Source organism: Corynebacterium sp. HMSC066C02 (assembly GCF_001814945.1).
Lineage (GTDB): Bacteria > Actinomycetota > Actinomycetes > Mycobacteriales > Mycobacteriaceae > Corynebacterium > Corynebacterium aurimucosum.
In genome coordinates this window covers 57,672-157,354 of record NZ_KV818452.1, presented here as the reverse complement: position 1 = coordinate 157,354, position 99,683 = coordinate 57,672, and the positions used below count along the sequence as shown (strand labels likewise).

Annotated in this window: 83 protein-coding genes and 1 tRNA gene (1 of these 84 only partly in view); 50 read left to right on the top strand and 34 right to left on the bottom strand. The window is 62.4% G+C overall.

Going from position 1 to position 99,683, the window contains the following annotated elements:
- Positions 1-353 precede the first annotated feature (353 nt).
- Positions 354-1,406, bottom strand: coding sequence for a pseudouridine synthase (locus tag HMPREF2996_RS07520; protein WP_083313797.1), 1,053 nt, complete (start codon positions 1,404-1,406; stop codon positions 354-356).
- On the opposite strand from HMPREF2996_RS07520, the gene HMPREF2996_RS12830 reads away from it, so the two are divergent.
- The 4 genes from HMPREF2996_RS12830 to HMPREF2996_RS07505 all read left to right on the top strand — a co-directional run bounded on the left by HMPREF2996_RS12830 (position 1,342) and on the right by HMPREF2996_RS07505 (position 3,502).
- Positions 1,342-1,482: a hypothetical protein gene (locus tag HMPREF2996_RS12830; protein WP_168160887.1), complete on the top strand. Its 141-nt coding sequence runs from the start codon at positions 1,342-1,344 to the stop codon at positions 1,480-1,482. The two genes, HMPREF2996_RS07520 and HMPREF2996_RS12830, sit on opposite strands and share 65 nt — an antisense overlap.
- A gap of 46 nt (positions 1,483-1,528) precedes the next feature.
- A complete protein-coding gene (locus tag HMPREF2996_RS07515) occupies positions 1,529-2,425 on the top strand; it encodes a universal stress protein (protein ID WP_070443215.1) in 897 nt (298 codons plus the stop codon).
- Positions 2,426-2,564: 139 nt separating this feature from the next.
- On the top strand, positions 2,565-2,825 hold the full coding sequence (locus HMPREF2996_RS07510; protein WP_070443217.1) for a GlsB/YeaQ/YmgE family stress response membrane protein: 261 nt from the start codon (positions 2,565-2,567) through the stop codon (positions 2,823-2,825).
- Between the two features lie 68 nt (positions 2,826-2,893).
- Positions 2,894-3,502: a TetR/AcrR family transcriptional regulator gene (locus HMPREF2996_RS07505; RefSeq protein ID WP_070443219.1), complete on the top strand. Its 609-nt coding sequence runs from the start codon at positions 2,894-2,896 to the stop codon at positions 3,500-3,502.
- On the opposite strand, the gene yidC is transcribed toward HMPREF2996_RS07505, so the two are convergent.
- Positions 3,459-4,445 (bottom strand): membrane protein insertase YidC, encoded by a 987-nt coding sequence (yidC, locus tag HMPREF2996_RS07500; protein WP_070730822.1) that lies wholly within the window; start codon positions 4,443-4,445, stop codon positions 3,459-3,461. The genes HMPREF2996_RS07505 and yidC overlap by 44 nt on opposite strands.
- Before the next feature lie 65 nt (positions 4,446-4,510).
- Here yidC and HMPREF2996_RS07495 point away from each other — a divergent pair, with 65 nt between their 5' ends.
- The gene (locus HMPREF2996_RS07495) at positions 4,511-5,269 is read left to right on the top strand and encodes a class E sortase (RefSeq protein ID WP_070730820.1); all 759 of its coding nucleotides are present in this window, start codon (positions 4,511-4,513) and stop codon (positions 5,267-5,269) included.
- Positions 5,269-5,421, top strand: a complete 153-nt coding sequence (locus tag HMPREF2996_RS12825; RefSeq protein ID WP_168166681.1) for a hypothetical protein — start codon at positions 5,269-5,271, stop codon at positions 5,419-5,421. The genes HMPREF2996_RS07495 and HMPREF2996_RS12825 overlap by 1 nt, the downstream gene beginning before the upstream one ends.
- 18 nt (positions 5,422-5,439) lie before the next feature.
- On the opposite strand, the gene HMPREF2996_RS07490 is transcribed toward HMPREF2996_RS12825, so the two are convergent.
- Entirely contained in the window at positions 5,440-5,994 is a 555-nt protein-coding gene (locus tag HMPREF2996_RS07490; protein WP_070730817.1) for a DUF2020 domain-containing protein, read from the bottom strand.
- Here HMPREF2996_RS07490 and HMPREF2996_RS07485 point away from each other — a divergent pair.
- Entirely contained in the window at positions 5,993-7,165 is a 1,173-nt protein-coding gene (locus HMPREF2996_RS07485; protein ID WP_070730815.1) for a sensor histidine kinase, read from the top strand. The genes HMPREF2996_RS07490 and HMPREF2996_RS07485 overlap by 2 nt on opposite strands.
- 36 nt (positions 7,166-7,201) lie before the next feature.
- Positions 7,202-7,840 carry a LuxR C-terminal-related transcriptional regulator gene (locus tag HMPREF2996_RS07480; protein WP_010188464.1) on the top strand — a complete coding sequence of 213 codons (639 nt, stop codon included), beginning with the start codon at positions 7,202-7,204 and terminating at the stop codon, positions 7,838-7,840.
- On the opposite strand, the gene HMPREF2996_RS07475 is transcribed toward HMPREF2996_RS07480, so the two are convergent.
- Together HMPREF2996_RS07475 and HMPREF2996_RS07470 are read right to left on the bottom strand one after the other, a co-directional pair.
- Complete coding sequence (locus tag HMPREF2996_RS07475) at positions 7,837-8,154, bottom strand: histone-like nucleoid-structuring protein Lsr2 (protein ID WP_070730814.1); 318 nt, start codon at positions 8,152-8,154, stop codon at positions 7,837-7,839. The genes HMPREF2996_RS07480 and HMPREF2996_RS07475 overlap by 4 nt on opposite strands.
- A 102-nt stretch (positions 8,155-8,256) precedes the next feature.
- The gene (locus HMPREF2996_RS07470) at positions 8,257-8,889 is read right to left on the bottom strand and encodes a DUF6474 family protein (RefSeq protein WP_070443229.1); all 633 of its coding nucleotides are present in this window, start codon (positions 8,887-8,889) and stop codon (positions 8,257-8,259) included.
- A 76-nt stretch (positions 8,890-8,965) separates the two neighbouring features.
- On the opposite strand from HMPREF2996_RS07470, the gene HMPREF2996_RS07465 reads away from it, so the two are divergent.
- Positions 8,966-10,402, top strand: coding sequence for a TM0106 family RecB-like putative nuclease (locus HMPREF2996_RS07465; protein WP_210398904.1), 1,437 nt, complete (start codon positions 8,966-8,968; stop codon positions 10,400-10,402).
- A 124-nt stretch (positions 10,403-10,526) separates the two neighbouring features.
- Here the strand turns inward: HMPREF2996_RS07465 and HMPREF2996_RS07460 are convergent, their stop codons facing one another.
- Together HMPREF2996_RS07460 and HMPREF2996_RS07455 are read right to left on the bottom strand one after the other, a co-directional pair.
- The gene (locus tag HMPREF2996_RS07460) at positions 10,527-11,819 is read right to left on the bottom strand and encodes a copper oxidase (RefSeq protein WP_070710810.1); all 1,293 of its coding nucleotides are present in this window, start codon (positions 11,817-11,819) and stop codon (positions 10,527-10,529) included.
- 11 nt (positions 11,820-11,830) lie between these two features.
- Positions 11,831-12,982 carry an MFS transporter gene (locus HMPREF2996_RS07455; RefSeq protein WP_070710811.1) on the bottom strand — a complete coding sequence of 384 codons (1,152 nt, stop codon included), beginning with the start codon at positions 12,980-12,982 and terminating at the stop codon, positions 11,831-11,833.
- A 70-nt stretch (positions 12,983-13,052) separates the two neighbouring features.
- Between HMPREF2996_RS07455 and HMPREF2996_RS07450 the strand changes: the two genes are divergently transcribed.
- On the top strand, positions 13,053-13,925 hold the full coding sequence (locus HMPREF2996_RS07450; protein ID WP_070730812.1) for a LysR family transcriptional regulator: 873 nt from the start codon (positions 13,053-13,055) through the stop codon (positions 13,923-13,925).
- A 316-nt stretch (positions 13,926-14,241) separates the two neighbouring features.
- On the opposite strand, the gene HMPREF2996_RS07445 is transcribed toward HMPREF2996_RS07450, so the two are convergent.
- Complete coding sequence (locus HMPREF2996_RS07445) at positions 14,242-14,844, bottom strand: superoxide dismutase (protein WP_046647628.1); 603 nt, start codon at positions 14,842-14,844, stop codon at positions 14,242-14,244.
- 163 nt (positions 14,845-15,007) lie between these two features.
- Here HMPREF2996_RS07445 and msrA point away from each other — a divergent pair, with 163 nt between their 5' ends.
- Positions 15,008-15,658, top strand: coding sequence for a peptide-methionine (S)-S-oxide reductase MsrA (gene msrA / locus HMPREF2996_RS07440; protein WP_070730810.1), 651 nt, complete (start codon positions 15,008-15,010; stop codon positions 15,656-15,658).
- 24 nt (positions 15,659-15,682) lie between these two features.
- On the opposite strand, the gene HMPREF2996_RS07435 is transcribed toward msrA, so the two are convergent.
- The gene (locus HMPREF2996_RS07435; RefSeq protein WP_070730808.1) at positions 15,683-17,524 is read right to left on the bottom strand and encodes an alpha/beta-hydrolase family protein; all 1,842 of its coding nucleotides are present in this window, start codon (positions 17,522-17,524) and stop codon (positions 15,683-15,685) included.
- Positions 17,525-17,664: 140 nt separating this feature from the next.
- Between HMPREF2996_RS07435 and HMPREF2996_RS07430 the strand changes: the two genes are divergently transcribed.
- From HMPREF2996_RS07430 to HMPREF2996_RS07420, 3 genes are read left to right on the top strand one after another with little or no spacing between them, the layout of a single operon-like run.
- The gene (locus HMPREF2996_RS07430; protein ID WP_070443241.1) at positions 17,665-18,612 is read left to right on the top strand and encodes an L-lactate dehydrogenase; all 948 of its coding nucleotides are present in this window, start codon (positions 17,665-17,667) and stop codon (positions 18,610-18,612) included.
- The gene (locus tag HMPREF2996_RS07425; protein ID WP_049156880.1) at positions 18,612-19,316 is read left to right on the top strand and encodes a glycerophosphodiester phosphodiesterase family protein; all 705 of its coding nucleotides are present in this window, start codon (positions 18,612-18,614) and stop codon (positions 19,314-19,316) included. Before HMPREF2996_RS07430 ends, HMPREF2996_RS07425 begins: the two co-directional genes overlap by 1 nt.
- 21 nt (positions 19,317-19,337) lie before the next feature.
- Entirely contained in the window at positions 19,338-20,267 is a 930-nt protein-coding gene (locus tag HMPREF2996_RS07420) for a DUF5926 family protein (protein WP_070644477.1), read from the top strand.
- Between the two features lie 108 nt (positions 20,268-20,375).
- Here the strand turns inward: HMPREF2996_RS07420 and HMPREF2996_RS07415 are convergent, their stop codons facing one another.
- The 3 genes from HMPREF2996_RS07415 to HMPREF2996_RS07405 form a co-directional block, all read right to left on the bottom strand.
- Positions 20,376-21,779: an LCP family protein gene (locus tag HMPREF2996_RS07415; protein ID WP_246821767.1), complete on the bottom strand. Its 1,404-nt coding sequence runs from the start codon at positions 21,777-21,779 to the stop codon at positions 20,376-20,378.
- 83 nt (positions 21,780-21,862) lie between these two features.
- Positions 21,863-22,561, bottom strand: a complete 699-nt coding sequence (locus tag HMPREF2996_RS07410) for a CPBP family intramembrane glutamic endopeptidase (RefSeq protein ID WP_070443245.1) — start codon at positions 22,559-22,561, stop codon at positions 21,863-21,865.
- Positions 22,558-23,703: an amidase gene (locus HMPREF2996_RS07405; protein WP_070644478.1), complete on the bottom strand. Its 1,146-nt coding sequence runs from the start codon at positions 23,701-23,703 to the stop codon at positions 22,558-22,560. Before HMPREF2996_RS07405 ends, HMPREF2996_RS07410 begins: the two co-directional genes overlap by 4 nt.
- Before the next feature lie 41 nt (positions 23,704-23,744).
- Between HMPREF2996_RS07405 and pheA the strand changes: the two genes are divergently transcribed.
- Both pheA and HMPREF2996_RS07395 read left to right on the top strand, forming a co-directional pair.
- A complete protein-coding gene (gene pheA / locus HMPREF2996_RS07400; protein ID WP_070730805.1) occupies positions 23,745-24,656 on the top strand; it encodes a prephenate dehydratase in 912 nt (303 codons plus the stop codon).
- Positions 24,657-24,667: 11 nt separating this feature from the next.
- Positions 24,668-25,315 (top strand): histidine phosphatase family protein, encoded by a 648-nt coding sequence (locus HMPREF2996_RS07395; RefSeq protein WP_070443250.1) that lies wholly within the window; start codon positions 24,668-24,670, stop codon positions 25,313-25,315.
- Between the two features lie 53 nt (positions 25,316-25,368).
- Here the strand turns inward: HMPREF2996_RS07395 and HMPREF2996_RS07390 are convergent, their stop codons facing one another.
- From HMPREF2996_RS07390 to HMPREF2996_RS07380, 3 genes are all read right to left on the bottom strand, one after another.
- Positions 25,369-25,716, bottom strand: a complete 348-nt coding sequence (locus tag HMPREF2996_RS07390; RefSeq protein ID WP_070711705.1) for a metallopeptidase family protein — start codon at positions 25,714-25,716, stop codon at positions 25,369-25,371.
- A gap of 28 nt (positions 25,717-25,744) precedes the next feature.
- On the bottom strand, positions 25,745-26,860 hold the full coding sequence (locus HMPREF2996_RS07385; protein ID WP_070711702.1) for a septum formation family protein: 1,116 nt from the start codon (positions 26,858-26,860) through the stop codon (positions 25,745-25,747).
- Positions 26,861-26,933: 73 nt separating this feature from the next.
- Positions 26,934-27,665, bottom strand: coding sequence for a GntR family transcriptional regulator (locus tag HMPREF2996_RS07380; RefSeq protein WP_201828980.1), 732 nt, complete (start codon positions 27,663-27,665; stop codon positions 26,934-26,936).
- Between the two features lie 66 nt (positions 27,666-27,731).
- Between HMPREF2996_RS07380 and serS the strand changes: the two genes are divergently transcribed.
- From serS to HMPREF2996_RS07345, 7 genes are all read left to right on the top strand, one after another.
- Entirely contained in the window at positions 27,732-28,994 is a 1,263-nt protein-coding gene (gene serS / locus HMPREF2996_RS07375; protein ID WP_070644482.1) for a serine--tRNA ligase, read from the top strand.
- An 89-nt stretch (positions 28,995-29,083) separates the two neighbouring features.
- The gene (locus HMPREF2996_RS07370; RefSeq protein ID WP_070730804.1) at positions 29,084-30,829 is read left to right on the top strand and encodes a lysophospholipid acyltransferase family protein; all 1,746 of its coding nucleotides are present in this window, start codon (positions 29,084-29,086) and stop codon (positions 30,827-30,829) included.
- A gap of 330 nt (positions 30,830-31,159) precedes the next feature.
- Positions 31,160-32,884 carry a glycerol-3-phosphate dehydrogenase/oxidase gene (locus HMPREF2996_RS07365; RefSeq protein ID WP_070644484.1) on the top strand — a complete coding sequence of 575 codons (1,725 nt, stop codon included), beginning with the start codon at positions 31,160-31,162 and terminating at the stop codon, positions 32,882-32,884.
- A gap of 76 nt (positions 32,885-32,960) precedes the next feature.
- The gene (locus HMPREF2996_RS07360; RefSeq protein WP_070443264.1) at positions 32,961-33,698 is read left to right on the top strand and encodes an MIP/aquaporin family protein; all 738 of its coding nucleotides are present in this window, start codon (positions 32,961-32,963) and stop codon (positions 33,696-33,698) included.
- A gap of 24 nt (positions 33,699-33,722) precedes the next feature.
- On the top strand, positions 33,723-35,270 hold the full coding sequence (glpK, locus tag HMPREF2996_RS07355) for a glycerol kinase GlpK (protein ID WP_070730802.1): 1,548 nt from the start codon (positions 33,723-33,725) through the stop codon (positions 35,268-35,270).
- Between the two features lie 200 nt (positions 35,271-35,470).
- Positions 35,471-36,316 (top strand): Cof-type HAD-IIB family hydrolase, encoded by an 846-nt coding sequence (locus tag HMPREF2996_RS07350; protein WP_070443268.1) that lies wholly within the window; start codon positions 35,471-35,473, stop codon positions 36,314-36,316.
- A gap of 122 nt (positions 36,317-36,438) precedes the next feature.
- On the top strand, positions 36,439-37,539 hold the full coding sequence (locus tag HMPREF2996_RS07345) for an HNH endonuclease signature motif containing protein (RefSeq protein ID WP_070730800.1): 1,101 nt from the start codon (positions 36,439-36,441) through the stop codon (positions 37,537-37,539).
- Positions 37,540-37,637: 98 nt separating this feature from the next.
- Here HMPREF2996_RS07345 and HMPREF2996_RS07340 read toward each other — a convergent pair whose 3' ends face one another.
- Positions 37,638-39,578 (bottom strand): N-acetylmuramoyl-L-alanine amidase, encoded by a 1,941-nt coding sequence (locus HMPREF2996_RS07340; RefSeq protein WP_070730798.1) that lies wholly within the window; start codon positions 39,576-39,578, stop codon positions 37,638-37,640.
- Positions 39,579-39,748: 170 nt separating this feature from the next.
- Here HMPREF2996_RS07340 and glf point away from each other — a divergent pair, with 170 nt between their 5' ends.
- From glf to HMPREF2996_RS07270, 14 genes are all read left to right on the top strand, one after another.
- Positions 39,749-40,945 (top strand): UDP-galactopyranose mutase, encoded by a 1,197-nt coding sequence (glf, locus tag HMPREF2996_RS07335; protein ID WP_070711688.1) that lies wholly within the window; start codon positions 39,749-39,751, stop codon positions 40,943-40,945.
- Positions 40,946-41,009: 64 nt separating this feature from the next.
- Positions 41,010-41,207, top strand: a complete 198-nt coding sequence (locus tag HMPREF2996_RS07330) for a hypothetical protein (protein WP_070443276.1) — start codon at positions 41,010-41,012, stop codon at positions 41,205-41,207.
- 90 nt (positions 41,208-41,297) lie between these two features.
- Positions 41,298-41,906, top strand: a complete 609-nt coding sequence (locus tag HMPREF2996_RS07325) for a three-helix bundle dimerization domain-containing protein (RefSeq protein ID WP_070443278.1) — start codon at positions 41,298-41,300, stop codon at positions 41,904-41,906.
- A 391-nt stretch (positions 41,907-42,297) separates the two neighbouring features.
- Positions 42,298-44,250: a glycosyltransferase gene (locus HMPREF2996_RS07320; protein WP_070730796.1), complete on the top strand. Its 1,953-nt coding sequence runs from the start codon at positions 42,298-42,300 to the stop codon at positions 44,248-44,250.
- The gene (locus HMPREF2996_RS07315) at positions 44,240-44,767 is read left to right on the top strand and encodes a phosphatase PAP2 family protein (protein ID WP_070730794.1); all 528 of its coding nucleotides are present in this window, start codon (positions 44,240-44,242) and stop codon (positions 44,765-44,767) included. The genes HMPREF2996_RS07320 and HMPREF2996_RS07315 overlap by 11 nt, the downstream gene beginning before the upstream one ends.
- Positions 44,764-45,771 (top strand): decaprenyl-phosphate phosphoribosyltransferase, encoded by a 1,008-nt coding sequence (locus tag HMPREF2996_RS07310; RefSeq protein ID WP_070443285.1) that lies wholly within the window; start codon positions 44,764-44,766, stop codon positions 45,769-45,771. Before HMPREF2996_RS07315 ends, HMPREF2996_RS07310 begins: the two co-directional genes overlap by 4 nt.
- A gap of 11 nt (positions 45,772-45,782) precedes the next feature.
- The gene (zomB, locus tag HMPREF2996_RS07305) at positions 45,783-47,528 is read left to right on the top strand and encodes an arabinofuranosyltransferase AftB family protein (RefSeq protein ID WP_070730792.1); all 1,746 of its coding nucleotides are present in this window, start codon (positions 45,783-45,785) and stop codon (positions 47,526-47,528) included.
- A gap of 144 nt (positions 47,529-47,672) precedes the next feature.
- A complete protein-coding gene (locus tag HMPREF2996_RS07300) occupies positions 47,673-48,704 on the top strand; it encodes an alpha/beta hydrolase (RefSeq protein ID WP_070730790.1) in 1,032 nt (343 codons plus the stop codon).
- Between the two features lie 301 nt (positions 48,705-49,005).
- Complete coding sequence (locus tag HMPREF2996_RS07295) at positions 49,006-50,919, top strand: alpha/beta hydrolase-fold protein (protein WP_371441126.1); 1,914 nt, start codon at positions 49,006-49,008, stop codon at positions 50,917-50,919.
- An 8-nt stretch (positions 50,920-50,927) separates the two neighbouring features.
- The gene (locus HMPREF2996_RS07290) at positions 50,928-51,434 is read left to right on the top strand and encodes a hypothetical protein (protein WP_070730787.1); all 507 of its coding nucleotides are present in this window, start codon (positions 50,928-50,930) and stop codon (positions 51,432-51,434) included.
- Positions 51,435-51,488: 54 nt separating this feature from the next.
- A complete protein-coding gene (locus tag HMPREF2996_RS07285; RefSeq protein WP_070730785.1) occupies positions 51,489-52,421 on the top strand; it encodes a cutinase family protein in 933 nt (310 codons plus the stop codon).
- Between the two features lie 138 nt (positions 52,422-52,559).
- Positions 52,560-54,419, top strand: a complete 1,860-nt coding sequence (locus HMPREF2996_RS07280) for a FadD32-like long-chain-fatty-acid--AMP ligase (protein ID WP_070730783.1) — start codon at positions 52,560-52,562, stop codon at positions 54,417-54,419.
- 217 nt (positions 54,420-54,636) lie between these two features.
- On the top strand, positions 54,637-59,481 hold the full coding sequence (locus HMPREF2996_RS07275) for a type I polyketide synthase (protein WP_070730781.1): 4,845 nt from the start codon (positions 54,637-54,639) through the stop codon (positions 59,479-59,481).
- Positions 59,478-61,025, top strand: coding sequence for an acyl-CoA carboxylase subunit beta (locus HMPREF2996_RS07270; RefSeq protein WP_284847604.1), 1,548 nt, complete (start codon positions 59,478-59,480; stop codon positions 61,023-61,025). Before HMPREF2996_RS07275 ends, HMPREF2996_RS07270 begins: the two co-directional genes overlap by 4 nt.
- A 297-nt stretch (positions 61,026-61,322) precedes the next feature.
- On the opposite strand, the gene HMPREF2996_RS07265 is transcribed toward HMPREF2996_RS07270, so the two are convergent.
- From HMPREF2996_RS07265 to trmB, 6 genes are all read right to left on the bottom strand, one after another.
- Positions 61,323-62,336 (bottom strand): HNH endonuclease signature motif containing protein, encoded by a 1,014-nt coding sequence (locus tag HMPREF2996_RS07265; RefSeq protein ID WP_070730780.1) that lies wholly within the window; start codon positions 62,334-62,336, stop codon positions 61,323-61,325.
- 195 nt (positions 62,337-62,531) lie between these two features.
- Positions 62,532-62,879 carry a DUF3054 domain-containing protein gene (locus tag HMPREF2996_RS07260; protein WP_070443304.1) on the bottom strand — a complete coding sequence of 116 codons (348 nt, stop codon included), beginning with the start codon at positions 62,877-62,879 and terminating at the stop codon, positions 62,532-62,534.
- Positions 62,880-63,890 carry a lysylphosphatidylglycerol synthase transmembrane domain-containing protein gene (locus tag HMPREF2996_RS07255; RefSeq protein WP_070730778.1) on the bottom strand — a complete coding sequence of 337 codons (1,011 nt, stop codon included), beginning with the start codon at positions 63,888-63,890 and terminating at the stop codon, positions 62,880-62,882.
- Positions 63,887-66,340, bottom strand: coding sequence for an MMPL family transporter (locus HMPREF2996_RS07250; RefSeq protein ID WP_070730776.1), 2,454 nt, complete (start codon positions 66,338-66,340; stop codon positions 63,887-63,889). The genes HMPREF2996_RS07255 and HMPREF2996_RS07250 overlap by 4 nt, the downstream gene beginning before the upstream one ends.
- Before the next feature lie 7 nt (positions 66,341-66,347).
- On the bottom strand, positions 66,348-66,959 hold the full coding sequence (locus tag HMPREF2996_RS07245) for an NYN domain-containing protein (RefSeq protein ID WP_070711669.1): 612 nt from the start codon (positions 66,957-66,959) through the stop codon (positions 66,348-66,350).
- The gene (gene trmB / locus HMPREF2996_RS07240) at positions 66,959-67,732 is read right to left on the bottom strand and encodes a tRNA (guanosine(46)-N7)-methyltransferase TrmB (RefSeq protein WP_070730774.1); all 774 of its coding nucleotides are present in this window, start codon (positions 67,730-67,732) and stop codon (positions 66,959-66,961) included. The genes HMPREF2996_RS07245 and trmB overlap by 1 nt, the downstream gene beginning before the upstream one ends.
- 357 nt (positions 67,733-68,089) lie before the next feature.
- Here trmB and HMPREF2996_RS07230 point away from each other — a divergent pair, with 357 nt between their 5' ends.
- Positions 68,090-69,910, top strand: coding sequence for a phosphoenolpyruvate carboxykinase (GTP) (locus HMPREF2996_RS07230; protein ID WP_070644504.1), 1,821 nt, complete (start codon positions 68,090-68,092; stop codon positions 69,908-69,910).
- A gap of 56 nt (positions 69,911-69,966) precedes the next feature.
- Here HMPREF2996_RS07230 and HMPREF2996_RS07225 read toward each other — a convergent pair whose 3' ends face one another.
- On the bottom strand, positions 69,967-70,722 hold the full coding sequence (locus tag HMPREF2996_RS07225) for a class I SAM-dependent methyltransferase (protein ID WP_070443317.1): 756 nt from the start codon (positions 70,720-70,722) through the stop codon (positions 69,967-69,969).
- Positions 70,723-70,746: 24 nt separating this feature from the next.
- On the opposite strand from HMPREF2996_RS07225, the gene HMPREF2996_RS07220 reads away from it, so the two are divergent.
- Entirely contained in the window at positions 70,747-71,829 is a 1,083-nt protein-coding gene (locus HMPREF2996_RS07220) for a glycosyltransferase family 4 protein (protein WP_070730771.1), read from the top strand.
- Here HMPREF2996_RS07220 and HMPREF2996_RS07215 read toward each other — a convergent pair.
- A complete protein-coding gene (locus HMPREF2996_RS07215; protein ID WP_246823005.1) occupies positions 71,753-73,255 on the bottom strand; it encodes an MmpA family trehalose lipid delivery protein in 1,503 nt (500 codons plus the stop codon). The genes HMPREF2996_RS07220 and HMPREF2996_RS07215 overlap by 77 nt on opposite strands.
- A 6-nt stretch (positions 73,256-73,261) precedes the next feature.
- Positions 73,262-74,236: a PorA family protein gene (locus tag HMPREF2996_RS07210; RefSeq protein WP_070730767.1), complete on the bottom strand. Its 975-nt coding sequence runs from the start codon at positions 74,234-74,236 to the stop codon at positions 73,262-73,264.
- Positions 74,237-74,289: 53 nt separating this feature from the next.
- Here HMPREF2996_RS07210 and HMPREF2996_RS07205 point away from each other — a divergent pair, with 53 nt between their 5' ends.
- Positions 74,290-75,432 carry an acyltransferase family protein gene (locus HMPREF2996_RS07205; protein WP_246823004.1) on the top strand — a complete coding sequence of 381 codons (1,143 nt, stop codon included), beginning with the start codon at positions 74,290-74,292 and terminating at the stop codon, positions 75,430-75,432.
- Between the two features lie 193 nt (positions 75,433-75,625).
- Here the strand turns inward: HMPREF2996_RS07205 and HMPREF2996_RS07200 are convergent, their stop codons facing one another.
- Genes HMPREF2996_RS07200 through HMPREF2996_RS07190 form a run of 3 tightly spaced genes read right to left on the bottom strand, consistent with a single transcriptional unit; the run spans position 75,626 to position 79,647 of the window.
- On the bottom strand, positions 75,626-78,913 hold the full coding sequence (locus HMPREF2996_RS07200; protein ID WP_070730765.1) for an alpha-(1->3)-arabinofuranosyltransferase domain-containing protein: 3,288 nt from the start codon (positions 78,911-78,913) through the stop codon (positions 75,626-75,628).
- A 1-nt stretch (position 78,914) separates the two neighbouring features.
- Positions 78,915-79,112 (bottom strand): DUF2613 domain-containing protein, encoded by a 198-nt coding sequence (locus tag HMPREF2996_RS07195; RefSeq protein WP_010188604.1) that lies wholly within the window; start codon positions 79,110-79,112, stop codon positions 78,915-78,917.
- Positions 79,113-79,143: 31 nt separating this feature from the next.
- On the bottom strand, positions 79,144-79,647 hold the full coding sequence (locus HMPREF2996_RS07190) for a universal stress protein (protein ID WP_070517712.1): 504 nt from the start codon (positions 79,645-79,647) through the stop codon (positions 79,144-79,146).
- A gap of 58 nt (positions 79,648-79,705) precedes the next feature.
- On the opposite strand from HMPREF2996_RS07190, the gene HMPREF2996_RS07185 reads away from it, so the two are divergent.
- The 7 genes from HMPREF2996_RS07185 to HMPREF2996_RS07155 all read left to right on the top strand — a co-directional run bounded on the left by HMPREF2996_RS07185 (position 79,706) and on the right by HMPREF2996_RS07155 (position 91,880).
- Positions 79,706-80,797: a glycoside hydrolase family 3 N-terminal domain-containing protein gene (locus HMPREF2996_RS07185; protein ID WP_070730763.1), complete on the top strand. Its 1,092-nt coding sequence runs from the start codon at positions 79,706-79,708 to the stop codon at positions 80,795-80,797.
- A 34-nt stretch (positions 80,798-80,831) separates the two neighbouring features.
- The gene (locus HMPREF2996_RS07180) at positions 80,832-82,523 is read left to right on the top strand and encodes a VanW family protein (RefSeq protein ID WP_070730762.1); all 1,692 of its coding nucleotides are present in this window, start codon (positions 80,832-80,834) and stop codon (positions 82,521-82,523) included.
- A gap of 3 nt (positions 82,524-82,526) precedes the next feature.
- Entirely contained in the window at positions 82,527-84,308 is a 1,782-nt protein-coding gene (locus HMPREF2996_RS07175; protein WP_070730760.1) for an ABC transporter ATP-binding protein, read from the top strand.
- Positions 84,309-84,949: 641 nt separating this feature from the next.
- Positions 84,950-86,419 (top strand): SpaH/EbpB family LPXTG-anchored major pilin, encoded by a 1,470-nt coding sequence (locus HMPREF2996_RS07165; protein ID WP_070448139.1) that lies wholly within the window; start codon positions 84,950-84,952, stop codon positions 86,417-86,419.
- Positions 86,420-86,612: 193 nt separating this feature from the next.
- On the top strand, positions 86,613-87,521 hold the full coding sequence (locus HMPREF2996_RS07160; protein WP_049378962.1) for a class C sortase: 909 nt from the start codon (positions 86,613-86,615) through the stop codon (positions 87,519-87,521).
- Between the two features lie 4 nt (positions 87,522-87,525).
- On the top strand, positions 87,526-88,377 hold the full coding sequence (locus HMPREF2996_RS12470) for a SpaA isopeptide-forming pilin-related protein (RefSeq protein ID WP_083312490.1): 852 nt from the start codon (positions 87,526-87,528) through the stop codon (positions 88,375-88,377).
- Complete coding sequence (locus HMPREF2996_RS07155) at positions 88,377-91,880, top strand: prealbumin-like fold domain-containing protein (RefSeq protein ID WP_070730757.1); 3,504 nt, start codon at positions 88,377-88,379, stop codon at positions 91,878-91,880. The genes HMPREF2996_RS12470 and HMPREF2996_RS07155 overlap by 1 nt, the downstream gene beginning before the upstream one ends.
- 78 nt (positions 91,881-91,958) lie before the next feature.
- Here the strand turns inward: HMPREF2996_RS07155 and HMPREF2996_RS07150 are convergent, their stop codons facing one another.
- From HMPREF2996_RS07150 to HMPREF2996_RS07140, 3 genes are all read right to left on the bottom strand, one after another.
- Positions 91,959-92,888, bottom strand: a complete 930-nt coding sequence (locus HMPREF2996_RS07150; RefSeq protein WP_070730755.1) for a class C sortase — start codon at positions 92,886-92,888, stop codon at positions 91,959-91,961.
- 107 nt (positions 92,889-92,995) lie between these two features.
- Entirely contained in the window at positions 92,996-93,184 is a 189-nt protein-coding gene (locus tag HMPREF2996_RS07145; protein ID WP_070730753.1) for a hypothetical protein, read from the bottom strand.
- A 47-nt stretch (positions 93,185-93,231) separates the two neighbouring features.
- A tRNA-Gly gene (locus HMPREF2996_RS07140) sits at positions 93,232-93,305 on the bottom strand.
- A gap of 87 nt (positions 93,306-93,392) precedes the next feature.
- Between HMPREF2996_RS07140 and dcd the strand changes: the two genes are divergently transcribed.
- Positions 93,393-93,965 carry a dCTP deaminase gene (gene dcd / locus HMPREF2996_RS07135; protein ID WP_046645898.1) on the top strand — a complete coding sequence of 191 codons (573 nt, stop codon included), beginning with the start codon at positions 93,393-93,395 and terminating at the stop codon, positions 93,963-93,965.
- A 53-nt stretch (positions 93,966-94,018) separates the two neighbouring features.
- Entirely contained in the window at positions 94,019-95,365 is a 1,347-nt protein-coding gene (locus tag HMPREF2996_RS07130; protein ID WP_070730751.1) for a UDP-glucose dehydrogenase family protein, read from the top strand.
- Here the strand turns inward: HMPREF2996_RS07130 and HMPREF2996_RS07125 are convergent.
- Positions 95,295-96,521, bottom strand: a complete 1,227-nt coding sequence (locus HMPREF2996_RS07125; protein WP_070730830.1) for a YibE/F family protein — start codon at positions 96,519-96,521, stop codon at positions 95,295-95,297. The two genes, HMPREF2996_RS07130 and HMPREF2996_RS07125, sit on opposite strands and share 71 nt — an antisense overlap.
- A 121-nt stretch (positions 96,522-96,642) precedes the next feature.
- Here HMPREF2996_RS07125 and HMPREF2996_RS07120 point away from each other — a divergent pair, with 121 nt between their 5' ends.
- The gene (locus HMPREF2996_RS07120) at positions 96,643-98,022 is read left to right on the top strand and encodes an HNH endonuclease signature motif containing protein (RefSeq protein WP_070448125.1); all 1,380 of its coding nucleotides are present in this window, start codon (positions 96,643-96,645) and stop codon (positions 98,020-98,022) included.
- A gap of 78 nt (positions 98,023-98,100) precedes the next feature.
- On the opposite strand, the gene HMPREF2996_RS07115 is transcribed toward HMPREF2996_RS07120, so the two are convergent.
- Both HMPREF2996_RS07115 and HMPREF2996_RS07110 read right to left on the bottom strand, forming a co-directional pair.
- Positions 98,101-99,324 carry a pyridoxal phosphate-dependent aminotransferase gene (locus HMPREF2996_RS07115; protein WP_010188626.1) on the bottom strand — a complete coding sequence of 408 codons (1,224 nt, stop codon included), beginning with the start codon at positions 99,322-99,324 and terminating at the stop codon, positions 98,101-98,103.
- A gap of 10 nt (positions 99,325-99,334) precedes the next feature.
- Positions 99,335-99,683, bottom strand: partial view of a DUF1707 SHOCT-like domain-containing protein gene (locus HMPREF2996_RS07110; RefSeq protein WP_236659372.1) — the 3' portion only. The gene runs 263 nt beyond the window's last position; the window shows 349 of its 612 coding nt (coding positions 264-612); the start codon falls outside the window, past its right edge; the stop codon is at positions 99,335-99,337.

The following is a 99,683-nucleotide window of genomic DNA, read 5'->3' as shown; positions in this document are numbered from 1 at the left end:
ATCTGTGGGTTAACGGCCAGAGGATTCTAAAACTACAGACCCGAAAGTACAGACCCGCTAGTCGCAACCAAACACAGGCCCGGGCCTGCTGATCAGTCACGCTGCAGGTATGTACTCCCACGTCTGCACTTATAAAACACGCAACAACCAAGCCCAAGTAGCCAAGCACAGGCCCGGGCTCTTCCACCAAAACCCCGCCGAAAGCGGCCGAGCCGTCCTCAACAACAACGCTTACCCTGCCATCTAAGACACAACCCCACAACCCCGAAGTTGAGAACATCAAGCACCAAACTGCTTTCCAGGGTTCAGGCCATAGCCACTGTTCAGAGGCGATGTTATTTTCGTTTATCTATTTATGGATTTAATAGATGATGGGTCTTTAATGGTAATTGTGATGAGAATTCACGGTCGGCACCAGTTAAGGGGTCAACAAATGAGATGTGCGTTGCCGTCAAATGCATTGGTATCCGCATGTCTTCGGCCTCGGCAGGGTAAATGACCGGGTATATGGGGTCGCCAATAATGGGTGCTCCGGCTTGGAGCATATGGAGCCGTAATTGATGAGTCTTCCCGGTCTGTGGTTTGAGTGTGTACTTCGCTAGCTCAGGTAGTGCTCCGTGGATAGCTTCGTACGGGGCCTTATCTACTGGCTCCACGCCGGCGACTTCGGTGATGGCGTTGACTTCACCTTCGACGATGCGTCCTTGTAGTTCCCCCGGGGTCTTCTCCATGTGGGAGCGCCAGACGGTGCCGGGGGAGACGTCGGCAAGCGGCGCGATGGCTGCGTAGGTCTTGGTGACGCGGCGCTCGGCAAACAGCGTTTGGTAGGCGCCCCGTATGGAGCGGTCCTTGGTAAAGACGAGGATGCCGGAAGTGAGACGGTCGAGGCGGTGCGCGGGGGATAACTCGTTGTTTCCGGTTTTCCGACGCAGGCGCACGGTGGCAGTCTCCGTGATGTGGCGGGCGCGGGGCATGGTGGCTATGAAGGGTGGTTTGTCGACGACCAAAAGGCGTTCGTCTTCAAAGAGAATCGGTATTTCGTATGGGACGGGCGTTTCTGGTGCCGGCATGCGGTAGAAGTACACCACGGCGTTGGAAGCCAGGATGCTGTCGGGGCGTAGGGGTGAAGCGTCTTGGCGTACAACTTCGTTGGCATCGAAGCGTGCCTGTAGCGCGGCCTCGTTGTCTTCGGGGTGCCGGTGGCGCTGCGTGGTGATGAGGTTGTGTACGAAGTCCCACGCAGTGATTGGCCCGTCGGATACGCGAGCGTGAGTGGGGTTTAGTCCATCGCGGATAGGAAGTGGTGTTGCGCCACGCCTTTTTTGCGATATTCTTTGTTCCATGGATTTCAACTCTATTCTCGCACCCGTCATCGATTTCTTCTCTAATGGTATCGGTGCCGTCATTCGTGACATTGTCGTGGCCGCCTACAACATTCTCTTCCCTGCCAACGCAGATGCTGCGACCACCCCACAGGTCTAATAATAGGTATTAGACTGGAAGTGTAAGCACTTCGAAAGGAAAGGTCATGGCAAAGGAAGACATTGTCGTCGTAGCCGTCGATGGTTCGGAAGCGTCGAAGAACGCCGTCCGCTGGGCTGCCAACACTGCGGTGAAGCGGGGTATCCCACTGCGTATCGCATCGAGTTATACGATGCCGCAGTTCCTCTACGCCGAAGGCATGGTCCCGCCGAAGGAGCTTTTCGATGACCTCCAGGCGGAAACCTTGCAAAAGATTGAGGAGGCCCGCGCCGAGGCCCACAAGGTTGCCCCGGATCTGAAGATTGGCCACACCGTGGCTGAAGGTTCCCCGATCGATATGCTGTTGGAGATGTCTAAGGACGTCACCATGATTGTGATGGGCTCCCGCGGCATGGGCGGTCTTTCCGGAATGGTCATGGGTTCGGTTTCTGCCTCCGTGGTCTCCCATGCCTCCTGCCCGGTGGTCGTAGTCCGTGAGGATAACCACGTCACTGAGTCCACCAAGTACGGTCCTGTCGTCATCGGTGTCGATGGCTCCGAGGTCTCCCAGAAGGCAACTGATTACGCCTTCAAGGAAGCGGATGCCCGTGGCGCAGAGCTGATTGCTGTTCACACGTGGATGGATATGCAGGTTCAAGCTTCCCTGGCTGGCCTCTCGGCAGCCCAGGCGGAGTGGGCTGAGGTGGAGAAGGAGCAGGCAGAACTGCTGACCGAGCGCCTTGCAGAGTTCCAAGAGAAGTACCCGGATGTACAGGTGAAGAAGGTTATCGCTCGTGACCGTCCTGTCCGTGCGCTGACGGAAGCTTCCGAGGGCGCTCAGCTGCTCGTCGTGGGTTCCCACGGTCGAGGTGGCTTCAAGGGTATGCTGCTTGGTTCTACCTCCCGCGCGTTGCTGCAGTCCGCTCCCTGCCCGATGATGGTGGTACGTCCGGACTCCGAGTAACCTTCGCATAACTCCGCTATAACGATTCGGGCCCATTTATTGGATAAATGGTGGGCCCGGGTCGTTTTGATGTTTTAACGCGTACGGTGGGAAGTGCGTAAATAAAAGCTATTTACTGTTGAGAGAAGGAGTGAGTGACATGGGACTTGGTCTCGGTTTCTTTGGATCGATTGTTGTTGGCATCATTGCGGGTTGGCTCGCAGAGAAGATTATGAAGCGTGACCAGGGGCTGTTCACCAACCTCATCGTTGGTGTTATCGGCGGCCTCATTGGTGGCGGTTTGCTGGCGCTGTTTAATAAGGATGTCGGCGATAGCTGGTTCCTGATGATTATTACTGCGACCGTCGGTGCTTGCATCCTGCTGTGGATCGTGGGGGCCATTACGGGCCGCAAGAAATAATAATTCGCATACATACCGGTTTGTCTATATTGTATAGATGAACCGGTTTTGTCATGTGAGGAGAAGAAATGGCCGAAAAGAAGTCGCGCCGTAATCGCCCGAGCCCGCGTAGCCGACTACTCGAATCCGCCACGCGGCTCTTTACCACCGAAGGTATCCGCGTCATCGGAATTGACCGCATCTTGCGCGAGGCAGATGTGGCAAAGGCTTCGCTCTATTCTCTTTTCGGCTCCAAGGATGCCCTCGTCATCGCCTATGTCGAGGCTCTCGATGAGGAATACCGCGCAGATTGGCAAAAGCGCACCGAAGATGCCACTGACCCGGAGAACAAGATCCTGGCTTTCTTCGACAAGGCCATCGAAGAGCAGCCAGCCATGGAGTTTCGCGGCTCGCACTTCCTTAACGCGGCTGGCGAATACCCACGCCCAGAGACAGACGCCGAGCGGGGCATCGTGGCCGCCTGCGTGGAGCACCGAACGTGGATTCATTCCACCATCACGGCACTTCTTAACGCCAAGAATGGCTACCCCTCAGAGGAGCAGGCGAGCCAGATTCTTATCTTCCTTGATGGTGGTCTCGCCGGCGCCCGCCTGACCCGTGACGTCGCCCCGCTCGTCACCGCGAAGCAGTTGGCTATTCAGCTTCTGTCGGCGCCTCCGGCCGATTATTCGATTTAAGAATTTTGCGTGCCTCCGCCACAATCGCAGAGTGGCGTTTGCGGGCAGCAGCCAACTCCTCCTTGTACGCAGGGTTGTCCTTGAGGCGCTGTTTGGCGGCTTTCTTCTCTTTCTTCTTTTCCTTAGCCCGCCAGCGTCGAATGCTCTCCCGCCGCTGTTCGTGGACAGCTTCCGGTAAGGGATAGCGCTTGTGCAGGATGAATTCGTACGCCAAAGTCTGTAGCAAGGTGAAGAGGTAGGAGCAGCCCCAGTAGAAAATGATGGTCACGGGGATGGGACCGTTCCACGCTACCGCCCACAGCATCCAGGGGATGAGAAAGACCGTGAGCGCCATGAACCACAACAAGCGGCGCGGAATCTTCTGATCGAAAAGAGTGGTGAGGTAGCCGCGGTAGAGCGTGATGAGCGTGTTGAGGGAGGTAAACACGAGCGCCGCCAGAAGCATCGGTAGGACTAAGTCATGATGCTCGCGCGCGAAATCGGTGAGGGGGACGCCGAAGACGGTGGAGGTGCGGAAGGAGGAGACGTCGTCAAGCGTAAGCATTCCCACCGGCTCATTCGCGGATCCGGATACCCGAAGAACCACCTGGTAGAGGCCAATGAAGGCCGGAATGATGAGGAAGGAAGGGAAACAGCCCACCATCGGGTTGTGGTGGAAGCGTTCCTTGAGCTCGCGCTGCTGGGTGAGAATGTCGACCGCTTGGTCGACCGAATCGACCTGCTTGAGCTGTTCGTTGAGCTCGGTCATCTCCGGGCGCATGAGTGCGCCGATACGGCCCTGTTTTACCGAGAGCCAATTCAGCGGAGCGATGATGCCGCGGACTGTGAGTACCAGGAAGACGATGGTGAGGATCCACGCCATCGAACCGTCCAGGAAAGAAGCAAATAGTAGGTGCCAGAGTTTCATGATTCCGGAGACCGGGTACATGAAGATGTTGATCATCGCCTACTCCTCTTCGCGCAGGGTGGTGGGGCACTTACACGTTACAGGGAGGCTAAGATGCTGGTATGCCTCACCCCACCGCGCGCACTCGGACGACCGTCGGTACCGTCATCGGTGAGCTTATGCTGACGGCCGGCGTCCTGTTGCTGCTTTTTGCGTTTTATGAGTCCTATTGGACCAACATTCAGTCTGGTCAAATGCAGGACCAAGCCAATGAGACGCTGCAGGAAGAATGGCATAACCCGCGCGGAGGAGGCCACGCCCCGCAGCTCGGTGAGGCTTTTGCACGCCTCTATATCCCAACCTTCGGTTCGGACTTCGCTTTCGCGGTCTTGGAAGGCACCAACGAGGATGACCTGTTGCGCGGACCGGGGCGCTACACGGACACGCAGATGCCCGGTGAGCCGGGCAACTTTGCCGTGGCCGGGCACCGCGTGGGCAAGGGCGCTCCCTTTAATGACCTGGGGAACCTGCAGACTTGTGATGCCATCGTCATCGAAACGGCAACGGAGTGGATCACCTATCGCGTGCTGCCCATCGATGGCACCCCGGGTGAGTGTTTCAGCCCAGAGCAGCAGGCCAAACCGGAGTACCAGCCGGTCCAAGGCCGCCATATCACGCTGCCGGGTGATGTCAGCGTGCTTCAGCCGATCCCTGGGGCTGAGGGGATCGAACCGAGTGAATCCCTGCTCACCCTCACCACATGCCATCCGCAGTTCTCCAATGCGGAGCGCATGATCATCCACGCCATGGAGACCGACCGGGAGGCTAAAACACCCGGAGCAGATGACAATGCCCGTCCCGCCGTCTGGGAGGAGAACTAATGTATCGCGCACTCTGGAACCTGTTGCCTGGCCCTACCGCGGTGAAAGTGGTGTTGGCGCTGGCGCTCGCTGTAGGGGTTTTCTTCCTGCTCATGGAGGTTATTTTCCCCTGGGTAGCGGCGCAGATGCCCTATAACGACGTTGCCGTTTAGTCATTACAAGCTTAGGTTTTACAGACCTAAGCTTTTGATCGCTTCCTGCGCTATGAGCTGAGGCTTGAGGGTCTGCAGCTGGTTCGACCACACCACCACGGCGTGGTTGTCCTTCTGCACGGCAAAGACCGAGTGATCCTCAAAGACGCCGCGCCCGCCGGACCACCCATCGAACTCGGCGAGCTCCGTATCCTCCACCGGCGCAGCCCAATCCACAACCGCACGGGCCTCCTCGACGCTGGGCATCTGCCGAACCAGGACGGTAGCCTGTGGTTCCTCTGGGTAGGACCAGAACACGCAGGCGGGGGTGCTAAAGCGCTTGTCGACGCCCCACCGGGTCATCCTCTGCCCATTTGTATCGGCTACCCACTGGGTATCCAGATAAGGGCAGTCCTCCCAGTCGCTGACCTCGGCTGTAGCGTCCGTGGGCAGGCCATCGCCTGAGCTTTCACCGGGCGCGGGGCTGGTGGCCTGGGTGCTGGGGACAGGGTCGGCTGCATCCGAGCACCCCACGGTGGCGAAGCCGATGCCGATCACGCAGGCGGCAAGTGAGGGAAGTAGGCTGTGGCGCATGACGTCCACACTAGACCAACGCTCGGTTGAATCGGATGCCCTGCGCAATGGTATTCACGTCCTGACAGCGACGCTGCTGGTGGTGGCGATTTTTACCACGGTGCGCCTGCCGCTGTGGCAGGGTGTTCTAAACCTCTTGCTCTTGGTCTCCTTCGCCGTGGTGTACTTCGGGGGATCGGCCTACTTGGAGGCCCTGCCGCGCATCGCGCGTTATGGCTGGATGGTCATCCTCACCGTCTTGTGGCTAGCGGACATGGCGGTGGCGCCCGCGGCCATCTACCTCGTGTTTTCCCTGTACTTTGTCTACCTCTACGTGCTGGAGATGATCCCTGGCGTCATCTGCGTGCTCGCGGCCACGGCGGTGACCATCCTGGTGCAGGTACCGAACGGGCTCTCCTTCGGTGGCATCATGGGCCCAGCGGTATCGGCCCTTGTGACGATTGCGATTACCTATGCCTTCCGGGCGCTGAGCCGTATGAACCAAGAATTGGTGAAGACCCGTTCGCAACTTGTGGAGTCTGAGCGTACGGCCGGCATGACGGCTGAGCGCCAGCGCATCGCCCACGAAATCCACGACACACTGGCCCAAGGTTTGTCCTCGATTCAGATGCTCTTGCACGCCGCTGACCGTGACCTGGCTCAGGAGGATATCCCCAAAGCGCAGGAGCGCATTGAGCTCGCGCGGCGTACCGCGGCGGATAATCTCCACGAGGCGCGCGCCATGATTGCGGCACTTCAGCCGGCGGCGTTATCGGAAACCTCCTTGGGAGCTGCCATGACGCGGATGGCGGAGAACTTCGCGGCAACCGGTGGGGTCGACGTGTCCGTGGACGTTGAGGGTGATGCTCAGCAGCTTCCCATGAAGGTGGAGGCGGCCTTGCTGCGGATTGCGCAGGGGGCGATGGGGAACGTCGTCAAGCATGCCCAGGCCAGTAAGGCACGGGTGACGGTGACGTATGCGCCGGATGAGGTGCGCGTGGATGTAGTGGACAATGGCCAGGGCTTTGACGTTGCTGCGGTGGAAAATAAGCCGGCGGGGTTGGGGCATATTGGTCTATCGGCGATGCGCAGGCGTGCGGAGGAACTCGGCGGGGAAGTCGTGATTGAATCCGCGGTAGGCAGCGGCACGGCGGTCTCAGTTAGTGTCCCCTTAAACAACGATGTAGATTAGGAAATTGTCCACACCGTACCAATGAGGAGGAAGCCCGTGATTAGGGTCTTGCTTGCCGACGACCACGAGATCGTACGCCTGGGTTTACGCTCGGTGCTCGAGGGGGCTGAGGATATCGAGGTAGTGGGCGAGGTAGCTACGGCCGAAGCAGCTGTGTCCGCGGCGCAAGCGGGTGGCATCGACGTCCTCCTCATGGACTTGCGTTTCGGCGCCGGGATTGAAGGAACCCGCGTCATGGGAGGTGCGGAGGCCACCGCTGCTATCCGCTACTCCATGGAGAACCCGCCCAAGGTACTCGTAGTGACTAACTATGACACCGACGCAGATATCCTCGGAGCGATTGAGGCCGGAGCGGTGGGCTACCTGCTCAAGGATGCGCCGCCGGTGGAGCTGCTCGCGGCGGTACGTTCGGCGGCCGAAGGAGATTCGGCACTCTCGCCCGTGGTGGCCGATAAACTGATGACCCGCGTGCGTACCCCGCGCACCTCCCTTACTCCGCGCGAGCTTGAAGTATTGAAGCTGGTGGCGGCGGGTTCCTCCAACCGTGAGATCGGTGTGGAACTGATGCTGTCAGAGGCGACGGTGAAGTCCCACCTAGTCCACATCTACGACAAACTAGGCGTGCGCTCCCGCACCTCCGCCGTGGCTGCTGCCCGCGAGCAGGGCGTTCTTTAAAGATTGTTGGCGTTGCGGTACGCCAAAATCACCTCGTTGGGGATCTTGCCGCGCTCAGCTACCTGGTAGCCGTGCTTGGCGGCCCACGCGCGGATATCGGCTGGCTTATAGCGGCGGGTGTCCTTTTTAACGGGGTGGCGGGCCGCCTTGATGAAGGGGTCCAGCGCAGCGTGGAATTTGTCGGCGTTTTCTTGGGATACGTCGAGAAGATAGTCCTTACCGTCAACGCTGAAGCGGATGACGATCAGTTCTTCCTCACTGAGGGGCTTGTTATCGATATCATCAAAAAACTGAGTGATTTCGCGGCGGGCCATGAATCTCCATTCCGGCTGAACGATGTGGATACGCGACGAGTGTCCTCCCCGCTTGGGGGAGGGTAGTGCGGCTTGAAGGGTAGACGTCTGCGCGCTGAGAGGCTAAGCCCCCAGCTTGGCTTGGATTTCGTCGTTCAGCGAGTCGATCTCGCCGGAAATAGAGCGGTGCGCGCGCTGACGCTGCTGATCGGTCATGTACTCGGCATTGTCAATCGCGGAGTCAAGCTCGTTGAGGCGCTCCTTGACGTCGCGCTTGAAACCAGCGGGAAGCTGTGCGTCCTTGAGAGAGTTGCGGATACCCGCGGTGCGGGCCTTGAGCGGCGCGCCGTGGCCGGAGAAGGACGCCAGCTGTTCGGCGCTGACACCGGCTTTCTGCGCGCGCTTCTTTTCCACCTCGCGCTGGGCGGCAGTGATGCCGCGGTAGATCAAGGGCAAAAGAAGCGGTGCGGCGGTGCGCAGGGCACCGGCATAGCGCTTGACATTGTCCTTATTAAAACGGCCCTGCTTGATGCGTTCGAGTTCTTTCTTGGCCATTTTGTACTCGTGCTGGCGGCGCTTCTTTAGGCCCTTTTCCTCAGACTTAATAAGTGCCTTTTCTTGCTTGGCCAGCAGCTTCTGCTGGCGGTGCTTGGCCTTATCTGCAGCCTTGACCTCTGCCTTTGCGCGGGTCTTAGCGGCCTTGATCTCAGCGCGGGCCTCACGGCGGGCCTTGCGGATTTTCTTCATAATGCCCATTGAAACGTCCTTTTATTAATCTATCTTTAGGGTCTCGCTACAACTCTAGCAAGGTGGTCTACTAAGCTCACCTGCTGTGAAGGATGTGCTCGTTGCCACGGATCTTGTGGGCTGCCGTTATCGCTTAGTGCAGCGCCGCGCGCATCCCGAGATCCCACGCACCGCAGTGAGCCAAGCCCGCGCGGAGCGCCACGCGGCCGCCATCGATGCTGCGCTCAGCCGCCTTCCCAAGAAGGGGCCGGGGCGTTTCCGCCGGATTGACCTGGAGGGGGACGATTTCGAGCGGGCGCTAGCCACGCTCGAAGCGCTGGTCCGCGGTTATACGCACATCACCAACGCCGTCTTTTCCACCTCCGAGTGGATGGTGCGCGTGGAGCTCCTAGTGCGGGATGGGGATAAATACAGTCCTGTCATCGTTTCTGATCACCGCGTGGCCCGCCCGCACGAGAGCTCGCGTACGCTGGTTGTGCCTACCCATCGTTTGGGGTTGAGTGAGCCGCTACCGGCAAAGTACAAGATTCGGCACCATGCCGTCGATGGCTACCGGTTGGCCTTGGCCGCGCGGGGCTTGGAAGAAGTAGGCCTGAATTCCGGCAGGGGCGCTGCGATTGGCCAGGATCGCAGCCAAGCTTTTGTTACGGATACCTCGCGTTTTGCCATCGATGAGGCGTTGGCGCAGCCACTACCAGCGGGCCCACGCCGCGTTAAAGAGTGCGCCTCCTGCCGCTTTTGGCCTTTGTGCCGGGAGGAGCTGGAAGCCCGCGATGACATCTCGCTCTTTCTGCCGGGCGACCGCGCGAAGCCCTATCGTGAGCGCGGTATCACGACAGTGCAAGGGCTTATTGATGCCTCCCTCGGCACCCCTTCCGCCCTTGCCGCTGCCTGGCGTGAAGGCGTCCCACTGTTGCGCCGTGACCGGGTCAGCGTTCCCCGCGCGGATGTCGAGGTTGATGTGGATATGGAGGCCTACCTGGATCAGGGGGCCTACCTGTGGGGTGCGCTACTGGACGGTGAATACCATTCCTTCGTGACGTGGGAACTGCTCGGTGGCCGCGCGGAAGCGGAGAATTTCGCTGAGTTCTGGGACTGGCTCATGCGGGTGCGCGCTGAGGCACATGAGGCAGGAAAGACCTTCGCAGCCTACTGCTACTCCGCCCATGGTGAGAACCATTGGATGCGCAGATCCGCCCAACGTTTTTCTAAGCCCAGTCTCCAGGAGGTGGAAGAGTTCATCTCCTCGGAAGAATGGGTGGATATGTTCGCCCACGTCAAGCGCAGTTTCGCTGGCACTGCGGGGCTGGGCCTGAAGACCGTGGCCCCCGTTGCGGGTTTCGAATGGCCGGAAGAGTTTGATGGTGAGGAATCCGTCAATGCTCGCCGCGCCGCCGTTGCCGGGGATGCCGCCGCGCGGGCGCAGATTCTGCGCTACAACGCGGGCGATGTGAGCGCTACCCACGCCGTCCGCGAGTGGATGACCGATGGCGCGCCGGGAGTGTCCCCCCTCGAGCCCTAGCTTCTCTCTGCCTTCCTGTGTGCAAGGCCCCAGACTTGAAACCCGCAACCTGCAGGTGGGCGTCGCCAAGCGCTTGCCGACGCCCACCGCTCACCAGGAGGTTGCGGGATCGAGGTCTGGGGATCTACAGGATGAGGCTGAGTCCGCCGAGGATGATGAGTACTGCAAGGGCCACCCACGCCTGGTCCCAGTCTGTGGTGGTCGTCGGGGCTGGGCCCTCGGCCCTCTTGAGCAGCACGGCTTTCTGGGCCTTGACCGCGCGGGCGGTGAGGATGGGGAAGCTGGCCATGGAGCCGAGGCAGAGCAGCGAGGCGGCAACCATGATGAGGGAATTAGAGGTGGCCAGCCACAGGGCGAGCCCGCCGTTGACGAACGCAGAGCGCCCGAGCCCCCAGCGGTTGTATTCGCGCAGGCCAGCCCGCACCGCTGAGGGGCCGCCGCCCATAGTGGTCGGCAGCATATAGCCCATGACGCCGATGAGCAGTTGGGCGCCAAAGCCCACGACGAGCGCGAGCATAGGAATCTTTGGCTCGCTGGAGAAGAAGTGCTGGGTGGTGTAATAGATCAGACCGCCGAGCAGCCAGAAAGAGGAAAAGAGCACGGAAAGTGCCGGGAAGCTAATGCGTCCACGCGGATTACGCACCACGGTGAGGACGTTGACGAGCCAGCCCTGCAGGCTGAGCGCCCAGCCCACGCAGTAGAGGATGAGGCCTACCTGCGGAACATTCCAGATGCTGCCCACCACAGTAGCGATGACGCCTAGGCCCAGCAGGGTGAAGCTTAAGCTCATGCGCGGATTGATTCCCTTGGTGCGCCAGATGGAGGGGAACAAGATGGTCAGTGAGCCGGCTGCCGCAAGGCCCACGAAGCCGCCAATATTGGCAGCCACGTGGGCGATGAGTAGGCGCGGATGGGAGGGATGCGTCGCGAGGAAAGCGCCCAGGGTGGCGCCCACGGCAAGAAAGAAGGCGGAGGCCACATAACCAGCAACGACAGGGCGGAATCGTTTGGATTCCGCGCGGCGCCATAAGGCAAAGAGGGCCGCGCCGTGCCAAGCCACGGCAGTCGCAACGAGTGCGGCACCCACCAGCGTAAGCAGCCAGTGCCGTTCCCAGGCTTCGACGAGCGTCTGACCTACGAGGGTGAAGATAGCGCCTGTGTTCAGCAGATAAATGCGTGCGAGCTGCCGCGGGCGGGCAGAAAGAGGTACTTTGATCTGCACGAACTTCTCGGTGAGATGCTGGGACCACACCACGATGCTGTTGCTGAGGATGCCGAGCGTGAAGAGGTGGATGAGGACCCAGCGGTAATTCGGAATAAAGGTATGGGTCGCGCCCGCGATGAGGAAGACCATCATCCACAGACTGACTGGGCGCGATGCCTTCCGGTGCCATGTACGCGGTGACCACTTATCCATAAAACACGAGTTTATCCGGTTTTTCTCACCGCCCAACTCAGCGCCGCGATACCTGCTGCGAGGGCGGCGTAGACGGCAATGAAGCCGGTCCACGACAGGGAGTCAAAGAGCACGCCGGCCAGCGCGCCCAGGATAGAACTGCCCAGGTAGTAGAAGAAGACATAGAGGCTGGAGGCCTCCGCGCGGTCGTGGGTGGCAATGTGTCCGACCCAGCCCGACGCGGTGGAGTGTGCGGCGAAAAAGCCGATGGTAAATAACACGATGCCCAGCAGGGTGGGGATCAGCGAACCCATGCACAGTGCGATGCCCACGGCAAAGAGCGCGCAGGAGAGCAGAAGCGTGTTGGCGTGGCCCACTTGGGTCACCAGCCGGCCTGCGCGCGCCGAGGACCAGGTTCCGGTGAGGTAGAAGAGGAAGACCAAGCCAGCCAAGCCCGGTGAGAGGTGGAAGTGGTCGATGAGCCTAAAAGCCAGGAAGTTATAGAGGGAGACGAAGGTGCCCATCGCCACGAAGGCCACGATGAATAAGGGGATCAGGCGGGTGTCCCGGGCATGGCGGAAGATGGCGCGCAGCTCCGAGCGGAAGTGGATCTCCTTCGGGGTGAAATTCTGTTGGTAGGGCAGCAAGATCGCCGCGATGATGGCCAGGATGAGTGTGACCAGGCTGGAGCCTGCCAGGGCCCAGCGCCAGGACGTGAGCTCGAGCAGCCCAGTCGGGATGAGACGGCCGGTCAGTCCGCCGATGGTGGTGCCGGCGATGTACAAACCCATGGCACGGGCAACGTAGGAACTTTCTAGCTCCTCCGAAATCCAGGCCATGGCGGTAGCAGGTGCGCCGGCGATGACGGCTCCCTGGAGCGCGCGGGTGGCGATGAGGATTTCTGGGTTGGGGGCCAGCGGAACGAGCATGCCGATGAGCGTGGCCGCGATGGTGGACACAAGCAGCAGTTTTCCGCGTCCGATGCGCTCGGAGATGATGGACACGGGGATCACGCAGATGGCCAGGGCACCCGTGGCCGCGGAGATGGTCATGGCGGCTTCCGTGGGGGACATGCCCATGTCCTCCACCAAGGTGGGCAGCATGGCTTGGGTGGGGTAGAGGCAAGAAAAAATTGCCAGGCCCACGAAGAGCATGGCAATGGTGGCGCGCCGCGTTCTGGTCATGCACCAAGCATGGCCTAGCGCGGGTTATGTGTAAAATGTCTAAAAGTTACATAAAGCATGCGAGGTGTGCATGAATCTGGAGGATGTGCGCGGCGTCGTCGCCGTGGCCGACCATGGCCTCGTCGGCGCGGCTGCCGACGCCCTCGGGCTCTCCCAATCCGCGCTGACCCGCCGCGTGCAGCGCATCGAAGCCGAAGTGGGGGCCAGCCTGTTTGAGCGCAGCGGCCGGCGCCTGCGGCTTAATGCCCGCGGCCGGGCCTTCGTGGAACACGCGCGGCGGATGCTTTTGTCGGAAGCCGCTGCGCGCGATGCCGTGTCCCGACTTATGGATCCGGAGCACGGTACCGTGCGCCTCGATTTCATGCATTCCCTGGGCACGTGGATGGTCCCGGAGCTACTCAAGGCTTATCGCGCTCAACACCCGCACGTGGATATTCGCCTGCACCAGGGGGCGGCCCGGGAGTTGGTGGACAGAGTAGCGGCCGGCGAGTCCGACTTAGCGCTGGTTGGTCCCCGCCCTACCGCCCCCGGCCCGCTAGGATGGCACCAGCTCAAGCTGCAACGCTTAGGCCTAGCGGTTCCCGAAGGCCATTGGGCCGCAGGAAGAGACGGGGTGCGCATGGAAGACTTCCGCGATGAACCCTTCATCGGCATGCTGCCGGGTTATGGAACGCGCATGCTTCTGGATTCCCTGGCAGGCGAAGCCGGTTTTAGCCCCCGCCTGGTCTTCGAGTCGATGGAGCTGACCACCGTGGCCGGCCTCGTGGCCGCCGGACTGGGATCAGCGTTGCTGCCGCTTGATGACCCGTACCTGAAAGCCCGCAACCTCATTCCCTTAGAACCGGAGGCCTACCGTGAGCTGGGTTTGGTGTGGCGCGAGGGCGATGATGCCCCGCCGGTGGAGCACTTCAAGGATTTCGTTGTGGCACGCACCGCTGACTAGCTATCGAACGGCAGCGCGGCCGCCAACGCGCGGAGCGCTTCAGGGCTGGAGACCTCGTGTGGCAGCCTGGCACTGGTGCTCCCAGGCGGCAGAGTGTCTTAACAGATAGACCAACTGCCCAACATGACGAAGATCCCTCTCGGATCTGCAATGACGGCGCATAACTTTGGCAGATCGGGCAGTTGTGGTCTGGATATCGGGGTTGGGTGGTCCTCCGCAAAGCCTGTAGAGGGAGTCACAACGCGAAACCGCGCTGAGCCTCAATGAAGAGGACCCAGCGCGGTCAGCTATGTGGCCTTAAATGAGGCCAGAGTGCTTACTTGGTGGCAGCAGCGTAACGCTCAGCAACGTCATCCCAGTTGAAGACGTTCCAGACAGCCTTGACGTAATCAGCCTTTACGTTCTTGTACTGGAGGTAGAAGGCGTGCTCCCACATATCCAGCATCAGCAGCGGGGTGAAGTTCACGGAGATGTTGCCCTGCTGATCAGTCAGCTGCTCAATAATCAGGCGGCCAGCAACATGGTCATAGCCCAGAACTGCCCAACCGGAGCCCTGCAGGCCGGTAGCAACAGCGGAGAAGTGAGCCTTGAACTTCTCGAAGGAACCGAAGTCGCGGTTAATAGCCTCAGCCAGCTCGCCGGTGGGCTCGCCGCCACCGTTCGGGGAGAGGTTCTTCCAGAAGATGGAGTGGTTGGTGTGGCCACCCAGGTTGAAGGCAAGGTTCTTGGACAGAGCGCGGATAGCGTCAGCGTTAGCCTCGCCGTTGCGCTGCTCCTCCAAGGCCTCGAGCGCAGCGTTAGCACCAGCAACGTAGCCAGCGTGGTGTTTGGAGTGGTGCAGCTCCATGATCTCGGCGGAGATGTGCGGCTCTAGAGCATCGTATGCGTAGTCGAGTTCCGGAAGTTCGTAAACAGCCATTTGTGTCATCCTTTCTTTGGGGTACGAGGCCCCATGGTAGGGATCAAATGAGAATTTGGCCACAATATTTTTTCTATGGTAGAGGCCATGAACAAAAACCTGGATTGTGGGCAGCGCAGCGGAGTATAAGGGGAGGACAGCACTAAGTGAAGGAGATCCCAGCATGTTTCTTTTCAAACCAGAACCCAAGCTGGTGGCAGCGGAGGACGCCCGTCTCGGGCGCGCCGAGCCCGTCTTGGATAACCCGCAGCCCCATGCGGTGCTAGGCACTCCGATTACTGGACCGTGGAAGGAAGGGCAGAAGTCTCTCATCATCGCCATCGGTTGTTTCTGGGGCGCGGAGAAGATGTTCTGGGAAACTGAGGGCGTGGAGTCCACGTCCGTGGGCTATGCGGGCGGCACCACGCCTAACCCGACCTACTACGAGGTCTGCCGCGGGCTGACCAACCACGCGGAGGCGGTGCAGATTACCTATGACCCGCAGCGCGTGAGCCTGCGAGACTTAGTGGTCAAGGCTCTGGAGGCCCACGATCCGACTCAGGGCTTCCGCCAGGGCAACGACGTGGGCACGCAGTACCGCTCGGCGTTCTACCCGGAGACTGAGGAGGAACGCGAGGAGATTCAGCAGCTTGTGGATTCCTACGCAGGCAAGCTTGTCGACGCCGGCTTCGGCGCCACCACCACCGAAGTCACCCTCCTCAGCGAGACAGACTCGGGAGAGTATTACCTGGCCGAGGATGAACACCAGCAGTACTTGCACAAGGTGCCCAACGGTTACTGCCCGCACCACAGCACCGGCGTGAAGTGCGGCTAACACGGTGAGCGCACGTGCGTGCGGCTAGAGCTGTTTGCGCACGTGCGTGCGGAAGTCGGAAGGTTTGTTGAGCTGGTCGCGCTCCACAAAGTCCCGCATGCGCTCAGCTAGCTCCGGAGTGAGCTGGGCGCGGGTTTGGGATCCGAGGACGGAATCCCAGTACCAGAAGGTTTCCTCGAAGTAGTTGTGCCCGTGGCCGCCCGGCACGTTGAGCGAGTTGATCTGGTCCAGTGCTACCTGCCAGAAGGTGATGAACGGATGCCAGCGCAGGTTGTTAAAAGTATCTGCGTACAAGGTCTGCGGGGTCGGCTCGTGGATCCAGTTGGGACGAGCATAAATGAGCTTGCTATCCCACCACACGATGGCATCGGAGGCGTGTTGCCCCACCGCTACCCGCGGGCGCTCCCAGGGGCCATAAGGCTCGCCGAAGGCATCGTGCTCCATGTGGGCGGGGACTGCGGCGAAGCGGAGGTGCCGGCCGCCGTCGATAAGCGGCAAGCGCTCCAAGGAGCCGCGTTCGCGGTGCAGGCGGCGCATGAAACTGGTCATCCGGGGCGGCCCAGTGAATACCGCGCCATCGCACGCCGCGAGCAAATCTTCGACCGTCTCATAGTTTTCCACGATGGCATAGCAGCCCAGGGATTCGCCGCTTAAGTACAGCTTGGGGCGGTTGTCCTCGGGCAAGAGCTCGAGGCGGGCGTGAACAGCGGCGATGAGCTCGCGCGCAAAAGTGCGGGAGAGGTTTTTATCCACCAGGTAGGAAAACATGGAGGGAAGATAGTCGAATTGCAAGGCCACGGTGGCGCAATTGCCGCGCGTGAGGAATTCATAGCCACTGACCGAATAATTATTGATCCAGCCTGAGCCGGAGGGCATCTGCAGCACGATGGTGTCGCGGTGGAAGGCCCCCGTGCGGTCCATCTCCGCCACCGCGTGGCGGGCGGCGGCGTGCGGACCACGGCCGCGGATGAGGCCGATGTAAATGCGTATTGGTTCGCGCGCTCGGTCAAAGTGCATGACCTCTTTGATGTCCTGGGCGCGGGGGCCACGGTCGAGAAAAACGCGGCCCTGTGAGCCGACAGCCGTCCACTGCTCGTGGGACCATGGGCTGCCGGAGCGTTCCGGTTCCCACGGCATGACAGATCCCGGATAGACGAGCTTGTTGAGGGCAAGGCCCTGGATAGTGGCTTTGTGGAGCAGCCGGCGCCAGACCATGCGGTCGCTGGCCACGGCCGCGGCGAAGCCCACCGCGCCGCCGGCTAGGGGCCAGGCAATCCACCGGGGCAGCCAACGCTGCACCTGGAGAGAAAGTTGAGTGACGGTAAGCTGAGCCGCCTCCCCTACGATAAGCAAGGCGCCGTAGCCTGCGGTACCCACCATCATTCCTAGTGCGGCGGATTGCGGGCCGCGGTCATTGAGTTTGCCCACGAGGCGGGCCTGCTCTGTTTGGTTGCGCAGGGAGCGTATGCCCGCGATGAAGGTTCCGAGCCCCAGCAAGTAGTAGGAATAGCGCCGAGTGGTGGGGCCGACCCGATCCTGGGGGCGCCGGCCCGCGTGGCGTAGGGCGCGCTTGGCTGCGAAAGCCGCGGTGGTGGCGGCGAGATGTCCCGCGCCTTGGCCGATGGCCACGTTGGCAGCGGTAACCCACCACGGGCGTGGCAATAGCGACGGGGAGACGGCTGCCCAGGTCGCTACTTCGGCGCCGAAGAGCCCGGGCCACATATTTTGCGGCAGGCGCCGCCTGCCGGTCATGCGCATTCCAGGGGTGAGATCACTGATGAGCTCCAAGGAAAAGATGGCAGCCTGAAGTCCTGTGCGGGCGGTTTTGAGGGCGATGCGGCGCGCGAGTTGACGCATGCTGGCCATTGAACCAGCTTTGGGGCGAACGTGCAGTGATGCCACTAATCAGACCTAATCGGGCATAAAAATGTGAGATCGGACTACTTAACCTGTGAATTCGGGCGCATAACGAGCAAAACTCGGACATTAGGGGCACAATAGGAGTCATGGGAAATCATGTTGGAAACAAAGTAGTACTCATCGGCGCTGGCGACGTTGGAGTTGCTTACGCCTACGCTCTGGTCAACCAGGGCACTGTTGATCACCTGGCCATCATCGACATCGACGAAAAGAAGCTCGAGGGCAACGTCATGGACCTCAACCATGGCGTCGTCTGGGCCCCGTCCCGCACCCGCGTGACCAAGGGCACCTACGAAGACTGCAAGGACGCCTCCATGGTCGTCATCTGCGCCGGTGCCGCACAGAAGCCCGGCGAGACCCGCCTGCAGCTCGTGGACAAGAACGTCAAGATCATGAACTCCATCGTGGCGGACGTCATGAAGAATGACTTCGACGGCATCTTCCTGGTCGCCTCCAACCCGGTGGACCTGCTGACCTACGCAGTGTGGAAGGCCTCCGGCTTCCCGCACCAGCGCGTCATCGGCTCCGGCACCGTCCTGGACTCGGCCCGCTACCGCTACATGCTCTCTGAAATGGATGACGTGGCACCGACCTCCGTCCACGCCTACATCATCGGTGAGCACGGCGATTCCGAGCTGCCGGTCGTCTCCTCCGCCAACATCGCAGGTGTCTCCCTGTCCCACCGTTCTGAAAAGGACCCGGGCTACAACGAGCGCATCGAGAAGATCTTCGAGGACACCCGCGACGCTGCCTACCACATCATCGACGCTAAGGGCTCCACCTCCTACGGCATCGGCATGGCCCTGGCCCGCATCACCCGCGCGGTCATCCAGAACCAGGCTGTCGCTCTCCCGGTCTCTGCCTACCTGCAGGGCGAGTACGGCCACGAGGATGTCTTTATCGGCACCCCGGCCATCGTTGACCGCTCCGGCGTCAACCGCGTTATCGAGCTGGCCCTCGATGACCACGAGAAGGAGCGCTTCGAGAACTCCTTCAACACTCTCAACACCATCAAGGAAGAAATCTTCGGCTAGTGAAGATTGTCGCCCACAGGGGATACTCCGGGAAATATCCGGAGCTATCCCCTCTTGCCTTTGAGAAAGCGCTCGAGCTTCCCATCCATGGTATCGAGTGCGATATCCGCCTGAGCAGCGACGGCAAGGTGGTGGTTCATCACGATCCCACACTGGACCGCACCACGAATGGCTCAGGCCGAGTGTCTCGGATGACCTGGGAGGAGCTGCGCCGCCTGAAGATTGGCGGCGGCCAGCGCATGCTGCTTCTCGACGAACTCCTCGACATGCTCGGGGATAAGAAACACCACCTCTACATTGAGACCAAGCATCCCTCGGGGCAGGGCGACATCCTCGAAGAACAGATGGTGCTGCGGCTGCGCTACGCAGGGCTTCTCGACGACCCCCGGATCCACATGATTTCCTTTTCCCACCGGGCCATTCGTCGAATGGCAGCACTTGCCCCGCACGTCGACCGCATCTACCTGCGCCGCGATTGGGAGCGCCATTTCAACCGTCCCGACATCCTGTTGTCGCAGCCCACTGGCCTGGGCATGTCGCTGTTGCGCGGCAAGCTGCAGCCCGACGCGATCGGCGCGCACGGCTTGCCCACGTACATGTGGACCATCGATAAACCCGCGGACATGAAGTGGGCGTGGGCCAACGGGGTAGATATTCTCGCCACGAACCAGCCGGAAGTGGCCCTGCATGCCATTGAGCTGTAATGAACAGGTAAGTTGTTCAGTATGGCCAAGAAGAAAAAGAAGAACGAACAGCTGCCGGAGGGCATGTCCCGCCGCCAAGCTAAGCTCGCTGCCCGCGCCGCCGAGCGCGCTGCCCTGGAAAAGGACCCTCGCCCCTTTGGTGGGCTGGCCGCTGAGGCTAGCCTCGTCGCCCTGCAGGAATTTGTTCCTTCCGCAACGGCGAAGCTGTCCGTCAAGGGCTTCGACAAGGATGTCTACGTCGCCACCGTGCTGCCCGGTGCTACCGCGGCGCTCATCCGTGATGAGGAATCCGGTGGTGAGGCCTTCGTGGGCCTGCAGGTGCAGTCCCACACCCACAACCCGGGCCGCGACTTGGCTTTTGCTCTGAACTGGGTGAAGAACAACGCGCCGGGCTCCACCCTCGAGTCCACTGCTGCTGATGGTTCCCAGCCGGAGCTCAAGGAGCTGCTGGAGGAGGACGCCGAGCTGGAGATCAACGTCTACCAGGACTTCGCGTGGTGGATGCCGGAGGGCGCGCAGGTTCCTCCACAGATGGCGCAGGCTCTGCAGCGCGCCAATGATTCCGTCATCGAGTCCTACCAGGTGGGCCAGGAGGCCGAAGGCTTCGTCGGCACCGCTTTCTGGGCTAATGCCGGTGGCGGCAAGGCGCATATCCGATGGGTCCGCCCGTGCGATGACGAGAATGCTTTCCTCAATGCGCTTGCGCGCATTGCCGCTCGCGGTGAGCTCAACCTGGGCGAGAACACCAAGTTCGCCGGTGTCTTCCGCACGCATGGTCTCATCGCCCCGGTCTTTGACCTCGACCCTGAGGTTGCGCACGATTCTTACGAGTCCGAGCTGTCTCGTGTGAATAAGGCGCTGGAAGAGGAGATTTCCAACGACGCCAACCTCGATGCCGATGAGCGCAAGCAGCTGCAGAACATCAAGTCCCGTCAGGTGACGCTGCGCTAGTTCCTGGGTGCTTTAGCCCCAAAGCTTAGGTACATATCGATCAATTAAGGCTCCAAAACCTCAAGGCGGTTTTGGAGCCTTAATTGATCGAAACGACCGGTCGAAGCCTTAGCGCATGGAGTCCCAGAGCGCTTGGGCCTCAGCGTCATCCCAGAGGACGACATTGCCCACGACCGTGTCCTGGAAACCGCCGATGGGCACCGTCGTCGTCTCCACGCCTGAGGCCATCGACAGCGCCACGCGGGCAAGATGCCACACGTGGTCCTTCTCGTTGACGATGAAGGAATCCGTGGTGTGGTTGACCAGGGAGACGGCCTTGAAGGGGTTGCCAATGGTGGAGAAGGACGTTGCCTTATCCAGCAGCGCGGCGAAGAACTCGCGCTGGCGCTCGACGCGGTCCAAGTCACCCATCGCGGTAGCGCGGGTGCGCACGTAGCCAAGGGCATCTGGGCCGCGGAGCTTCTGGCAGCCCGCTTGAAGGTCGATGCCCGCGAGCGGATCGTTGATGGGCTCCTTGACGCAAATCTCCACGCCGCCCACGGAATCCACGACGTTTGCCAAGCCGCCCATGCCGATCTCCGCATAGTGATCGATGTGGAGGCCGGTGGCTTGTTCCACGGTGTGGGTCAGCAGCTGGGGCCCACCGTAGGTGAAGGCAGCATTGACCTTGTCCATGCCGAAGCCGGGCACGTCGACGTAGCTATCGCGTGGAATGGAGACCAGCTGGGCCTTTCCGGAGCTGGGGATGTGCAGAAGCATGATGGTATCGGTGCGGCCGACGCCTACATCGCCACCGGTACCTAGCTCCGCTTGTTGTTCCTCGGTGAGGCCCTGGCGGGAGTCCGAGCCCACCAACAGCCAGTTCGTCCCAGAGGTCGGCGCCACCTGTTCGGTGGGCAGGGCATCGATGCGGGTGAGGCGTGAATCCGTCCACAAGGTGAAGGCCACCATGAAGACGAGGGCGATGACGACCAGCCAGCCCAGGCAACCGAAAGCTTGCTTGACCGGGTTGACCTTCTTGCGGCGGCTATGTGGGCGTCCTGCGGCACGCCCGCGGGAGGGAGCCTGTGGGGAATAGCTGCGTGGCGGTGCGTCGGGACTTCGCCGGTATGCGCCGGCGGCAGGTTCCCGGGTGGCCGCGCTCTGGCGGGGCGCTGGGCGCGCGGGGGAGTGCTGGGCCATGTAGGCATCGACGTCGAAGCGGGTTTCCTCCGGCCGTGAGCGACGCGGGGTGGGACGCTGGGTGCGTGGGGAATTTTGAGACGGCGTGCTGCGCTGTGTGGATGGACGGCGGCGCACCGGACGGCCGTAGCGATCACGCAAGGGCTGCCCATCGGCACCAAGGACAAATTCGCCCGCGTCCTGGCCGGAGGCATGTGAGGCGTGCGGGCCAGCCGGGTCGTAGGGGCGGGAAGGCCTCGCAGAATCAGCGGAGCCCGCGCGGCGGGGAGTGCCGTGGGGCTCGCCAGCACGGCGAGCTTCGCGCTCGGGATCGCGTCCTTGGTAGGTCATGGGGAACACTGTACCGCGAAACCACTTGCGCCCCACCTATCCCACAGGGCGCGGTGGTGGTCTTTTCGGCGTCCGGGCACCGCTTAAGCGCCGAAGAGCAGTGCGTAGCCCACGAAAGCGACGGCGTCGATCAGAAAGTGCGCGATGACCAGAGGCCATACCTTCCCGGTGCGGTGGAAATACCAGCCATAAAGCAGGCCCATCATGATATTGCCAAAGCCGGCGGAGACTCCCTGGTAGAGGTGGTAAGAACCGCGCAAGATAGAGGAGGCGGCCAGCGTTGCGGGTAAGGCCCACCCAGACTGCTTGAGCCTGGTCATGAACCAGTACACCACCACCAGTTCCTCCGCCCAGGCGTTGGCGAAGGATTTAATCAGCAGCACCGGGATCTCAATCCAGCTATCGAAGGCCCCCGGCACCACCTCCTTGGTCCAGCCGAAGTGCAACGCCACGTAATACAGCACCAACCCGGGAAGCCCAATAACCGCCGCCAACGCCGCGCCGTGCAGGCCGTCCCGCCACTGTGGGCGGGGCGGAAAAGAAATCAAATAAAGGGCAAGCGCTCCCCAGGCACACAGCACGGCGGCACTGCAGAGCTGGAAGGCAAGGTCCAGTAGCGAAGTCGCCGACTGCGAAGCGTTGATGGTGACCGATTGCTCGTTGAGCGGGGCCGGGTTGAGCAGAGAATCGGTCAGGCGTAGCACGGCGCGAACACCAGAGATTCCAAAAGTGATGGTGAGGACGATGAGGATTTCCGCGCGCAGGCGTGAGCGCGCGGTCATGGGTGAAGCACCTGGGCGAGGCCGAGAAGGGAGGACTCGTCAAGCGTGAGTGAGCCTAACTGCACGCCTACCGGCGGGTGATCGCGCACCGGCCAGGGCACAGAAATAGCGGGCAGCTGCGCCACGTTGAACAACGATCCCCACGGTGACCACCGCGTTTGCTCATCGAAGTTGGCCTGGTGCTCCCGTGCCAGGAAGTGCCCGCGCCGGGGTGGATCGAAGGCCAGCATGGGGCTCAAGATGGCGTCGACGTCCCACTCTTGTGCCAGCATTTCCGGTAGCTGGGCGGCGTGGGCGCGGGCCGCGGCGAATTCGGAGTCCGTGACGCGCCGGCCCTTCGCACGGATCCACTCCGCGTAACCCTCCGCGAAGTCAAGGCCAGCCAGCCGGCGACTAAAGATGTGCTGGAAGGCCTCAAAGGTGCGGGCGGCCTGGGGATAGGGGGAGATAGCCACGGTTTCGAAACCCGCGCCTTCAAAGGTAGCGGTGGCCTCTGCGACCGCGCGCAGCATGTGCGGGGCTACCTCAGCTTGAGCGAAGAGGGGATCCGTCAGCACGCCGATGCGGGCGCGCCGGGCACGCGGGTTAAGGCCATGCAGAGTTGCGGTATCGGCGATGCTGCGCGTGATGAACCCCTGCACCGAGAGGTCCTCGCCGGCGGGCTTAAAGCCGACGACACCGCAGGCAGCGGCCGGCACGCGAATGGAACCGCCACCGTCGGAGGCATGCGCGGCGCGCATGAGGCCCCGGGCCACCTGGATTGCCGCCCCGCCGGAGGAGCCACCCGGGGTATGGCCTGGGTAGAGCGGATTATCGGGGTGGGGCAGGCCGACAGGTTCGGTGTCGACGCGCAGACCCAGCTCGGGTGCGGCGGATTTGCCGACGACGAGCGCACCGGCGTCGATAAGCTCCTGCACGAAAGGATCGGTCTCCTCCGCCACGTAGGCACGCTCGGCATGCCCGAGCGTGGTGGGCATGCCGGCGACATCGTTGAGATCCTTAACCGAGAGAATCCAGCCGCTCAAACGCCCGTGCGCCTGCGGCCGGCGTTCGAGGTCGAAGTACGTGAAGCCGTGCTCCGCAGGGCTCAGACCAGATAGGTCCTCGCGCAGCTTGTCCAGAGTGAACTCGGTGCTCTCCATGGCGGCTCAGTTTAGTAGTTGTGTGAGATAAAGTTGCTGTCATGAGCACCACGATCGCATTCCTCGGGCCCGCTGGAACCTTTACGGAAGCGGCGATGCAGCATTTCGCCGCAGACTTTGCTTCCCCCGAGGGGATGCCGGTGAGCTCCCCGGCCGAGGCGCTGTCGGCGGTGCGTTCCGGTGCGGCGGATTATGCCTGCGTGGCTATCGAAAACTCCGTGGACGGGCCGGTTACTGCCACCTTTGACGCGCTTGCCGACGGCTCCCGGGTCCAGATCTACCGCGAGGTAGACCTGCCGGTGTCCTTCTCCATTCTGGTGCGCCCCGGCACTACCGCAGAGAATCTTCGCACCTTCTCTACGCATCCCGTGGCCTACCAGCAGGTGCGCGGTTGGTTGAAGCAGAACTTGCCGGACGTGGAGTATGTTCCGGCGGCGTCGAATGGTGCGGCGGCGCAGGCCGTGGCGCGCGGGGAGGTGGATGTCGCTGCCGCCCCTGCCCGCGCAGCGGAGGTCTTCGGACTGGATTCTATTGCGGAGAATGTGGCAGATGTCGCGGGGGCCACGACTCGTTTCGTCCTCGTGGGACCGGCCGGAAAGCCGACCGAGCGGACCGGCAACGACAGGACGTCCGTCATCTTCACCCTGCCCAACGAGCCGGGCTCCCTGGTAGGGGCCCTACAGGAATTCGCGCACCGCGGGGTGGACCTCTCCCGCATCGAATCCCGCCCGCTGCGCACCGTCTTCGGTAACTATCGCTTCCACGCCGATCTCATCGGACACATTGAGGACCAGCCGGTGGCGGAGGCTCTGCGGGCACTGTGGCTGCGGGCGGAGGACGTCGTGTTCGTTGGTTCCTGGCCTTCCGCCACGGCACTCGGGGAGGGCCCGCGGGATCTGGCGCGGCTGCAAGAAGCCGATGAATGGGTAGCGCAGGCGCGCACCGGCCAATAGTGTGGTGAAGCATGACCGGAAGAATTATCCTGCTGCGCCACGGCCAGACCTTTTCCAATATTGACCGCGTTATGGATACCCGGCCCCCAGGCGCCGAGCTCACCGAGCGCGGCCGCGGCCAAGCGGAAGATGTCGGCCGCGAGTTAGCTGAACTGTGCGCAGGGCGCCGTGTGCGCTTTGTGTGTTCCATTGCCTTGCGCGCCCAGCAGACCGCGATGCTGGCCGCCCGTGCTTTCGGCGAGACCGCCGATGAGCGCAATGTCCCCGTGGAAGTGCGTACAGGCTTGCACGAGGTCTTTGCCGGTGATCATGAAATGAGCGGTAGTGAGGATACCCACCGCGAATACATGGTGGCACTGCGCGGCTGGCTCGACGGTGATGAGTCCGCCCGGATGCCTGGCGGTGAGAGCTACGTGGATGTGCTCGAGCGCTACCAACCGGTGTTGGAGGATCTCGCTGCGGAGCTGGAGGATGATGAAGACATCGTCGTCGTCAGCCACGGCGCCGCCATTCGCGTAGTGACGAGGCATGCCTGCGGCGTGGACCCAGACTTTGCTTATACCGGCTACATGCCGAACTGCCGCTTTACCCTCATGGAGCCGCAGGGCCAGCCTTTTGGCCAGTGGACGCTCAAGCGCTGGGCGGATACCGAAGTCTAACCCGCTGCGGCCGCGGTAGGTTTCGTTGTGGTCACGGTAGGTGCCTTGGGCACCTACCCCCAGCCGAGCTCGTGGAGGCGCTCCTCCTCGAAACCGAAGTAATGCCCGACCTCGTGGAAGACGGTCACCATGACTTCGTGGGCGAGCTCTTCTTCCGAGTTGCTGATGGCTTGCAGAGGCTGCCGGTAAATGGAAATGGTATCCGGCAGGTAGCCGGTGTGTGAAGCGGTGCGCTGCGTGAGCATGACGCCCTCATAAAGCCCCAACAGTTCAGGGTTCTCTGGGTGCTCTTCCTCGACGAGGATGACCAGGTTGCGCATCTGATCAACGAAGCGATCCGGAATTTTATCGAGGGCCTCGCCGACCAGTTCCTCGAAGCGATCTTCGCTGACTTCGTACATGTGGCTACTTCCTGTTCAATGGCCGGGCTTAGAGGGCCGGAGCCGCAGCTTCGGGGGTGGCGGGAGCGGCGTTCGCACCAGCTGGCTCGGCGTTCTCGCCGCCCGGCTGAGCATTCGGGTCACGCAATGGGTTGCGCTTCGGCTGCTCGGTCGGCGGGGCGCCGTTAATGCTCAGGGCCTCGCGTCCCCCTGTGGCAGAGCCGGTGATCTCGGAGAAGTGACCGTCCTTGATGTGGATCAGCGAGCAATTCACCGAACGGGATCCGCTCTCCCAGGTCTCGCGGCTCATCGCGCCCCAGAAAGGTTGCAGCGTGGACTGGTAGAGGTTCTCCTCGCCGCCCAAATAATCCATGGCATTTTGGGTGCAGGTCTCGGAGAGGAACTTATCCATGTCCTCATCGCTGGGGTAACCATTGGCGAATTTTTCGGCCAGGTTGATGACGGATACGGTCTCCATCTGGTGCGGTTCCTGGCAGGGAACGGTATTGAGTACCTGTTTATCATCCACCTTGCGGCATTCGCCGGGCTTGGCGACGACCGCCTGGTCCACCTCGCTGACCTTGCCGGTGGATTCCTGCGGTACGCCGTTGGCGTCGGTAGTCTGCAGGCCACACAGCAAGGTACGGTCACCCTGATCCCAGGATGCGGCCGGGGGCAGGATGGAAGCAATGTCATAGCGCCCGTTGGGATCCCACTTGCCGTTGAGGTAGCTCACCGTGGGTGCTTCGCACAGCTCATCGCGCAGGGCGTTTTGGCGTGTGATGTCGGGGCGCGTGGCGTTGGGGCCGAACTCGCTGGTGGGGTAGGCGCTGAGATCCTCGCGAGCCGAGACTTCGAAGCGGTGTGGTTTATCGCAGCTGATCTGCTCAAAACCGGTGGCGGTGCCATCCGGGGCGATGTCCCAGGTCACGCATGCCCCAGCGGAGGCGGTGGTGAAGGGAGCAGCTTCACCGTCGGCGGTAGAAGGATCGGCGGCCTGACTGCCGTCGGCGCTGGAGCTAGCGGAGTCATTCCCGGCCGAATCGGTGCCGGTTGGCTCGCCGCTAAAGAGGCCGTAGGAGGCCATGAAGACGGCCGCGGCCACGGCTGCAACGAGGACGACGCGGATGACGGAGGCGGAGCGCCATGCAGATGAAGTGCTCATAGAACTCCTCATACTACTCCCTTAGCGGCCCTGGCTTCTAGCCCGCCCAGCGCTGTTCGCCACCATGGAGCCGCTAAGTATGCGAGCGGGAGACGTGGGTCGTAAGGCGGTAGCGGTCAGTGCGGTAGACCGAGGAGCACCATTCAACCGGTCGGTCCCCCGAGCGGGCGAGGCGGGTGATGTGGAGAAGCGGGGTGTTCGGGGGGACGTCGAGAAGCTCGGCGATGTCGTCCTCCGCCGCCACCGCGGTGACTGTCTGCTCGGCCTCGGTGATGGGGACCTTGAAGGTGCTATCCAGAATCGCGTAGACGGAGTTATAGATGTCATTTTCTAGCAGCGTCGGCGCGAAGGCGGAGTTGTACCAGCCATCGTCAATGGAATAAGGCTCGCCATCGCCCAAACGCAGGCGCCGCAGGTGGGTGTGGGCCACGGTGGTTTCTGTGCCGAAAAACTCGCAGACCTCACTGGGGGCGGTGCTGCGCTCACCCAGCAGGATTCTCGAGGAAGCCTGTACTTTTTGGTAGCCCATCTCATCGGAAAAGGATGCCAAATGGAGCCGGGAGACGAGTGGGTTCGGAGCCACGAAGGTGCCCTTGCCTCGCACCCGCCGCAGGCGGCCTTCGGCCACTAAATCACCGATGGCGCGGCGTACGGTGATGCGGGAAACACCGTAGGTTTCTTCGAGAATGCGCTCGCCTGGGAGGATGTCACCGGGTTTGAGGGTGGTTCGGCAGAGCTCGGAGAGAATATCCCGCAGCTGAGCGTGCTTGGGCACGGGGCCGTCGGTAATAATGTGAGGTGCCATGTTATTCATGATAATGCGCTGGTTATGACCAGCGCAAAGGTATGGCCGTGCGCTAGACTATCCGGCGTGATTGATCTCAAGTTTCTTCGCGAAAATCCCGATGTCGTCCGCGCCTCCCAGGTAAACCGTGGGGAGGACCCCGCTTTGGTGGACCAGCTGCTCGCCGCCGATGAACAGCGCCGCGCGGCCATTGTGAAGGCAGACCAGCTCCGCTCGGAGCAGAAGGCCTTTGGCAAGAAGATTGGCCAGGCCTCCCCCGAGGAGCGCCCAGCGCTGCTGGAGGGCTCCAACGAGCTGAAGGAGAAGGTCAAGGCGGCCGGCGAGGAAGCGGCCGCGGCCGAGGCCAAGGTAACGGAGCTGCAGTATCAGCTTTCCAACGTGGTGGAGGGTGCTCCGGCGGGTGGCGAAGATGACTTCATCGTCCTCGAGGAGGTCGGTGAAAAGCCGCAGTTCGACTTCGAACCGAAGGATCACCTGGAGCTGGGTGAGACGCTGGGGCTTATCGACGTCAAGCGGGGCGCCAAAGTAGGCGGCGCACGTTTCTACTACCTCACTGGTGACGGCGCCTTCCTGCAACTGGGTATGTTGATGTTGGCTGCGCAGAAGGCGCGTGAGGCAGGCTTTAAGCTGATGATTCCGCCGGTGCTTGTGCGCCCGGACGTCATGCAGGGAACTGGCTTCTTGGGTCAGCACTCGGATGAGGTTTACTACCTGCCGGCAGATGACCTGTATCTGGTTGGCACTTCAGAGGTGGCTCTGGCCGGCTACCACAAGGAAGAGATCATCGACCTGTCCAAGGGGCCGCTGCAGTATGCAGGCTGGTCTTCCTGCTTCCGCCGCGAGGCGGGTTCGCACGGCAAGGACACCCGCGGCATCCTGCGCGTGCACCAGTTCGACAAGCTGGAGATGTTTGTCTACTGCAAGCCGGAAGACGCCGAGGAGATGCACCAGAAGCTCCTGAACATGGAAAAGGACATGCTGGCGGCGATGGAACTGCCCTACCGCACCATCGATATCGCGGGCGGAGACTTGGGCTCCTCTGCGGCGCGCAAGTTCGATAACGAGGCGTGGGTACCCACCCAGGGCACGTACCGCGAGCTCACCTCGACCTCGAATTGCACCACCTTCCAGGCGCGCCGCCTGTCCACGCGCTACCGCGATGAGAACGGCAAGACCCAGTACGCCGCCACGCTCAATGGCACCCTGGCTACCACCCGCTGGCTCGTGGCCATCCTGGAGAACCACCAGCAGGCAGATGGCTCCGTGGTGGTTCCGGAGGCCTTGCGCCCATTCGTGGGCAAGGACGTGCTGTACCCCGTAAACTCCTAGAAGAACGCGGTGCGCGGGGCTTTGCGCGCCGCCCTCTCTTGTCCCTCCTCGCTGCTCTCGACGGCGGGGTCTTAGCTGTTTGGAGCACCATGAGCGCTGTGACTAACTTCCTCTACCGGCAGATCACACACATCGGCCGCGGGGTGACTCTGGCCCAGGGGCTCAAGATGCGCTTGTCCGGGGAGGAGAATATCCCGGATAAGGGTGGGGCCGTCATCGTGTGCAACCACACGGGTTACATGGATTTCCTTTTCGGGGCCTTCTTGGCTTACCGCAAGCGCCGTTTGGTGCGCTACTTGGCTAAGGCCTCCATCTTCCAAGCGCCGGTGGCCGGGCAGCTTTTTCAGGTCATGGGGCATGTCCCGGTGGACCGTATCGATGGCGGGGCGTCGATTGTCAAAGGCATCGAACTAGCCAAGAGTGGGGAACTCGTGGGGGTCTTCGCGGAGGGAACGATTTCCCGCAGCTTTGAAATTCGCAGCATGCGTAACGGTGCGGCGCGTATTGCGCATGGTGCGGGCGTGCCGATTATTCCGCAGGTTATCTTTGGCTCCCAGCGTATTTGGACGAAGGGGCAGAAGAAGCACTTGGGCCGCACGAAGACGCCGGTGCTGATTAAGGCTTTGGAGCCTTATTACACGACGGGCGATTTCGACGCGGATATCGCGGAGGTGCGCCGTCGGATGCAGGAGGCCCTGGAGGGCCTGTGGGCGGAGTATGAGACGGAGTTCGGACCGATGCCAGCCGGGGAGTTCTGGGTGCCCGCCCGCAAGGGTGGTGGGGCACCAACGCTGGAGGAGGCTGAGGCCCAGGACTCCGAGGTGGAGTCTGAGCGCTACCGCGTGCGCCGGCTGCGTGATGACCTGACTAACCTCAAGGACCGCGTCTCCGAGGCCACCGTGGAGCTCATGCGGGACCGGATGGCGCTGATGAAGCGGGCTGATTCCGGAGAATCGGGAGCAGAGCTTGGCGACGAGAACATCGACGCCACGCAAGAAAACGACGGCGCACAAGTTGAAAGCTCAGCTACTGACAAAGGCAAAGAGCGCCCGCGTACTGCTCCAGAGACCCTGGAATGGATCAAGGAGAACCTTAACTCGGTGGTCGAGGAAGCCATGCGCGGCGTCGGAGAAGGCCGCGACAAGGTCACGGAGGTTATGGCGCAACTGAAGTCCGATGTGGTCGAGGCCCAGGCCTCTATGACTGCGAGCAGCAAGGAGATTTTTGCCGGTTCCGTGGTGGAGCAGGGTCTACTTTCTGCGGCGACGCAATCGCGCATTATTGTCTCCCGCCTGCCGCACCGCGTGAAGGCTCAATACTCTGAGGTGCCGCGCGTGATTGTGGCTGATCAGAGTGCGCTCAGCATGGAGAACGGGGAAATCTCGAGGCGGCTTCAGGAAGCGCTGACGCACTTGCACCCACAAGTGGAGGAGTTGGTGGTGCTCTCGCCGCAGGGAGAGGTGCTCGACGCTGCAGCCTTTGGCGACCTCCCCCAATCCTGTTGGCGGATCGCCTGTTCAGAAGGTGCTGACGGGGCACAGTTCAACGATGCTCCTGGGGGCGTAGTAGTCACGGCGTCCTCGCCCGCCGAGGGGCTGGCGGCTGTGGCGAAAAGGATCGGAGTCGAGCCTGCGGACCTTCTATTCTTTGCGAATGAGCCTGGTGATGAAACGTTTGCGGAGGGCGGGGAGGGCGTCGCCGTGCGCATGGTGGCGCTTGAGACTGCGCCCATTGAGGTGATTAAGGCTGCGCAGGCGGTGACGTATTCCACTGAGCGCTACGGAATGGCCGAGGTGCTGGAGGCCATGGCGCGCTTGCAGCAGGAGAAGAAATAAGTCTTGACACCCTGGACTTAAGAAGCGTTCGGAACGCCCGTTAGCACCCCCGGAAGGGGGTGTTATTTTATTTTGTCCACCTATGGAATGTCTTAAAAGATCCAGCTTACGGAAGCGGAACTTACGTGTGAGTAGCGTCTCCAGAGAGAAAATTGGGTGATCTATAGCATTGGCAGTGGGAGAAAACTTCTTCTTCATCCGCTATCCGAGCAATTAGCCGAGGAATCGGCACACTGGGTGCGTGGTGGATGAGCACAATATGCTGCGCATACCGTCAACGAGGGCAGGGCTTTCTGACGCCGTGCAGCGAGAGAGGAGACTCGGTCAACAATGACCACGACGAGTATTAACAGCTTCAACCCTGAGTATTTTGAAAAGACATGGAACGACTACTCCACCGAGGATTATGACGTCGTCATTATCGGCGGCGGCTCAGTCGGCGCTGGTGCTGCGGTGGATGCGGCCACCCGCGGTTTAAAGACGGCCGTGCTGGAATCCCAAGACTTTGCGGCAGGAACGTCCTCGCGTTCCTCCAAGATGTTCCACGGTGGCCTGCGCTACCTGGCGATGTTTGACTTCCGCCTCGTTGCGGAGTCCCTCAAGGAGCGCGAGCTCAACATGTCGACCCTGGCCCCGCACCTGGTCAAGCCGCTGAAGTTCATCTTCCCCCTGACCCACCGCGGTTGGGAGCGCGTCATGATGTTCGGCGGCTTTACCCTCTATGACCTCATGGGTGGTGCCAAGAGCGTCCCGATGCAGAAGCACCTCACCCGCAAGGGCGTGCTCAAGGTCACCCCGGGCCTCAAGGAGGATGCCGTCGTCGGTGGCGTGCGCTACTATGACACGCTTGTCGACGACGCCCGCCACACCATGACCGTCCTGCGTACCGCCGCTGAGTATGGCGCAAGCGTGCGCACCGGCACTGAGGTTATCGGTTTCGAGAAGGACAACCGCGGCCGCATCACCGCCGCAAAGGTCCGTGACCTCGAGACCGGCCGCGAGACCACCGTGAAGGGCAAGGTCTTCATCAACGCCACGGGTGTCTGGAACGACAAGATTCAGGACATGGCCGGCGCGGAGGGCAAGTTCACCGTTCACGCCTCTAAGGGCGTTCACATCGTGGTCCCGAAGGATGCCCTCGATGCGGATGCCGCGCTGTGCTTCGTCACCGAAAAGTCCGTGCTCTTCGTCATTCCGTGGGGCGAGTACTGGATCATCGGTACCACCGACACCGATTGGGAGAAGGGCCTGTCCCTGCCGGACCCGGCTCCGACGAAGGCGGATATCGACTACATTCTGGACCAGGTCAACCAGCGCGTGCGCAACAAGATCACGCGCGAGGACATCGTTGGTGTCTACTCCGGTCTGCGCCCGCTGCTGTCCGGTAAGTCCGACTCCACCACCAACCTCTCCCGCAACCACGCCGTTGCCCGAGTAGCCCCGGGCCTCGTCTCCGTTGCTGGTGGTAAGTACACGACTTACCGCGTCATCGGTAAGGACGCGGTGGACCTGGCCGCTAAGGAACTGGGCTTCAAGGTGGCAGAATCCGTCACCGAGCGCACCCCGATCTTGGGCGCGGACGGCTACCATGCTCTGGCCAACCAGGTTCCGGCGCTTGCTCGCCGCTACAACCTCGACGAGAAGCGCATCGAGCACCTGCTTGGCCGCTACGGTTCGCTCATCAGCGAGGTGCTGGCTCCGGCCGCCGAAGATGCCTCCCTCCTTGAGCCGATTCCGGGCGCTGAGAGCTACATCTGGGCTGAGGCCCGCTACGCCGTCACCCACGAGGGTGCACTGCACATCGACGACATCGTGTCTCGCCGCCTGCGCGTAGCCATCGAATTCGCCGACCGAGGCGTTGCCGCTGCTCAGCCGATTGCTGAGTTCGTCGCGCCGCTGCTGGGCTGGGACCAGAGCGACATTGAGCGCGAGGTTAGCCACTTCAAGCAGCACACCGAGGCGGAGCTTGCCGCCGAGGCTGCCCTCACCGACCGTGAGGCAAATGACATTCTCGAGCGCGCTGGCAGCGCACGAGCCACTAAGGAAGAAGCCTAAGCGTCACGGGGCCCAGCGAGGACGTTTGCTGTCTCTCGCTGGGCCTTTGTCCTAGGCAAAAGAGAAAGGACAAGTTATGACCGGAACTGATGCATTCCTGTGGGAGTTCCTTGGCACGGCAGTGCTGCTCCTGTTGGGTAACGGCGTCTGCGCCACTGTAAACCTCCGCACCTCCGCGGCGCGCGGTTCAGACTGGATCGTTATCGCAATGGGCTGGGGCCTCGGCGTCTACTTGGGTGCTAGCATCGCGGACCCCACTGGCGGTCACCTTAACCCGGCGGTGACCATCATGCTCGCTGTCAACGGCTCTCTTGAGTGGAGCCTTGTGCCTTATTACCTCCTGGGTCAGATCTTGGGCGCCATGCTCGGTGCTTTCCTGGCGTGGGCAACGTTTAAGCAGCTTTTCGATGCCAACAATGTCGACGAAGCCGGCAACGTCACCGGAGCCAACAAGAATACCGGCGGTATTTTCTTTACGAACCCGGCGCACCCGAATAACGGCTGGAACGCAGTGACAGAGTTCATCGCTACCACCGTGCTGCTTATGTTTATCGCCTTCGGTCCTGCCGGCGGCGAGCTCGGTCCGCTGAGCTACTTCGGCGTGGCCTTCGTCATCGTGTCTATCGGTCTGTCCCTCGGCACCCCCACCGGATATGCCATCAACCCGGTTCGTGACCTCGGCCCCCGCATCATGTACGCCTTTGTCCTCCCCATCAAAGACAAGGGCACTGGAAACTGGAGCTATGCCTGGGTTCCGGTCGTCGCGCCGACTCTCTCGGCCGTCGCCGTTGGCCTGCTATCCATAGCCCTTTAAAACACCCCCGACAAGGAGAAAGTTATGTCCACCAAGAGCTACGTTGCAGCGATTGACCAGGGTACGACCTCCACGCGTTGCATCATTTTCAACCACGACGGAGAGCAGGTGTCCGTCGGCCAGCTCGAGCACGAGCAGATTTTCCCAGAGAAGGGCTGGGTCGAGCATGACCCAGAGGAAATCTGGAGCAATACCCGCCGCGCGGTGGGTGAGGCCTTGGCCAACGGCGACATCAACGTTGAAGACATCGCCGCTTTGGGTATCACCAACCAGCGTGAGACCACCGTTGTGTGGGACAAGAACACCGGCAAGCCGGTCTACAACGCCATCGTGTGGCAGGACACCCGAACCACCGACATTTGTAAGGAACTCGCCGGCGACGACGGTGCGGACAAGTGGCGTCGTCGCACCGGTCTCATCATCAATTCCTACCCTGCCGGCCCGAAGGTGAAGTGGATCCTCGATAACGTCGAGGGCGCCCGCGAGCGCGCTGAGGCTGGCGAGCTGCTCTTCGGCACCATCGATACCTGGTTGCTGTGGAACCTCACCGGTGGCGCCGACGGCGACAACGGCCAAGAGGCCCTGCACGCGACCGATGTCACCAATGCCTCCCGTACCCTCCTCATGGACATCGAGAAGCTCGAGTGGGATGAGGAACTGTGCAAGGAGATGGGTATCCCGACCTCCATGCTCCCGGAGATCCGTCCGTCCTTGGGCGACTTCCGCACCGTCCGCGAGCGTGGCTCGCTGTCCGGTGTGCCGATTCGCGCCATCCTGGGTGACCAGCAGGCCGCCATGTTTGGCCAGGGCTGCTTCCGCTCGGGTTCTGCCAAGAACACTTACGGCACCGGTCTGTTCCTCCTGCTCAACACCGGTACCACCCCGAAGTTCTCTGATAACGGCCTGCTCACCACCGTGTGCTTCCAGCGCGAGGGCGAGCGCCCAGTCTATGCGCTCGAGGGCTCCGTCTCCATGGGTGGTTCCCTGGTGCAGTGGCTGCGCGATAACCTGCAACTTATCCCGAACTCCGCGTCCATTGAGAACCTGGCCCGCGAGGTCAAGGACAACGGCGGCGTCTACATCGTGCCGGCCTTCTCCGGCCTCTTCGCTCCGTACTGGCGCCCGGACGCTCGTGGTGTCATCGTGGGCTTGACCCGCTACGCCAACCGCAAGCACTTGGCCCGCGCGGTCTTGGAATCCACCGCGTACCAGACCCGTGACGTCGCTGACGCCATGGTTGCTGATTCCGGCGTGGAGATCACCGAGCTGCGAGTCGACGGCGGCATGACCATGAACGAGCTGCTCATGCAGTTCCAGGCGGACATGCTCGGCGTGGAGGTGCACCGCCCGAAGAACGTGGAGACTACCGCCACCGGTGCGGCCTTTGCCGCCGGCTTGGACTCGGGCTTCTGGGATGACCTCAGCGTGCTGGGCTCCCAGCAGGGAGACTTCAAGGTCTGGAAGCCACAGCGCGAGAAGGACGAGGTAGACGCTCTCTACCGCGACTGGAAGCGCGCCATCAAGCGTTCCCTGAACTGGGAAGACGTCGACGATGACGACGTTATCGCCTAAGAGCTAACCAGGAGTCGTTGCACGAAGACGCGGCCGTCACGAGCATTCTCGTTGCGGCCGCTTTCGTCGTTTTAGAAGTCGCCGAGTGCGGCTGGACGCAACGCGGTGGTGGAGCTCCTGCGTGACAGTCGGACGGTGTGGTGGCTGACCACGTTGCGGGCACGCCATTGAGCGTGTCGCCCTGACGTAGACTCGGGGCTATGGCCAGTGACGTATTTTCGGACCGCGCTCCGCGCCTCATCATTAGTGATATCGACGGCACCTTATTGGACCGGAACCACCGGGTGCCCAGGCGAAACCGCGAAGCAGTGGCCCGCGCGGTTGCAGCGGGCAGCGAGTTCGCGCTGGCAACTGGCCGGCCCTTCCGCTGGATCATGCCTGTGCTGGACCAGCTGACCGTGCGCCCAGTGTGCGTGACATCAAATGGCGCGGTGATTTATGACTCAGCGGAAGACCGCGTGCTCTCCGCCCACGGACTCTCGCCGGAGGCCCTCGCGGAAACCGTAGAGGTAGCCACCAAGGTACTCGAGCCCCATGGCGGCGTTGGCTTTGGTGCGGAACGTGCGGGCGGCTCGGTTTTGGATCCGGTTGAGGAACTCTTCGTGGTTGAGTCGCACTATTCGGAAAACGCGCTCTTCGAAGGCTTTGGGCTGGTTAGCGTGGGGGAGTTGGTGTCCCGGCCGGCGGTGAAGCTGTTGATTCGCAACACCGCATTCTCCGCGCCGGAGCTCTACAGCCTCATCGCTCCCCACATCGATTCCGAGCTTGCCCACGTGACTTACTCAATGTCCGAGGGCATCCTCGAGGTGGCGGCCCCCAACGTGACGAAGCAGCGCGGAATTAAGTGGTTGGCTGAGCACCACGGTATCGCCCGCGAAGACATCATCGCCTTTGGCGATATGCCCAACGATATCGAGATGCTCGAGTGGGCTGGGTGCGGTGTTGCCATGGAGAACGCACACCCGGATGTCGTGGCGGCCGCAGATACTGTGACGTTAGCGCACCACCAAGCAGGTGTGGCAAAGGTCCTTGAGCGTTGGTTCTAGCGCTGCTGTACCCCGCCGCGCTGTAGCCGTGAAACCCCGCGCTACCTGCTCTATTTGTGGCGGAACCTGAGAGTTTTTGCCTCCGGTTGCGGGGTGGGTGGTGGTGTTTTAGTCTTTGTCGCATGGGGGATTTGGAGACTTATTTCTCCTACCGCAGTTCGGGGTTGGAGCTTGTGGGGCTTGCGGTGGGCAGTGTGGATGATTTACGCGCGCGTGGTGCATCAAAGGCTGATGCTGCGGAGTTGGCTGGGTTGCATGGGGTGTATTTCGGGCCGACGCGTTTTACGGGCAAGCAGCGCCAGGCCCGTGCGGCTGCGGTTGCTCACAAGCATGATGTGGCGACGTTGAGTTTGATTGAGTCCTATACCGCCAAGGTGAAAAAGGAGTTGGATGCGTGGAATTTGCGTGTCCGGTTGGCGGGGACCCCAGCACACCGTATCCCGAAGGTGGCAAACGAACGGTTGAAGCAGTTGCGACCGCGGCGGGTGCCGGAGGTTGGGGTGCGTCTGACGTATCGGAAGGTGGGGCCGCATTCGTTGACGATTACTGATTCAGCCTTGCGCATTAGTGAGATGCGCGGGGTGTTGGAGTCGATTAATCCGGCTGATTTGTTGGATGCGGCAGGTCAGGTGTTCTTTGATAAGGCGCACGGGGGCACTAAGCCTGCGGTGGCTACCAATGTGGTGGTGACCTTGGATGAGTTTGATCGGATTGTGCGGGGTGAGGGTGATGATATTGAGCTTGAACTCACCAATGGCGGGCGGATGACTGGCCGGGAGTTTGTCACTTATAAGTTTGCTGAGGTTGGGTATGTCACGTTGGTGCATCCGACGATTGGGCCGGTGTGGTTGCACAGGGTGCGGCGTTTGGCGGGGTTTGAGCAGCGGATTATGGCCAGTGCGGAGCATCCGACGTGTGTGCGTGAAGGGTGCAATAAGCCGGCTGACTATTGCCAGGTGCATCATTTGGTGCCGTGGAAAGCTGGTGGGACCACGGATCCACCGAATTTGACGATGTTGTGTGCCTATCACAATGGCATCAATGATGATGATCCGGATAAGCCGACTGGTGCTGGCTATGTTTTCAGGCTGCGGGGTGGGGTGGATTATGTACCACCTTGGGCGGAGCCGATTACGTCCCAGCCGGCATACCAAGCGGCACAAGCTGCATTGCAGCAGCAGGCTAACGGGGACGTACTCGACGCAGTACCGCCGGATACCTAAACCCCAATCCCAAACACACGCTGAAGCGGAAGCCACCAGGTGGCTCCCGCAACATCGGCGATCCCACAGAGCTGCACGCGCACACGGTGCGGCTGGGATTAGTCCGTGAAGACCTGAATCTGCTCAGTCTCCGGATTGTAGACAATGGATCCGCCCTGGAACTGCACGCGGACTTCCTTGCCGAAGCCGGTGGGGACTTCGTCGGACGTCGGCAAGCCGAGCGTCGCCGAGTTGTTGCCGGACGCCCATTCCTTGGCGATGCGTCCCACCAGAGCGTGTGTACCGGTGTCTTCGGAGCTCAGCACGACGCCGTTCTGGAAGAGCTGGTAGATGATGCCTGCCGACTCATCCGGACCGCCGACCGCCAGGCCAAGTGCTGGGCCGAAGGCATTGAGAACTGCCGTCCACGTTTGCTTCAGGCCTTCGTTCTTGCTCAGGGCCAACACCTTGGTCACGATGCCCGGGATCTGCTCCACCGGCAGGCCATTGACCGTCTTATCCGTGTCAATCTGCTGGTCCGAGCGGGCGTACATGATGGCGAAGAGCGTGCCAGCCAGGCCGACTAGTGCGGTGATGGTGCCCATCGGGATTTCGGTATCACCCAGCGAGGACGTTGCCTCCTGTGCCGGGGCAGCCGGTGCGGGAGCAGACGGCGCATTGTTTTTCGGCGCAGAGCCAGAGGAGTCTGGGGTAGAGGTATTGCCGCTGCCCCAGTCCGTTGACGTCGAGCCCGACGCGCCCGACTTGATGGCGAGGTACTTCTTGTGCGCCGCCTGGCGGATCTTCGGCCACTGGGCGATGGTGTAGCGCCCCGGGCAGGCAGTGAAGTGAACGTCGCTGTGCCCGAAAAGGCCGTAGACCGGGGCAGAGGCACCAGCCGGGTAGCGCGAACCCTTGAAGCCCTCCGAGGGCAGGGAGACGCGAGAGGTCGGATCAACACCAGAAATCGCGCCCTTCCAGCCAGCAAGGTCGGTGACGGACTCCAGCAAGGCCTCCGTCGGCTGGGCCGTCTCGTAGTTACCAATCATGGAAATGCCCCACGTGTTCCGGTTGAAGCCACCGATGTGGGCGCCCTGCACGGCTTCATCGAGTCCGCCGTAGCGGCCCTCGTAGATGGTGCCGTACTTATCCACCAGCGCGTTGTATCCAATATCGCACCATCCCAGGTTCTGCGCATGGTACTTGTACGCGGCGCGCACCTGCGCGGCCGCCTGCGCGCGGGTGTAGTTATTGGAGCCCGCGGTGTGGTGCAGCGCAATGGCCTCCACACCATCGTCATAGGTGGGACTCGAGCAGCGGATGCTCTCATCCGCGCCCCAACCTGCGCGCGAGACCACGCGCGGCATACCGTCGGTCTCGGCGGTCGGCTCAATGACCTCGCCCTCCTGGGCGTTGCCGTCCATGAAGACAGCCTCCAGGCCTTCCACGTCGCTATTGGCGGGAAGTTCTTCGGTCTCGGCGACGGGGGCGATGTCGCCGACGTTGAAGGAGGCGTCGTCAAGCGCGGTGTCCTCAACGGGGGTTTCGGTGAACTCTTCGTCCAGATTCGACCCGGTTACCAGATCCACATTGTTGATGGAGACCTGCACGTCGTTGGTATCGCCCACGAAGATGAGCTCGGTGCCGTTCGTGGCGTTCGGATCATCGTTGTTGTAGGACATTGAGTCCATGTCGTACCACTCGGACCAGGACCCGTCTGGCTGCTTGGCGCGGACGAAGGCAGCGACATCGCGCGCGCCCTTCCAAGTCACGGCAAAAGAGGAGAAGGTCTCATCGCGGTGGAATTGCTTGACCGCGCGCGGGCCTTCGCCCTCGCCTTGGGCGGCGATGGCCGGGTCATCCACCACGACCGTTTCGCCAGAACCAAAGGACTCGGAGGCCGAGCTCACTTCGATGGGCCCGCTGCCCGCTTCCTGGGTGTGGATAAGGGTTTGGCCGCCCACGGCTGCGGCAGCAACTACAGCGATCGAGGTGACCGTAGCGATAACCGGCGTGGACCACGTCGATTTCGCGGGAACAAGACGACGTTTGAGGTGCACTGTTACTCCCTAGGATGGTGTGCGCCACAAGGTTAAAAGGAGCGCAAAAAGTTAACTAACGGGACAAATGCTACGCCAGGGGTTGGAGTGAAAGGGGGTGTGACACGCGAGTTTTCTCGCTTGGGTGTCACCCGCCGTTCTATGCGCGTTACTGCTTTAAGCTGATGCTCATGACTGCATATGACCTCATCGTTGTTGGATCTGGATTCTTCGGCCTGACCGTGGCCGAGCGCGCAGCCTCCCAGCTGGGCAAGAAGGTGCTTATCGTCGAGCGCCGCGAGCACCTAGGCGGCAACGCCTACTCGGAGGCTGAGCCGGAGACCGGCATCGAGGTCCACAAGTACGGCGCGCACCTCTTCCACACGTCGAACAAGCGCGTGTGGGACTACTGCAACCAGTTCACCGATTTCACTGACTACCAGCACCGCGTCTTTGCCATGCATGACGGCACGGCCTATCAGTTCCCGATGGGGCTGGGGCTGATTAACCAGTTCTTCGGCCGCTACTACTCCCCGGATGAGGCACGCCAGCTCATCAAGGAGCAGGCTGGTGAGTTCGCCGTGGATGAGGCGAAGAACCTGGAGGAGAAAGCCATCGCGCTCATTGGCCGTCCGCTCTACGAGGCCTTCATCCGCGACTACACCGCCAAGCAGTGGCAGACCGATCCGAAGGAGCTGCCGGCCGGTAATATTACGCGCCTGCCGGTGCGCTATACCTTCAACAACCGCTACTTCAACGACACCTACGAGGGCCTGCCCGTCGATGGCTACGCCGCATGGTTGGAGAAGATGGCGGAGCATGAGCTTATCGACGTTCAGCTCAACACCGACTGGTTCGACGTCCGCGAGGAGCTGCGGGAGGCGTCGCCAAACGCGCCGGTGGTTTACACTGGCCCGCTGGACCGCTACTTCGACTTCGCTGAGGGCGAGCTGGGCTGGCGCACGCTCGATTTCGACATGGAGGTGCTGGAGACCGGTGACTTCCAGGGCACCCCGGTGATGAACTACAACGACGCGGACGTGGACTACACCCGCATCCATGAGTTCCGCCACTTCCACCCGGAGCGCGCCGATAAGTACCCCAAGGATAAGACGGTGATCATGAAGGAGTACTCGCGCTTCGCGGAGAAGGGCGATGAGCCGTACTACCCGATTAACACCCCGGAGGACCGCTCCAAGCTGGAGGCTTACCGCAAGCTCGCTGCCGCTGAGGCCCGCGAGAACCAGGTCCTCTTCGGTGGCCGCCTGGGCACTTACCAGTACCTGGACATGCACATGGCCATCGCCTCCGCGCTGAGCCTGTTCGATAACAAGCTGGCTCCGTTCTGGAACGAGGGCAAGGCGCTGGAGCAGGAGCGCGGTCACTAGGCTGCTCCCGGTAGTGCAGCGTGGCGCGCTATGCTGAAACACCTCGATGGAAGGAGGTGACGGCATGGCGCAGCGCAAGAAGAAGCGCGCAGACCGCAGCATGTGGAAGATGTCCCCGGAGCGGCTCGAGGAACACCTCAAGCTGCGCAGTCGCGCAACGCGCATTCCCGATAAGAAGAAGGAACAATCCAAGAAGGCCTGCCGGAACACCCGGCGGGCCTTTGGCCGTTTATGGGGAGGTTTTGCCAGCGTGCGGAACTAGACCAAAGAAAATAAAAACTTGTGGTCTGGCCAACAATCACTTAAGGTTAACAGTAGGTTAACAATAGGCGAACAGAAAGTGAGTTTAGAGATGACTTCCCCGAACGCCCGCCGTTTCGATACCTTGCGCCACGACTTGCACGCAGATTATGGCCACGAGTACACCGCGCGGGAGATCGACTCCTTCCTCGATGCCACCATCGCGCGTCACGAAGCTGGTGCGACTTTAGAAGAATTCATTCCCGTGATGGTGGAGCGCGAGGTGCGCGCGCACTTCGGCACCCACCGCATCCACGTGCGTTTCTCCGCGGGCACCGACCACGCGCTGGCGCAGGCCGCTGTGGCGCTGACGAAGAAGTATGCTGGCGAGGCCCTGCTGGTCGACGCCGCCGTAGCCCACCCCGAAAATGATCCGGACTCGCACATGGCTCACGTGCTCCAGGAGCGCGGCATGGCGGAGCACCCGGACCGCTACGTCGAGGACCTGCGTCTGGTGACTATCCCTGACTTCATTGTGTACCTCGGCCGCGAGGTCCCGCGCGATGAAGCCGGCAAGGACGTCAAGATCTGGGACATCGCCACCGCAGAAACCGTGGAAGAGACCCGTGAGCTGGCCGATGACCTCGGCGCCCGTGTGCTCTACATGCTCAACCGCCTGGGTATCGAGCCCATCTCGGAGGATGCGCCGGTGACGGCCTAAACCCTGAGAGCTGTGATTTGCCACTTGTCGGGTCGAGCATTCCAGTGCCATAACCATTTCCCCAGACCTAGAACCCGAAACATGCAGGTCGGCGTCGTCAAGCACTGTGGCCTAGTTGAGCAGTGAACTGGAGGTTTCGGGTTCCAAATCTGGGGATCTGGCGCACCAGGACGTAAAGGGTTCCACCAGCCTCTGGTGTGAAACCTTTCGCCAAGGCGCATCTTTCTTGCGCAAAGCTCGGCTGAAGTGGACGTTGCAGTAGATTAAGGCGCGCGGATGCGGACAAGGAGTCATATAAGAGCAGCCGCGTGGGAACTCAGCGCAGCAGCGCTTAAGCACTAATCTTGGTTTCTGAATACTGTCGAAATCTGTGTGGAGAACCGAAGATATCGTGACTGCCAACAATTCTGCTGCGTACGAACCCGTACAGCGCATCCTGCTGCCCAAGCGTGGCGAGCCGGTCGACGTCCGCATGCTCTACCTCATCGAGTCCGAGCAAAACCGCGAGCGCCTCAGCTGGAGCGGCCGCACCTCCGTGACCATCCCGGCCGGCGAAGAGGCCTCCTTCGAGACCTACTTCAACGCCTTCCCGGCGGCCTACTGGCGCCGCTGGTCCCAACTGAAGTCCATCGTGCTGGTCATGGACGTCGAGGGCGAGGCCAACATCTCCCTGTACCGATCCAAGCAGGACGGCCAGCGCATCGCCGTGGCCAACCACGTGGTGACCACCGGCCACCACGAGTTTGAGCTGCCCCTGAAGAACTTCGAGGACGGCGGCCTGCTGTGGTTCGATGCCTCAGCCGTTGAGGACACCGTGCTTGCCGACGCCTCCTGGTGCGCCCCGCACGCCCCGAACCCGCAGCTCCTGCCGGACGGCAGCGAGTACCCGGCGCAGGAGAAGCGCGTGGCCGTGGGCATTCCGACCTTCAACCGCCCCACCGACGCCGTCGCGGCGCTGCAGGCACTGGCGGAGGACCCGGTGGTGGACGGCATCATCGACTACGTCCTTATGCCGGACCAGGGCAACCAGCACCCGGCGGACGAGCCGGGCTACGACGAAGCCGTTGCGCACTTCGGTGAGCGCTTCCGCGAGTTCCGCCAGGGCAACCTGGGCGGCTCGGGTGGCTACTCCCGCATCATGTTCGAGGCGCTGGAAAACACAGACTCGCCGTACATCCTCTACATGGATGATGACATTGCCATCGAGCCGGATTCCATCCTCCGCGCAGTCCAGGCGGCGCGTTATGCCGCCAAGCCCTTCATCGTGGGCGGGCAGATGCTCAACCTGCAGGAGCGCTCCCAGCTGCGTACCACCGGTGAGCGCGTGAACCGCGCCGACTTCATGTGGGGCGCGGCCGAGCACGCCGTCTACGACCACGACTTTGCCAAGTACCCGCTGCGCGCCATCGGTGATGCCCAGTCCCACCTCGATCCGAAGAAATATGACTCCCGCGCGCTGCACCGCCGCGTCGACGTGGAATACAACGGCTGGTGGATGTGCCTCTTCCCGCGCGTCGTCGCGGAGAGCATTGGGCAGCCGCTGCCGCTGTTCATCAAGTGGGATGACACCGAGTACTCCCTGCGCGCCGCCGCCCACGGTTTCCCCACGGTGACCTGGCCGGGCGCGGCCATCTGGCATATGGCATGGGCGGATAAGGACGATGCCATCGACTGGCAGGCCTACTTCCACCTGCGCAACCGCCTCATCGTGGCGGCCCTCTACCACGAGGGTGATGCGCGCGGGATTACCAAGTCCATCTTCAAGTCCACCCTCAAGCACACCATGTGCATGGAGTACTCCACCATGGCCATCCAGCTGGAGGCCATGAAGGACTTCCTGGCAGGCCCGGATCAGCTCTTCGATATCCTGGAGTCCTCGCTGCCGCGCATCGCCGCAATCCGTAAGGAATTCCCGGATGCTGTCATTATCGATTCGGCGGACCAACTGCCCGCGCCCACCGGCGCGCCGGGCGTGCCGACCCGCAATGTCGGCGGCCGCCTGGGCAAGATCAAGAAGATCCCGTGGCTCATCAAGTCCGCCAAGCACTTGGTCACCAAGGAAGACCCGGCACACCATGAAGCGCCGCAGCTCAACCTCACCCCGGAGGAGGCCCGCTGGTTCACGCTTTCCCGCGTCGATTCCGCCACCGTCTCTACCGCGGGTGGCACCGGCGTGGCCTTCCGCAAGCGCGACCGCGAGCTGGCCCTCGAGCTGGTGAAGTCCACCCGCGAGCTGCTCAAGGAAATCGACGATAACTTCGATGACCTGCGCGCCGAGTACCGCGCGGCCCTGCCGGAGCTGACCTCCCGCGAGTCCTGGCGAAAGGTCTTCGATGCCCAATAAGCTTTCTGTCGCCGAATCCCACGTCCTTGAAAAGATTCAGGACGCGGCCTTTGATGCCCCCGGCGTTCTGCCCACCGCGCGGGGTTTAAGCCACTTCGGCGAGCACGCCCTAGGGTGGCTGGCGCTCTCCGGCTTAGGTGTCGCCGTGAATTACCAGAATCCGGCGCGTCGCCGCCAGTGGCTAGCCGTCGGCGTGGGCGCTTTCACGGCGCACGCAGCCAGCGTTGTGATCAAGCGCATTGTGCGCCGCAAGCGCCCTGACTATGACTACGTCAAAGTCGGCGTGAAAACCCCGTCTAAGCTGTCTTTTCCGTCGTCCCACGCGACGTCGACAAGCGCGTTCCTCGTGGGTGCAGCGCACGTTCTAGGAACCCCGGCACCGCTCGTTGGTGTGCCGGTCATGATGGCCTCGCGTATGGTGCTCGGGGTACATTACCCATCCGATACGGCGATCGGTGCCCTGCTGGGAGCCGCCACCGCGGAAGCATGTCACCGCTATGAAAGGAAGACCGCATGAGCGAACGACCCAACCGCGTCGACGACGGCGAACAGAGAGTCTTCCACTCTGAGCCGCACACCTCCGGCATCGATACCGGCCGCAAGCGCAAGCCGCCGAAGAACCTCGCCGATGGCATGGTGAAGGCCCTGCGCCCCAAGCAGTGGGTCAAGAACGTTTTGGTCTTGGCGGCTCCTGCGGCTGCGGGCGCGGAGTCGCTGTTTCACACGCGCGTGCTTCTCGACGTCCTCCTCGCCTTCATCGTCTTCTGCATGGGCGCGTCCTCCATCTACCTCATCAACGATGCCCGCGATGTAGAGGCTGACCGCGCGCACCCGACGAAACGCTTCCGCCCAATCGCGGCCGGCGTGCTTCCGGTGGGCCTGGCCTATGTCATGGCGGCAGTGCTCATCATCGGTTCGATTGGCCTGTCCTTCCTGGCCACGGCGGGCCTGGAGCTCGCCATCGTCATGGCCATTTACATTGGCCTGCAGCTGGGCTACTGCTTCGGGTGGAAGCACATGCCGGTGATCGATATCGCCTTGGTGTCCTCCGGCTTCATGTTGCGTACCATGGCCGGCGGTGTGGCCGCGGGCATCGTGCTGTCGCAATGGTTCCTGCTGGTTGCCGCGTTCGGCTCCCTATTCATGGCCTCGGGCAAGCGCTACTCGGAGATCCTTCTAGCGCAGCGCACGGGCGCCAAGATCCGCAAATCCCTGGAGGGCTATACGCCTACCTACCTGCGCTTCGTGTGGACCCTAGCGGCCACCGCAGTTGTCATGTCCTACTCCCTGTGGGGATTCCAGCTCTCCAACGAGTCTGATGGCCCGGCCAGCGTGTGGTACCAAATCTCCATGGTGCCGTTTACCATCGCGATTCTGCGCTATGCCGCCGACGTGGACCGCGGCAACGGCGGTGCCCCGGACGAGATTGCCTTGGAGGACCGCGTCCTCCAGATCCTGGCCCTGCTGTGGCTGGCCTGCATCGCCATGGCTGTTTACATCATGCCAGTCATGATGGGCTAAACTCTCTCCTCATGCGAAAATCCGATACACGTACCGCGGCGGCGCTCAGCGCGTTGGCCTCGGTCATCGTGATCGGAGTTTTCTCGTTGTGGGGTGGCTTCGCGCGCCGCTGGATTTCCGATGACGGCCTCATCGTCCTGCGTACCGTGCGCAACCTGGAGGAGGGCAACGGCCCCGTTTTCAACGTGGGTGAGCGCGTGGAGGCCAATACCTCGACGCTATGGCAGTACCTTATCCTGCTTGCCCGCTGGGTCACGAACGCCCCGCTGGAGTCCATCGCCGTCAACCTGGGATTGTTTCTGGCGGTCGCGGCCATGATGTTGGGGGCGTGGGCCACAGCCCGGGCCTTCTTCCGCTCGGGCCAGTTTTCTGCACCACTCGTGGCTCCCGCCGGCGCGCTGGTCTACCTCGCACTGCCTCCGGCCCGTGATTTCTTCACCTCCGGGCTGGAATGGGGACTGTCCATCTTCTACCTCGCCGCCCTCTGGGCGCTGCTGCAGCACTGGGCGCAATCCCGCACGAATACTAGTGCTTATTGGCTCGCGCTGTGGGCTGGTTTGGCCTGGCTCGTGCGCCCGGAGTTCGCGCTTTACGGCGGCCTTGCCGGCCTCCTGCTTTTGGCAGCGCACCGCAACTGGAAAGCCTGGCTCTGCATCCTCGGCGCGGCCCTGCCCATCCCCGCGGGTTACCAGTTCTTCCGCATGGGCTATTACGGCCTATTGACGCCGCACACGGCGGTGGCAAAGTCGGCGTCGTCAAGCGCGTGGGACAGCGGCCTGAACTACCTGCAGGATTTTATAGGGCCTTATGCCCTGTACCTGCCCGTTCTCGTGCTGGCGGGTGCGGCGCTGTGGACCTTCCGCGCCCAGCTGCGCCCGGCAGCCCTGCGCAGTTCCACCACCGTGACCTACCTGATGGTCGGGGCCGCGGCGGTGCACGTGCTGTACGTGCTGCGCGTCGGCGGTGACTTCATGCATGGCCGCATGCTGCTGCTGCCGCTCTTCGCTGCGCTCCTCCCGGTTTTCGTGCTGCCGCTAAAGGAGCTGGTGTCCGCGCTTGCAGCAGTCTTCTGTGCGGTGTGGGCTGTCGTCATCGTGCTGCGCGGGCACCCGATGGACTGGGAGGCTTATGAGCAACCGCTGTCTATCGTGGACGAACGTGATTTCTGGACTTATGCCACCAACCGTGAGGCGGGCTACCCGCCGCGCTCGGCCAAAGACTACCTGGGGATGAAGTTCATGCGCGGCTACGAAGAGGCCGGCGAGAAACTGGTGGACGGAGATGCCCTGGCCACGATCTATGTGGAAGATGAGGAGAAGGACCTTCTCAATTGGCTCACCGTTCCGCGCGAGCCGGGTATGGATGAGCCGCCGACGGTGTATCTGGTGAACTTGGGCATGACGTCGATGAACGCGCCGCTCAATGTCCGAGTTCTCGACACTATCGGCTTGGCCACCCCGCTGGCGGCGCGCATGCCCCGTGAGGAAGGCGGGCGCGTGGGCCACGACAAGCACCTCGACGTGGAGTGGCAGGCTGCGCAGACGGGCGCGGACATCGAGTACCTCCCGCCGTGGTATGACAAGGACAAGACCCGCCAGGCGCGAGCGGCGCTGGCGACGCCAGAGGTGCAGGAGCTCATCGCTTCCTATAGCGAGCCCCTAACGCGGGAGCGCTTCCTCAAGAACCTGACCTTCTCACTGACCTCGGGCCGCACCCTCATGCTCTCCGATGAGCCCAGCGATTATCCTGTCCATTAGCTTGGTGTGAGCTGGGGAGCACCCCCATGGGTAGGCGAAAATTGTCAGCGTGCGTTACGCTACGAAAGATTCCTGTTATTGATCTGTAACTATCGCTGGCGTGTTGGCGATGTACTAGTGGCAGTAAAAACGTTAAGGAGAAACATGAGTTCACTAAGCTCCGGCCTGCGGACTCGGGTCCTCTCAGTGGTGGCAGCCATCGCTGTGGCTCTGGGCCTGGTCGTGACCGCGGGTACGCAAGAAGCATCCGCCGCTCACCGTGACTGGCTGCGTGGCGACGCCACCGGCGCCTGCGAATGGGATCGCGTCGGTTACTGGGTACAGCGCTGCGACGTGTGGTCCCAGGCCATGGGCCGCAACATCCCAGTGCAGATCCAGCCCGCTAAGAACGGCGGAAACGCGGGTCTCTACCTGCTCGACGGTTTGCGCGCCACCGATCGCACAAACGCGTGGGTCAATGACGTCAACGCTGCGCGCAGTTATGTAGACCACAACATCACCCTGGTGATGCCGGTGGGTGGCGCTGGCTCCTTCTACGCGGACTGGAACGGTCCGGCTACCTACGATCTGGTCAAGCCGGTTAACTACCAGTGGGAGACCTTCCTGACGCAGGAGCTTCCGGCCTACCTTGAGGGCAACTTCGGCGTGGCCCGCAACAATAACTCCATCGCTGGCCTGTCCATGGGTGCTACCGCTGCGATTACCCTCGCGGGCAAGCACCCGGAGCAGTTCCGTCAGGCGCTGTCCTACTCCGGTTACCTCACCACGACCTTGCCGGGTGCCCAGACCTTCATGCGCCTGGCGCTTCTCGACGCCGGCGGTTTCAACATCAACGCCATGTATGGGTCCATCATCAACCCGAAGCGTTTCAGCAATGACCCCTTCAACCTGATCCCGGATCTGGCTGCGAACGGAACGGATGTCTACGTCTCCGCCGCCTCCGGCATCCCGGGGCCGCTGGATCAGCAGCGCTACCGTCCGGAACACATCGCGGCCGGCGTGGCGCTGGAGGGCTTTGCCAACGGCACCACCCGCCTGTGGGAGTTGAAGGCTCGCGCCATGGGTGTTCGCTTGCAGACGAATTACCCGGCCCAGGGCCTGCACAACTGGGAGCAGTTCGGTTACCAACTCGAGCGCTCCAAGCCGCAGGTGCTTAACGTTATGAACGCCTGGTAAGTACTTTCTGTCTAGCCGCCGTGCTTAAGAGCACGGCGGCTTTTTCATTGGTTTGCTGGGCGTGTCCCCCTACCGAAAGTCTCAAGTTAAACTTAAACTTGAGAACACATTAGACCGCTCACCACGCGTGCGGCGGCGAGTTCCGCAGGAGGGGAACCTGCGGAGCCCGCTCGCGGCACCGCGTGCCCTCATCTCGATTTACCCCTACAAGGACTCTTCAATGCCGAACACTGCGTCAACTCAGCCCCGCCGGTCCGCCAAGGCGTCCGGCCTGCGTTCCCCGTCCGCAGCCCGCAAGGGCCTGACCATCGCCGCACTGCCCACCGCCGTGGCAGTGGGCTTTGCGCTGCTGCCAATCGCCAACGCGCAGTCGTCCAGCTCCTCCACCGAGGGCATTACTGATCTCCTAGGCAGCTCCAACCTTTCCGATTCCTTCGCTCCCTCTAATCCGCCGCAGCGTACCCCGGTAGATACCGAATACCCGGAGATTGAGGGCCTGCCGGAGGGCGTATCTGTTTCCCGCGTTGAGTACCTGACCAACCGCCACCTCATGGTCTACATCAAGTCCGCTGCCATGCCGGACAAGGAGCAGGTCGTACAGATCCAGCTCGCGCGTGACTGGTACTCCAGCCCGGATAAGACCTTCCCGGAGGTCTGGGCGCTGGACGGCCTGCGTGCCCGCGATGACGAGTCCGGCTGGACTATCGAGACCAACATCCTCTCCCAGTACGCCGACCGCAACGTCAACCTCATCATGCCGGTGGGCGGTGAGTCCTCCTTCTACTCTGACTGGCAGAAGGAGGACAACGGCACGCACTACATGTGGGAGACCTTCCTGATGCGGGAGCTTATCCCGATTCTGGAGAAGGGCTACCGTTCCAACGGCAAGCGCGCCGTTACCGGTATCTCCATGGGTGGTACCGCCGCCATGAACCTGGCCGAGCGTAACCCTTGGGCCTTCAAGTACGTCGGCTCCTTCTCTGGTTACCTCGACACCACCACCACCGGCATGCCGGAGGCCATTACCGCTGCCCAGGCTGACGCTGGCGGATTCACCTCCACCAACATGTGGGGTGCCCTCTACTCCCAAGACTGGATCGACCACGATCCGAAGCTGGGGATCGAGAACCTCAAGGATATGAAGGTCTACGTCTCCGCTGGCAACGGCAAGGATGACTACGGCCAGCTCGGTTCGGTGGCCAAGGGCAAGGCCAACATGGCCGGCGTGGGTCTAGAGGCAATCTCGCGCATGTCCACCCAGACCTTCGTTGACTACGCCAAGCGCGCCGGTGTCGAGCCGGTCGTGAAGTTCCGCCCGACCGGCGTTCACAGCTGGGAGTACTGGCAGTTCGAGATGACCGAGGCCTGGCCTTACATCGCTGATTCCCTCGGCCTGGACAAGAGTGACCGCGGCGCTGACTGCACCCCGATCGGCGCTATTGCAGAGGCCACCAAGTCCGGCATTATCGGTGACTGCGTGAACAACGAGTATGACGTTGCCGATCGCGGCAAGGCCCAGGACTTCCAGGCCGGTACCGCTTACTGGTCCCCGGAGACCGGTGCCCACGCCGTCATTGGCCGCATTGGTGCGCGCTACTCCGAGCTCGGTGGCCCGACCTCTTGGCTGGGCTTCCCGAAGACCGGCGAGGAAAAGACCCCGGACGGCCGCGGCCGCTACGTCCACTTCGAGCACGGTTCCATCTACTGGACCCCGGAGACCGGCGCTTGGCCCATCTCGAAGGACCTCTTCGATCCCTGGGGCAAGAACGGCTTCGAGGGCGGCGACCTCAAGTACCCGGTGTCCGAGCCGCGCAAGGTTGGCGAGGGCGAGGTCCAGGACTTCGAGAACGGCGTGCTGACCCGCAACCCAGATGGCTCCACCCACATCGTGCACGGTGCCATCGGCGCGAAATACAAGGAGCTGAAGGCTGCCGAGTCCGAGCTGGGCTACCCGGTGGGCGAGGAGACGGCCGTCAACGGCGGCTTCTTCCAGGAATTCGAACACGGCAACATCTACTGGTCCATGGATTCCGGCGCGCACTACATCCTCAAAGGCAAGATTTTTGATGAGTGGGGCAAGCACGGCTGGGAGCAGGGTGAGTTTGGCTGGCCCACCAAGGACTACGCCTCCATTCCGGCAGGCGGACTGACTCAGTCCTTCCAGCACGGCGTCATCCGTGAGGTCATGGGCCAGGTCCAGGCGGATAAGAAGTAGGGACTGTCATGCGTCTTTTTTCTGCCCGACCCACCGCAGCAGCTGGTGCGGCGGTGCTGCTTGCGGCCGGCACCTTGCTGAGCGCTTGCGGTTCCGCCACCGTCGACGAGGGTGATGCCACCGAAACCTCCGTGGCTCCGCTGGAGCGCTCCTCGGTGGCGAGTGGTGAATCGTCGGCAAGCAAGGCATCCGAAAGCTCTGCATCCGCCTCGGCCGAGCGAACGCCAGGCGAGGAGCCGGAAGACCGTGGTGCGCGCGAGATCTCCGAAATCCCAACGCCCGTGCCCGCGCAAGGCCCGGACCAGGACTTCCTGGCTGCAGTGGCTGGGAAAGGTGTGAACATCGACGGCGTAGAAGACCAACTGGTGGGTGCTGCGCAGGCTTCCTGCCAGGGCGATGCCGTCACCGTGCCGGCTGTGGCCGGGCAGCTCATCGAGCAGGGCCGCACGGAACTCAGCCACGAGGACGTCGTCCAGCTCATCACCGAGCAGGGCAACAAGCTCTGCGCTCAGTAATGTGGCAGGGATTTTCCAGCCAATCCCGCGCCTTGTCAAGGTAGAAATTTCTTCATGCGTAAAACACTCACCGTCCTTGCTGTCGTTGTTCTCCTAGCCGTGATTGGCGGGGGAGCGGTCCACTTTCTCAATACCAATGAGGAAGGAGAGCAAGGGAACCTGGCGGAGCCCGCCCCCTCCCAGGAGGAGGGGGGCGCGAGCCCCGAGCAACCGGACTGGTGCCCGCGCGTGGAGTTTATCTCCGCTCCGGGAACGTGGGAATCCGCTGCGGACGATGATCCCATTAACCCAGGCGCGAACCCGAACTCCTTCATGCTGTCGATTACGAATCCTCTGAAGGAGGCCTACGTCCCCGAGGACGTCAAGGTGTGGACGCTGCCGTACACCGCGCAGTTTAAGAACATCAACGCGCAGCACGAGATGAGCTACGACGATTCCCGCAATGAGGGCACCTCGCGCCTAGAGGGCGAGTTGACCTACATGCACGAGACCTGCCCGAACACGAAATTCATCCTGAGCGGGTTTTCGCAGGGAGCGGTCATCGCGGGTGATGTGGCGGACCGGATTGGCGGCGGTAACGGTCCCGTGCCCGCAGAAAGCGTGGCGGGCGTAGCTCTCATTGCGGATGGGCGGCGTCAGGATGGCGTGGGCATTAACCCGGGCGCGCACGTCGGCGGTGTGGGCGCGGAGATTGCCCTGCAGCCGGTCTCGACGTTGATTCAGGGTATCGTCCCGGGTGCCACGATGCGCGGTGAGCGCGCCAATGGCTTCGGGGCGCTGGCGGACCGCACCTTCCAAATCTGTGCGCCGAATGACTCGATTTGTGATGCCCCGCTGGATGTCAGCAACGGGCTCGAACGCGCGCGTGATCTCATCGACGCCAACGGTGTTCATGCACTGTATGCCTACAATCCGGACGTCATCGAAGGCACCACGGCCAATCAGTGGGTCACGCAGTGGGCGAAGGACACCATCGACGCGCAGTAGTGCTTGGCGACGCCCCCGCACCCCACCTCCACCGCGTGCCATGTAACGCTCGGCACATCTCTTCTGATATTTTCAATGTCAAAAGTACGTGAAGTAGGGGTGCGTGCCCCTCTCAACCCTACGAAGGAGCTTTCCCACATGGACCTGAAAGCCTTGATCGGCCAGTTCTTCGACGAGAAGGGCAACATTGCCCTGCCGCCTCACCTCACGTTGGCGGGGCTCGCCGAACACGTCTATGCCTCGGAGCAGCAGGCGGGAATCCCGGATCGCCCGGTCATGCGCCAGTGGGTCTATACCGATAACCCGGAGGGCACCCCGCGCGATATCACCCGCTCCCAGGTCAATACCCGCATCAAGGCGGTAGCAGCACGCCTGCAGCAGGTAGGCAAGATGGGGGATCGTGTGGCGATCCTGGCGGGCAACTCTCCCGAGTACATTTTCGGTTTCTTGGGCGCGATGTACGCGGGTATGACGCCGCTTCCGCTCTATGATCCGAACGAGCCCGGCCACACCGACCACCTGCGGGCGGTCTTTGGTGACGCGAATCCGTCGATCGTGCTGACTAATAACATCTCGGCCGCGGCGAACCGCGCATACTTCTCGGACCGCCCGGCGGCTGAGCGCCCGCGCATCATCTCCATCGACTCCCTGCCGGATTCCCTGGCGCAGAGCTGGGTGAACCCGCTGGAGACCGAGGAGGGCAAGGCGGCCCTGGCCGCGCTGCAGACCGCGCCGGTGGACCACCCGGCCTTCCTGCAGTACACCTCCGGCTCCACCCGCACCCCAGCGGGTGTGCTGCTGACCAATCGCAACATCATGACCAATGTGTTGCAGATCTTCACCGCGGTGCAGATCAAGCTGCCGGCGCGCGTGGTGTCCTGGCTGCCGATGCACCACGATATGGGCATCATCCTGGCAACCTTCGTGACTATCTTGGGCCTCAACCTGGAAATCATGACGCCGCGTGACTTCGTGCAGCAGCCCAAGCGCTGGATTGACCAGCTCAAGCGCCAGCCCATCGATGAGCAGCTGCAGGGAACCTATGCCGTGGTTCCCAACTTCGCCCTCGAGCTCGCCGCGCGCTACGGCGCCCCGGCGGAAGGTGAGACGCTGGACTTCAGCAATGTCGATGGCATCGTGATCGGCTCGGAGCCGGTCACGGAGTCCGCGGTGAATTCCTTCTGGGAGACCTTCGGCAAGGAAGAGTACGGCTTGCGCCGCGATGCCCTGCGCCCCTCCTATGGCATGGCGGAGGCTTCGCTGATTGTGACCACCCCGCAGACATTGGAGCGCCCGATTATTTCCCACTTCGACCGCGAGCGTTTGGCCGACGGCGAGGCGGTCATCGTGGAGAAGTCCGCGGACTCCGTGGCTTATGCCTCCTGTGGTCAGAGCGTCGTGGCTCAGCACCTGACCATCGTGGACCCAGAGACCAAGGCCGAGTTGCCGGATGGCCGAGTGGGCGAAATCTGGCTCCACGGTGATAACCGCGCGGCCGGTTACCTGGACCGCGCGGAGGAAACCACCTCGACCTTCCACAACACGCTGGGGGAGCGCCTGAAAGAGGGCTCCCGCGTGCCGAACGCGCCGGAGGATAACAACTGGTTGGCCACCGGTGACCTGGCGGCAATCGTGGATAACCAGCTCTACATCACTGGCCGCCTCAAGGACCTCATCGTGGTGGCTGGTCGCAACCACTACCCGCAGGACATCGAAGGCACCGTGCAGGAGGCCTCGGGCCACGTGCGTGCGGATTCCATCGCGGCCTTCTCCGTGGAGGGTGGTAGCACCGAGGAACTCGTGCTGCTCATTGAGCGCGCCGACGGCGCCAACCCAGCCGATGACGCCGCCGCGTCCGAAGCCATCCGCTCCGCAGTCTCCGCGCACCACGGCGTGACGCCGGCCGTCATCCAGTGGTTCAACGCTAATGAGATCAAGCGCACCTCCTCGGGCAAGATTGCCCGCCGCGTGGCGAAGAAGAGCTACCTCGCTTCCTAGCCCTTCCGAAACCACGCCTTTTCAACCCCCGTTTCCGCGCAACCGCGGAGCGGGGGTTGTCGCTGCCTGTGGGTATGTCGGTTATGAAACCCAAGTTAACAAAGTGGGATAATTGTCCGATAACCCCTATATACGCATCGATGTGCGCGCTTTTGTGCTGCGCAAAATCGACCGCACATTTAGTTAGTTTTAGTCCGCGTAAGAAAGCTAGAGATTTATGACCGTTGAAGAGCTTCGTGGCTGGCTGCGCACCTGGGTTGCGCAGACCACCGGCCTATCAGCTGAGGAAATCACGGACACCAAACCGTTGGAGAATTTCGGGCTGTCCTCGCGTGACGCAGTCGTCCTCTCCGGCGAGTTAGAAAACCTCCTCGGGATTAAGCTCGAGCCCACCGTGGCCTACGAGTACCCCACCATTGCGCAGCTGGCCGAGCGCCTTGTCAACGGCGCGGCCGGCACCTCGGCAGAAAGCGCGCCGCGTGAGGCTTCGCCGCGTTCTGCTTCCCTCGCGGGCGGGGATATCGCCGTCATCGGCTATGCCGGCCGTTTCCCGGGAGCCAAGAACGTCGACGAGTTCTGGACCATGCTCGTCGAGGGCCGCGCGGGCACCGGCCCGTTGCCCGTCGGGCGCTGGTCGGAGTACTCCTCCGACCCAATTACCAGCGAGAAGATGGAGCAGCAAAACACCGACGGCGGCTACATCGAGGACATCGCCTCCTTCGACGCCGAGTTCTTTGGCCTCTCCCCGCTGGAGGCAGCCAACATGGACCCGCAGCAGCGCATTCTCCTAGAGGTGGCGTGGGAAGCTCTCGAGGATGCCGGGGTGCCCGCCAACCAGCTGCGCGGCACCGCCACCGGTGTCTACATGGGCTCCACCAACAATGACTACGGCATGCTGATTACCGCCGACCCGGCGGAGATGCACCCTTATGCCATGACGGGTACGTCCTCAGCGATCGTGGCTAACCGCCTTTCCTACGCCTTCGACCTGCGCGGCCCTTCCCTCAACGTGGATACCGCGTGCTCGGCTTCCCTCGTCGCGGTCAACCAGGCGGTGAAGGATCTGCGCGTGGGTGCGGCCGATACGGCCCTCGCCGGCGGCGTGAACATCCTGGCCTCGCCGCACGCCTCCATCGGCTTTAGTGAGCTGGGTGTCACCTCGCCCACCAGCGCCATCCACGCCTTTTCCGATGATGCCGATGGCATCGTCCGCGCGGATGCGGCGGGCGTGCTCGTGCTCAAGCGCTTGGAGGACGCCGAGCGCGACGGCGACACCATCCACGCCGTCATCAAGGGCTCCGCGGTCAACTCTGACGGCCACTCCAACGGCCTGACCGCCCCCAACCCAGACGCGCAGGTCGACGTCCTCGAGCGCGCCTACGCCGACGCCGGCATCCGCCCGCAGGACGTGGACTACGTCGAGGCCCACGGCACCGGCACCATTCTCGGTGACCCCATTGAAGCCACCGCGCTCGGCCGCGTGTTGGGCCCGGGCCGCCAGGCCGCCAACCCGACCCTGCTGGGCTCCGCCAAGACCAACATCGGCCACTCCGAGTCCGCCGCTGGCGTCGTGGGCCTCATCAAGGTCATCGAAGGCATGCGCCACGGCGTCATCCCACCAAACATCAACTACGTGGGCCCCAACCGCTATATCGATTTTGACTCAGAGCACCTCGAAGTGGTCGAGGATCCACGCGAGTGGCCTGAATACTCCGGCCAGAAAATCGCCGGTGTTTCCGGCTTTGGTTTCGGCGGCACCAATGCACACGTCGTTCTTACGGATTACCGCGGGCTGACCCACCAGGACACCCCGCAGGTCGCCATCGGCGAGGGCCAGCCAGTAGCCCTGCCGGTCTCCGGTTTGCTGCCATCCCGCCGCGCCGCGGCAGCGGCTCACCTGGCGGACTACATCGAAGCGGAGAACCCGAACCTGCTCTCCCTGGCCCGCACCCTCGCGCGCCGCAACCATGGGCGTTCGCGTGCGGTAGTAACGGCGTCGTCAAGCGAGGAAGCTGTCAAGCGCCTGCGTCAGGTCTCCGAGGGGACCGTCTCCGTCGGGATCGCCGCGGCGGATTCCCCGACGGTGCACGGACCAGTCTTCATGTACTCCGGTTTCGGCTCCCAGCACCGCAAGATGGCCAAGGACATGATCGAGATCTCGCCGCTGTTCAAGGAGCGCTTGGAGGAGCTTGACGCCATCGTCCAGCGCGAATCCGGCTGGTCCATCCTGGAGCTGGTGCACGACGACGCCCAGACCTACAACACCGAAACCGCGCAGGTAGCCATCACCGCCATCCAGATCGCGCTGACGGACCTGCTCGCCACCTTCGGCGTGCGCCCGGCCGGCGTTATCGGCATGTCCATGGGTGAAATCGGCGCGGCCTACGCTGCGGGCGGAATCACGGCGGCCGACGCCATGCTCATCGCCTGCCACCGCGCGCGCCTCATGGGCGAGGGCGAGGCTTCGCTGCCGGAGGACCAGCAGGGTGCCATGGCCGTCGTCGAGCTTTCCGCCGAGGAGATTGACGCCCTGCCGGGTTCCATCGAGCCTGCCGTGTACACCGGCCCGGGCATGACCACCGTGGGCGGCCCGCGTGAGGAGGTCCTCGCGCTGGTGGAGCGCCTCGAGGGCGAGGGCAAGTTCGCCCGCGCGCTCAATGTCAAGGGTGCTGGCCACACCTCCGCCGTTGACCCGCTCCTGGGTGAGCTCTATGCGGAAATCGCTGGCATCGAGACCCGCCCGCTGCACACGACGCTCTTCTCCTCCGTGGACCGCGGCAAGGTCTACCGCCCCGGTGCGGTGCTGCACGATGAGGACTACTGGATCCGCATGACCCGCAAGCCCGTCTACCTGCAGGAGGCGGCGGAAGCGGCGTTCGCGGCCGGCCACATGCAGATCGTGGAGATTTCCCCGAACCCGATTGCGCTGATGGGCCTGATGTCCACCGCTTTTGCCGCGGGCAAGGCGGATGCGCAGCTGCTCTACAGCCTGAAGCGCAAGGTGGAGCCCACCGAGTCACTTCTGGACCTGCTGGGCAAGCTCTACGTTGCTGGAACGCCGGTGGATTACACTAAGGTCTTTGGCTCCGGCGCGCTTGTCGACGCCCCCCATACCCACTTCCGCCGCCAACGTTTTTGGACCAATGCTCGTCCGTCTTCTGGTGTGTCCGGTCTGCCGGGTGCGCGCGTGAGCTTGCCGGAGGGCGCGGTAGCGTTCTCCACGAACGCCGACCAGGCGCCGAGCGCGCTGGCCATCCTGGAGGCTGCAGCCGAGGCCGTGACCCCGGGCGCTCACATCGCGGCGAGCGAGGAGCACCTCGACCTGCCCGCGAAGGGCGAGGTCACCACGATTGTCCGCCGCACGCTGGGCGGGCTGTCGCTGGCGGTGCACTACGTGGACGGAGCAAGCACCAAGCTTGTCGCGGAGGGCTTTGCCTCGACTCTCAACCTTGCCGAACCCGCTGCGGCCCCGGAGCCGAGCCTGCCGCAGGCTGTGACCGCGCCGCAGTTCGCGGACCCCGACGTGGGCGCCGATGCCGTGCGCTGGGACCCGGCGACGGAGAGCGTGGAGGAGCGCTTGGCACTCATCGTGTCGGAGTCCATGGGCTACGACGTCTCCGATCTCCCGCGTGAGCTGCCGCTTATTGACCTGGGCCTGGATTCGCTCATGGGTATGCGCATTAAGAACCGTGTGGAGAATGACTTCCAGATTCCGCCGCTGCAGGTGCAGGCGCTTCGCGACGCCTCCCTCGCCGACGTCATCACCATGGTTGAAGAGGCCGTGTCCGAGCAGCCCGGTTCTGCCGCACAGGCACCGGCCGACGTGGCCGCTGAAGCTGGAACCGCGAGCACTGACGCACCTTTCGCGCTCACCGAGGCCGACCACACCGGCGCGAACGACACCACCGTGAGCGCGAAGGGAGGCGCAGATAAGCCGAACGGCGAAAGCGGCGGCATGGACGAGAACCGCGAAGGCGTCGGCGTCGCACCGCGCGATGCCTCCGAGCGTATGGTCTTCGGTACCTGGGCCACCTTCACGGGCAAGGCCGCGGCCGGCGTGACCTCTGCGCTGCCGCAGGTCAGCGATGAGGTCGCCGCAAAGATTGCCGAGCGCCTCACCGAGCGCGCCGGCATCGAGGTCACCGCACAGCAGGTCCAGGAAGCCGAAGCCCTGGAGAATTTGGCAGACCTGGTCCGCGAGGGCCTGGAGACCGAGGTCGAAGGCAATATCCGCGTGCTGCGCGAGGCCGATGGCCCGGCCGTCTTCATGTTCCACCCGGCCGGCGGCACCACCGTGGTCTACCAGCCGCTGACCCGCCGTCTGCCTGCCGATATCGCCGTCTACGGCGTGGAGCGCCTCGAGGGCAGCCTGGAAGATCGCGCCGCCGCCTATATCGAGGACATCCTGCACTACGCGCGCGGGCGCAAGGTCGTGCTCGGCGGCTGGTCCTTCGGCGGAGCGCTAGCCTACGAGGTGGCCTACCAGCTGCAGGAGCGTCAAGCTCGCGGCGAGGATACTGCTGAGGTTGCCTTTATCGCTCTGCTGGATACCACCCAGCCGGCTAACCCAGCGCCGAAGACACTGGAGGAAACCAAGGCCCGCTGGGGGCGCTACGCCGCCTTCGCCAAGAAGACCTATGGCCTCGACTTCGAGCCGCCCTACGAGATGCTGGAGACCGTGGGCGAGGATGCACTCATGGCCATGCTCGCGGAATTCCTCAGCTCCACCGATGCCTCTGAGCACGGCCTGTCCGCCGGCGTGCTAGAGCACCAGCGCGCATCCTTCGTGGATAACCAGATTCTGGGCTCGCTGGATATGGGACGGTGGGCGTCGGTAAGCGCGCCCGCCATCCTCTTCCGCTCCGAGCGCATGCATGACGGCGCCATCGAGCTCGAGCCTGCCTATGCGGAGATTAACCCGGACGGTGGCTGGGGCGTTATCGTGAAGGATCTGGAGATTGTGCAGCTGCCGGGCGACCACCTGGCGGTTCCCGACGAGCCCGCAATCGGTATCGTGGGCAAGCACATGGAGGAATGGATCGAGGAGAAGATTCGGAAGTGACTAGCACCGCTGACAAGCTAGCGGACCTACGCGAGCGCCTCGAACGCGCCCAGGATCCCGGCAGTGAACGCTCCCGGGCGCGCCGCGACGAGGCTGGGCGCTCGACTCCGCGCCAACGCATCGCCGCGCTTCTCGACGAAGGCTCCTTCGTCGAAACCGGCGCCCTGGGCAAGACGCCCGGCGACCCGGATGCGATTTACTCCGATGGCGTGGTGACCGGCCACGGCCGCATCAATGGCCGCCCGGTGTGTATCTACGCGCACGATAAGACCGTGTATGGCGGTTCCGTGGGCGTGACCTTTGGTAAGAAGGTCACCGACATCATGGATTTGGCCATCAAGATTGGCTGCCCGGTTATCGGTATCCAGGATTCCGGTGGTGCGCGCATCCAGGACGCGGTGACGTCTCTGGCCATGTACTCCGAGATTGCCCGCCGCCAGCTGCCGCTTAGTGGCCGTAGCCCGCAGATTTCCATCATGATGGGTAAGTCCGCTGGCGGTGCGGTGTATGCGCCGGTGACCACGGACTTCATCATCGCCGTCGATGGTGAGGCGGAGATGTACGTGACGGGCCCGAACGTGATCAAGGAGGTCACGGGCGAGGAAATTTCCTCCCACGACTTGGGCTCCGCGCGCCAGCAGGAGCTCAACGGCAACGTGTCTGTCGTGGTGCCCTCGGAGGATGAGGCCTTTGACTTGGTCCGCGACCTGCTGGATCATTTGCCTCTGACCTGCTTCGACGAATCCCCGGTCTTCGATGCGCCTTCTGATGAGGAGGTAGCCCAGGACACCGAGCTGGATTCCTTCATGCCGGATGATACGAACGCCGGCTACGACATGATGGACCTGCTCACGCAGCTTGGCGACGATGACGATCTCATCGAAATTCAGGAAAACTACGCCCCCAACGTCATCACTGCCTTTGGTCGCATTGATGGCAAGGCCGTGGGTTTTGTGGCCAATAACCCGATGCATTCAGCGGGTTGTATCGATGCGGATGCCGCCGATAAGGGCGCGCGCTTTATCCGTATTTGCGATGCCTACAACATCCCGCTGGTCTTTGTGGTGGATACGCCGGGTTACCTGCCGGGCGTGGACCAGGAGAAGGCGGGCTTGATTCACCGCGGCGCGAAGTTTGCGTTTGCCGTGGTGGAGGCCACCGTGCCGAAGGTCTCGCTCATCGTGCGCAAGGCTTATGGCGGCGCGTATGCCGTGATGGGCTCGAAGAACCTGACCGGTGATATCAACCTGGCGTGGCCGACGGCCCAGATCGCCGTGATGGGCTCGGCCGCCGCCGTGGTCATGATTGCGGGCAAGCAGCTCGAGGCCGCCGAGACCCCAGAGCAACGCGCGATGACGAAGAAGATGTTCATGGACTTCTACGACGAGACCATGACCGCGCCCTATGTCGCCGCGGAGCGCGGATACCTCGATGGCATGATTAAGCCCTCCGAGTCGCGTCTAGCCCTGCGCCGCGCGCTGCGCCAGCTTGCCGATAAGCAAGAGAAGGACCTGCCCAAGAAGCACACCATCTCCCCGCTCTAGCGTCCTGGGGGTTAACTGCCTCCTGTTAGCTGCTCTCGGGATGCATGCTCACTGGGCGACCTAAGCCTCCGCCGCGCGCCCCAGGCACGGGGCGTAACGTTTGGGACCGTTTCGTACGATAGGCATAAAGTCTAGGAATTCAATCAAAGGAGAACCCCAATGCTTTCTAGCGCCCTTGACCTCGGTGGCGACATCATCAATCTCGTCATCATGCTGCTCAACCAGGCAGGCGTGAACGTTGGCGCCCTGAGCTCGAAGTAAGCCAGCGCTTCTAGCCCCTCCTTGTGGAGGGGCTTTTTAATCCCAGACCGGGCTGGGGATGGGGATTGGTGGAGCGCCGTCGGGAGGCAGCCATGCCATGCGGCCCTCAACTCGGTCGATGCGCCCGCGATATGTGGGTCGGGCGGGGTCATCGTCATTGATGGCGTTGTGATATTTACATAGCGGCACGAGGTTGTCGAGGTTGGTCGGTCCGCCATCCTGCCAGCGCCTTATATGGTGCATCTGGCACTCCGCGGCTGGTCGTGTGCAGCCGAGCCAGGCGCACGTCGGATGCTCTGCACCGAGCAAAAGCCGCTGTTTATCGTTGGCAAAACGGCTCCCGTAATACAGATTCACCGGCCCCTCGACCGGGTGGAAGAGCGAGACAAAGCCCCGAGCGGCAAACTGCGTGTGGAGAAATTCAGCGCCGGTCATGGTGCCGCCGTCAGTTGCTTGCAGAATAATATCGTCGCCCTCACCGCGCACAATCTTGTCCAGCTGTTCTAGTCGCACAATCACGTGCGCATGCAAGGCTGGCTTTGGTGCGCCGCCGCCGGAAAAGACTTCGTGGACGGCCTTCAGCAGGTCGTCGGAGGTGGCCTTAAGCGTGCCCACCAGATTGGCAATCGCGCGCGGACGGTCCGTGATGATGAGTTTGTGCATGCCTCCCGCACTGCGTCGCACGCGGACGCCGGGGCTAGGCTCGGGTTTAAGTTCCGAGAGTCTTAGCTTCGCCACGCGCGCAATCTCGCCCTCGGGGGTCGAGCACAATTCCACTCGCAGATCCCAAGCTTGGCGTGAGTTTTTGACGCGTGCCACATGACGCTCAATCTGCAGCAGCGTATCCAGCGCATGGTCCGTCTCCCGCGCACGGCGCTGCTTGGCAGTGAAAGCAGTCTGGCCAAAATAAACGCGGTGAAGTCCTTCGAGCTGCCGCGCCATGCGTGGCGTCGCCCCCAGCGCGAGCATCTCCTCGCGCGTGTGGCCTGCGCACAAGGACACGACGTGCATGCCGCGAGCGAGTGCCCCGAGTAAGTCCCCCAACTTCATGGCTCACACCCTAAACCGGCCTGAAGTGCCCCGCAACCGGAGCGCTAAACACCCAGTTCAAACGCCCAACCGCAAGGCGTGAATGCGCCACTTCGACCGGAAAGTAGTCGTGACGCGTTGGACTCCAGCGGATGCTCAAAATGAAAGCAGGTCCCCGGAGTCGTGTAGGGCGAATTGGCAGTTGAAGCACAAACCTTAGGCGCGGGAGCGGGACGCAAAGGCCGCGATGGCTCGCCAGCCAAAGAAGAATAGCGCGGACATCACGGTGGCCACGATGAGGAAGGACCAGTGCGGCAGGCGCCCGTTGACCAGCATCCACAAAGCCATGCCGCCGATGACGGCGCTCAGCCACACGACGGCGCCCTCCTTCCACAGGCCGCTTAGCTTCGTGGCCATGATGATGACCCAGCCGACGAGCGCGCCCACGGTCCACGGCCAGAAGGCATCAACCCAGGAGCTAAAACTTAGGCCACCATGCGCCAGGCGGGCGAGGATGGCGAAGAGTACGAGAGCGAGGACGTCGATAAGCGGGGCAACGCGCATTTAGGATTCCTTCCGGTTCAACGCCGCGTAAGAAAAGCCATCGCGGGCGTAGTGGGCGAAGTAGATGACCCATCCAATGATAGTGATGAGCGCAAAGGAAATAAGCCGGTAGATGATGGCCGCGGAGGTGGCGTGCACCACGGTCAGGCCTGTCGCCACCAGAGGGGTGATGAGCGCGGCCTCCACCGTGCCCACACCACCCGGGGTGACCTGCGCGGACCCAGCCAGCTTCGCAGCCAGGAAGGCCAGGGCCACACCGGCTAGTGTGGTGTCGTCAGCACCGGCGCGCAGCCACGGGATCTCCCCGGTTACCGCCCACACGGAAGCCCATAGCGCGGCCATATCGGCCAGGCGGTGCACCAGCGACGCACCAGCAACTACAGCAAAGGGGCCGCGCGAAAGGTGGACCTCGCCCAGGTTGCGGACTTCTTGGATCGCGCGGTCCCGCTTCGGGCCGGGCCGCAGCTTGCGCAGCCAGCGCTCAAGGGTCACCGGGTGCGAGGTCAGCCAGAAGATGCCGCCGAGTGCCGCGAGCATGAGGGCGATGGTCGTGATCAGCGAACCCAAAGCCATATCTGCGTTGAGGAAAAACACCCCGCCCAGGCCAATGAGCGCGAGGAACATCGAGCTAATGATCGAGGACAAAAACAGGAAGTAGCTGCACAGCGCCACCGACGCACCCCAGCGGCGCTGCACCTGGAAGGTGAGCAAAGCCGAAAAGGCGGGGCCCGCCGGCAGAGTCGTGGACCACGCATTGGAGGCCAGCGTGATGGCGTAGGTCTCGCGCAGCGGCACCTTGACGCCGCCCGCGCCGATGAGCCGCTTCATCACCTCCGCCATGCCCGCGATGGAGAGCAGTGCGAAGAACACCACCAGCACCACGGGGAAAGGTTCAGCGTGGCGCAGGCGGCGCAATCCCTCGGAGATGAAGTCCAGCTGGTCGCGGAAGAACCACGCTAGCGCGGCCAGAATCAGCAGGGAGATTATCCAGGTCAGCCAGTTCTTCTTCATCGACCATCCGTGGACTTAAGGCGCTTGACCAGCTCGGAGAAGGGGATGAGCTCCGCGTCAGTGTCGGCGCTGCGGTCCCCGCGTACGGCGGCTTCGCTTGCCCTGCTTGCCGACGCCGCCTCTACCTCGCCCCGCGAGCCCGGCTTTTCGACAGGTGCTGTGGGAGTAATGGGAGCAACCGGTTTCTCTGCCTGCCCGGTGGATCCAGCCGAAGAACGCGGCTCGTCCCGCTCGGTAGTTACGGTGGTGGAGGGCACAGCCTGTTTAGCCGGTGCGGCCTCTTCGTTGTTCAGCGCTGGGGCGGTGGGCGTTGGCGCGGCAGCGGATGCGGTGGCTAGGTCCGGCTCGGCAGCTGGAGTGTTGTCGCCGCCGAGGCGATGGGTCAGGCGGGTGAGGAAGCGCGGGGCCCACCAGTTGTCCTCGCGCAGCAGGTGCATGACGGCGGGGACGAGCAGCATGCGGACGATGGTGGCGTCGATAAGCAGTGCAAAAATCATGCCGAAGGCGATGTACTTCATCATCACGATGTCGGAGAAACCGAAGGCACCTGCGACCACGATCATGATGAGCGCGGCCGCCGTGATGATGCCACCGGTGTGCGCGGTGCCCGCCGCGATGGCATCGTCCGTGGAAGCGCCCCGGCGGCGGGCCTCCACCATGCGCGAGACCAGGAAGACCTCATAGTCCGTGGACAGGCCAAAGACGATGGCGATGATGAGTACCAGAATCGGGCTCATGAGCGGGCCGGCGGTGAAGTTGAGCAGGCCGGAGCCGAGGCCATCGACGAACATGAGCGTCAAGATGCCCAGCGTGGCACCCAGCGAGAGCAGCGTCATGATGATGGCCTTCAGCGGCAGGATGAAGGAGCCGAAGACCAGCGCCATGAGGAGGAAGGTGGCCAGCACCACGTAGAGGGCCATCCAAGGGAGGGTCTCAAAGAGCGCGTCGAGGGATTCGACCTCCATGGCCGGGGTGCCGCCGACATACAGCTCCACGCCCTCCGGTGCCTCGATGTTCTCGAGTTCGTGGACGATGCGCCCGTAGTCCTCGCGGTCCTGGATGCCGGCGCCGAGGACCGTGGTGCCGTCGACGGTCGCGGTCTTCGGGCCCATCGGCTCGGTAAGGCCCTGGATGGAGCGGGCTTGCATGACGACGTCGACAAGCTGCTCATTGGTCGCGTTCTTCACCACGAGCTTGACCGGCTCGGTGCGGAAGGAGGGAAATTGCTCGTTGAACTGGTCCTGCGCTACGCGCGCGTCCTGGTTGGGCGGCAGGTAGGTCTCATTGATGCCGCCGAATTTCACGCCCAGCACCGGCAAGGTCAGCGCGATGAGCAGCGCGCAGATGGCGGTGGTCATCACACCCGCGCGGCCCATGGCCCAGCGCGGCATCCGGTACCACCACGTGTCCTCGATGCGGCGCCCGCGCCGCGAGGTCTTGCGCACGGTCCACTTATCGATGTTGGGGCCCAGCATGCCAAATAGCGATGGCAGCACCGTCACCGACAGCAGAGCGGCCAGGCCGACGGCGGAGATGGAGCCGTAGGCCACGGATTTGAGGAAGGCCTGCGGGAAGAGGAAAAGCCCGGAGAGGGATACGGCCACCATGGCGGCGGAGAAGACCACGGTTTGGCCGGCAGTAGCGGTGGTGATCGCCACGGCCTCCTTGGTATCGCGTCCCTTGTCCAGCTCCTCACGGAAGCGGGAGACCATGAACAGGCCATAGTCGATGGCCAGGCCCAGTCCCAGCAGCGTGACGACGGCCTGCGCGAACACGTTGACCTGCTGGAAGCCAGCCAGGATGGAAAGAATGCCTAGTGAGCCCAGGATGGACAGCCCGCCCACGACGAGCGGCATGAACGCCGCCACGACGGAGCCGAAGACCACGAGGAGCAGCAGGCCGACGAGCGGCAGGGCGGCCTTCTCCGCGCGGGAGATGTCCTTGGCCATGCCCTCATCCAGCGCGTCGGCCACGGCGGTGGCACCCGCGACCTGCACGGGCAGCCCACTGGAGTGCAGGGAATCCTCAATGGTGCGGAAGTCCTTGAGGGTCTGCTCGCCGTCACCTTTGAGCCCGATGGCGGCGAAGGCCGTGGAGTGGTCCTGCGTGATGAGGTTCGGGTTGCGCTTATCAAAGTAGCTGGTGACAGAGTCAATCTGTTCCGGATGCTGAGCCTTGAGGTCATCCAGAAAGGCCTTGGCCTCGGTGGCGTGGGCATCGGGATCGTCGAAAAGCAGGATGACGTCGCCGGAATTATCGCGGCCGAAGGTCTCCAGCTCGATCTGTGCCGCGCTTGTCGACGCCGCCCCCGGGTCCTCCCAGCCCTCCTGACTCATGCGCTCCTCGAGGCGGGTGCCGAAGCCGAAGAAGAGGCCAAGGATGAGACCCACGATGATGAGCGGGATGACCTTGCGGTGGGCATAGGAAAAACGGCCCCAGGAATAAAACATGCGGCTCCTAACTGTGCTCGGGCGCGCGGTCCGGAAGCAGCGCGGACAGCGGGCGGAAAGGCTGCAGCCAGGCGCCGCCTGGAGGCAGGTTGTCCAGGTTAACGCGGGGCAGCGGTTCGCGGAAGACGCCGTCGATGTCTTCGAGGTCGACGAATTCGATGTCGGGGTGGGTCAGCGCCCAGGAGGCGTGCTCGTGGAAGCCGAGCACACAGGTGGGCAGACCGGAAGCCGTGAGCTGCTCCAGCAGGTGCTGGAAGTTCTGGCCGTCAGCAGAGGCCACGATGACGCCGGAGAGGTTCTCGCGGTTGGCCTTGATGTATTCGACCATGTCGGGGTCGACATCATCGTCGTCGTGAAGCTTTGGCTTGGCGAAGACGGCGAAGCCGACGTTGCGGATAGCCTCGACCCAGGGGCGGATGACGTCGGCGCCGCCGGGAGTGACGTTGGTGAAGACGGCGGCTTCGGGGGTGGCGTCGTTGTCAAAGGCCAGCTCTACCAGCCAGCGGCCGATGGCATCAAAACGTGGGCGGTAGGCGGCGGTGGGGCGCCCGCCGAGGATGGCGCCGAGCCCCATATCCATGTTGGGCGCATCCCACACCAGAAGGTAGGTGCCGGCCATTACTTCTTCTCCCAGAGGTACTCGGTGATGACGTGTTCCTTATCCAGGCCCTTGCCCTCAAACTTGGTGATGACCTGGCGGTCCGTCAGGATGGGGCATTCCGGCCAGGGCCAGCCCTTGTAATCGAGGGAGGGCTCGACCTCTACGAGCTCGTCGATCCACTCGGCGTAGCCGGCGTGGTCGGTGGCCACGTGGAGCACGCCGCCGGGTTTCAGACGGGAGGCAAACAAGTTAAGGGTGCCGGACTGGATAATGCGGCGCTTGTGGTGGCGGGCCTTGGGCCACGGGTCCGGGAAGAAGATACGGATGCCGTCGAGGGACTCGGGCGCAAACATACGCATGAGAACTTCGATGCCATCGCCGCGGACCATGCGGATGTTCTCAATATCGTTGCGGACAATGGAGCCCAGCAGCTTGGCTAGGCCTGGCTTGTAAAGCTCGACGGCAACAATGTTGGTGTCCTTTTCCAACGGGGCCATCGCAGCAGTGGAGGTTCCGGTGCCGGAGCCGATTTCCACGATGGTCCTGGCGCCCTCGCGGTTGAACCAGGCGGGGATGTCGAGGGGTTCGTCGGCAAGCAGGCGTCCCAACTGAGGCCAGTGCTCCTCGAAGAGGGCGTTCTGGTTGTCGGTGAGGGTGCCGCGACGGAAGGTCACGTTGCCGAGGCGTGGGTAGTCCAAATCATTGTTGAACTCGGCGTTGAAATCCGTCTGGAGGCCGCGGCCATGAGGCATCTGCGCGGCGGGATTCTGGGAGGAGTCTGCACTATTCATCAGTTGACATTGTTCCCTTAAGCAGGGGTGAGGGGCAACGTGCCGCGCCGTGGAGGGTGGAGGGTGCCTAGGCGGAGACAGATCAGGGCTCCGCGGGGGTAATAGGACGGGCGTACTGGATGAGTAATGCTTAGAAACAGAGCCCCCGTATGGGGGCGATTGGGGGCGGTGGGTGCCATATTTCACACTTCGCTGTCCTCGACATAGTCGGCATGAGCTGGGTGGATATAACCGGGGTGGCGGGCATTACACGTTCTGTTATCACCAGTATCCGTACTCTGGTTGGTGAAACGTCGATAGGGGAAACCTTCGGCGATATAAAGCACCCTGGCCACACCGACCACAGGAGAATGTGAGATGACCGCAACTATTAAGGGCCTTGTAGGTGAACTGCCCACGAAGAACGAGAAGCTTATTTCGTGGATCAGTGAGAGCGTCGAGCTCTTCCAGCCGGAAGAGGTCGTCTTCGTAGATGGCTCCCAGGAGGAGGCTGACCGTCTCGCCGCTGAGCTCGTGGAGAAGGGCACCCTGATTAAGCTCAACGAGGAGAAGCGCCCGAACTCCTACCTGGCGCGCTCGAACCCGTCGGATGTCGCGCGCGTGGAGTCCCGCACCTTCATCTGCACTGAGACTGAAGAGGACGCAGGCCCGACCAATAACTGGGCCCCGCCGGCGGCCATGAAGGAAGAGATGACCGAGGCCTTCCGCGGTTCCATGAAGGGCCGCACCATGTACGTGGTGCCTTTCTGCATGGGCCCCATCAGCGACCCGGACCCCAAGCTCGGCGTGCAGCTTACTGATTCCGCTTATGTTGTGCTCTCCATGCGCATCATGACCCGCATGGGTCAGCAGGCTCTGGATAAGATTGGTGAGAACGGCGATTTTGTCCACGCCCTACATTCCGTTGGTGCTCCGCTGGAGCCGGGCCAAGAGGATGTCGCGTGGCCGTGCAATGACAAGAAGTACATCACGCAGTTCCCGGCAACCAAGGAGATTTGGTCCTACGGTTCCGGCTACGGCGGAAACGCCATCCTGGCCAAGAAGTGCTACGCGCTGCGTATCGCTTCCGTCATGGCAAAGGAAGAGGGCTGGATGGCAGAGCACATGCTCATCCTCAAGCTCACCAACCCGGAGGGCAAGAAGTACCACATCGCGGCCGCCTTCCCGTCTGCCTGCGGTAAGACCAACCTGGCCATGATCACCCCGACCATCCCGGGCTGGAAGGCTGAGGTCGTGGGCGATGACATCGCCTGGATGAAGCTGCGCGAGGACGGCCTATACGCCGTCAACCCGGAGAACGGCTTCTTCGGTGTGGCGCCGGGCACCAACTACGACTCCAACCCGATTGCCATGAAGACGATGGAGCCGGGCAACACCCTGTTCACCAACGTCGCGCTGACCGACGACGGCGATGTCTGGTGGGAGGAAATGGGCGAGGCCCCGGAGCACCTCATCGATTGGCACGGCAACGATTGGACCCCGGCTTCCACCACCAAGGCGGCGCACCCGAACTCCCGCTACTGCGTGCCGATCACGCAGTGCCCGTCTGCCGCTCCGGAGTTTGATGACTGGAAGGGCGTCAAGATTGACGCCATCCTCTTCGGCGGCCGCCGCGCAGATACCGTTCCGCTGGTGACCCAGGCCTTCGACTGGAACCACGGCACCATGATCGGCGCCCTGCTCTCCTCTGGCCAGACCGCTGCCGCTGAGGGCAAGGTCGGCGCCCTGCGCCACGACCCGATGGCCATGCTGCCCTTCATGGGCTACAACGCCGGTGACTACCTGCAGCACTGGATCGATATGGGTGAAAAGGGCGGCGACCGCATGCCGGCCATCTTCCTGGTGAACTGGTTCCGCCGCGGTGAGGACCGCCGCTTCCTGTGGCCGGGCTTCGGCGAGAACTCCCGCGTTCTCAAGTGGATTGTGGACCGCATCGAGGGCAACGTCGACGCTGTTGAGACCGTCGTGGGCCACACCGCCCGCCCGGAGGATATCGACCTCACCGGCCTGGACTTCGACATCGAAGACGTCCGTGAGGCACTTGCCGTGAACCCGGCCGATTGGGCTGGCGACATGGAAGACAACAAGGAGTACCTGACCTTCCTGGGCTCCCGCGTTCCGTCTGAGGTGTGGGACCAGTTCTCCGCGCTCAAGCAGCGCGTTGAGTCTGCCAGCTAGTCTTCGCATCTAAAGAATGCTCCCCTGCGGGGGAGCATTCGGCGTTTTACGGGGGATTAAGCGCGTAGGACGAGGACCAGGTTGGAGGTGAGGAACTCGCGAAGCACCGGCACCTTGGTCACCCACCAGGCCCAGGCAGGGTGGTAGCGCGGAAAGGCTGCGAGGAGCTGCGAGCCTTGCGACGTCACGCCGCGCGCCCAGTCCAGACCTTCGCGTGCGGAAAGCGCAAAGAGCGAGGTGCCGAAGACGTTCTTCGGCGGGTGGCCGTGGCGGCGGATATAGCGGTCGCGGGCGAACTCGCCGCCCACGTAGTGCTCCCACAGGCCGGTCTCGTGCCCGCCGAAAGGTCCCAGCCACACCGTGTAGCTCAAGATCACCAGACCGCCGGGCTTGGTCACGCGCAGCATCTCCTCGCCCATATCCCACGGGTTCGGGATGTGCTCGGCCACGTTGGAGGAATACGTGATGTCGAAAGTGTTATCCGCAAAAGGCAGGCACGTGCCATCGCCGCGCACTGCTTGGGCCACTGAGATGCCGGCGGCGGCCATTTCACCCACGTCCGGCTCCAGCCCCACATAACTGGCACCGCGCTGGGCAAAGGCGGAAGCGAAATAGCCGGGCCCGCCCCCGACGTCGAGCACGCGCGCGCCGGTGAGGGACAAAGAATGATCGCGGGAGAGGGCGTCGACAAGCGCGGCGGTGTCCTCAGCCAGACCGCCATAAAAGATCGCGGGTGCTGTCTGCTCGAAGCGGAAGGAGCGCAGCAGCCGCCAGGAGCGGCGCAGGGTGGCCAAGGCGCGGGTGCGTTTCATAACCCACTAGGCTAAAGCATCGTCATGAAAATCCTTCTTTTATGTTGGCGCGATTCCACCCACCCGCAGGGTGGCGGTTCCGAGCGCTACCTTGAGCGCGTCGGCGAGTACCTCGCTGCCCAAGGCCACGAGGTGGTCTTCCGCACCGCGCGCCACATGAACGCCGCCAAGCGCGAGCGCCGCAACGGCGTGCTCTATTCGCGCGCTGGGGCCAAGTTCAGCGTCTACCCGCGCGCGTTGGTGGCGATGTTGTTCGGGCGCCGCGGTTTCGATGTCGTGGTGGATACCCACAACGGCATCCCGTTCTTTGCGCGCCTGGCCACCCGGGCGCCCGTGGTGATCCTGACGCACCACTGCCACCGCGAGCAGTGGCCGGTGGCCGGGCCCGTGCTGGCGCGGCTGGGCTGGTTCCTGGAATCTCGCGTGGTCCCCGCGCTGTATCGCGAGAACACGTGGGTGACGGTCTCGGAAGCCTCGAAGCGCGATTTAGAGAAGCTGGGGATTCACGGTGCGCGCATCATTGAGAACGGCCTTGATCCCCTGCCGCAGCACGTGCCCACCCTGGAGCGCGAGGCCGATATCCACCTGGTGACGCTGTCGCGCCTGGTGCCGCACAAGCAGATTGAGCACGCCATGGACACCGTGGCGCGGATTCCGGGGGCGATTCTCGACGTCATCGGTTCCGGCTGGTGGGAATCCCAGCTGCGCGAGTACGCCCGGGCCCACGGGGTGGAAGACCGCGTGCGCTTCCGCGGTCAGGTCACTGAGGACTATAAACATGCGCTCCTCGCGCGCGCCGACGTGCACCTTATGCCCTCCCGCAAAGAAGGCTGGGGTTTGGCAGTCATGGAGGCGGCCCAACATGGGGTTCCCACGGTAGGTTATGCCTTCGGCCTGCAAGACAGCGTTATCGCCGGTGAGACTGGTGTGCTGGTACGCCGCGAGGAGGAGTTCGCGCAGGCGGTGCGCACGCTTGTCGACGATCCCTCCCTCCGCCACCGTTTAGGCAACGCGGCGCGCGAGTTGGCGGCTACTTTTTCGTGGGAGAAAACCGGCGCGCGCTTCGAAGAGTTGCTAGAAGCGGAAGTGCGCACCAAGCGGCGCTAAGAACCCACGGGGCGGGTGTCGGTTGGGCGTTCGTGGTGGCGACGACGCTTCCCGCTTCGACGACTGCGCCCACGCCGAGTTCCTCCAGCCGGTTGAGGTCGCGGTTGGTCCAGGCTTCGGCGGCCGCGAGGTAGCGCGGCGATGGCTTATCCACTGTCGCACCGTCGACGGTGAGCTCGCCGGAGTCGAGCTTGTTCGCGGCCTTGGAGTAGGGGTCGAGGGCGATGCCGCCGCCGACTACGACCATGGCGGGGCGGTCGGCGAAGAAGGCCAGGCGCCCGTCGAGCTCTTCGATGAGCTGGCGGTCGATGCCCGTCTCTCGTGGCTTCAACACGGCGAGCTCCCGCGGGGCATCGGGGGCTTGGAGCAGGCAGGCACACAGGGCGAGCGCGGCCGGAAGCTGGCGCAGGGACGCGATTCCGGCAACGGCCAGCGGCAGGGCGAGCAGGGTGAGCTTGGAGGAATCGCGCAGCAGGCCCGCGCCGGGAATGTGTTCTACGGCGAACGCAGTAAGCCCGGGCGCCAGCGCGCCGAGGATGGCCAAGCCCATGCCGAGAACCGCCAGGGCCGCTAGCGGGCGCAGCTCGCGCCGGGACAGGCGGGCAGCGCCCAAGACGGCGAGGGCGGCAACAGCAAGCCCCGCCACGGCGAAGCCATGTTCGCGGGAGGCTGGCACCGCTGCGGCGTTCCAGATGCCACCGAAACCCAGCAGCGAGCCGACCGTTCCCACATAGGCCTCCGCGCGCGGGGCGAAGGCCGCGGTTTGGGCGGCGGGATCACCGTTAGTCATGGGCGCGGCCGAAAGTCCGCCCACAAGGCTTGGAATCAGCCACGGCAACCACAACAAGACTGAGCCGCCAGCGAAGAGCCACCTTCTTCGCCCTTCGCGCTCACAGACAACCGCGATGAGGCCCCCGAAGAGCCCGCCGGTGGGCGTCAAGGACGCGGCCCACAGCGCCAGCCACGCCACGCGCGGGTGGCAGTTTAAGCACCCCCACGCGATCACGGGCGCCAGCCAGGCCGCGACCGCCAGCGACCACTGACCCTGCAAGAGGCGCTCGATGACGAAAGGATTGGCCACCGCGCACGCCATCGCCGCAGCTGCGGCCCACGGGCTGAATTGTGGGCGCTGGCACGCCCATAGACCCGCCACCCACGCCGAAGCACTCGCCGCGCCGAGGATAAAAACCCTGGCCAGCCACGCCCCGCCGACCATCGCCAGCACCCCGTCCTGCGGAGCATTGCGTGCGGGCAGATCGCCGGCGCCGAAGGCAGAGGCGGTGAACGCTGGGTGCTCAAGCAACACCATGTCGCGCCACAGGAACTCGCCGGGCAGCGCAAAGGGCCAGCACACGGCGATCACGAGTACTAAACCCCATGCGCCGAGGGCGGCGCGCATCGCAAGGGAGGCCCGGGACGTAGTCACGGGCGCCTACGCGCTCTGCGCCGAATGACGGCGCATGAACATTGCAGCCGCCACTGCCAACAACACCACGCCGATGGCCTTGCCCAACCAGCCCACGAGGCTCAAGATCTTGACCGTGTCGATGACCCCGCGCACCGAGTCGAGGCGTTCGGCGCGGGTGGAATCGGACCAGGAGAGGGGGACGTCGAGAAGCGCGCGTTCTTGTGTGTCATCGGCGTCGACCATGGCCTGGGCCTGGCGCGCATCGGTGGCCCAGAAGATGCGCGGGTGTTCCTCCTCGTCGACGATGGTGCCGGTCGTGGGCTCAACCCACACCGTGCGGCTCACCGCGTAGAAAGGCTCGAGGATGACGTGCGAATTCGGCTTGAGGTTGTAGCGCTCTAAGGATCCCGGCGAGTAGAAATCGCCCGCCGGGCCGGAGCGGCGAGCATCGAGGCCGAAGACCTCCGTGAGCAAGACCGGGGCGACATCCTGGTGGAAGACGTAGGTCGGGATGCCGTCGAGCTTCTCATCGCGCAGAAAATCGATGGGCTCCGTGTCCTGGGTGAGCGGATCGAAGAAAGGGTAGGAGCGCTGCTCCGCCCCGGAGGGGAAGAAGTAGCTTATGCCATCGCGCTCAACCCGGTCCTCCATCTGCACGTCGAAGGCAGAAAGCTCGATGTGCTGTGTCGTGTTCGGCCCCGCCAGCGGGTAGGTGGACTCGCGGTTGAGCAGGGATTCCTCGGTGATGTGCGCGAAGGTCTCGCCATCTACGGTGAGTTCCGTGGAGGATTGCGCGCGGGCCACCGAATCCTTCTCCGCAGGGGCGGTAGTGGTGTGGCGGGTGAACTCAACCCCATCCTGTTCCGCGCGGACCGTGATGTCGAGGCCCCTGGGCAGCGGGCGGGACTGGTTGTTGTACAGCGGCGGAAGGATGGACCCGAGTATGAGGAATACCGCGGCGGCAATCGTCACCTGCGCTAGGCGGGAGCGAAGGAACACGTCAGCTCCGATCGGTCGAGGGATTCACTGCAGAAATAGTATCGTAGTGGGCCATGCGCTTTCTCCCTGAGCTCGAAGGCGTGCGTGCGCTGGCAGCGCTGGCGGTCGTGATCACGCACGTGTCCTTCCAGACGGCCACCGGCTGGGCCTGGGCTGAGCGCTTGGATTACGGGGTAGCGGTCTTCTTCGTGCTCAGCGGATTCTTGCTGTGGCGCCGGCGGCATGCGCACACGGCGGGGCAGTATCTTCTTTCCCGCGTGGCGCGTTTGGCACCGCTGTATGTGGTGTGCGTGGTGGCGGTACTCGCCTTGCTTCCCGACGCTTCCCCCTTAACCTTCCCGCAAGTCATCACCAACCTGACCGGCACGCAGCTCTATATTGCTGACGGCTTGGTTCCCGGGTTAACGCAATTGTGGTCGCTGTGCGTGGAGTTCGCCTTCTATGCGGTGTTGCCGCTGTTGGCGTGGTTGTTGGATAGGCTTTCGGCGCGCCCGCGGGTTGCACTTATTGCTGGAGCTGGCGTGCTGAGTTTGTTCTGGGGTTTTCTGTCGTTTGTGGCCGGATATGAATCCGGCGATGTCAATACGCAGATTTGGCCGCCCGCGTATTTCTCGTGGTTTGCGGTGGGAATGTTGGCCGCGGAGGCGGAGGCAGCTGGCGTGCGTGTGCGCGCCGGGCGCATTGTGCGGCCCGCTTGTTGGGCGGTGGCGGCGGGCTGCGTGTGGCTGGCCAGCCGCGAGTGGTTCGGCCCGCAGGGCTTGGTGCATCCAGAACCGGGTGAGTTTGCGCGGCGCATTGCGGCGGGGGCCGTGTGCGGGGCGTGCATCGTGGTGCCGGTGGCGCTGGCGCCGCGCGAAAGCTGGCTCTCCTCCGCTGTGATGCGGGCGCTGGGCCGCTGGTCATATGGGGTTTTCATGTGGCATGTGGCGGTGCTGGCCATCGCCTTCCCGCTGTTGGGTGTGTCTGCCTTCTCGGGCTCAGTGTGGGATTTCGTGGTGGTGCTGGCTTTTACGGTGGTGGTCAGCTGTGTGCTGTCTGCCGCGACCTACGCGCTAGTCGAGGTCCCCGGCCGCGACCTCATCCGCTCTCTCGCCTTTACTCGCGGCCGCATCGCCGTCCCGCGTTCCCTGCCGCGCCGCCGATTCTGCGAGCGCTTCCGGTTCCGGATCCCCTGCCAACGTCGCTGGTTCTACTAGTTCTACTGGTTCTACCGGTTCGGTGGGGCCGTAGACTGCACGTCACACATGGCATTTTCCAGAAGGCATTAGTCAAACGGTTTACTTGACCCCAAACAAACCTTTTGCTCCTTCACAGATGGTTCTCTTGCCCCCAAAGACGCCTTTTGACTAGTGCCTTCTGAGGGAAACCATCTGGGGCGGGGCTGGGTACCTAGGGCGTGCGGCGGGGTGGGAGGCAGGCGCACGTGAGAGCCGCGACGCACAGCAGTTGCACGAGCAGCGAATCGCCGGCGTAGCCCTCTGCGGGCCAGGGTGCGCGGGCGAGCATCGCGCCCGCGGCCAAGGTGAGCGCGCCCGCCAGGTAGTCGGGGCGCAGCGTGGTCCAGCGAGTGATGGCCCACGCCGCGGCAGCGGCGGCAACACCGGGAAGACCCGCGACGAGCGCCATCGTTGCCGCGATGAGTAGTGCCAGAAGGACACGCGCTGAGAGAGACGAGTGGGCAACATGGGCGGGGAAGGCCGTTTGGGAATCCGTGGAGGATGCCGGGAGGGCGGCATCGGCGACTGGGCCGGTTGCGGCTGAATCGTGTGCTGCGTAAGTCGCGGATGGGGCAGTGGCTTGGGAACGGGGACCGCGGGCCATGACGAGCAGGCACAGCGCGGTGGTCAGCGCGGCGAGCGCGCCGCCGAGGCCCAAGCCGACGCGATAGGCGCGGTCGGCAGCAAAAGACATGTGGAAGGTGCCACTGGCACCGGCGGGGACGAGGAAGGCCTGCGTGTCCGCATCGATGGAACGCGGTTCGAGGGCCAGCGGTTCCGAGCTAGTGGCCGGCGCTGAGTTTGGTGCCGAACCTGGTGTCGAGACCGCGGCTGTGTTGGGGGAGCGCAGCTCGCCGCGCAAGCCCTCGTTGAAAGCACGCCCGGTGATGAGAAGGCGGTCGTGGTCGGCAGGCTCGATGGGCTCGCCGGAGGCGAGCGGAGTATAGCCGGAGTTGGATGGGTCGGCTGCGACGGCTTCCTGGTTAGAAGAAGCGGCTGAGTCCGCAGAAGATGCGTGAGAGGAGGCGGGGAGGGGATCGGGCAGGGAAGACGCGGTATCCGTCAGCGCCGCCCAGTCGCCGGTGGTGCGCAGGAGGTGCTGTCCCGCGGAGAGATTGAGGGTGGTGTTGGGGGCGTGGGGGGAGCCGTCGATAAGCACTGTCTTCTCACCCGAGACCCGCACTGTCATATCGCGCGGGGCGGTGAAGGAGCGGATGAGGATGTGTTCGTTGTCCTGCTGGAAGAGGAACTGTTCGGCATCCGGCGAGGTATCGGGCACGGTGACGATGCGCCGCGGGGTGGGCTGGTCCACGATGGAGGCCTCGGCAATCCCGGTGCGGCGCTGTGGCTCGATGCGGATGGTGGAGGCCTGCGCGCCGGGCACGCGGATATCGCGGGCGCGGTAGGCCTCCATGGTGACGGTGACCTTGGAGTCGCCGTTGTGGATGGTCACCTCAGTCGTGCCGGTGGTCATCAGCCGCAGCGTGGGCGAGGTCCACGAAGAATCGGAATGCAGCTCTAACCAGCCGGAATCGCCGGGCGCTGGCCACCAGGCGGTGGAATTCTCTTCGTCGACGGCCGCGGTGAGAGAGCGCGCCGGGTTCGCGCCGCCGAAGGCGGAGGCATCTGCGGCAGACGAGGATGCGATGACGCGACCATCGTGCTCCACCACCTGGGTCAGCGGGCCGGCAGAGGGATAATCGCGCAGTCGGTTGCGCACCGTCGATGGGTCGCTAGAGGCCAACGGCGCGGACACTGGGCCGGAAAGCGTGCCGTAGTTGCGGTCACGCAAGGTGGGAGTATCGGTGACGATATCGGCGTTGGCGGAGACGAGCTCGTGGGGGCCTTCCAGGAGCGCGAGCGATTCCCCACCGCCCGCCACGCGCGGCGGGTCCGCAGGCGCCAGGTTCATGGAGAGGTCGGGGTCGAAGACGACGACGTCGACCTCCCCGAAGGTGTGGACCTCGCCTGGAATATGGGCCGAAGAACCGGAAATCAGGTCGTGGCGCACCGCGACGGCCCCGATACCCAGGCGCTGCAAAACCACAGGTGCTGTAGCGGGATCGCGCTCAATCTGCGCCATGGCACCGTCCATGCCACGGATGGCCTCGGGCGGGATGAGGGGAACGGCGTCGCGGACGGCCCAGGGGACGTCGAGAAGCGGCTGTGCCGGCTCATCGCGCGTCCACCCCCAGTCCTGCCGCGCAAAGGACGCCGGCGGGTAGATGAGCACGCGGGTATCCAGCGAGTTCAAGAAATCGGTGGCCTCGTGCCAGTAGGCAGGGACCTCCTCGTAGGCGCCCTTCGGTAGCAGACGGCTCGCCCAGGCGGGGGCGGTCGCGCCTACCACCACGAGGCACACCAGAAGGCCCGCTGCTTCACGACGCCCCGGGGCCAACGTCCGCGGCAACCTCACCCGGGCAGCAATCGCGGCCACGCCGAGTACCAGTGGGATGCGCACCAGCGGGTCGAATTTATGCACGTTGCGCAGCGCGGCCAGCGGGCCATCGAGCGCGTCGAGGTACCACGCGGCATGCGTGCCTAATATGGCCACGCCCACGAGCAACATCGCAGGCCACAGGCGCGGCAGGCGGGCCAGGCCCATAAGACCCAGGGCGGCCACGGCCACGGTGACAAGCACGAAGACCGGCTCGGTGGCCAACTCATTGCCAGCGACGCGTTCGGTATCCACGAACGGCGCCCAACTGGTGGTGCCGCGCAGGATTTCCGCCAGGTTGAGCCAGCGCGTGGTCACGCCAGCAGATTCGATGAATTCCGTAAAGGGCGGGGCATAGCGGCCCAGGATGAGCAGCGGGGTAATCCACCACGCGGACACCGCAGCGCATCCGGCTAACCACACCAGGCCGGTCTTGCCCGCGCGCCGCCACAGCAGAATCACACCCGCCGGCAGGCAGGCCGCTAGCGTGGCCGTGGCGTTGACCGCGCCCATGCAGGCCACCGCCACCACCGAGGGCGCGGCGTCCCGCCAGCCCAACCGGCCCTGTCGCAGGAAGGGAAGCAGCACCCAGGGGGCGAGCATGACCGGCCAGGTCTCCGAGGAAATCGCGCCCAGCGTAGTCAGCGTGCGCGGGGAGAGCGCATAGAGCAGACTGCCCATCAGCGCGGCAAAGCTAGGGGCAGCGGGAAGCACCGTGCGGGCTAAGCGGAAGAAGCCCAGAAAGCCCACCGCCAGGACCAGGAACCACCAGGCACGCTGCGCTATCCAATCCGGAAGTGGATCCGCCAGCAGGAAAAACAAGCCCTGGGGGAAGAGGTAGCCATAGGCCTGGTTTTGCAGCTGTCCCAGCGTGAAGGTGTCGGTATAAGCATGCAGTGCGCCGGCCAGGAAACGCGCCGGGTTGGCCGCCAGATCGTGCTTGGTATCAGCGGCGGTCAGCCCCCACGGCTGCACCAGAACCACGAGGGCTAAAAAGAAAAGCCCCCCGATGCGTGCGCGCACGCTACTCGCGGGAGCCGTACTCCGGCCCGCCCATCACGGCATCAGAGGCCTTGACGGAATTATCGTTCGGCACGGCATCTGCCTGCGAGAATTGGGCAATGCCCAGGATGGTCACGACCCCCAACGCCACGCCGACGACAGCGCTGCCCAGGGCCGGGCCCAGGGTACGCTTGTTGAGGGAATCGCTGTCGAATGCCATGGCGCCAGATTCTAGCAGCTAAAAGCTGCCTTTAGGAGTCGCTTTCTTCCGCGTCGTCCTCATCGTCGTTCTCCGGTGGCACGATGAAGACCGGCAGGCCCGCATTGCGCACGATGTACTCCGCCGTGGAATTAGTCCACAAGGAGCGGAAGCCGGTGAGCGCGCGGGTGCCGGTGACGATGACGTCGATGTCGAGTTCTTGGGCGGCGTCGACAATCGCGCTCTGAATCGTCGTCACGGATTCCACCAGGTGGGCATGGCCCCGCAGCCCCAAGGTCTCCGCCTTGGCGATTCCCTGGCGGCAGATGGCGAGGGCCTCCTCGTAGGCCGGATCATCTTCCACGCTCTCCGGCGAGACCGTGGACTGGTGCAGCCCGGTGCGGCTGACGGCGCGGGCGGCCTGGCGTGCGGACGGCTCCCACGCTGTGAGGATTTCGACGTCGGTGGGGCGCAGAAGCCGCGCGGCGTACTCGAGGGCGCGGTCGGCGCGGTCGGAGCCGTCATAGGCAATGAGCATGGTCTCTCCATTATTCATGTGGCCATCCTAACAACCAGATGTTGCCCGCGCGGGTGCTTCAGGCACACTGGTGGGCATGAGAAAAGCAATGCCCGCCCTCCTGTTGAGTGCTAGCTGTGCGCTGAGCGCGTGCAGCGAGGAATCCGTGCTTTCCGACGCCCCGCCGAGCGAAACCCGCGCCGCGCCCACTAGTGCCGCGTCGGGCGATGTGGCGCCGACTAGTGCCGCGTCGGGAGACGCGGCACCACCGGATGTCGCGCCGGAAGACGTCCGCGTCCGCGCCGCCGCCAAGCTCATGCCGCCGGCGCTGAACTACGAGGATGCCCGGGCGAAGCTCGAAGCCGGCGTGGGCGGGCTCTTTATCCCGAGCTGGGCCGACCCGGAACTGCTCAGCGATGGCCCGCGGGGAGTAAACGCTTTGCGCGAGGAAATGGGCCGTGACTTTGAAGTTTCCATCGATTTCGAGGGTGGGCGCGTGCAGCGCTTCTCCGAAATCTTGGGCGACTATCCCTCCCCGCAGGCCATGGCGGAAGGCCATAGCCCGGACGAGGTCGAGGCCCTGGCTACGGAGATCGGGCACAGCCTGCGCGCCCACGGCGTGACGGTGGACTTCGCCCCGGTGCTCGACGTGGATGGGGGAGACTTGGAGGTCGTCGGCGACCGCGCCTTCTCCACCGACCCACAGGCCGCCGGCGAGTATGGCGCGGCCTTTGCCCGCGGGCTGCAGGCTGCCGGCGTGAAGGCCGTGTTTAAGCACTTCCCCGGCCACGGGCGTGCCTCCGGGGACACGCACCTGGGGGAGGCCGTTACCCCACCCCTGGAAGAACTCTATGGACATGAGTTCGTGTCCTTTCACAACGCTCTCCCGCAAGCACCTGATGCAGCCCTCATGATGGGCCACCTCGTGGTTCCTGGTCTCGGCGAGGAGCCGGCCTCCCTCAACCCGCGGGCCTATCAGCTAGCCCGCGAAGAACTGGGCTATGACGGCACCATTTACACCGATGACCTGGGTGGAATGGCCTCCATCTCGGAGAACTTCAGCGTGCCGGAGGCCGTGGCCGCGGCGCTGGCCGCCGGGGCCGATATGCCGCTGTGGTCCACCGACGAGGACATCAACGCGGTCATCGACGCGGCCGCGGAAGTCGTGGCCCAGCAGGAGGGCGACTAGTAAAAACTAGCTGGCAGACGTTAATCTCGTACACGTGAAAAAGGCAATCGGACACAGGCAGCAGCGGCGCAAAGGGCTTCACGTCACCCTTGGCGTGCTCGTCGGCCTGATACTCATCGCCGGCATCGCCTATGCGTGGGATGTGATGGCCAACCAGCACAAGGTTCCGCGCGCGACGTCGGTTGGCGGCGTGGACATCTCCCGCATGGAGCGCACTGCCGCAGTGGAGAAGCTGGAGCAGGAACTCGGGGACGTCGCAGCCCAGCCCGTGGATATCCGTGCCGGGGAGAAAAGCTCGCAGCTTATCCCCCAAGACTCCGGCCTAAGCCTGAATTATCAGAAAGCCGTCGACGGCATTCCTGACGCTTCCCTGAACCCCTTCTCGCGCCTGTACAGCTTCATTAAGCCCACCCAGGAAATCCCTGTGGCCGTGGACGTCGATGAAGATCAGCTCTCCGGGGAGCTCGAGCGCGTGGGCAACGAGCTGAAGATCGAGCCGGAAGACGGAAACTTGGAGCTTATCGACGGCTCCCTCAAAGAGACCAAACCCAAGCTCGGCCAGGCGGTGGAAGAGGGAGTGCTGCACGAGGGCGTCGTGAAGCACTGGCTCGACCCCGAGGGCGTCGACGTCGAGCCGATGGTGGTGGAGCCTCAGATTAATGATGAGGCGATTGAGGCCATGCGCACCGGGGATGCCGCCCGCGCGCTGGATAACCCGCTCACGCTGAAGGGCGAGAACAACACCACCGGCACCTTGCGCAAGCCGGAGATTTCCCAGTTCGTCTCCATCGCCGCGGAGGATGGCGAGCTACGCCTCAAGGTGGATAAGAACCGCGCGCGCGAGCTTTTCCAAGAGCGCATGCAAGGCTCCGAGGTGCCCGGCACCAACGCCAAAATTTCCTTCAGCGGCAACGACAAGCAGATCACGCCCTCGGTGGATGGCTCCATCATCGACTGGGAGAAGACCCTCGAGGGCTTCGAGGACCGTGTGAGCAGCGAGGACGACCGCGAATGGGATGCCGATTACAAGCCGGACCCCGCAGACTTCACCACGGAAATGGCAGAGAAGGCCACCTTCGATGAGACCGTGTCCGAGTTCTCCACCGGCGGTTTCTCCGGGGCCTCCGGCACCAATATCCGCCTGGTGGCCCAGCAGGTCAACGGTGCTGTGGTCAACCCGGGTGAGACCTTCTCCCTCAACGGCTACACCGGCCCGCGCGGAACCGCGCAGGGCTACGTGGAATCCGGCATCATCATCGACGGCCATGCCGGTAAGGCCGTGGGCGGCGGCATTTCTCAGTTCGCCACCACCCTCTACAACGCCGCGTACTTCGCGGGCATGGAGGACGTGGCGCACACCCCGCACTCCTATTACATCTCGCGCTACCCGGCCGGCCGCGAGGCCACCGTTTATGAGGGTGCGATCGACCTGCAGTTTAAGAACACCTCCAACCACCCGGTGCGCATCGAGACCGACTTTGGTGACGAGATCACCGTGCGCTTCAAGGGCGTGAAGACGGTTGAGGTCGAGTCCATCAACAACGGCCGCTGGGCCAAGACCGAGCCGCAGCGCAAGTCGGTGAGCGAGGACTGCTCGCCGTCGTCTGGCACGCCGGGCTTCACCACCTCGGATACCCGCGTGATCAAGGACCTCTCCGGCAAGGAAATCTCCCGGGAGACCACCACCACGGTCTATGACCCGCAGCCCATCGTTACCTGCGGTTAAGCCATGACCCGGCCGATGCACACCGCGGTGAAGGACCCGGCGGACGTCGATCAGCTGGCCCAGCACCCAGTGAAGTTTGGTCGCGTCGCCGGCCTTTTCGCAGCCCACCGCGGCACGCTGCTTGTGGTGGTAGCGCTCATCATCGCGACGTCTGGGCTGACGGTGGTGCAGCCTTTCTTGGTGCGCCGCACCGTGGACGAGGCCATTCCCAACCACGACACCGCACTGCTGTTGTGGCTGGTGGGCGGCATGCTGGCCATCACCGTGGTCTCTCAGGCCATCGGCGTTATCCAGTCCTTTTTATCCGCGCGGGTGGGGCACACCATCATGCACGAGCTGCGCACGCAGGTCTTTGCCAATCTGCAGCGCCAATCGCTGCAGTTCTTCACCAATAATCGGGGCGGTGAGATTCAGTCGCGCCTGACCAATGACATCGCGGCCATGCGCGGCATGGTGACCACCACGGCGACCTCCGTGGCCAGCAACCTCACCATGACGGTGGCCACGTTGGTGGCGATGGTGGCGCTTTCGCCCACCCTCTCGCTGTTGTCCCTGGTGGTGCTGCCTCCCGCAGTGTGGCTCACCCGCCGCGCCGCCGTTCTGCGCCGCAGCCTCATGGAGAAAAACAGCCGCGCGCAGGCAACGCTGCAACAGACCATTTCGGAGAATCTGTCCGTTTCCGGCATGCGTCTGGCGGCCACGTTGGGCGCGCAGGAACGCGTCTATGACGGGTTTGAGAAGACCTCGCGCTCCCTGATCCGCCTAGAGTTGGAATCGCAGCTGGCCGGGCGCTGGCGCATGGCGCTCACCCAGATCATTTTCGGGGTCATGCCGGCGCTGATTTTCCTGGTTGCCGGCCTGCGCCCGGGGATTACGATTGGCACGCTCATCGCCTTTTCTACCCTGCAAACCCAGATTTTCCGCCCCATCACCGGCCTGCTCAACGTGGGCGCACAGTGGGTGGCCTCGATGGCGCTGTTTAGCCGCATCTTCGAGTACCTGGACCTGGAGCCCGAACTGAAGGAAGCCACTGAGCCCGCCCACCTTGCCGACGCCTCCCTCACCCTTAGCCACGTCTCCTACCGCTACCCCGGCACTGACGCAGACGCGCTTTCCGACGTCTCCCTTTCCATCCCGGCCCACACCACTACGGCCCTGGTGGGGCATACCGGATCCGGCAAGTCCACGGTGGCCGCCCTTCTGGCTCGCTTGGCCGACCCGACGGAAGGCTCCGTGCTCTTGGGTGGAGTTGACTTGCGCGACATTCCTGCCGAGCAACGCTCGGAGGTCATCGGCGTGGTCTCCCAGGAGACCTACCTCATTCATGGCACCGTGCGCGAGAACCTCCTCTTCGCGCAGCCGGATGCCAGCGAGGAACAGATGTGGGCGGCGCTGCATGCCGCGCGCGTGGATGAGGTCATCGCCGCGCTGCCGGAAGGTCTGGACACAGTGGTGGGCTCGCGCGGCTACCGCTTCTCCGGCGGGGAGCAGCAGCGCCTCTCGCTCGCGCGCACGCTGCTGCGCCGGCCACAAGTGCTCATTCTGGACGAGGCTACCTCGGCCCTCGATAACGAAACCGAACGCGCCATCCAGGAGGCGGTCCTTGGAGCGGATGCGACCCGCCTGGTCATTGCGCACCGCCTGTCCACCATCCGCGATGCGGAGCAGATCGTCGTCCTCGACGCCGGCCGCGTGGCCGAGCGCGGCACCCACAACGAGCTCCTCGCTCGTGGTGGTGCCTACGCGGCGCTGCTTCGCGCAGCATCCGAGGCTGACGCTTCGTAGAGAGCTGATCCAGAGAATCTTAACGCTATTAACTTTCAGTCATGTGGCTTGTTGAAAGCTGAGGATCTGAATGGTTTTGGAATACCCCTGGGCCTTCTTGGTGATACTTCCTTTTGTCGGGCTGCTGAAGGTTCTGGATTATCTGCTGATATTGGCAGTATTAATGGTTGTTTTACTGTCGCTGGAAGGTACTCTCCAAAAGCCATTCTTCTGTGTGATGGTTGCTTGCTATGTGACGGGGGTAAAATCGAATAGGTTTACCCTCTTAAATGGGTAATGTGTTCAATTTCACGCGAAACTATATGACGCTTCAAAAACGGTTGTTGACCTGCGAAAGAGGTTTTCACGCTAGTGCGGATGAAGCGGAACCTTGAGTGATCTGGCTGAATCTCCGGGGGGGGGGGCTTTGGTCGGGGGCTTTGCCTCAGGTGCTGGGGATAGAATCTAGTTATGTAATCCACAGGCTATCGTTAGTTAAGGTTGGGGCCTGCGTAGACGTTTCAACCTGAAAACTACTCTCGGCAGGCGAAAGATTCTTAGCAACGAGTCAGGTCATGGTGCGTGAACCGTGGGGAATGGATTGCACACAGCCAATGGGGCGCGGTGCCTCATTTCAGAACTCGTGTAAAGGACCAATTTCCGTGAACAAGATCTCTCGTACCGCTCGTTCAGTTGCCTTCGCTGCTATCGCCGGACTCGCTTTGGGCGTTTCCGCTCCGGGTGCACTGGCCCAGGAGAACCCTGGCGCTGAGCAGGGGGCCGTGAACAAAGCAAACATCGATTTCACTAAGAAGGGTTCGATCACCCTCTTCAAGAAGAAGGGTGCTGAGTCTGGTACTGCGGCTACCGGTAAGGAAATGGCAGGCGTTCCGGGTGAGGCTCTGTCTGGCGTGACCTACAAGATCACCAAGCTCGATTACGACCTGCAGAAGGATGATTGGGCGGCGTTCCCGAAGTCGGCTGCTGACGTCAAGGACGACAAGAAGACTGCGGAAACCAAGAAAGAAACCACCGGCACTGATGGCAAGGCAGCTTTCACTGATCTGCCTTTGGGCATCTACTTGGTAGAGGAAACTAACGCTCCGGACGGCATCGTTGCCGGTGCTCCGTTCATCGTGTCGGTGCCGATGGTTAACGAGGCATCGGATGCCTGGAACTACGACGTCATCGCGTACCCGAAGAACACGGAAACCAAGACCGAGAAGACTGTCAAGGATGCAGATCAGAACATCCAGGACGCGTACACCTACACCATCAACGCGGATGCTCCGACCTGGGGTGCGGGTAAGAGCCTGACCGCCTTCCGCTTCGAGGATCAGCTGGACCAGCGTTTGAACTTCCAGAAGGTCACCGAGGTCAAGGCTGGAGAGACCGCTCTGGGTGCCGGTGACTACGAGGTCAACAATCCGGCTGAGAACGGAAACAAGCTCGTCGTTAAGCTGACCGACCAGGGCCTTGCCAAGGTTAAGTCCGGTGACAAGATGTCTCTGACCTTCGAGGTCAAGCGCAAGGAAGTGGGCGACACCACTGAGCTGAAGAACCAGGCTGACGTCATCTTCAACAACCCGAACACCGGCAACGAGGTCAAGAACAAGACCAATGAGGTCGTGACCTACCACGGCAAGCTGAAGGTTGTGAAGAAGGACGGCAAGGAGGACGGTAAGGTCCTGGAAGGTGCTGAGTTCGAGCTATACCAGTGCACCGCGGCAAATAAGCTGGGCGGTAAGTTGACCGTCAAGGAGCAGGACAAGTGGACCACCGGTGCTGACGGCACCATCACCATCGACGGACTGCACGTCACCGACTTCGCAGATAACGCACAGGTCACCGACATCAAGAAGTTCTGTCTGAAGGAAACCAAGGCTCCAGCGGGCTACGCACTGCCGGAAAACCCTGTTACCGAAATTGAGTTCACCCGCGAGAACATCGCGAAGACTGGTGAGCTCGAGGGTGACGACGCCGTCACCCTTGTTTCTGAAATTGAAAACATCAAGCGCGACACCCCGAACCTGCCGATGACCGGTGGTGCCGGTGTGGGCATCCTGGCTGCTATTGGCGCAGCAATTGTTGCTGCTGGTGCTTGGTTCGCTCGTCGTACCGCGCGCAACTAATAGCCGGGCGTAGTTCCGGTGGCGCAGACTGTCCATGATGGTCTGCGCTGCGGGTCGGGTAATCAAAATATGGTGCTCGACCCAGTGAGGGGACTGGGCTAGGTATAGACTTCAGTCCCCTTCATTCTCTTTCGTTGTAATCCCGGTCGCGCTGCGCTAGCGCGTGGGGCATTGTTTTGGGTGGTGCGGGTCGTTGACTACGGTGGTAGGCCAAAATGCAGGCCGACGGCACAGGCGCCGTGGAGGCCTAGTCCTTCCGGCGGTAATCGTTGTCGTTGGGTTGTTGGTGATGCTGTACCCAGTGGTCTCGACCGCATGGAACAATTGGAACGCCTCAAGAGTGGCGCAGGAATATGCGCGACTGGATAAAGAGACACCGGCGCAGGTGCAGGATTCGGTGTGGGATGCTGCACATGCATACAACGAAGAACATACGTCGGGTCCGATCTTGGATCCGTGGCTGAACCGTATCGGGGTAGACAATCCCGACTATGAGGCTTATTTGAAGCAGTTGGGTGAGACCGAAGCGATGGCCCGCCTCGTGTTCCCAGCAGTAGACGTTGATCTTCCGGTGTTTCATGGCACCGCAGATAAGACACTGCAGCGTGGTTTGGGGCATTTGTATGGTTCTGACCTGCCGGTCGGTGGATCAGGAACCCATTCCGTCATTACGGGGCATACGGGTCTGGCAAATTCGACGATGTTTGATCACCTCGACTCTGCCACCGAGGGAGATGTGTTCTATATCCAGGTTGCTGGCCACAAATTGAAGTACGTCGTAGACGACATTCAAGTTGTGCTGCCGAGCGAGGTAGATGGCCTACGGCCAGTCGCTGATCAGGATTACGTCACACTGATTACGTGCACCCCGTACGGGATCAACACGCATCGCTTGCTGGTGCGTGGCCATCAGGTTCCTATGGAGCCTGGGGAGGAGTCGGTGTTTGAAAACTCCCATGGTCCGGGCTGGCAATGGTGGATGTACGCGCTGTTGGCTGCGGTGATTGTCATTGGGTGTTGGCTGGTGTGGTGGCTGCGTCGCCAGAAGGCGGCTACCGGGGTGCAAGAAGTTATTAATAAGGAAAGTAGCGTGCGGGAGTAAGGCGATGAAGAGGTTGACAAATGCATGGTCGGCCCGAGTGGTTGCCGTCGGAGTAGCGTGTGCGGTTGCGTTCGCAGGGCCGGGCGTCGTTGCTGCAGAAGCGGTGCAGGTTGCCGGGCAGCAGTCCACTGGTGCGGAACGCACTTCGGCTACGGATACAGTGACAATCCGGCTGACACAAGGCAATCCCAACGACGATGGCCAGCCGCCCTCGGGAAAAATCCAAGGTGTCACAATTCATCTGGACCGGCTTGCCGGCTTGGACCCGACCAACGCTGACGACGCAGCCCGCGTACGGAACGCGAATCTCGACGAGGTTCGTGATTGGCGCACCGATGTGCACGTGGATCTGGTCACCAATGCCAATGGCGAGGTGACGTTTGATGGTCTAGCTCATGGCTTCTATGTGGTGACGTCTACAGCGCCGGATGATTCCTACCGAGAGATAAACCCGTTTGTGGTGGCGGTTCCATTCCACACGGTGGTAGATAACCCGAAACCAGTACCAGGAGTAATCGTGGCTAAGACCCACAAACCGGGTGAAACGCCGACGCCACCCACGTCGTCATCTGCTCCGAGCGCTCCGCCGTCACGCCCGGATACCCCGCAAACACCTCCGAACTATCCACCGACTAAACCAGGGAAGCCACCTCACCAACCCGAGACAACGCCGCCGGGTACTCCAAGTGCCGGTAAGACCTCAACCCCAGTAACGTCGTCGGGCAATGGTGGCTCATTGGCGATGACCGGTGCACAGGTAATCGGTGTAGTAGCCGCAGCGTTGGCATTGATTGCCACTGGTTTCGTGATGATTGCCTTTAGCCGTAGGAAGAATTCAGAAAGCGAGGGACGCTAATGTCCTGGACAGATTCTCATCCGGTCGAGCCGGTTGTGTACCGCTGGCGTGCTCTTGCGGCGTTCATTGCTGCACTGGCTCTCGTTGTTGGTGTTGCTGCACCGGCTGCTCTGCCCGGAATCGTTGGTGCCGTAGCCGAAGCACAAACCACAACCCTGCGCACCAAGCTCGATTCCGCAGACCAACTGAGCCTGACTGTTGGCGACTCCGCAACATTTGAAGGCCACTTTGTTGACGCCGGAACCGTGGAGGAGTTGGAATTCACTGTTGAGACTGCAGGACTGGAGTTCGACGGCTCGGCCTACACACTGACTATCGACGGCGAAGTGATCCCCGTCCGCGAAGGAGACAACCTCGTTGTAAAATCAACCAGTTCTTCAGTGACTTTCCGAATCGCTGGCCTTTCTACTGACGTGCCAGCAGGGGCAGCTTTCTCACTGAAGATCCCAGCGGTCGCAGAGGAATCCGAACTGAGCGGGATGTCCGTCGACGTGCGTGGAGTAGCCGAGGAGACTACCAGCACGTCATCACCTGAATCCAGCGAAGCCTTAGAAGCCCCTTCGGAGGTGACTGAGCCGCTTGATATTGCTGACGTTGACGCGGCCCCAGCCCGTCTGATGGCGGCGCCGAACATTACCCCGTACGCTGCAGGCGACCGCACCATCACGATGGTAAACGATGGATACGTGCTCAAGGGAAGCCGCTATATCCCGAACTTTAAGATTCCGGCCGGTGAGCTTTTTGGCGGCCAGCTGTCCATTCCGCAAGGCACGGTGGTTACCCTCAAATCCAGCGTTAACAGTTATTTATCGACTAACCCTGATGACCTGACGATCTATTACACCGGTGCCAACGGAGGTTGGTATGAGGCGAAGGTGACCTACAAAAGGATTAGCGCCAAGGAATACCAAGTCATCCTGCCGCAGATTACTATTGGTGGCACCGCACAGATTCAGTTTAAGGGTGTTCACCGCGGGCCAGCCGATACAGTGTTTACAGCTTCCTTCACCGTTCCTGCGAAAGAGGAGTGCCAAGATCCGGTTACAAGCAGACAGCCAAAGCGCGATCTCACCCCAGCTGAATTTGCCGACGGTAGCCCTGTCTACGTTGTAACCAGTGAACCTAAGGATCTTCGCCGAGACACTTCCATTCTGAGCCGTCAAGTCAACCAAGGCCGAGACTTTCGCCAGGTGGGAGAGTCCACTCCCTGGGTGTACAATGCTCTAGCCTTTGATTCGAGTGATAACTGGCTCTATGCGGTGAGCCAGAGTCGCGGCCGAAATGGTGATCCTTGCTACCCGGCAGGAAATCTCCTTCAGATCAATCCGGCAACCGGTGAAGTATATAATCTTGGGCCTATTTTAAAGGCCGGAAGTACCGGTACCCCGTTTGAAACGAGCGGCGACCGGGATGTCCTCAACGCTGGCGTGTACACCAGCGAGGGATTCTTTGTGGCCAACACGTCCACTTCTGGTAGCCGTCACCTTTATAAGGTCGACGTCGACAAAGTCACGGCTCAACGCGTGCTAGGAAGCCAGAAGTCCTACTCGGAGGACTGGGCGGTGCTCCCGCAGGCCCAGAAGTATATGTGGGGTTTCCAGAGTAAGGCTCAGGCAGGCGACAAGCTTATCCTTGAACGCATTGACACACAGACCGGCGACATCAGGACCTGGGATCTCACCGGCATCAAGACCTTCGATGGGCGCACGATCTCGAACCCCTCTGCTTCTTGGGGCAAGGCGTGGACCTACTCCAATGGAAACCTGGGCTTTGGCTCGGGTAGTGCGAATGCGAATCAGCTGGGCTTTGAGCTAAAGATCACCAACCCAGATGATGATAGCCCGAAGTTCGAGCTGGTCAACATAATGAACAACCTGCCTGCTTCATTTAACACGGACGCGGCCTCCGACCTAGTTCCGCCACCGCCAGGGCTGCAATCAAACATTGCGGTGAAGAAGCAACGCTCGGAGACCAAGGTGGTAAACGGCGAGGTGCGTACTTTCTGGACCATCTCCGTGGAAAACACCACGGATAACACCAGTTCGGGCGGCACATTCTGGGAATACCTACCAACGGATACTCACTATGGAGTGAACGCTTCCGGTCCCACTGCGAAATTCGAGGGATTTGGAGCAGGATCTACCGAGGTCAACGGTCAAAAGCCCGGGCCTGATCAGATTGCGCCGGGAACTGGTATTTATGCAGGCATGATTGTCCCATCCGGAGCGGACGGTGAGTCCCGATACATGATGGGCTATGTTGGTACTCTTCCAGGGCACGCGAAGGTAGAGTATGTCGTCTCTGCGCCGGTGCGAACAGATGAATACGGGAACCTCAAGACGGTATGTAGTCCGAACAAGGTTGCTTTCCAGGCTACGGACGGGGAGTCTAGCCCGGCTGAAGATGACAACGTCGCTACTGAAGCCTGTTTCAATAAGGTTGCCGTCGACAGCACACCGCAACCTGTTCCTGGTGCAGCGAATGAATATACCGCGAAGTACAACGTCGTAGTTGAGGCACCGGACGCACCTGGCTTCGACACCAACGACGTGATCTACGGCAAGCTCACGGACACCCCGAGGTTTGTTGGTGCTGCCACGGTTACTGGGGCCACTGTGATCTTCAAGGACGAGTTCAACAAGACCAGCCAGCCGCGTGCGTACCAAGGTGCCGGCCCCTTTGAGCTCAACAAGAATGACACTCCGAAGATCATTAAACCCAAGGGTGTTGACGGAAGCACTGGGCAGCACGTCTACGAGGTAACGGTGCGTTTCAAGCTGGACCGTACAAAGCTGGATAGCACCTCCGTACCCGCTGGGTACCCGAGCCAGCCTGCAGGTAACTCCCGCTGCTACACCAAGGGTGGTCTTTATGAGCCTAAATTTGGCCTCATGAATGAGGCAGAAATGGGCGGCTGGAAGGATACTGACTGTATCCCGCTGGAGACCAAGGAAACGATGGACATCCTGCTCGAAAAGGCGAGCTATAACCCGGACAACCCGGACGAGATCCAAACCGACGGTTTGCTTGGCGGCGCGCAGTTCACCGTCCACCGCAGTGATGCTAACGGCAACCTGAAGCTAAACGCGGATGGCAGCGTCAACGTTGATGCTAACCCCGTGGTGAAGCAGTCCACGACCACCACCACAGGCCGCGTCAAGCTCGAAGGCTTGGATGCCCCTGGCGTTTATTACCTCATCGAGACGAAGGCGCCGAACGGCTATAACCTGCTGCCCGCGCCGATCAAGTTCTCGACGGAGTGGGATCAGAATGGCAATGCAGTCATCAAGGTGCTCTCCGGAGGGACCGCGATCACCAGTAATAGGTGCGCTGAGTCTGACACCGCTGCCAACTGTGTGAAGAAGATCGGCGTCCTTCAGGTCGCTGACATCACCAAGGGTGCACTGCCCAAGACCGGTGGTGAGGGCGTAGGCCTGTGGGCTCTCGCTGGCGCCGCAATTGTCGCGGCAGGGTGCCTCGCTTTGCGACGCCGCTGGGTATAGAACCACCGCTTGCGGCTACTTTTAGAAAAGGCCCGCTCTTCCAGGGAAGGGCGGGCCTTATTGCATGTTCATTGGCGGTTAGGAGTCTTGCGGGTCGTCGTCAAGCGCGGTGTCCTTGGCGTTGCTGACATATTTGCGCCACCAGTAGATGAGCAGAAGCACGATGATGGCAGTGGCAGCCAGGATGGCCCACATCCACCACTGCCAGTGAACACCCGAGCTGTTGAACGCGGCCTCGTCTTCCGGATCCATCGGCACTCGGTGGCCTGCGACGAGCAAGCGGTGGGTATTAACACCGTAGGGGGTGCAGGTAATGAGCGTAACGAGGTCCTGGCCTGGCTCACGGTGGAGCAAGCTGGTGTCCGCAGGCTCGACGACCCGAATATCGTGTACCTCGTATTTGAGCTTCTCGCCGCCGGCGGCGATGTAGAAAGCATCGCCCTTCTTGACCTTGGTGAGGTTGTCCCACAGCGTGGCATTTTGTAGGCCTGTGTGGGCGGAAAGTGCTGCGTGCCGACCCTCGCCATCACCTACGCCGCCGACAGGTAGGTCCGTGCCGTAGAGGTGGCCAGCGCCGCGGGAGAGCGCCTTTTCTGAAGTGCCGTGATAAATGGGCAGATCGGAATCGATAGAGGGGATGACGATACGACCCATGGCATCGGTCTCAGACAATACCGACAGGTACTGGCGGTAGCGCTGGTACTCGGGGGAGTCTTCGTTATCGGTGGTGGTCCACGCGTCGCCAATGCTGATTTGGCCCAACCCGGCGTTGTAGGCTTGTGCTTCCTCCCACGCGGTGTGCAGAACCTCAGGCGGGGCTTGCTTCTCCAGCTTGGCGTATTCCTCGGCGGCGCGGGATTGGGTGTGGTTGTTCCACTGCGTGGCCACCACGGGGTAGAGCAGGACACCGAGGCCGACGAGGATCAGAATTAGCGCAATGATGGCGTTGGGGTTGACGCCTTTCTTCTTGGGTGCGTCGCTGATTTCCGCTGGTTCGTGCTTGCCCATTGTGTCCTGCCTGTGGGTTTTGTTACCGCACGCCCTGGTATTGACGTGGGGGTAGTTTTTGAATCTCAGGCTAGGGACGATGTAGCTCTGAGAGAAAACGTGTCTGTCTAGTCGCCGATAGCGAAGCACAGGGCTTCATACCGATTCAGAGTGGCCTCGTCGATGGCTAAAATTTGATCAACCGCGCGCTGTTCGCGGAGCTCATCGATTGTGCGGGGCGCAAGATCTTGAAGTACATGCTCACGTTCAGCGCGAAGCTCCGCTGTGGTTTTGGGCGTGAAGATAGGGGCTGTCATGGTCCATCCTGTAGGTATGAAATTAGTCCATGAACTGGGAAAATACGTGGAGCCGACGACGGGAATCGAACCCGCGCCAGCAGCTTGGGAAGCTGCAGTTCTACCATTAAACTACGTCGGCGCAATGCAGAATTTGCATCGCAGTAAAGCTTAGCACCGCCGCCGCCTAAGGCCATAAAAGGCCCAGTGGGGAGGTAGACTATCAACCGTGCTTCTTTCTGATCGTGATATCCGTGCCGCCATTGCCGCTGATGCTCCCGAGCGTTTGAGCATCGAGCCTTTCGACGCCGAGATGGTCCAGCCTTCCTCCATCGATGTGCGCTTGGACAAGTTCTTCCGTGTGTTTAATAACTCGCGCTACACGCATATTGACCCCAAACAGGAAATGCCGGACCTCACCAGCGAAGTGGAGGTGGCCGAAGGCGACGCCTTCGTGCTGCACCCCGGTGAGTTCGTGCTGGGCGCCACTCTGGAGAAGTTCACCCTCCCGGCTAACCTGGCGGGGCGTTTGGAAGGCAAGTCCTCCCTGGGTCGCCTGGGCTTGCTCACGCACTCCACGGCAGGCTTCATCGATCCGGGTTTCTCCGGGCACATCACGCTCGAGCTGTCCAACACCGCGAACCTGCCCATTTCACTGTGGCCGGGGATGAAGGTGGGCCAGTTGGCCATCTTTAAGATGTCCTCCCCAGCAGAAGCTCCGTATGGTTCCGGCGCGTTGGGCTCGAAGTACCAGGGCCAGCGTGGACCGACGCCGTCGAAGTCCTATCTGAACTTCCGCTAAACTTTTCGTTCTCGCCGCGCGCTTCAGGTCAACCGCGCCTAAAATTCCCGGTTATGCGTATGACTGTGATTGGTACCGGCTACCTAGGCGCGACGCACGCCGCTTGCATGGCGGAGCTCGACCACGAGGTGCTCGGCGTAGATGTTGATGAACACAAGATTGAAGCTCTCAAGAACGGCCGCGTGCCGTTCTACGAGCCTGGCCTGCCAGAGGTACTCGAGCGCAACATCGAGGCCGGCCGCCTAGACTTTTCCACCAGCTATGACGACGCCGCGGAGTTCGCCAACGTGCACTTCCTCGGCGTTGGCACCCCGCAGACCCACGGCTCCTACGCCGCGGATCTCACCTACGTGAAGTCTGTCATCACGGAGCTCGTACCGCGCCTCAAAGGCGAGCACATCATCTTTGGCAAGTCCACCGTCCCGGTAGGTACCGCGGCAGAGCTGCAGCAGATGGCCGATGAACTTGCTCCAGAGGGCACCAGCGTGGAGATTGCCTGGAACCCGGAGTTCCTGCGCGAGGGCTACGCCGTCAAGGACACCATCACCCCGGACCGCATCGTCCTCGGCGTCGGCGAGGCAGGGCTCGCCGACGGTGTAAGTAACGCCGAAGAGGTCGCCCGCGAGGTCTACGCCCAGCCGCTCGCGCAGGACACCCCGTTCATCGTCACCGACTTGCAGACTGCCGAGCTGGTCAAGGTCTCCGCCAACGCCTTCCTGGCCACCAAGATCTCCTTCATCAATGCCGTGTCAGAAATCTGCGAGATTGCTGGGGCGGACGTGGTCAAGCTTGCCGACGCCATCGGCTACGACGAGCGCATCGGTCGCAAATTCCTCGGAGCTGGCCTGGGTTTCGGCGGCGGCTGCCTGCCCAAGGATATCCGTGCCTTCATGGCGCGCGCCGGCGAGCTGGGTGCGGACCAGGCGCTGACCTTCCTGCGCGAGGTCGACGCCATCAACATGCGCCGCCGCGACCGCGTCGTGGACCTGGCCAAGCAGGCATTCGACGGCTCCCTTTTGGGCCACCGCGTTACCGTGCTGGGCTGCGCTTTCAAGCCCAACTCCGATGATGTCCGCGACTCGCCAGCACTCTCCGTTGCCGGTTCGCTCTCCCTGGCCGGTGCCGCCGTGACGGTCTATGACCCGCAGGGTATGGAGAACGCGAAGAAGGTGTTCCCGACGTTGAATTACGTGGCGTCGGCAAGCGAGGCACTCAAGGACACCGAGCTGGTCATCCTCGCTACTGAGTGGCAGGAATTCCGCGACCTCGACCCGGCTGAGGCCGGCGAGCTCGTGGCCCGCCGCCACATCATCGATGGGCGCAACGTGCTCAGCGTCGATGCTTGGCGCGAGGTTGGCTGGACCGTCGAGGCGCTTGGTCGCGTCCTTCCGGCACAGTAAACGCCGCAATCGCGGTGGTCAGCGGTACCGCAAGTGTCAAGGCCATCGCGCCCAGAAGGGAGCGCAGAACCTCCGTGGCGACGAGGTCACTGGAGAGGATCTGCAGGGCTGGGCGCTGCGCCGCCGTGATGAGCATGAGCAGGGGCAGGGCCGCGCCGGTATAGGTCAGCACGATGGTATACACCATGGAAGCGATATGGTCGCGGCCCACCTTCATGGCTGACAGGAAAAGCGCGCCGGGTCCGGCTGTGGGGTCGGCGGCGTGGAGCTCGCGCACGGTGGAGGCCTGCGCCACCGCGATATCGTTGAGGCTGCCGAGCGCACCGATGATGAACCCGCACAGCAACACTCCCACGACGGAAACTCCGGGCATGTAGAGCAGCAGCTTGAGGTTATCCTCCGAACTCGAGCCTGTTAACGCCGTGCTGCTTATCGACGCCCACCCCAACGCCCCCGAAATCGCTAGCGCCACCAATGCGCCTCCCAGGGCGGAGGCTGATTTCCAGTTCACGCCGTGCACCAGCGGGACGGCTAGGAAGAGGATGGTCGCGCAGGTCACGAGCGCGAGTGGCAGCGCCGAATGGCCCTCAATGAGAGAGGGGATGAGGTAGAAGAAGACGATTGCCAAGCTGATTACAAGGCCCACCAGCGCGCGCAGTCCGTGCCAGGCAGCGAAGCCAATGATGACAAGGGCCGCGATAATAGCCCACAACGCAAGGTTTCCACTGCGCTGAAAATCAGCGAAGGCATAGGTGCCGTCGCTGGAAACTGTCAGTATTACCTCGTCACCGGGGTGGAGGGTCGGGTCGCTGGCCAGGCCGTGGAAGATGAGTTGGGTTTTGCGCCCTGTATCGTCGCCGGAGGTCAAATCTATCAGTGCACGGGTGCAGCCGGTGTCCTCGCTCGCAGCGGGAATCAGCGGGGCTTCGTCGAAGGCCTGGCCGGCGTGGGGGTCGCTGCAAAGATGGTGATCTACGCGGTCGACGGTTCCGGTGACCTGTGGCTGATTGAGCGCATAGGTAGCGGAGAAATCGGCGCTGGTGTGCTCGGATGTTGGGGTGGTGGGGCGCAGTAGAAACAAACCCGCAAGCGTTATCAGGGCGGTGAGCGCAAGAAAGCTGATGAGCCCCATACGCCACGGATTTAGGTTAGTCATGCCCATCATTGTGAATGAGTTTCATTAAAAAGAAAACTATTGATGACGCGATCAACAAGTTATCCACAGGCTGGCGGCGGTGCCGTTGTGTGAGGCGGGTGGGGCGTTTAGCGTTGCTGGCATGAACCTCGTGGAAGCGCATCTTCGCAGCCAGGCGGCGGGCATCGAGCTCGTCGCCGGCGTTGCGGGGCTCAGCTTCGAGCAGCTGCGGGCGTGGGGTCCCGAGTCTGTGGCACGCGCCTTGCTGGCGCTTTTCGACGTCTACTTTGCCCCCACCTCCTTTAAGCGCAAACAAGCGCGCGCTATTGCAGCGGCTCGCGATAATGGCCACGCCCTGCCCACGCTGCTGCTCATTGAGCGCTTCGCAGGAAGGCTGAAGAAGCAGCGTGAGGCGTGGGATTTGCGCATTGAGTTGTGCGGCATAGCTGGTGATGAAAAGGCCGTGGCCCACTATGCACGCAAGCGCATCCGTGAGCTCAACCCGCCGCCCGCGCCAAAGCCTGGCGTGACAATTCGCCGTGGAAAGGAGCTATCCAAACTTACGCTCACGGCCCCGGCCGCGCTCATCGAGGACCTGCGTCCCAACATCGACGAAGACGATCCCGTCGGCTCGTTTACGGCTGCGTTTCGAGAAGGCCGCCTCGCCCGCCCCGTACCCCAGACCCTCGCCGTCATGGAGCTTCCCGAGTACGCCACAATCTTGGGCCGCTTGGGCGACCCGTCCACCCCGCGCCCCGACTCCGCAGAATCGAATGCGCCTTCCTCGGCACCTCTTTCCTGCACAACAGCGTCCTCTGCAGCCGCAACTCCTGCTTCCAGCCAGCCAGATACACCCACTGCTGATGCCGGCCACGATGCACGTGCTGGCAGCAGCGATGTGACGCCCGGCCACGACACCACAGCATCTGCCTCCAGTGCAGCGCCTGACCTCGGGGATATCGTGGTCCAGCTATCCAACGGCGCCAAGATTACGGGCAAAGAACTTATCGAGCGGGAGTTCGCCGAAGAAGGACTCGTCATGCTCGTCGACCGTGTCAAAGGCCCCGTGGAACTTCACCGCACCCAGCGGGTTGCCTCGGAGAAGCAGCGCATCATGGCAAGTGGGGAACAACCAACCTGTGCTTGGGGCCGTTGCTTGTGTGGGGCTGACTATTGCCAGATACACCACATCCAAGAATGGAGACACGGCGGCGAAACGAATCCTGAAAACCTCACCCCGCTGTGCAAATACCACAACGCTATTAACGGACTGCCGGGTCGTGGCCGCATCGTGCGGGAAAACGGCAAGGTTAAGTGGGTGCCGGCTGGTCCCCGCGATCCGCGGGAACCGGTACATCCGCACCGCGCACCACGCGCCCAGCGGATTCACGAAAACCGTCAAGACACAGTAAGCACCGTTGCGGTGCCTAGCACAAGCCGTCGCGCCCAGACCGCAAAGCCGGCCGAATCACCGACATCCACACGTTCTGAGCCGGGAAGTCCCGCCCCACCCGACTGCTAGCGTTTGAGCCAAGAGGCGCCTGAATGCTTCTGGCAGCGAGGGCGCCTCTTTACGCCTGCCCGATCGTGGGAAGCAGGGCTACTGGCGGTAGCTCACCAGGAAGTTGCCGAGCCGCTCAATCGCGTTCTCCAGCTGCGATGCCCACGGCAGCGTAACCACGCGGAAGTGATCCGGCGTAGGCCAATTGAAGCCGGTGCCTTGCACCATGAGGATCTTCTCGGCGCGCAGAATGTCGAGCATGAGCTTCGAGTCATCGTGGATCTCATAGACCTCTGGATCCAAGCGCGGGAAGCAGTACAGCGCGCCCATCGGCTTTACCACGGACACGCCGGGAATCTCATTGAGCTTCTCGTAGGCAATATTCCGCTGCTTGAGCAAGCGCCCGCCCTCACCGGTGAGCTCATAAATGGACTGCCGCCCACCCAGCGCCACCTGGATCGCGTGCTGTGCCGGCACATTTGGGCATAGGCGCGTGCCCGCCAGCAAGTCCAAGCCCTCGATGAAGCCACGCGCATGGGACTTCGGGCCCGTGAGCACCATCCAGCCAGCGCGGTAGCCGGCCACGCGGTAGGCCTTGGACAAGCCATTAAACGTGATCGTCAGCAAATCCGGGGCCAGGGAGGCGATGGAAATGTGCTTCGCACCGTCGTAGAGAATGCGGTCATAAATCTCATCGGCCAGAATCAGCAGGTTATATTCGCGCGCTACATCCACGATTTTCTGCAGCGTTTCACGCGAGTACACGGCACCCGTCGGGTTATTCGGATTAATGACCACAATGGCCTTGGTCTTCTCCGTTACTTTTGCGCGAATATCTTCAATGGACGGATTCCAATCATCCTCCTCATCGCACAAATAGTGCACAGGCGTGCCACCCGCCAGCGATGTCGCCGCCGTCCACAGCGGGTAGTCAGGGGCGGGGATGAGAACCTCATCGCCGTCGTCAAGCAGCGCCTGCGTGACCATCGAAATCAGCTCGGAGACGCCGTTTCCCAGGTACACGTCATTGACGTCGAAGCTGGGGAAATCCTCCAGCTCATAGCGGGTTACAATCGCGCGTCGCGCTGGGATAATACCCTTCGACGTGGAGTAGCCCTGGGAGGTCGGCAGCGCCGCAATCATGTCGCGCATGATGACATCCGGCGCATCGAAACCGAACACCGCCGGGTTGCCGGTGTTGAGCTTCAGAATGCTGTGCCCGTCGAGCTCCATGCGCTCGGCTTCCGTGGAAACCTCGCCGCGAATATCGTAGGCAACGCCTTGTAGTTTGGTGGATTGATCAAAAATCCGGTTGTGTGTCATGCCGGATATGTTACTTCTGGTTCCACTGCTCCAGCTTGCGTTTGGCCAGATTCATCGCATCCCCAGTAATTTCGCTTGCTTGGCGCCGCCGTTCCGCCCACTGCGCCTGCTCCAACGCCCGCATCTGCGCGCGTTCTTCAGCGCCGGCGGCCTTCAGCTCGCGCATGCGCTGGCGCTCGATCTGGCGCGGCGACGGACGGTGCCAGGACTCCGGGCCCACCTTGGCCACGTAGAGCATGATCCACAACGCGGGGATGAGGAAGAGCAATCCGGTGCCGGTGAGTGCGGCGGTGACGCCGGACAGAGCAGCGAAGGATGCAATCGAGCCGAAAAAGAGCCCAAGGGAGCCGACCAACGCG

Excerpts from the sequence above, each read along its gene's own strand:
- HMPREF2996_RS07490 (WP_070730817.1), bottom strand. The coding sequence starts at position 5,994 with ATGCGCCACAGCCTACTTCCCTCACTTGCCGCCTGCGTGATCGGCATC.
- HMPREF2996_RS07115 (WP_010188626.1), bottom strand. The coding sequence starts at position 99,324 with ATGACACACAACCGGATTTTTGATCAATCCACCAAACTACAAGGCGTT.
- HMPREF2996_RS07190 (WP_070517712.1), bottom strand. The coding sequence starts at position 79,647 with ATGAATAATGGAGAGACCATGCTCATTGCCTATGACGGCTCCGACCGC.
- HMPREF2996_RS07225 (WP_070443317.1), bottom strand. The coding sequence starts at position 70,722 with ATGAAACGCACCCGCGCCTTGGCCACCCTGCGCCGCTCCTGGCGGCTG.
- HMPREF2996_RS07360 (WP_070443264.1), top strand. The coding sequence starts at position 32,961 with ATGACCGGAACTGATGCATTCCTGTGGGAGTTCCTTGGCACGGCAGTG.
- HMPREF2996_RS07275 (WP_070730781.1), top strand. The coding sequence starts at position 54,637 with ATGACCGTTGAAGAGCTTCGTGGCTGGCTGCGCACCTGGGTTGCGCAG.
- HMPREF2996_RS07125 (WP_070730830.1), bottom strand. The coding sequence starts at position 96,521 with ATGACTAACCTAAATCCGTGGCGTATGGGGCTCATCAGCTTTCTTGCG.
- HMPREF2996_RS07290 (WP_070730787.1), top strand. The coding sequence starts at position 50,928 with ATGCGTCTTTTTTCTGCCCGACCCACCGCAGCAGCTGGTGCGGCGGTG.
- HMPREF2996_RS12825 (WP_168166681.1), top strand. The coding sequence starts at position 5,269 with ATGTATCGCGCACTCTGGAACCTGTTGCCTGGCCCTACCGCGGTGAAA.
- HMPREF2996_RS07475 (WP_070730814.1), bottom strand. The coding sequence starts at position 8,154 with ATGGCCCGCCGCGAAATCACTCAGTTTTTTGATGATATCGATAACAAG.
- HMPREF2996_RS07470 (WP_070443229.1), bottom strand. The coding sequence starts at position 8,889 with ATGGGCATTATGAAGAAAATCCGCAAGGCCCGCCGTGAGGCCCGCGCT.
- HMPREF2996_RS07510 (WP_070443217.1), top strand. The coding sequence starts at position 2,565 with ATGGGACTTGGTCTCGGTTTCTTTGGATCGATTGTTGTTGGCATCATT.
- HMPREF2996_RS07485 (WP_070730815.1), top strand. The coding sequence starts at position 5,993 with ATGACGTCCACACTAGACCAACGCTCGGTTGAATCGGATGCCCTGCGC.
- HMPREF2996_RS07445 (WP_046647628.1), bottom strand. The coding sequence starts at position 14,844 with ATGGCTGTTTACGAACTTCCGGAACTCGACTACGCATACGATGCTCTA.
- HMPREF2996_RS07325 (WP_070443278.1), top strand. The coding sequence starts at position 41,298 with ATGACTTCCCCGAACGCCCGCCGTTTCGATACCTTGCGCCACGACTTG.
- zomB (WP_070730792.1), top strand. The coding sequence starts at position 45,783 with ATGCGAAAATCCGATACACGTACCGCGGCGGCGCTCAGCGCGTTGGCC.
- HMPREF2996_RS07195 (WP_010188604.1), bottom strand. The coding sequence starts at position 79,112 with ATGGCATTCGACAGCGATTCCCTCAACAAGCGTACCCTGGGCCCGGCC.
- HMPREF2996_RS07315 (WP_070730794.1), top strand. The coding sequence starts at position 44,240 with ATGCCCAATAAGCTTTCTGTCGCCGAATCCCACGTCCTTGAAAAGATT.
- HMPREF2996_RS07385 (WP_070711702.1), bottom strand. The coding sequence starts at position 26,860 with ATGAGCACTTCATCTGCATGGCGCTCCGCCTCCGTCATCCGCGTCGTC.
- HMPREF2996_RS07415 (WP_246821767.1), bottom strand. The coding sequence starts at position 21,779 with ATGACCTACCAAGGACGCGATCCCGAGCGCGAAGCTCGCCGTGCTGGC.
- HMPREF2996_RS07390 (WP_070711705.1), bottom strand. The coding sequence starts at position 25,716 with ATGTACGAAGTCAGCGAAGATCGCTTCGAGGAACTGGTCGGCGAGGCC.
- HMPREF2996_RS07410 (WP_070443245.1), bottom strand. The coding sequence starts at position 22,561 with ATGACCGCGCGCTCACGCCTGCGCGCGGAAATCCTCATCGTCCTCACC.
- HMPREF2996_RS07255 (WP_070730778.1), bottom strand. The coding sequence starts at position 63,890 with ATGAAGAAGAACTGGCTGACCTGGATAATCTCCCTGCTGATTCTGGCC.
- HMPREF2996_RS07250 (WP_070730776.1), bottom strand. The coding sequence starts at position 66,340 with ATGTTTTATTCCTGGGGCCGTTTTTCCTATGCCCACCGCAAGGTCATC.
- HMPREF2996_RS07280 (WP_070730783.1), top strand. The coding sequence starts at position 52,560 with ATGGACCTGAAAGCCTTGATCGGCCAGTTCTTCGACGAGAAGGGCAAC.
- HMPREF2996_RS07155 (WP_070730757.1), top strand. The coding sequence starts at position 88,377 with ATGTCCTGGACAGATTCTCATCCGGTCGAGCCGGTTGTGTACCGCTGG.
- HMPREF2996_RS07380 (WP_201828980.1), bottom strand. The coding sequence starts at position 27,665 with ATGGCACCTCACATTATTACCGACGGCCCCGTGCCCAAGCACGCTCAG.
- HMPREF2996_RS07150 (WP_070730755.1), bottom strand. The coding sequence starts at position 92,888 with ATGGGCAAGCACGAACCAGCGGAAATCAGCGACGCACCCAAGAAGAAA.
- HMPREF2996_RS07285 (WP_070730785.1), top strand. The coding sequence starts at position 51,489 with ATGCGTAAAACACTCACCGTCCTTGCTGTCGTTGTTCTCCTAGCCGTG.
- HMPREF2996_RS07330 (WP_070443276.1), top strand. The coding sequence starts at position 41,010 with ATGGCGCAGCGCAAGAAGAAGCGCGCAGACCGCAGCATGTGGAAGATG.
- HMPREF2996_RS07175 (WP_070730760.1), top strand. The coding sequence starts at position 82,527 with ATGACCCGGCCGATGCACACCGCGGTGAAGGACCCGGCGGACGTCGAT.
- HMPREF2996_RS07420 (WP_070644477.1), top strand. The coding sequence starts at position 19,338 with ATGGCCAAGAAGAAAAAGAAGAACGAACAGCTGCCGGAGGGCATGTCC.
- HMPREF2996_RS07205 (WP_246823004.1), top strand. The coding sequence starts at position 74,290 with ATGCGCTTTCTCCCTGAGCTCGAAGGCGTGCGTGCGCTGGCAGCGCTG.
- HMPREF2996_RS07405 (WP_070644478.1), bottom strand. The coding sequence starts at position 23,703 with ATGGAGAGCACCGAGTTCACTCTGGACAAGCTGCGCGAGGACCTATCT.
- HMPREF2996_RS07145 (WP_070730753.1), bottom strand. The coding sequence starts at position 93,184 with ATGACAGCCCCTATCTTCACGCCCAAAACCACAGCGGAGCTTCGCGCT.
- HMPREF2996_RS07515 (WP_070443215.1), top strand. The coding sequence starts at position 1,529 with ATGGCAAAGGAAGACATTGTCGTCGTAGCCGTCGATGGTTCGGAAGCG.
- HMPREF2996_RS07460 (WP_070710810.1), bottom strand. The coding sequence starts at position 11,819 with ATGGATAAGTGGTCACCGCGTACATGGCACCGGAAGGCATCGCGCCCA.
- glpK (WP_070730802.1), top strand. The coding sequence starts at position 33,723 with ATGTCCACCAAGAGCTACGTTGCAGCGATTGACCAGGGTACGACCTCC.
- HMPREF2996_RS07120 (WP_070448125.1), top strand. The coding sequence starts at position 96,643 with ATGAACCTCGTGGAAGCGCATCTTCGCAGCCAGGCGGCGGGCATCGAG.
- HMPREF2996_RS07185 (WP_070730763.1), top strand. The coding sequence starts at position 79,706 with ATGAGAAAAGCAATGCCCGCCCTCCTGTTGAGTGCTAGCTGTGCGCTG.
- HMPREF2996_RS07435 (WP_070730808.1), bottom strand. The coding sequence starts at position 17,524 with ATGGCCAGCATGCGTCAACTCGCGCGCCGCATCGCCCTCAAAACCGCC.
- HMPREF2996_RS07455 (WP_070710811.1), bottom strand. The coding sequence starts at position 12,982 with ATGACCAGAACGCGGCGCGCCACCATTGCCATGCTCTTCGTGGGCCTG.
- HMPREF2996_RS12470 (WP_083312490.1), top strand. The coding sequence starts at position 87,526 with ATGAAGAGGTTGACAAATGCATGGTCGGCCCGAGTGGTTGCCGTCGGA.
- msrA (WP_070730810.1), top strand. The coding sequence starts at position 15,008 with ATGTTTCTTTTCAAACCAGAACCCAAGCTGGTGGCAGCGGAGGACGCC.
- HMPREF2996_RS07365 (WP_070644484.1), top strand. The coding sequence starts at position 31,160 with ATGACCACGACGAGTATTAACAGCTTCAACCCTGAGTATTTTGAAAAG.
- pheA (WP_070730805.1), top strand. The coding sequence starts at position 23,745 with ATGAGCACCACGATCGCATTCCTCGGGCCCGCTGGAACCTTTACGGAA.
- HMPREF2996_RS07260 (WP_070443304.1), bottom strand. The coding sequence starts at position 62,879 with ATGCGCGTTGCCCCGCTTATCGACGTCCTCGCTCTCGTACTCTTCGCC.
- HMPREF2996_RS07130 (WP_070730751.1), top strand. The coding sequence starts at position 94,019 with ATGCGTATGACTGTGATTGGTACCGGCTACCTAGGCGCGACGCACGCC.
- HMPREF2996_RS07220 (WP_070730771.1), top strand. The coding sequence starts at position 70,747 with ATGAAAATCCTTCTTTTATGTTGGCGCGATTCCACCCACCCGCAGGGT.
- HMPREF2996_RS07230 (WP_070644504.1), top strand. The coding sequence starts at position 68,090 with ATGACCGCAACTATTAAGGGCCTTGTAGGTGAACTGCCCACGAAGAAC.
- HMPREF2996_RS07350 (WP_070443268.1), top strand. The coding sequence starts at position 35,471 with ATGGCCAGTGACGTATTTTCGGACCGCGCTCCGCGCCTCATCATTAGT.
- HMPREF2996_RS07300 (WP_070730790.1), top strand. The coding sequence starts at position 47,673 with ATGAGTTCACTAAGCTCCGGCCTGCGGACTCGGGTCCTCTCAGTGGTG.
- glf (WP_070711688.1), top strand. The coding sequence starts at position 39,749 with ATGACTGCATATGACCTCATCGTTGTTGGATCTGGATTCTTCGGCCTG.
- HMPREF2996_RS07370 (WP_070730804.1), top strand. The coding sequence starts at position 29,084 with ATGAGCGCTGTGACTAACTTCCTCTACCGGCAGATCACACACATCGGC.
- HMPREF2996_RS07395 (WP_070443250.1), top strand. The coding sequence starts at position 24,668 with ATGACCGGAAGAATTATCCTGCTGCGCCACGGCCAGACCTTTTCCAAT.
- HMPREF2996_RS07310 (WP_070443285.1), top strand. The coding sequence starts at position 44,764 with ATGAGCGAACGACCCAACCGCGTCGACGACGGCGAACAGAGAGTCTTC.
- HMPREF2996_RS07345 (WP_070730800.1), top strand. The coding sequence starts at position 36,439 with ATGGGGGATTTGGAGACTTATTTCTCCTACCGCAGTTCGGGGTTGGAG.
- HMPREF2996_RS07430 (WP_070443241.1), top strand. The coding sequence starts at position 17,665 with ATGGGAAATCATGTTGGAAACAAAGTAGTACTCATCGGCGCTGGCGAC.
- HMPREF2996_RS07495 (WP_070730820.1), top strand. The coding sequence starts at position 4,511 with ATGCCTCACCCCACCGCGCGCACTCGGACGACCGTCGGTACCGTCATC.
- HMPREF2996_RS07520 (WP_083313797.1), bottom strand. The coding sequence starts at position 1,406 with ATGACGGCACCGATACCATTAGAGAAGAAATCGATGACGGGTGCGAGA.
- yidC (WP_070730822.1), bottom strand. The coding sequence starts at position 4,445 with ATGATCAACATCTTCATGTACCCGGTCTCCGGAATCATGAAACTCTGG.
- HMPREF2996_RS07505 (WP_070443219.1), top strand. The coding sequence starts at position 2,894 with ATGGCCGAAAAGAAGTCGCGCCGTAATCGCCCGAGCCCGCGTAGCCGA.
- HMPREF2996_RS07245 (WP_070711669.1), bottom strand. The coding sequence starts at position 66,959 with ATGGCCGGCACCTACCTTCTGGTGTGGGATGCGCCCAACATGGATATG.
- trmB (WP_070730774.1), bottom strand. The coding sequence starts at position 67,732 with ATGAATAGTGCAGACTCCTCCCAGAATCCCGCCGCGCAGATGCCTCAT.
- HMPREF2996_RS12830 (WP_168160887.1), top strand. The coding sequence starts at position 1,342 with ATGGATTTCAACTCTATTCTCGCACCCGTCATCGATTTCTTCTCTAAT.
- HMPREF2996_RS07265 (WP_070730780.1), bottom strand. The coding sequence starts at position 62,336 with ATGAAGTTGGGGGACTTACTCGGGGCACTCGCTCGCGGCATGCACGTC.
- HMPREF2996_RS07450 (WP_070730812.1), top strand. The coding sequence starts at position 13,053 with ATGAATCTGGAGGATGTGCGCGGCGTCGTCGCCGTGGCCGACCATGGC.